The 115343-nt window shown below is 58.0% G+C and carries 91 protein-coding genes, 2 rRNA genes and 2 pseudogenes (2 of these 95 only partly in view); 37 read left to right on the top strand and 58 right to left on the bottom strand.

Going from position 1 to position 115343, the window contains the following annotated elements; translation table 11 throughout:
* A protein-coding gene (locus AC3IP0_RS07710) for an MBL fold metallo-hydrolase (protein ID WP_489318805.1) crosses the window boundary here: on the top strand, positions 1–82 show its 3' portion. The gene continues 644 nt to the left of window position 1, outside the view; the window shows 82 of its 726 coding nt (coding positions 645–726); its start codon lies beyond the left edge, outside the window; it ends in the stop codon at positions 80–82.
* A 70-nt stretch (positions 83–152) separates the two neighbouring features.
* Entirely contained in the window at positions 153–404 is a 252-nt protein-coding gene (locus tag AC3IP0_RS07705; protein ID WP_489318804.1) for an acyl carrier protein, read from the top strand.
* A gap of 86 nt (positions 405–490) precedes the next feature.
* Here AC3IP0_RS07705 and AC3IP0_RS07700 read toward each other — a convergent pair whose 3' ends face one another.
* Both AC3IP0_RS07700 and ptrR read right to left on the bottom strand, forming a co-directional pair.
* The gene (locus AC3IP0_RS07700) at positions 491–619 is read right to left on the bottom strand and encodes a PA1414 family protein (protein WP_007972508.1); all 129 of its coding nucleotides are present in this window, start codon (positions 617–619) and stop codon (positions 491–493) included.
* Positions 620–754: 135 nt separating this feature from the next.
* Positions 755–1648, bottom strand: a complete 894-nt coding sequence (gene ptrR / locus AC3IP0_RS07695) for a putrescine utilization regulator PtrR (RefSeq protein ID WP_223458062.1) — start codon at positions 1646–1648, stop codon at positions 755–757.
* 104 nt (positions 1649–1752) lie between these two features.
* Here ptrR and AC3IP0_RS07690 point away from each other — a divergent pair, with 104 nt between their 5' ends.
* Entirely contained in the window at positions 1753–2934 is a 1182-nt protein-coding gene (locus AC3IP0_RS07690; RefSeq protein ID WP_489318803.1) for an MFS transporter, read from the top strand.
* Here the strand turns inward: AC3IP0_RS07690 and AC3IP0_RS07685 are convergent.
* Both AC3IP0_RS07685 and AC3IP0_RS07680 read right to left on the bottom strand, forming a co-directional pair.
* The gene (locus tag AC3IP0_RS07685; protein WP_056721415.1) at positions 2879–3811 is read right to left on the bottom strand and encodes a DMT family transporter; all 933 of its coding nucleotides are present in this window, start codon (positions 3809–3811) and stop codon (positions 2879–2881) included. The two genes, AC3IP0_RS07690 and AC3IP0_RS07685, sit on opposite strands and share 56 nt — an antisense overlap.
* A 221-nt stretch (positions 3812–4032) precedes the next feature.
* A complete protein-coding gene (locus AC3IP0_RS07680) occupies positions 4033–4869 on the bottom strand; it encodes a CvfB family protein (RefSeq protein WP_056721413.1) in 837 nt (278 codons plus the stop codon).
* 351 nt (positions 4870–5220) lie between these two features.
* Here AC3IP0_RS07680 and AC3IP0_RS07675 point away from each other — a divergent pair, with 351 nt between their 5' ends.
* The 3 genes from AC3IP0_RS07675 to AC3IP0_RS07665 all read left to right on the top strand — a co-directional run bounded on the left by AC3IP0_RS07675 (position 5221) and on the right by AC3IP0_RS07665 (position 7286).
* Positions 5221–5409, top strand: coding sequence for a hypothetical protein (locus AC3IP0_RS07675; protein ID WP_015096330.1), 189 nt, complete (start codon positions 5221–5223; stop codon positions 5407–5409).
* 206 nt (positions 5410–5615) lie between these two features.
* Complete coding sequence (locus tag AC3IP0_RS07670; RefSeq protein WP_489318801.1) at positions 5616–6338, top strand: TorF family putative porin; 723 nt, start codon at positions 5616–5618, stop codon at positions 6336–6338.
* Positions 6339–6416: 78 nt separating this feature from the next.
* Entirely contained in the window at positions 6417–7286 is an 870-nt protein-coding gene (locus AC3IP0_RS07665) for a DUF6279 family lipoprotein (RefSeq protein ID WP_489327100.1), read from the top strand.
* Positions 7287–7416: 130 nt separating this feature from the next.
* Here AC3IP0_RS07665 and AC3IP0_RS07660 read toward each other — a convergent pair.
* Positions 7417–7809: pseudogene (locus AC3IP0_RS07660) on the bottom strand (transcriptional regulator).
* A gap of 194 nt (positions 7810–8003) precedes the next feature.
* Between AC3IP0_RS07660 and AC3IP0_RS07655 the strand changes: the two are divergent.
* Both AC3IP0_RS07655 and AC3IP0_RS07650 read left to right on the top strand, forming a co-directional pair.
* Complete coding sequence (locus AC3IP0_RS07655) at positions 8004–8738, top strand: DUF899 domain-containing protein (RefSeq protein WP_489327099.1); 735 nt, start codon at positions 8004–8006, stop codon at positions 8736–8738.
* A 147-nt stretch (positions 8739–8885) separates the two neighbouring features.
* Positions 8886–9356 carry an AraC family transcriptional regulator gene (locus AC3IP0_RS07650; protein ID WP_489318797.1) on the top strand — a complete coding sequence of 157 codons (471 nt, stop codon included), beginning with the start codon at positions 8886–8888 and terminating at the stop codon, positions 9354–9356.
* Positions 9357–9469: 113 nt separating this feature from the next.
* Here AC3IP0_RS07650 and AC3IP0_RS07645 read toward each other — a convergent pair.
* A pseudogene (locus AC3IP0_RS07645) lies at positions 9470–10059 on the bottom strand (DUF637 domain-containing protein); the annotation flags it as partial.
* Positions 10060–10199: 140 nt separating this feature from the next.
* On the opposite strand from AC3IP0_RS07645, the gene AC3IP0_RS07640 reads away from it, so the two are divergent.
* Positions 10200–10622, top strand: coding sequence for a helix-turn-helix domain-containing protein (locus tag AC3IP0_RS07640; RefSeq protein ID WP_489318796.1), 423 nt, complete (start codon positions 10200–10202; stop codon positions 10620–10622).
* Between the two features lie 52 nt (positions 10623–10674).
* Here AC3IP0_RS07640 and AC3IP0_RS07635 read toward each other — a convergent pair whose 3' ends face one another.
* Both AC3IP0_RS07635 and AC3IP0_RS07630 read right to left on the bottom strand, forming a co-directional pair.
* Positions 10675–11004, bottom strand: a complete 330-nt coding sequence (locus tag AC3IP0_RS07635; protein ID WP_489318795.1) for a hypothetical protein — start codon at positions 11002–11004, stop codon at positions 10675–10677.
* Positions 11004–11273 carry a DNA/RNA non-specific endonuclease gene (locus AC3IP0_RS07630; RefSeq protein WP_489318794.1) on the bottom strand — a complete coding sequence of 90 codons (270 nt, stop codon included), beginning with the start codon at positions 11271–11273 and terminating at the stop codon, positions 11004–11006. Before AC3IP0_RS07630 ends, AC3IP0_RS07635 begins: the two co-directional genes overlap by 1 nt.
* A 100-nt stretch (positions 11274–11373) precedes the next feature.
* Here AC3IP0_RS07630 and AC3IP0_RS07625 point away from each other — a divergent pair, with 100 nt between their 5' ends.
* Complete coding sequence (locus tag AC3IP0_RS07625) at positions 11374–11556, top strand: BPSL0761 family protein (protein WP_489318793.1); 183 nt, start codon at positions 11374–11376, stop codon at positions 11554–11556.
* 477 nt (positions 11557–12033) lie between these two features.
* Here AC3IP0_RS07625 and AC3IP0_RS07620 read toward each other — a convergent pair whose 3' ends face one another.
* The 5 genes from AC3IP0_RS07620 to AC3IP0_RS07600 all read right to left on the bottom strand — a co-directional run bounded on the left by AC3IP0_RS07620 (position 12034) and on the right by AC3IP0_RS07600 (position 32213).
* Positions 12034–12378, bottom strand: a complete 345-nt coding sequence (locus AC3IP0_RS07620) for a hypothetical protein (RefSeq protein ID WP_489318792.1) — start codon at positions 12376–12378, stop codon at positions 12034–12036.
* Positions 12375–17297, bottom strand: a complete 4923-nt coding sequence (locus AC3IP0_RS07615) for a DUF637 domain-containing protein (protein ID WP_489327098.1) — start codon at positions 17295–17297, stop codon at positions 12375–12377. The genes AC3IP0_RS07620 and AC3IP0_RS07615 overlap by 4 nt, the downstream gene beginning before the upstream one ends.
* Positions 17298–17360: 63 nt before the next feature.
* A complete protein-coding gene (locus AC3IP0_RS07610; protein ID WP_489327097.1) occupies positions 17361–28865 on the bottom strand; it encodes a two-partner secretion domain-containing protein in 11505 nt (3834 codons plus the stop codon).
* Between the two features lie 24 nt (positions 28866–28889).
* A complete protein-coding gene (locus AC3IP0_RS07605) occupies positions 28890–30596 on the bottom strand; it encodes a ShlB/FhaC/HecB family hemolysin secretion/activation protein (protein WP_489327096.1) in 1707 nt (568 codons plus the stop codon).
* Between the two features lie 276 nt (positions 30597–30872).
* Positions 30873–32213 (bottom strand): DEAD/DEAH box helicase, encoded by a 1341-nt coding sequence (locus AC3IP0_RS07600; protein ID WP_007972492.1) that lies wholly within the window; start codon positions 32211–32213, stop codon positions 30873–30875.
* Positions 32214–32404: 191 nt separating this feature from the next.
* Between AC3IP0_RS07600 and AC3IP0_RS07595 the strand changes: the two genes are divergently transcribed.
* A complete protein-coding gene (locus AC3IP0_RS07595) occupies positions 32405–33703 on the top strand; it encodes a mechanosensitive ion channel family protein (protein WP_489327095.1) in 1299 nt (432 codons plus the stop codon).
* Positions 33704–33772: 69 nt separating this feature from the next.
* Here the strand turns inward: AC3IP0_RS07595 and AC3IP0_RS07590 are convergent, their stop codons facing one another.
* On the bottom strand, positions 33773–34417 hold the full coding sequence (locus tag AC3IP0_RS07590) for a hydrolase (RefSeq protein WP_008018228.1): 645 nt from the start codon (positions 34415–34417) through the stop codon (positions 33773–33775).
* Between the two features lie 158 nt (positions 34418–34575).
* On the opposite strand from AC3IP0_RS07590, the gene AC3IP0_RS07585 reads away from it, so the two are divergent.
* Positions 34576–35463, top strand: a complete 888-nt coding sequence (locus tag AC3IP0_RS07585) for a LysR family transcriptional regulator (protein ID WP_489318787.1) — start codon at positions 34576–34578, stop codon at positions 35461–35463.
* A 117-nt stretch (positions 35464–35580) separates the two neighbouring features.
* Here the strand turns inward: AC3IP0_RS07585 and AC3IP0_RS07580 are convergent, their stop codons facing one another.
* From AC3IP0_RS07580 to AC3IP0_RS07570, 3 genes are all read right to left on the bottom strand, one after another.
* Positions 35581–36447, bottom strand: a complete 867-nt coding sequence (locus AC3IP0_RS07580; RefSeq protein WP_489327094.1) for a carboxylate/amino acid/amine transporter — start codon at positions 36445–36447, stop codon at positions 35581–35583.
* A 352-nt stretch (positions 36448–36799) separates the two neighbouring features.
* Positions 36800–37399 carry an FMN-dependent NADH-azoreductase gene (locus AC3IP0_RS07575; protein ID WP_489318785.1) on the bottom strand — a complete coding sequence of 200 codons (600 nt, stop codon included), beginning with the start codon at positions 37397–37399 and terminating at the stop codon, positions 36800–36802.
* A gap of 164 nt (positions 37400–37563) precedes the next feature.
* Positions 37564–37878: a 3-phosphoglycerate kinase gene (locus AC3IP0_RS07570; protein ID WP_102671256.1), complete on the bottom strand. Its 315-nt coding sequence runs from the start codon at positions 37876–37878 to the stop codon at positions 37564–37566.
* Between the two features lie 49 nt (positions 37879–37927).
* Here AC3IP0_RS07570 and AC3IP0_RS07565 point away from each other — a divergent pair, with 49 nt between their 5' ends.
* From AC3IP0_RS07565 to aqpZ, 5 genes are all read left to right on the top strand, one after another.
* The gene (locus AC3IP0_RS07565; RefSeq protein WP_007972479.1) at positions 37928–38851 is read left to right on the top strand and encodes a PA3225 family LysR-type transcriptional regulator; all 924 of its coding nucleotides are present in this window, start codon (positions 37928–37930) and stop codon (positions 38849–38851) included.
* Positions 38852–38865: 14 nt separating this feature from the next.
* Complete coding sequence (locus AC3IP0_RS07560; protein ID WP_489318784.1) at positions 38866–39669, top strand: alpha/beta fold hydrolase; 804 nt, start codon at positions 38866–38868, stop codon at positions 39667–39669.
* Between the two features lie 3 nt (positions 39670–39672).
* Positions 39673–40230: a peptidylprolyl isomerase gene (locus AC3IP0_RS07555; protein ID WP_489327092.1), complete on the top strand. Its 558-nt coding sequence runs from the start codon at positions 39673–39675 to the stop codon at positions 40228–40230.
* Positions 40231–40324: 94 nt separating this feature from the next.
* Positions 40325–42157, top strand: coding sequence for an ABC transporter ATP-binding protein (locus tag AC3IP0_RS07550; protein ID WP_489327091.1), 1833 nt, complete (start codon positions 40325–40327; stop codon positions 42155–42157).
* Between the two features lie 299 nt (positions 42158–42456).
* The gene (aqpZ, locus tag AC3IP0_RS07545) at positions 42457–43155 is read left to right on the top strand and encodes an aquaporin Z (protein WP_489318781.1); all 699 of its coding nucleotides are present in this window, start codon (positions 42457–42459) and stop codon (positions 43153–43155) included.
* A gap of 11 nt (positions 43156–43166) precedes the next feature.
* Here the strand turns inward: aqpZ and AC3IP0_RS07540 are convergent, their stop codons facing one another.
* A complete protein-coding gene (locus AC3IP0_RS07540) occupies positions 43167–44291 on the bottom strand; it encodes a GNAT family N-acetyltransferase (RefSeq protein WP_489327090.1) in 1125 nt (374 codons plus the stop codon).
* A 280-nt stretch (positions 44292–44571) separates the two neighbouring features.
* On the opposite strand from AC3IP0_RS07540, the gene AC3IP0_RS07535 reads away from it, so the two are divergent.
* A complete protein-coding gene (locus AC3IP0_RS07535) occupies positions 44572–45903 on the top strand; it encodes a putative porin (RefSeq protein ID WP_489318779.1) in 1332 nt (443 codons plus the stop codon).
* Between the two features lie 242 nt (positions 45904–46145).
* Here AC3IP0_RS07535 and AC3IP0_RS07530 read toward each other — a convergent pair whose 3' ends face one another.
* From AC3IP0_RS07530 to aceK, 3 genes are all read right to left on the bottom strand, one after another.
* Complete coding sequence (locus AC3IP0_RS07530; protein WP_489327089.1) at positions 46146–47267, bottom strand: beta-ketoacyl-ACP synthase III; 1122 nt, start codon at positions 47265–47267, stop codon at positions 46146–46148.
* Between the two features lie 353 nt (positions 47268–47620).
* Positions 47621–51532 carry an ATP-dependent RNA helicase HrpA gene (gene hrpA, locus AC3IP0_RS07525; RefSeq protein ID WP_489327088.1) on the bottom strand — a complete coding sequence of 1304 codons (3912 nt, stop codon included), beginning with the start codon at positions 51530–51532 and terminating at the stop codon, positions 47621–47623.
* Between the two features lie 179 nt (positions 51533–51711).
* The gene (gene aceK / locus AC3IP0_RS07520; protein WP_489318776.1) at positions 51712–53430 is read right to left on the bottom strand and encodes a bifunctional isocitrate dehydrogenase kinase/phosphatase; all 1719 of its coding nucleotides are present in this window, start codon (positions 53428–53430) and stop codon (positions 51712–51714) included.
* Between the two features lie 159 nt (positions 53431–53589).
* On the opposite strand from aceK, the gene AC3IP0_RS07515 reads away from it, so the two are divergent.
* Positions 53590–54498, top strand: coding sequence for a DMT family transporter (locus AC3IP0_RS07515; RefSeq protein WP_489318775.1), 909 nt, complete (start codon positions 53590–53592; stop codon positions 54496–54498).
* 91 nt (positions 54499–54589) lie between these two features.
* Here AC3IP0_RS07515 and AC3IP0_RS07510 read toward each other — a convergent pair whose 3' ends face one another.
* On the bottom strand, positions 54590–55453 hold the full coding sequence (locus AC3IP0_RS07510; RefSeq protein WP_489318774.1) for a DMT family transporter: 864 nt from the start codon (positions 55451–55453) through the stop codon (positions 54590–54592).
* Positions 55454–56482: 1029 nt separating this feature from the next.
* On the opposite strand from AC3IP0_RS07510, the gene cysD reads away from it, so the two are divergent.
* Positions 56483–57424, top strand: a complete 942-nt coding sequence (gene cysD / locus AC3IP0_RS07505) for a sulfate adenylyltransferase subunit CysD (RefSeq protein ID WP_489319731.1) — start codon at positions 56483–56485, stop codon at positions 57422–57424.
* The gene (gene cysN / locus AC3IP0_RS07500; protein ID WP_489327087.1) at positions 57424–59337 is read left to right on the top strand and encodes a sulfate adenylyltransferase subunit CysN; all 1914 of its coding nucleotides are present in this window, start codon (positions 57424–57426) and stop codon (positions 59335–59337) included. Before cysD ends, cysN begins: the two co-directional genes overlap by 1 nt.
* Before the next feature lie 97 nt (positions 59338–59434).
* Here the strand turns inward: cysN and AC3IP0_RS07495 are convergent, their stop codons facing one another.
* From AC3IP0_RS07495 to cysK, 13 genes are all read right to left on the bottom strand, one after another.
* Complete coding sequence (locus AC3IP0_RS07495; protein ID WP_489327085.1) at positions 59435–60409, bottom strand: NAD-dependent epimerase/dehydratase family protein; 975 nt, start codon at positions 60407–60409, stop codon at positions 59435–59437.
* Positions 60406–62733, bottom strand: a complete 2328-nt coding sequence (locus AC3IP0_RS07490; protein ID WP_489327083.1) for a glycosyltransferase — start codon at positions 62731–62733, stop codon at positions 60406–60408. The genes AC3IP0_RS07495 and AC3IP0_RS07490 overlap by 4 nt, the downstream gene beginning before the upstream one ends.
* 26 nt (positions 62734–62759) lie before the next feature.
* Positions 62760–68687, bottom strand: a complete 5928-nt coding sequence (locus AC3IP0_RS07485; protein ID WP_489327081.1) for a glycoside hydrolase family 99-like domain-containing protein — start codon at positions 68685–68687, stop codon at positions 62760–62762.
* Positions 68684–69253: a sulfotransferase gene (locus tag AC3IP0_RS07480; protein ID WP_489327080.1), complete on the bottom strand. Its 570-nt coding sequence runs from the start codon at positions 69251–69253 to the stop codon at positions 68684–68686. The genes AC3IP0_RS07485 and AC3IP0_RS07480 overlap by 4 nt, the downstream gene beginning before the upstream one ends.
* A gap of 86 nt (positions 69254–69339) precedes the next feature.
* Positions 69340–70695 (bottom strand): ABC transporter ATP-binding protein, encoded by a 1356-nt coding sequence (locus AC3IP0_RS07475; RefSeq protein WP_489327078.1) that lies wholly within the window; start codon positions 70693–70695, stop codon positions 69340–69342.
* Positions 70685–71503 carry an ABC transporter permease gene (locus AC3IP0_RS07470; protein ID WP_489327077.1) on the bottom strand — a complete coding sequence of 273 codons (819 nt, stop codon included), beginning with the start codon at positions 71501–71503 and terminating at the stop codon, positions 70685–70687. The genes AC3IP0_RS07475 and AC3IP0_RS07470 overlap by 11 nt, the downstream gene beginning before the upstream one ends.
* A complete protein-coding gene (rfbC, locus tag AC3IP0_RS07465) occupies positions 71503–72048 on the bottom strand; it encodes a dTDP-4-dehydrorhamnose 3,5-epimerase (protein ID WP_489327075.1) in 546 nt (181 codons plus the stop codon). Before rfbC ends, AC3IP0_RS07470 begins: the two co-directional genes overlap by 1 nt.
* A complete protein-coding gene (gene rfbA, locus AC3IP0_RS07460; protein WP_489327074.1) occupies positions 72048–72932 on the bottom strand; it encodes a glucose-1-phosphate thymidylyltransferase RfbA in 885 nt (294 codons plus the stop codon). Before rfbA ends, rfbC begins: the two co-directional genes overlap by 1 nt.
* 2 nt (positions 72933–72934) lie before the next feature.
* Positions 72935–73831 (bottom strand): dTDP-4-dehydrorhamnose reductase, encoded by an 897-nt coding sequence (gene rfbD, locus AC3IP0_RS07455; protein WP_489327073.1) that lies wholly within the window; start codon positions 73829–73831, stop codon positions 72935–72937.
* Positions 73828–74898: a dTDP-glucose 4,6-dehydratase gene (gene rfbB, locus AC3IP0_RS07450; protein ID WP_489327072.1), complete on the bottom strand. Its 1071-nt coding sequence runs from the start codon at positions 74896–74898 to the stop codon at positions 73828–73830. Before rfbB ends, rfbD begins: the two co-directional genes overlap by 4 nt.
* A gap of 4 nt (positions 74899–74902) precedes the next feature.
* Complete coding sequence (locus tag AC3IP0_RS07445) at positions 74903–75886, bottom strand: glycosyltransferase family 2 protein (protein ID WP_489327070.1); 984 nt, start codon at positions 75884–75886, stop codon at positions 74903–74905.
* Positions 75887–76407: 521 nt separating this feature from the next.
* On the bottom strand, positions 76408–77346 hold the full coding sequence (locus AC3IP0_RS07440; protein WP_489318761.1) for an aspartyl/asparaginyl beta-hydroxylase domain-containing protein: 939 nt from the start codon (positions 77344–77346) through the stop codon (positions 76408–76410).
* Positions 77347–77609: 263 nt separating this feature from the next.
* Positions 77610–78584 (bottom strand): cysteine synthase A, encoded by a 975-nt coding sequence (cysK, locus tag AC3IP0_RS07435; protein WP_489327068.1) that lies wholly within the window; start codon positions 78582–78584, stop codon positions 77610–77612.
* Between the two features lie 130 nt (positions 78585–78714).
* Here cysK and AC3IP0_RS07430 point away from each other — a divergent pair, with 130 nt between their 5' ends.
* A complete protein-coding gene (locus AC3IP0_RS07430; protein ID WP_489327066.1) occupies positions 78715–79791 on the top strand; it encodes a DUF748 domain-containing protein in 1077 nt (358 codons plus the stop codon).
* Here the strand turns inward: AC3IP0_RS07430 and AC3IP0_RS07425 are convergent.
* Together AC3IP0_RS07425 and AC3IP0_RS07420 are read right to left on the bottom strand one after the other, a co-directional pair.
* On the bottom strand, positions 79788–80288 hold the full coding sequence (locus AC3IP0_RS07425) for a DUF2442 domain-containing protein (protein ID WP_489318759.1): 501 nt from the start codon (positions 80286–80288) through the stop codon (positions 79788–79790). The genes AC3IP0_RS07430 and AC3IP0_RS07425 overlap by 4 nt on opposite strands.
* Positions 80276–80506 (bottom strand): DUF4160 domain-containing protein, encoded by a 231-nt coding sequence (locus tag AC3IP0_RS07420; protein ID WP_489319730.1) that lies wholly within the window; start codon positions 80504–80506, stop codon positions 80276–80278. Before AC3IP0_RS07420 ends, AC3IP0_RS07425 begins: the two co-directional genes overlap by 13 nt.
* A 205-nt stretch (positions 80507–80711) precedes the next feature.
* On the opposite strand from AC3IP0_RS07420, the gene AC3IP0_RS07415 reads away from it, so the two are divergent.
* Complete coding sequence (locus AC3IP0_RS07415) at positions 80712–81557, top strand: AAA family ATPase (protein WP_128608646.1); 846 nt, start codon at positions 80712–80714, stop codon at positions 81555–81557.
* Between the two features lie 11 nt (positions 81558–81568).
* A complete protein-coding gene (locus tag AC3IP0_RS07410) occupies positions 81569–82747 on the top strand; it encodes a vWA domain-containing protein (RefSeq protein WP_008049176.1) in 1179 nt (392 codons plus the stop codon).
* A 103-nt stretch (positions 82748–82850) separates the two neighbouring features.
* Here AC3IP0_RS07410 and AC3IP0_RS07405 read toward each other — a convergent pair whose 3' ends face one another.
* The 4 genes from AC3IP0_RS07405 to AC3IP0_RS07390 form a co-directional block, all read right to left on the bottom strand.
* Positions 82851–83777, bottom strand: coding sequence for a 5-oxoprolinase subunit C family protein (locus AC3IP0_RS07405; protein ID WP_489327065.1), 927 nt, complete (start codon positions 83775–83777; stop codon positions 82851–82853).
* A complete protein-coding gene (locus AC3IP0_RS07400) occupies positions 83774–84478 on the bottom strand; it encodes a 5-oxoprolinase subunit B family protein (protein ID WP_489327064.1) in 705 nt (234 codons plus the stop codon). Before AC3IP0_RS07400 ends, AC3IP0_RS07405 begins: the two co-directional genes overlap by 4 nt.
* Entirely contained in the window at positions 84475–85227 is a 753-nt protein-coding gene (locus AC3IP0_RS07395) for a 5-oxoprolinase subunit PxpA (RefSeq protein ID WP_489327063.1), read from the bottom strand. The genes AC3IP0_RS07400 and AC3IP0_RS07395 overlap by 4 nt, the downstream gene beginning before the upstream one ends.
* 73 nt (positions 85228–85300) lie before the next feature.
* Positions 85301–86587, bottom strand: coding sequence for an MFS transporter (locus AC3IP0_RS07390; RefSeq protein WP_489327061.1), 1287 nt, complete (start codon positions 86585–86587; stop codon positions 85301–85303).
* A gap of 146 nt (positions 86588–86733) precedes the next feature.
* Here AC3IP0_RS07390 and AC3IP0_RS07385 point away from each other — a divergent pair, with 146 nt between their 5' ends.
* The 3 genes from AC3IP0_RS07385 (at position 86734) to AC3IP0_RS07375 (ending at position 90248) form a co-directional block, all read left to right on the top strand.
* Complete coding sequence (locus AC3IP0_RS07385; RefSeq protein WP_489327059.1) at positions 86734–87663, top strand: LysR family transcriptional regulator; 930 nt, start codon at positions 86734–86736, stop codon at positions 87661–87663.
* Positions 87664–87775: 112 nt separating this feature from the next.
* Entirely contained in the window at positions 87776–87976 is a 201-nt protein-coding gene (locus AC3IP0_RS07380; protein ID WP_489319838.1) for a hypothetical protein, read from the top strand.
* Positions 87977–88136: 160 nt separating this feature from the next.
* Positions 88137–90248 (top strand): TonB-dependent receptor, encoded by a 2112-nt coding sequence (locus AC3IP0_RS07375; RefSeq protein WP_489327057.1) that lies wholly within the window; start codon positions 88137–88139, stop codon positions 90246–90248.
* A gap of 44 nt (positions 90249–90292) precedes the next feature.
* Here AC3IP0_RS07375 and AC3IP0_RS07370 read toward each other — a convergent pair whose 3' ends face one another.
* The 4 genes from AC3IP0_RS07370 to ltrA form a co-directional block, all read right to left on the bottom strand.
* On the bottom strand, positions 90293–90835 hold the full coding sequence (locus AC3IP0_RS07370; RefSeq protein ID WP_489318752.1) for a DUF2937 family protein: 543 nt from the start codon (positions 90833–90835) through the stop codon (positions 90293–90295).
* Between the two features lie 11 nt (positions 90836–90846).
* Positions 90847–91623 carry a class II glutamine amidotransferase gene (locus tag AC3IP0_RS07365; RefSeq protein ID WP_489318751.1) on the bottom strand — a complete coding sequence of 259 codons (777 nt, stop codon included), beginning with the start codon at positions 91621–91623 and terminating at the stop codon, positions 90847–90849.
* A gap of 32 nt (positions 91624–91655) precedes the next feature.
* The gene (locus tag AC3IP0_RS07360; protein WP_489318750.1) at positions 91656–92153 is read right to left on the bottom strand and encodes an MFS transporter; all 498 of its coding nucleotides are present in this window, start codon (positions 92151–92153) and stop codon (positions 91656–91658) included.
* Positions 92154–92248: 95 nt separating this feature from the next.
* Positions 92249–93946 (bottom strand): group II intron reverse transcriptase/maturase, encoded by a 1698-nt coding sequence (gene ltrA / locus AC3IP0_RS07355; RefSeq protein ID WP_489327056.1) that lies wholly within the window; start codon positions 93944–93946, stop codon positions 92249–92251.
* A gap of 1180 nt (positions 93947–95126) precedes the next feature.
* On the opposite strand from ltrA, the gene AC3IP0_RS07350 reads away from it, so the two are divergent.
* Together AC3IP0_RS07350 and AC3IP0_RS07345 are read left to right on the top strand one after the other, a co-directional pair.
* The gene (locus AC3IP0_RS07350) at positions 95127–97181 is read left to right on the top strand and encodes a S9 family peptidase (protein ID WP_489327055.1); all 2055 of its coding nucleotides are present in this window, start codon (positions 95127–95129) and stop codon (positions 97179–97181) included.
* A 214-nt stretch (positions 97182–97395) separates the two neighbouring features.
* Positions 97396–97869 carry a cyclic nucleotide-binding domain-containing protein gene (locus AC3IP0_RS07345; protein WP_150724348.1) on the top strand — a complete coding sequence of 158 codons (474 nt, stop codon included), beginning with the start codon at positions 97396–97398 and terminating at the stop codon, positions 97867–97869.
* Here the strand turns inward: AC3IP0_RS07345 and AC3IP0_RS07340 are convergent.
* Positions 97866–98156, bottom strand: a complete 291-nt coding sequence (locus tag AC3IP0_RS07340; RefSeq protein ID WP_489318747.1) for a hypothetical protein — start codon at positions 98154–98156, stop codon at positions 97866–97868. The genes AC3IP0_RS07345 and AC3IP0_RS07340 overlap by 4 nt on opposite strands.
* Before the next feature lie 95 nt (positions 98157–98251).
* On the opposite strand from AC3IP0_RS07340, the gene AC3IP0_RS07335 reads away from it, so the two are divergent.
* The 4 genes from AC3IP0_RS07335 to AC3IP0_RS07320 all read left to right on the top strand — a co-directional run bounded on the left by AC3IP0_RS07335 (position 98252) and on the right by AC3IP0_RS07320 (position 100440).
* Entirely contained in the window at positions 98252–98938 is a 687-nt protein-coding gene (locus tag AC3IP0_RS07335) for a spermidine synthase (protein ID WP_489327053.1), read from the top strand.
* Positions 98939–98988: 50 nt separating this feature from the next.
* Positions 98989–99360 (top strand): YajD family HNH nuclease, encoded by a 372-nt coding sequence (locus AC3IP0_RS07330; RefSeq protein WP_007898702.1) that lies wholly within the window; start codon positions 98989–98991, stop codon positions 99358–99360.
* A 152-nt stretch (positions 99361–99512) separates the two neighbouring features.
* Complete coding sequence (locus tag AC3IP0_RS07325) at positions 99513–99983, top strand: RNA methyltransferase (RefSeq protein ID WP_150724345.1); 471 nt, start codon at positions 99513–99515, stop codon at positions 99981–99983.
* Between the two features lie 79 nt (positions 99984–100062).
* Positions 100063–100440, top strand: coding sequence for a YgaP family membrane protein (locus AC3IP0_RS07320; protein ID WP_489327052.1), 378 nt, complete (start codon positions 100063–100065; stop codon positions 100438–100440).
* Between the two features lie 128 nt (positions 100441–100568).
* Here AC3IP0_RS07320 and AC3IP0_RS07315 read toward each other — a convergent pair whose 3' ends face one another.
* Both AC3IP0_RS07315 and AC3IP0_RS07310 read right to left on the bottom strand, forming a co-directional pair.
* Positions 100569–101798: a hypothetical protein gene (locus tag AC3IP0_RS07315; RefSeq protein ID WP_489327050.1), complete on the bottom strand. Its 1230-nt coding sequence runs from the start codon at positions 101796–101798 to the stop codon at positions 100569–100571.
* 34 nt (positions 101799–101832) lie between these two features.
* Entirely contained in the window at positions 101833–102282 is a 450-nt protein-coding gene (locus AC3IP0_RS07310; protein ID WP_095945369.1) for a YcgN family cysteine cluster protein, read from the bottom strand.
* 164 nt (positions 102283–102446) lie between these two features.
* Here AC3IP0_RS07310 and AC3IP0_RS07305 point away from each other — a divergent pair, with 164 nt between their 5' ends.
* The gene (locus tag AC3IP0_RS07305; protein WP_489318743.1) at positions 102447–103040 is read left to right on the top strand and encodes a nitroreductase family protein; all 594 of its coding nucleotides are present in this window, start codon (positions 102447–102449) and stop codon (positions 103038–103040) included.
* A 91-nt stretch (positions 103041–103131) separates the two neighbouring features.
* Here the strand turns inward: AC3IP0_RS07305 and AC3IP0_RS07300 are convergent, their stop codons facing one another.
* The 5 genes from AC3IP0_RS07300 to AC3IP0_RS07280 all read right to left on the bottom strand — a co-directional run bounded on the left by AC3IP0_RS07300 (position 103132) and on the right by AC3IP0_RS07280 (position 109061).
* The gene (locus tag AC3IP0_RS07300; RefSeq protein WP_489318742.1) at positions 103132–104064 is read right to left on the bottom strand and encodes a D-2-hydroxyacid dehydrogenase; all 933 of its coding nucleotides are present in this window, start codon (positions 104062–104064) and stop codon (positions 103132–103134) included.
* Positions 104065–104183: 119 nt separating this feature from the next.
* Positions 104184–104477, bottom strand: coding sequence for a YcgL domain-containing protein (locus tag AC3IP0_RS07295; protein ID WP_033048390.1), 294 nt, complete (start codon positions 104475–104477; stop codon positions 104184–104186).
* Positions 104474–105607 carry a ribonuclease D gene (rnd, locus tag AC3IP0_RS07290; RefSeq protein WP_489318741.1) on the bottom strand — a complete coding sequence of 378 codons (1134 nt, stop codon included), beginning with the start codon at positions 105605–105607 and terminating at the stop codon, positions 104474–104476. Before rnd ends, AC3IP0_RS07295 begins: the two co-directional genes overlap by 4 nt.
* A 231-nt stretch (positions 105608–105838) precedes the next feature.
* On the bottom strand, positions 105839–107488 hold the full coding sequence (locus AC3IP0_RS07285; RefSeq protein WP_489319729.1) for a phosphoethanolamine transferase: 1650 nt from the start codon (positions 107486–107488) through the stop codon (positions 105839–105841).
* A 190-nt stretch (positions 107489–107678) separates the two neighbouring features.
* The gene (locus AC3IP0_RS07280; RefSeq protein WP_489318740.1) at positions 107679–109061 is read right to left on the bottom strand and encodes a glutamine synthetase family protein; all 1383 of its coding nucleotides are present in this window, start codon (positions 109059–109061) and stop codon (positions 107679–107681) included.
* Positions 109062–109556: 495 nt separating this feature from the next.
* Between AC3IP0_RS07280 and AC3IP0_RS07275 the strand changes: the two genes are divergently transcribed.
* The 3 genes from AC3IP0_RS07275 (at position 109557) to AC3IP0_RS07265 (ending at position 112725) form a co-directional block, all read left to right on the top strand.
* Complete coding sequence (locus AC3IP0_RS07275) at positions 109557–110741, top strand: cyanate transporter (RefSeq protein WP_489327049.1); 1185 nt, start codon at positions 109557–109559, stop codon at positions 110739–110741.
* A gap of 13 nt (positions 110742–110754) precedes the next feature.
* A complete protein-coding gene (locus AC3IP0_RS07270; RefSeq protein WP_489327047.1) occupies positions 110755–111672 on the top strand; it encodes a DMT family transporter in 918 nt (305 codons plus the stop codon).
* 114 nt (positions 111673–111786) lie between these two features.
* Positions 111787–112725 carry a LysR family transcriptional regulator gene (locus tag AC3IP0_RS07265; RefSeq protein WP_489327046.1) on the top strand — a complete coding sequence of 313 codons (939 nt, stop codon included), beginning with the start codon at positions 111787–111789 and terminating at the stop codon, positions 112723–112725.
* A 3-nt stretch (positions 112726–112728) separates the two neighbouring features.
* Here the strand turns inward: AC3IP0_RS07265 and AC3IP0_RS07260 are convergent, their stop codons facing one another.
* The 5 genes from AC3IP0_RS07260 to AC3IP0_RS07240 form a co-directional block, all read right to left on the bottom strand.
* Positions 112729–113094 carry a 5-carboxymethyl-2-hydroxymuconate Delta-isomerase gene (locus tag AC3IP0_RS07260; protein ID WP_489318736.1) on the bottom strand — a complete coding sequence of 122 codons (366 nt, stop codon included), beginning with the start codon at positions 113092–113094 and terminating at the stop codon, positions 112729–112731.
* A gap of 57 nt (positions 113095–113151) precedes the next feature.
* Positions 113152–114078, bottom strand: coding sequence for a LysR substrate-binding domain-containing protein (locus AC3IP0_RS07255; RefSeq protein ID WP_489318735.1), 927 nt, complete (start codon positions 114076–114078; stop codon positions 113152–113154).
* A 134-nt stretch (positions 114079–114212) separates the two neighbouring features.
* Positions 114213–114404 (bottom strand): YegP family protein, encoded by a 192-nt coding sequence (locus AC3IP0_RS07250; RefSeq protein ID WP_489327045.1) that lies wholly within the window; start codon positions 114402–114404, stop codon positions 114213–114215.
* A gap of 196 nt (positions 114405–114600) precedes the next feature.
* A 5S ribosomal RNA gene (rrf, locus tag AC3IP0_RS07245) occupies positions 114601–114716 on the bottom strand.
* A gap of 151 nt (positions 114717–114867) precedes the next feature.
* A 23S ribosomal RNA gene (locus AC3IP0_RS07240) occupies positions 114868–115343 on the bottom strand (it continues 2416 nt past the right edge of the window).

Raw genomic sequence — 115343 nt, 5'->3', positions numbered from 1 at the left:
GGTGCATGGCGGGCATTTCGGCAGTTTTTCCGGGGAGCATTTGCGCAACATGATTGACCAATGGCAGCGCTCACACGGCTAAAGCCTGCTGTACTCAACGACAGGAACTGCACCGGCAGGGAGAACGACACCCACCTCCTCGAAGAACGATCATGAAAGAAGTTGCCCTTCGTGCTGTCGTACATCGCTACATCAGCCGCCTGCTGGAAGGTCGGGATGACTTCGACGACAACGCCAGCCTGGCGCAGTTGGGATTGGATAAAAATGATATCGAAGAGCTGATCTTCCATCTGGAAGATGAACTGGGTGTCACGGCGTTTACCGTGGAGGAAGACCGGATGCTCAAGACCGCCAGGACGGCGAATGATTTGAGCCGGTTCTTGCTGGAGATCGGGCGGTACTAAGGCTGTTGATCAAACGTACACGAAGCGGCAAGGGAGCTTGCTCCCTCGCCACGGGAAACCTTTCACCTGTCAGATGATATCTGCCATTACCGGCGTCGCTGCTGGCGCCGACGTTGTTCGTCATCAGTACGAACAGGCACGGGTTGCAGAGGCGGTTCGATCAAACCGAGAGCGACGCCCAGGTCATGCAGCCAGTTTTGGATTTTCTCTTTCATGGTGCCCCCTTCAGGGTAGTGCCGAGCGGCCAAAGTTCTGTAGCCCCTTCGTACAGATAATAGTCCGAAGTCCTACGCAATGCTCGCGCAAAGTCGCAATGATCTGTTACTGAATCCATCACAATCAGCCTGTGTTCAGGCAATTTCCTGTGCCCGTACTCGTGCCGGCGGAAAAACCACCTGTTGCTGCTCGATCCAGGCATTCAGGTTGGCCCCAACCATGCCCTTGCGCCACATCAGCCAGGTGGTAGCGCTGGCGAACGGTTCGGCCAACGGATGCACGGCCACACTCTCACGGCCCGGCAGACTGGCGAGCATCGACTCCGACATCAGCGCCACACCGGAACCGGCAATCACGCATGCCAGCATCCCCGGGTAGGACTCGATCTCCATCGCCCGGCCCATGGCCGCATGGTCATGGGCGAACCAGGCCTCCAGGCGCATGCGGTAGGAGCAGCCCTGGCGAAAGGTGAACACCGAACGACCTTGCACATCCAGCGCGCTGCGCACCGGCGGATGGTCGGCCTCGCTGATCAGCACCAGGCGCTCGTCGCACAAGGGCACCCCGTCGAGCCCGGCCAGTTCCAGAGGGCCATCCACCAGCGCCGCATCGAGCCGGCCGGTGAGCAGGCCTTCGAGCAGTTCACCGCTGGGCCCGGACTGTACTTGCAGGTTCACCGCCGGATACAACCGGTGGTAGTGCGCCAATAGCCCCGGAAGGTGAATCGCCGCCGTGCTGTACATGGTGCCGAGCACGAAGTCGCCCGCCGGCTGCCCACCCTGCACTGCCGCGCTGGCTTCGTCGCGCAAGGCAAACAACCTGGCGGTGTAGTCCAGCAAGACTTTTCCCGCAGGCGACAGCTGCAAACGCTGACGTTCGCGCAGGAACAGTTCGACGCCCAGTTGCTCTTCCAACTGTTTGAGCCGGGTCGACAGGTTCGACGGCACTCGATGCAGCCGTTCGGCGGCACGGGTTATGGACCCTTCTTCCGCCACCGCCTGGAAGATGCGCAATTGGCTGAACTCCACGACATTCTCCAAAAAAGAACAAGTTACTCACTATTATTCATTTTTAAAGAAAGTCAATCAGTCCTAGCCTGACGGTCATTGATCCTCCAGACGGAATCCAGACCATGTCTCCCCTGATCCGCTTATCCGCCAGTTTCGTTGCCCTGATGATGGCCATGGGCATCGGCCGTTTTGCCCTGACACCGCAGCTGCCGCACCTGCTCAGCGAAGGTCAGATCGACCTGACCGCCGCCGGGCTGATTGCCGCCGCCAACTACCTCGGGTATTTCATCGGCGCGGTGGACGCCATGTTTTCCCGGCGCCCACCGCAAGTGCGCCGGCGCTTGCTCGGCGGATTGTGGCTCTGCGTGCTGCTGACCCTGGCATCGTTCTGGGCCAATGGTTTCTGGTCGCACCTGCTGCTGCGCTTCGGCACCGGCGTGGCCAGCGCCTGGGTGCTGGTGATGATTACCGCACTGAGCCAACCGCTTGCGGCAGCGGCCGGTCGTCCTCGGCTCGGTGCGCTGGTCTTCGCCGGGCCGGGGTTGGGGATTTTTCTGACAGGTTTGTTGGCCCTGGGCTCGAATCTGCTGGGCCAGACTTCCGCCACCTTGTGGCTGGTGTACGCCGCCGCAGGGCTGGCGATGTTGCTGGGGATCCTGCCGTTCCTGCCACAACCGGGTGCCACCGCGACTGCTGCGCCCAGCGCCAGCGCCTCGGGCAATCAAGGTATCGCTCGTCTGGGCTGGATCTATGCCTTGTACGGTTTGGGCTACATCATTCCGGCGACCTTTTTGTCGCAAATGGCCAACGCGCAATTCCAAGGCCAATGGCAGGCCGACCTGTTCTGGCCATGCTTTGGCCTGGCGGCGGCAACCGGTGTAGTGCTGGTGAGTCTGCGGCGGCAAAAACCCGGCGCCACGGGTCACTGGCTGATGGCGACGTTATGGCTGCAAGCCGCTGGCGTGTTCGCCTGCCTGCTGGGCAACGGGCCAGGCCTGGCGCTGGGCGTGATCCTGTGCGGCACGCCGTTCCTGGCCTGCATGCAACTGGTGATGCAACGCTCCCGGGAACTGGCGCCCCATGCTACCCAGCGCAATGCCGGCCTGCTGACAGCCTGCTTTGCCATGGGCCAGCTCAGCGGGCCATTGCTGGCGGCGCTGAGCAGTCATTTCAGTGGCGGTTTGCAGCCGGCACTGGTGGTTGCCGGCGGCGGCTTGCTGATCGCCGGAGGTCTGTTGCTCGCGCCGGTCAGTGCTGCCCGAGGGCTTTGCGCAAACGACGGCGCAACCACTGCTCGGCGCTGACAAAAGTGATGCCCGCCAGTACCAGCACGGCACCGATGACGAAGTTCAGGCTCAGTTCCTCGCCAAGCAGCACCACACCGAACGTGACGCCGAACAACGGCGTCATGAACGAAAACACCGCGAGGTTGGCCGCCAGGTAACGGCGCAGCAGCCAGAACCAGATCAGGTAACTGAAGAACGACACGACCACGCCCTGAAACAGCACACTGGCCACCGCCACATGGGTCAGGCTGACATGGGTGATCTGGCCGCTGAGCAGCGCAATCAACAACAAGCCGAAGAAGCCGACAATCAACTGATAGAACAGCGTCAGGGTCACCGGCGCTTCTGACAGGCGCGAGGCGCGCACCACCACCGTGGTCGCGCCCCAGGCGGCACCCGCCAGCACCCCCAAGGCATCGCCCATCAACATGCGGTAATCAAGGTTGTCCCAGGACACCCCGCCGGCAAACGCGATGGCAATCCCGATAAAGGCCAGGACAATCCCCAGCCATTGCAACGGCCGCAAACGCTCACTGGGCAGTAACCAGTGCACCCCCAATGCGGTGAAGATCGGCGCGGTGTAGAGGAACACCGACATGTGCGCCGCCGTGGTCAGTTGCAGGCCTTCGGAAATGAAGAAGAACTCCAGGCCGAACAAGGCACCGGCCAACAGACCGCCACGCCAGGTCGCACCCACCTGGTTCCAGCCGCCCTTCCAGCAGATCAGCAGCCCGACCAGCAACGCCGACATACCGGATCGTCCGGCCGCCTGCATCACCGGCGCGATATCGGCCGCCGCCCACTTGATCATCACCTGCTGCACGCCCCAGACCAGGCACAACCCGACCATCACTTGCAGGGCAAACCCGTCGGTGCTGCGCCGGGTGGCGCTCACCGGAACACCTCGAAGACACAATCCATGGCAAAGACTCGGCAGTAAAAGCAAAACCCCGGCCTTCTCGTTGAAAACGAAATCACCGGGGCGAAAAATCATGTTGTCGATTATTAACCAGAAAGCCAGAAAATGCCCCTGTAGGAGCTGCCGAAGGCTGCGATCTTGATTTTTAAAGATCAAAAGCTCGCAGCCTTCGGCAGCTCCTACACGTCAGAGTGGGATCAACTGAGTTCGATGCGATCGGCATGAATGACAATCTGGCCGTTCTTGTACAACGCACCGATGGCCTTCTTGAAGTTGCCCTTGCTGACACCGAACAGGCTGCTGATCAACGCCGGATCGCTCTTGTCGCTCACCGCCAGGCTGCCGTTGTTTTCGCGCAACTTGGCGAGGATCTTCGAGTTCAGGCTGGTGGCTGCTTCCTGGCCGACCGGCTGCAGGCTCAGGCTGATCTTGCCGTCGGCGCGAACTTCCTTGATGAAGCCCTTTTCTTCTTTACCGGCGCGCATGAACTTGAAGATTTCGTTCTTGTGGATCAGGCCCCAATGCTTGTTGTTGATGATGGCCTTGAAGCCCATGTCCGTGGCTTCGGCCACCAGCAGATCCACTTCCTGGCCCGCGGTGTAATTGGCCGGGGTCTTGTCCAGGTAGCGGTCCAGGCGCGCGGTCGCGGTGATGCGACGGGTGTGCTTGTCGAGATAGACGTGCACCACCACATACTCGCCCGCGGTCATCTGACGCTTCTCTTCGGAGAACGGCAGCAACAGGTCTTTCGGCAACCCCCAGTCCAGGAATACGCCGATGCTGTTGACTTCAACAACTTTCAAACTGGCGAATTCACCGACTTGAACTTTCGGTTTTTCAGTAGTTGCGATGAGTTTGTCATCGCTGTCCAGATAAATAAAAACGTTGAGCCAGTCTTCATCTTCGGTAGGAATATCTTTTGGAATATAACGATTAGGCAGAAGGATTTCGCCATCCGCGCCACCGTCCAGATATAAACCGAAGTTAGTGTGTTTAACCACTTGCAAACTGTTGTAACGCCCGACTAAAGCCATGTCCAATACCCTCATTGCGTGGGCGGCATTCTACCCGGTTTTACGCGCTGCGTTCGGCAGCCGGCCCGGTGGCGCGAGAAAATCCTCTGAAACCCTTAATTTCCCCGGGGTTTCATCCCGCGCCTGGCCGCTCGTCAGGCCGTTCCGGGCATTTACGCCATGCCCAGGCAAGCGTGACACGGTATTTTTCCAGGCAATGTTATTAGTTAAAACAGCGGCTTAGGTGCATATTTCGAATATTGGCCGGTGACTAATTACCCCGCCCTCACGAATATGCCGAGGGGATATTTGCCAAGCAATTATCAGGTAATTCCTGTACGATGCCTGGCCAAGTTAATTTTCTACAGGTTAATGGCCGCCATGCGCGTAAAAGCATCCACCAGCAAAGCAAAGCCAGCTCCAGCCGTCGAAACCAGCGAATCGATCAACAGCCAGATCGCTGCGTTCCTCAAGTCCGGCGGTGAAATCCAGCAAATTGCCAAAGGCGTCAGCGGCCAGACGTTCGGCCCGTCCAAGCAGATCACCCTGGGCAAAAAGTAATCCCCTCGCGTCACCTGGTCCCAAAGCGCTTTGAGCTTCGAAGCGCTTGGACTGGAACCCTCGTTACTCCTCCGGCACTCCTTCAAATCCCGTAGAAATCGACGAACGGCCTTCATTGCCGATCATTCGCCGGTATCCTTGCACACGTCTGGATCAAGCGTTTCAGCGGGCCCGCCAGCCTGTCCTCGCTGTTCATGGAGTGACGCATGTTCAAACCTTTCCATCTATCGGCATTGCTCGCCAGCCTACTGGCATGCTCCGTAGCCCACGCACAAATCTTTCAGCGTGAGCTGGGTGCCTTCGACCTCAAGCTCGGCACCACCCCCACCCGCAGCATGGCCCAGGGCCTGGTCAAACCCTCGGCCGTCGGCTCGTTCCACGGTGGTCTGGACCTGAGCCACGACAGCGGTTTCTATGTGGGCCAATGGTCGCCCAGCATGGGCATCAGCCCGGGGAAAGACCTCGAGATCGACTCCTACATGGGTTTTAAACAACCCTTCGACCAAACCCTCGGCTACGAAGTGGGCCTGATCCGCTACAGCTACCCCGAAGTCACGACCCCTGACAGCCAGGAACTGTTCGGCGGCCTGACCTTGCTCGGCAGCCGTTTCGGCATCGCCTTCAGCAATGACCCGGACAAACAGAACAACACCCTGTTCGCTGACTTGAGCGGCAATCAACCGTTCGGTGTCGGCATCAGCCTGAAATACACCACCCACCAATTCAATACGCCAGTGTCGGTGGATGGCGGGTATGTAGGCAGTTTTACCGATTGGTCGCTGAAATTGTCCCGCCCGTTCATGGGCATCGACCTCGACCTGATCTACAGTGACTCCAGCCTGAGCGGCAGCGGTTGCTCGGCCTATGCCGGGCACAACAGCCAATGCGACGGGCTGGTGACGCTCAAGGCCGAACACGCGTTCTATTGATCGGCTTGAACTGCCGGGCTCCTCCCGAGTTCACATGAGAATCAGACCCCGAAGACCGGTTTTCGCAAGGATTCGCCCATGTCCCGCTGGTTCAAACATATCGCCGTTATGTTGACCGTTACCCTCGCCCTCGGCGCGTGCAGCCGCGTGGGCCTGGCCTACCGCAATCTCGATGTGATCATCCCGTGGACGCTCAGCGACTACCTGGACATGAACGGCGAGCAGAAAAGCTGGCTGGATGAACGCCTGAAGGAACACCTCAGCTGGCACTGCACCACCCAATTGCCCGGCTATCTCGACTGGCTGGACCGCCTGCAAACCATGATCGCCACCAACCAGGTCACCGATGCCGCCTTGCAGGCCCGCGCCCACGAAGCCGAACAGGCGATCGCCGAGACCGCGCGGGAAATCACCCCGTCGGCCATCGAGTTGCTGCAAGGGCTGGATGACAAGCAAGTCGCCGAAATGAACGACGCCTTTGCCAAGGACCGGCGCAAACGCCAGGAGCAATACCTCAAACCATCCCTCGACCAGCAGATCAAGGAACGCGACGCGCGCATGGAGAAGCGCCTGAACGACTGGCTCGGGCCACTGAGCACTACCCAGCAACAGCGGGTAACCACATGGTCCAACGCCCTGGGCGAGCAGAATACCCAGTGGCTTGCCAACCGGGTCCATTGGCAGAAGCAGTTCAGCGCGGCCGTTGCCCAACGCCAGAGTCCCCAATTCCCGCAACGCATCGAGACACTTCTGGTCAATCGTGAGCGGTTGTGGACGCCCGCCTATCGTCAGGCCTTTGCCAACACCGAAGCCCAGGCGCGTTCACTGTTCGTGGATCTGATGGCTGACAGCACGCCGAACCAGCGCGCACGTTTGCTGAAGAAAATTGAAGGTGTGAGGAAGGACTTCAGCGATTTGAAGTGCCTAAAAGCCGGAAAACAAGGCTGAGGACAACGCAAGACACAAGCGGGCTTGCTCGCGAAGACGTCGGCACATCCAACATGGATGTGACTGACAGATCGCTTTCGTCGGAACGCCGCCCGGACCAAGCCCGCTCCCACAAGGGTACAACGACATCTCAGGCAATCTGCGCCTTCGACGCTACCTCATCAAACGTCACCTCATCCAGCGCATCCCCCTGCTCATCCAGCACCTGCCGCGGGTGATCATTGCCGGGAATACTGCTGTCGATCAGGCTCAACAAACGCGAACCCCGCGCCGTCAAAATGTAGTTGGTGCCCGTCCCACCTTCGTCCTCCGGTCGCGGCTCGATATAGCCACGCGCCAACAGTAACTTTTCCTACTCGCCAGCCACCGTTTTCAAGTGATCAAGATTTTCGATCGGCTCGCCTTCCGCGGCCTTCTGCGCGGCATGCTGTTCGGCGTAAGGCCGCGGCGTGAAACTGTGGCCCGCACTGTTTTGCACTTCATGCAGCAAGCGCTCAATCAAATCCCAGTTGTAAGTCGTCATCCTGATTCAACCTCCGGTGCCCGTTCGATTGATGCCCGTGCAATTGCACGGGCCTTACAGGTTGTGACCGGTACGCCCGGCCGCCGTTCAGCCGGGCGTTTGCAGGCGACCGACCGGCGGCATGTCGAAATCCATGCAAGCCAAACGACTAGGCTGTGTAAGTCACCTCCCCGCCCCACGCAGGAGAAAACAACATGAACATTCAGAACCATCCCGTCGTATCGCGGGAAGAATGGCTCGCCGCCCGCAAACAGCACCTGGCCCACGAAAAAGCCTTCACCAAGGAAAGGGACAGACTCAGCGCCGAACGCCGCGCCCTGCCCTGGGTGAAAATCGACAAGGACTACCACTTCCAGGGGCCCGACGGCGAACTGAAACTGGCGGACCTGTTCGGGGGGCGCAGCCAGTTGGTCATCTACCACTTCATGTTCGCCGAGGGCTGGGATGAGGGCTGCCCCGGTTGCTCGTACCTGAGCGATCACATCGACGGCGCCAACCAGCACCTTGCCCACCATGACGTGGCCGTGGTGGCGGTTTCCCACGCACCGTTCGCCGAATTCCAGGCCTTCAAACGGCGCATGGGCTGGAAGTTCGACTGGGTATCGTCCGAAGGCTGCGATTTCAACTACGACTTTGGCGTCACCGCCCGAGCTGAAGACGTCGCCGCCGGAAAGGCTACATACAACTACGAAAAAACCGACGGCGCCGAGGAAGAACTCCCCGGTCTCAGCGTGTTTTATCGCAACGAAGCTGGCGACATCTTCCACACCTACTCCACCTACGCCCGGGGCCTGGACTTGCTGGTCGGCGCCTACAACTACCTCGACCTGACGCCCAAGGGCCGCAACGAGGAGGAGATCATGGAATGGGTGCGGCATCACGACAAATATGGGGAACAGGAGAAGTCGAGCTGCTGCCATGGTGGTTAGCCTTGAAACCGAATCGAGGCCATCGCGAGCAGGCTCGCTCCCACATTGGACTTGTGCTCGCCACGGTGCCCTGTGGGAGCGAGCCTGCTCGCGAAGAGGCCCAACCCGCCAACGCAAAAATCACAGACTGAAATCAAGGCCCAGCCAATGAACGTAACCCTCAAAACCCTGCCCCCGGCCCGCATAGCCTACCTTCGCTACACCGGCCCCTACGGCCCGGAAATCGGTACCTTCTGGCGCGAAACCGTCGCCCCGTGGATGATCGAAAACAACTTGCTCAACCGCGTGCGCTACGGCATCGGCCACGACGATCCCAGCACCACGCCAGCGCAGCATTGCCGCTACGACGCCTGCGTTGAAGTACCCGCCGACTTCGAACCCGAATACCCGTTCGCCGTCACCCACCTGCCCGGCGGCCGCTACGCCGTCGCCCACTTCAAAGGACCGGCCAGTGAAATCCCGGCGGCCTGGGGTGAGTTGTGCAGACAGTGGATGCCAGAAAGCGGATTGGCCTACGACCAGCGTCCGGGTTTCGAGCGCTACCCGGTGGAGGCTTCCTACGACGAGAATACCGGCGTAATGGAGATGGACATGTGCATCGCCATAAAAGACCAATAACCCCCAAAACCCTGTGGGAGCGAGCTTGCTCGCGCTGGCGGACTAACATCCGCTGCGTAGGTCGACTGACACACTGACATCGTCGGTTCGCTGTCCTGTGCGGCCAGCGACTCAAGGTCACCATTGACGGCAGCAAGGGTGACGTCACGGCCCGCGATGATGCCGCCGGCCGTGTTGACGAGGTTGTTCCCCGCCAGCAGGTCGAGGCGATTGCCGGCTTCGACCAGGCCGCTGTTGACCAGATCGTTGCCCGCTGTGGCCGACAGGTTGTTGCTGGCGCGCAGAGTACCGGCGTTGTTCAGGTCGTGGCCGGCGATCAGGGTCACGTCGTTGCCCTGGATCAGCGCACCGTTGGCGGCCAGGCGGTTGTTGGCGTTGGCCAGGTACAGCACCGGCACCAGCACGTCCTCGCCATTGACCTGCATGGTTTCCATCCAGACGATGTCGTGGGTGAGTGCTGCGACCTGTTCGGCGGTGAGGGATACGCCAAGCGACAGATTCAACGCCTCTTGCTGGCGATGGCGTTGTTCATCAGGTACTTGAACATGGCCTCGTCCGAGGTCAGTCCGCCGAGAAAGCGTTGACCGGTACGGGCGACCACCGCTTGCTGAATCAGGCGTTGTTCATAAAGGCCATCGCCGAGGCGCTTGGCGCTGTCGTCCGGGTCGTAACCCAAATTGGACAGCAGGTAATCCGAGCTCATGAACTGCTTGAGGTCGGTGAGCACTGGATTGGTTTCGATCAAGTATTTTTGCGGTTTGGACTGACCGCTGCTGCTGGGCAGGCCTTGCACCCGGGCGACGGTCTGGCTGGCTGCCGGGGTAATTTGCGCAATGGCAGGCGATGTCTGGCCGGGCAGCGGAGCGACGGCGGCGGGCTGACCGCTTAGGTGGAACAGACCGTACCCTGGGCGAACGTATTGCCCGCCTGCGTAAAGAACACGGCATCACCCAAACCCAACTGGCCGAACGGCTTGGCATGTCTCAACAGACTATTCAAGCCTATGAGTCCGGTAAGCGGCGCATCCAAGTAGCGGCGTTGCCAGAACTGGCCCGACTCCTTTCGACCACACTCGAAGAGCTGTTTGGTCAGCAGCAGGAAACCACTGTGCGTAAGCGTGGCCCGGCTCCGAAATGGCAACAGCAACTGGAAGCCATCGACCAGCTACCTAAGAGCCAACAGAAATTCGTTGCGCAGATGCTCGATGCCCTGATCGCTCAAGCCACGACTAAGGCGAGCGGCGAAGGAAGGGAGATTTTGCAGTAAGCAGATAAAACAACACCGGCACGGGGACGGTGTTGAACAAGCAAGATTGAGTCTACTTACTATAAATAAATTCAATTCCTAACTTCATTTCACCAACACTTAAAGATATTTCACAGCCAGTCCAGACACCCGCTCCGGCAGTTAACTTGTTGGCAATAAAATACTCACTCAACTGAACCAAAAATTCCGTCAAATCCCCTACCGCACGGCCATCTGGATCAAACCAGTTCAATTCACCAGCCCCATCAACATAGTCAAACTCGTACCTCCCTCCATCCCCTTCAGAGAAAAGCTCTGCTCTAACTATTATTTCCTGAGCATCTGACGGCCCTGCATTAACTAATAGCTGTCCTATTTTCTGATATAACTCTTGATCACTCATCAGATTCCACCTGGAGAACTCTTGAAATCAACAATCACTGGGCGACCACCATCAATAGAGTATCTGACAGTAAATCTATCGGGACGCACAGAGGAGCCTGAGTAGACTGGCTCGATTTTCACACCAACTGTCTGCCCTTGTTTTAGAGCAGATGCCCAAGTGTTCTCCATTGCCTTCCATGCGCCCTTGTTCAGGTTACCATTCATGGGAAGCAGATTCAGCCTCTCACCTGGCCCATTAAAGACACTTGCTATTAAGTGCCCCTTCATCACCACTGACTCCACATTTACCTGCGACGCATTGTTGATATGTGTTCCGATCATTCTTGGTTAGGTAGAGATTAGATTCAACTTTCTCAAGGCGAATCGAATGAACGGAAGACAGATCAGTATGACTATGGTACATGAACGTACACGCAGCGCTACCCAGACGGAAACGTTTCTAAGGGATCTTGTCCATGATGCGAGTTTGCCTGAAGCAATAAGGCTTCGTGCTAAAGGCCTACTACGCCACTACCCTCGGCGACCGATATATGGCTGGCTTGTAAGTTAGAGGAACGCCGGAAAACAGAGTTGTATCTCCTAGAGAAAAAGCATAGTCATCTGCCGCCCGCACTTGGCGTTTGGCTGGTTACCGAGTCTCTGTTTTGTGACGACAGCTCAAGTAGCGATTCTCCTCTTAGAAAATGACGTCCAGATCTTGAGGTTTTGCACTTTGAACTTGCTTCGATCTCAAGATGCAGAGCTCGACTCTTTGGATATTTATTTCTTTTTTCTACGTAGCTGGGAGGGTTTGGTACAAGCGCATAAAGCTGTGGCTCGCTTGTCACCCGCCACCAGATATGCCTCATCTTCAGCGTTGACCTCTCTGGAAATCAGCGTCAGATCCTTACACAAATAAATCCGTTCCATTTTTTCATTTTCCCCTTCTGAACCTCAACAATATTTAGATAACCATAATGATCCCATATAGCGATCTTAGGAGAGATTCCTGTGCTTCTGGACCACGGTTTTTTTAAATGATTTACAGTTAACAATTCTCGATTACTCTTGGCTTTTTAGGCCCATCCCATACTATTTTTCGATAGACCCCATTCAGCATTTTTTGATCCCTCAAAAATTCAAACACATCGGCAGGACACCAATCGTGGCCCGCGGAAAAACAAATACCTTCATCTCGTAACTTTTCAAAAAGTTTTACCTTGAAACTTTGATCGGGAGCAATCAATGACATTATGTTTTGTTCTTTGTTTAAGACAACAAACCCTAAGCCCTCTAATAGCTCAATCACAGTTTCATCTATAACTTTCACTACCACTTCCGATAATGACCCTTCAGTAACAAAAGCTCTCGCATTAAATTTTACAGGGATCATTTCACTATCACCGTAGTAATGGTTTTTACTTTCGCTGAATCAACCGTTGAAATTGATTCGATAACCATTTCCGGGCCACCTCCCGGAAGATGCTGACCTGCACCTTGAAAGTATTCATTTCCGTGCAGAGGGCTATTCGGAGACATTTCGATAATTCCGTCCACTTGGCGCACCTTGAAACCATTAATCATAGAGCCTGGCTGCAATCCCATTGCCTGCTCAAGCTGAGTTGCCTGCACTCTAGTTATAACCGTATCGCCTCCTAAATTAAGCGGCCCAGTGATATTAGAGATTGCATCCCTATCAGTTATATAGGTTCCGTTACGGCCAATAGTTGGATAGCTATCCCAACCAATAGGGCTCGCGTTGAAGCCTTGATTTCTTTCAAGCATAGCAGCCTGACGTTGGCGTGCGACTTGAACAGGATCTAGAGTGCCAACATTTTCCGCTTTTTCAAACCAAGAACCGACCTTTCCTAATACGGCTGCTAACCCTAAACCAGAGAGCTCTCCGGCCATGAATTCGCCCCACGCCTTGACGAATTCGTTCGCAGGTTGGACGCCCTCAAATCCCTGGCCTTGCGCGAGTGCTCTTGCAACCTGATCAACCTCTTCAGCTGGTGCCCCTTGGTTTTGCATGTACTCCACAAGGGTAGTTGCCGCTTGCCCATATTCGGTTAAACCCGGAGGCAGGTGATCGCCAAAATTATACTGGGTGCCGTTCTGTGCGACCCATGCCCCGGTTCTCAGGCTGTGTTCGTCCGCGCCGCTTTGTGTGGACGCGGCAAGCAACCCGACTAGCTGCGAGCTCATGCTCAGTAGACTTGGATTGCCTTGAACCAGTTTATTGAGGTCCGCTACGACGGCCTCATTAGCCCCAGCTGCCAGCGCCCCAGTCTTGAAGTCGCCACCGCTGACTTGGGCCAATAGGCCGCCGACCATGGCGTGAATCGCGATTTTCTGCAGGCTGCCGTCAGCGTAGAGGTCCTTGGTGTAGTCACCCACCGCATTAAAGCTGGCCGCCGCCAAGGTATTGAACAGCGTGTTTTGCAGGACATCACCCAAGTCACCGCCCTGGCCCATGATTCTGCTCATCGCCACCGATGTGCCGTTTTGCAAACCTTGGTTGGCCGCGAACTGACCAATCCCTTTCCAGGTACTGAGATTGGTGGTGATTTTGCCAGTGAGGGGATCGGTGCTGGTGCCGGTCCAGTCATCGAAGTAGCCAGCGGTCATGCCCGCCGTGACGCCCGCAATGGCGTACCCCTTGAGTGCGTCACGGGAGGTCACGTCTTGGATGACGGCACCGAGATTGCCCTTGTTATTGATCGTGCTCACGGTGGCAGTACCGGCTGCCGAGGTCGCCACCGCCGTCAAAGCGACGTTACCCCAACCAGCGGCGGTCGCCGCTCCGGCAGCAGAGGTGCCGGCAGCGGCCATGGCGGTGCCAGAACCAGCTGTGGCACCGGCTGTCGAGCCCAGTGCCGCGCTGGCTGCGCCGGCCGTCAACGCTGCAACGATAATCATGATCGCCAGCACAGCCCCTGCACCGAGCCCCGAGTGACTGTACTTGAAGCTGTCGTGCACCTCTTGCACCTTGCGCCAGTCGACATCCCCGCGAGCCTCGGCATCCTTGAGCCAGGCCAGGCTTGGATCGGCCTGCACCATGGCATCGATGGTCTCGCTTACCGATTTCTGATCGATCTGCTTGAGGTCGACATGCAAGCCATCGGCAGCCTTGATCGCCAGTTGGCCCTGCTGCTCCAGCGTGCTCTGGCGCAGGGTTTCGTCGGTAGCACCCTTGCCCGAGGCGGAGTTCCAGGCCAAATCGCCTTTGCTCTTCTCGTGGCTCTCCTGGTGCAGGTCCTTGACCGCTTCGAAGGTAATGCTGCCGCCGCTGTCCAGGGTCAGGTCGTTGCCGCTGTTGAGCTTGGCACCCTGGTAACGTTGATCGCCGCCGCTGACCAGGGTCAGGTCGCCGCCGCTGGTGATTGCACTGCCGATGTTTGTCACATCGGTGACTTCGTCGCGTTTCGTCTTGCTGCTACCGCCGAAGCCGCCCTTTTTCTTCATGTCGTACAGCGAGTAATCGCTGTCCTGTGCGGCCAGCAACTCAAGGTTGCCGCCCGCCACCAGGTAGGCTTCGTCGCCGGCACTGACCCGGCTGGAGAGCAGGGTCAGGTCCTGCCCGGCGCTCAGGGCGACGTTGCCGCCGGCGGTGAGGCTGGTGCCGACCTGGCTGACGTGGTCTTCCTGCGTCGTGACTTTTTTGGTTTTGCTGTACCTATGCTTCTCGTCCGCTGCCGAGGCCAACGTGAGGTTGTCCGTGGCGGCCAGGGCGATGTCGCGCTTGGCGTTGATCTGGCTGGCGATGACGCTGATGTCACGCCCCGCATTGACCGAGAGGTCACGACCGGCGCTGACGGAGCCACTCATCTGGGTGATGTTTTGCTCGAGAAAGCTGCTGCCGCTCGCAAGCTTGTTTTCGGCCTGCGCGGACACCAGGTTCACATCCCGACCGGCGTTGATCGTAGTGTCGCGGCCGCTCTGGAGCACCCCGCCGATGTTGTTGACGTCACGACCGGCCTTGATGGTCAGGTCGTTGGCGGCTTCGATGCGGGCGGCGCTATCGGCGTACGCGCGGCCGGTGCGGAAATCACCGTTGCGGGCTTGCGCGGCGGTCACGCTGCGTTCGTTGATCACGTCACCGTTGACGGCAGTCAGGGTAACGTCACGGCCCGCGATGATACCGCCGGCCTGGTTGATGAGGTTGTTGCCCGCCAGCAGGTCGAGGCGATTGCCGGCTTCGACCAGGCCGCTGTTGACCAGGTCATTGCCGGCCATGGCGGCCAGATTGTTGCTGGCGCGCAGAGTACCGGCGTTGTTCAGGTCGTGCCCGGCGATCAGGGTCACGTCGCTGCCCTGGATCAGTACCCCGTTGGGTGCCAGGCGATTGCTGGCGTGGGCCAGGTACAGCACCGGCACCAGCACGTCCTCGCCATTGACCTGCATGGTTTCCATCCAGACGATGTCGTGGGTGAGTGCGGCGACCTGTTCGGCGGTGAGGGATACGCCAAGCGACAGATTCAACGCCTCCTTGCTGGCGATGGCGTTGTTCATCAGGTACTTGAACATGGCCTCGTCCGAGGTCAGGCCGTCGAGAAAACGTTGACCGGTACGGGCGACCACCGCTTGTTGAATCAGGCGTTGTTCATACAGGCCATCGCCCAGGCGCTTGGCGCTGTCGTCAGGATCGTAGCCGAGGTTGCCCAGCAGGTAATCCGAGCTCATGAACTGCTTGAGGTCGGTGAGCACTGGATTGGTTTCGATCAAGTATTTTTGCGGTTTGGACTGACCGCTGCTGCTGGGCAGGCCTTGCACCCGGGCGACGGTCTGGCTGGCTGCCGGGGTGATTTGCGCAATGGCAGGCGATGTCTGGCCGGGCAGCGGAGCGACGGCGGCGGGCTGACCGGGCAACGGAGCAACGACACTGGACTGACCAGGCAGAGGAGCGACGGCGACGGGCTTGCCGGGCAGCGGAGCGACGGCAGCGGGCTGACCTGGCAGCGGAGCGACGGCAGCGGGCTGACCGGGCAGTGGAGCGACGGCGACGGGCTTACCGGGCAGCGGAACGACGGCGACGGGCTTACCGGGCAGCGGAGCGACGGCGGCGGGCTGACCGGGCAGCGGAGTGACGGCGGCAGGCTGACCGGGCAGCGGAGCGACGGCGGCTGCCTGACTGGATAGGTTCGCGCCGGTTATATCGCTGACCACGGTGGCAGCCGGCGCATCGGCGCTGTGCCCCGGCACGACGACGCTGCCGGCACCGCCATCGCTCGGCGCCGTGATATTGATCGACGATGCATTGCCGACAACGCCGGCACCTTGACGGGCGTCCGCGACTACCTGACGGCTGGCGAGCGAGGTCTGCGTGATATCGCTCAGTTGGATGTCGCGCACCTGAGCATCCGGCACTGCTTGGTCGCGTTGAGCCAAGGCGACACTGGCACCACCGAAGGTCCAGCTTTGTGGCGCAGCGTTGGCCTGAGTTGCCTGGGCACCGCTGCCGCCCTGCCCGCTCAGGCGGAACAGACCGTTTTGGCCGGTTGGCAGGTTGAAGCCTGGCAGTGTCAGGGGGTTGACCTGCTGTTGGGCCAGGTTGGGAGGTAGTTGGGCGTTGAGATTGACGATGGTCGGCGCGGGCTGCCCACTGACCTGGGTCGAGCCGACGCGTGATGCACCGGAACCGATGACCACCCCTTCGCGGACCACACTGTTGGTGAGATTTTGCGACGCGGTGATATTGACTGCACCACCCGCCTGCACGACCGCATTAGCGTAGGACGATGGGCTGTTGTAAGTCACCGTGGTGTCGAAGGGAATTGCGGACTGGATCGCGCCCGGTGCAGCGGTCCGTACACCATCGCCGTAATGAGGGAGCGCAAAGTCGTACCATAGGGATCCAGCAGGCACGGTGATATATACCGAACCAAACCTAATGTAGGTTTCCAGGTTTTTGCCGCCAGGGTGAGGTGCTACCTGTATTACGGATTCGGCACCGGAACTGTTCCAGAAATGGAGATTAGGCCTTGAGAAGGTCGGGTTGCTGCCGCCGACGTATCCCAATGATCCCGGATCGTAGGAAGGATCATTGGCAGCGTTGTAAGCCATGATCGAATTCCATAGATTCAGATCGGTAGTCTGTTGCCCGGCAGTAAGAGCAATAGATCGCCGCACGTTATAGTCGCCTACAGAAGCCCCTTGATTCGTAAAGGTCTGCAGGTTGAACGTGAGGTTGTTTCCTGCGCTGAGGATCGACGCCTGATTGAGAAACACCCCGCCGGTTGCCAGAAAGCTACGCCCAGCCGTCATACTGGCCGAGGCTGAATCCTGGACAATCTGCGACTGGTAGTTTTCCACCCAGACCGCATAACTGCTCAAGCCCAACGGGGCAAGAGGATCGAGCGAAGAGCAGGTGTAGCACTAGACCAACCCGCCTGTGGTCTGGAATACGTCCTTGCGGTTCTCGATGGAGCTGGACGCCAGGCTCAGGTCGCCACCACTCTCGATGGTCGCCGACACGTTGGAGATCGACGCACTCAATCCATTGTTGTCGTCCTTGGCGATGCTGACGTTGCCGAGGCCAAAGATATCCGCGTAGCGGTTGGTGAAGTTATCAGTACGCAGCGCCATGTCGTCGCCGCTGAAGATCAGGCCATTCTGGTTGAGGATGGTGGGGGCGTTGACGCGCAGGTTGGCGCCACTGCCCAGGGTGCCCTGGTTGTTCAGGTAAGCGGCATTGACGGTCAGTGCCCCGACTGAAGTGAGGCGTCCGAGGTTGGTCAGGCTGCCACTGCTACCGACGGTTCCACTGGCGCCAGCCGTGATACTCGCCACAGAGGTAAGGTCGATCTGCGCAGCACTCAGACCAAGATTGCCGACACTGCTCACGCTGCCATTGCCGCTATAAACACCGCCCAGGTTGAGGGCAAGGCTACCGCTGCTGGCAATCAACCCATCGTTGTACCAGTTGCCCCCGCTCCCCGTGAAACTGTCGGAGGCCAGGAGTTGGCCACCGGCGGTTTGGCTGAAGTTGTTGACGTTGACGTTCAGGCGCCCGGCCTGAATGACGCTGCTGTTGGTCCAGGTGTCCGCGTTTAGAGTCAGGCCGCCACGGGTGACGATGCTACCGCCCGCATTGACGACGTTGGGCATGGACAGGCCAAAAGTGCCGGTGCCGACATGCAACAGGGTGCCGCCAGTGTTAAGGAAGCTGCCGGCAGCAAGGGTCAGGTCGCTGTTGGCGCTTTCGACGGTGCCATTACGGTTATCGAACAGGCCACCGACATTGAATTGGGTCGCGCCACTGGTGCCGAGGGCACGTAGTTGGCCCGTCTGGTTGTCGATACTCGCGGCGGTGATCGCCAGGGTACTGTCGCTTTCGATGATGCCCAGGCGGTTGTTCAGAGCACCGCTCAGGGTCAGGTCGATCTGGCTGCCGGCGATCTGGCCGTCATTGCTGCCACTGTTGTCGAAGTTGTTGCCAGTGACACTGACCCGGCCCTGGGCATAGAGACCGCCATTGCGGTTGTCGAAGTCAGCGGTATGAATGATCGTATCGCCGGCTTGCGCAGCGATACGCCCACCGTAGTTGTCGATGCCGGCCAGCGCGGTCAGGTCCAGGCGCTGGGCCTGGGTGACGCCGCCCTGGTTGTTGTTGCTTGGGTCGTAGCCGTTTTTCAGCACGCCGGTGAGGTGGGCGCTGAACGCGCCTTGCAGGCTGGCCAACACGCCGCCACGGTTGTCGAGGTTGCCGGCAATGACGGTCAGGTCGCTGCCTTGGGCGATGATGCGACCGCTATGGTTGTCGATGTCACCGGCGACAGTGAGGCTCAGCGCACCCTGGCTTTGCAGTGCACCCAGGTTGTTGGCCAGGTTGGCGGCTTGTAATTGCACGCCACCATTCTTGCTGTAGATCAAGCCATCGGCGTTGTTCTGCACGGCGCCCGTAGCAGTGAGCAACAGTTGACCGTCGGCGGCCACGGTGCCGCGATTGCTGTTGTCGAGGCCGCCGGTGAGCAGGGTCAGCAGAGACTGGCTCGCCAGTTGCCCACCCCGGTTGTTGATCTGGCTCGCACCTTGAATCAGTAGCGGGCCGGCACTGGCGAGTTTGCCGTTGGTGTTGGTTAAGGCGCCGAGCAGATCGAGGTTGACCGTGCCATTGCCGATCAGGCTGCCGGCCGTGTTGTCCAGGGTGGTACCGGTGAAGCTCAAGCTCTGTTGCGCGTTGATCGCACCCGCCGCGTTACCGAGGGTCATGGCTTGCATGACCAGGGCCGCACCACTGTCGATCAGGCCGTTCTGGCCGTTGTCCAGCAGCCCGCTGACGGTCAGGGTCTGGCCAGCGCCGCTGGACAGGATGCCGCCGCTGTTATCGAGGCTGGAGGCGTTGACGCTGAGTGTATTCTGACTGACCAGTGCACCGGTGCCGCTGTTGAGCAAGGCGCCACTCAAGGTCACGCCGAGGTTGCCGCTGCGGCTGGAGAGCGTGCCGCCGTTGCGGTTATCGAGGCTGCCAGCATGGACATCCAGGCCCTGCCAACCGGAGATCAGGCCGTTCTGGTTGAGCAGTCCGCCGGTGGCATCGAGGTTCAGCAGGTTGCTGCTGATCAGTTTGCCGCTGCTGTTGTCGAAGGTGTGTCCGACCAGGGCAATGCTCTGGGTGCTGGAGACTTCGCCACTGCGGTTGTTCAGATCGCGCAGGTTGCTGATGGTCAGCGGCCCTTTGGCAGTGATCAAACCGTTGTTGTTGCTCAGGTCTCCACCGCCCAGGTCAAGCGTGATACCGGCGTCGCCCAGCAAGCGACCGCCGTTCTGGGTCAATGCACCAAGATTCAGACCGATAGTGCCTTTGGCCGACACTTCGCCGCCATTGCTGGAATCCAGGCTGTTGGCAGTCAGGCTCAATCCGCCCTGGCTGTTGATCAAACCATTGGCGCTATTGTCCAGGGTCGCCGCGTTGACCGTCAGCACCGTGCCGCCGAGTAGTTGGCCGCCCTGGTTGTTAAGGTCGGCGGAAGCGACATTGAGCGCCTGCGCCGCGTTGATCAGGCCGTTACTCTGGTTGCTCAGCAAACCATTGACGTTGAGCGCGAGGTTGCCTCGGCTGGTCAGGAGGCCGCCGCGGTTGTCCAGCGTGCCGGCGCGCGCATCAACACTGGCGCCGGCAATCATGCCGTTGACGTTGCTCAGCGCTTGATTGACGCGCAGGGTCAGGCCCTGGTTGCTCAGCAGCTTGCCGCCGCTGTTGTCGAAGTTTTGCGACGCCAGGGTAAAGGCTTGGGCGCTGGAGATTTCCCCGCTCTGGTTAGCGACGCCGTTGAGGTTTTTCAGCAGCAGAACCGGCGCATTGATCAGACCGTTCTGGTTGTTCAACTGGCCGTTGTTCAAGTCGAGGGTCAAGGCACTGTTGCTGAATAAGGTACCGTTTTGCTGGTCCAGCCCCGTGACGCTGACGGTCAGTGCATCGCTACTGCCGATGCTGCCGATGCTGCCGCCGGCCTGGTTGCTCAGGTGTGCGGCGCTCAGGTCGAGGCGACCGGCGCTGCTGACGCGGCCACTCTGGCTGTTGTCGAAGGCACCGGTTTGAATCGAGACGGGGCCTTTGCCGCTGATCCGGCCCTGCTGCCGGTTGTCGAGGCTGGCGCTGTGCAAGTCGAGGTTGGCATCGGTGACCAGTTGCCCGCCCTGATTGCTGATTGCCCCAGCGCTATTGACGCTCAAGCTACCGGCGCTGGAAAAGCTGCCTGCCGTGTTGATCAGATTGCCCACGCGCGCGCCGAGCGAACCTTCACTGCTGAACAGACCGAGGCTGTTGTCCAGCGTAGCGCCGAGGTCAACGTCGATGCTCTGCTGGCTGAGCAAGGATCCGCGGGTGTTATCCAGCCCGGTGCCGGTCACGCTCAATCCGGTCTTGCCGGAGAGTAGGCCTTTGTTGCGGTTGATGATTTGATCGACTGTCAGCAGCAGGGTGTTCTGGGCAAGAATTTGTCCATTGTCGCTGTTGTCCAGTTGCTGGCCGACCAGGGTCAGGTTGCCCTTGGTGGAGAGTTCGCCACCACGGTTGTCGACGTTGCCAACCTTGATATCCAGTGTGCCCGTCGCACCGACGAAGCCGTTCAGGCGATTGTCCAGGCGATCGCCGGTCAGGCTCAGATTACCTTGGGCGATCAGCTGCCCGCCCTGTTGTTGCAAGCTGCCAACGGTGGCGGTGACGTCTTGTTTACCGGCGATCTGGCCGAGACTGTTGTCCGTTGTGGTTGCGCTGAGCAGCAGATTGCCGTCGGCGATCAAGGTGCCGTTGTGGTTGGTGAAGCTGTTGTCAACGGCCAGGCTCAGGCCATCACGGCTGCTGATCAAACCGCCGCTGTTGTCCAGGCTGGCGCTGTGGGCGTTCAGCGCGGCAGCGGAAATGATGCCGTTGATGTTGCTCATCGTCTGCGCCAGTCGCAGCGTCAGCGCTTGATTACTGAGCAGCTTGCCGCCGCTGTTGTCGAGTGTTTGAGCGTCAACAGTAAAGGCTTGGGCGCTGGAAATTTCGCCGTTCTGGTTGGCGACAGTGTTGAGATTTTTCAGCAGCAATGCACCGGGGGCATTGATCAAGCCACCCTGGTTGTTCAACTGGCCGTGGTTCAAATCGAGGCTCAATGCGGTGTTGCTGAACAGCTCACCGCCCTGCTGGTCGAGGCCTGTGACTGTTGCAGTCAGCGCCATGGCACTGGCAATCCGGCCATGGTCCTGGTTGATCACTTGAGCAGCGCTCAGGTCCAGGGTGTTGGCACTGGTCAGGCGACCACCGTGGCTGTTGTCGAACGCGCCGGTGTTGACGCGGGTTGCGCTTTTGCCGGACAGCACGCCGCTGTTTCGGTTATCGAGGCTGGCGCTGTAGAGGGTCAGTCCGGCATCGGTGGTGATCGAGCCACCCTGATTGCTCAATATCCCGGTGGTGGTGACGTTCAAGGCACCGGCGCTGGACAGACTGCCCGCGCCGTTATTCAGGCTGGCGGTATTGACCATCAAGGCGGCTTCGCTGCTGAGCAGGCCGGCGCTGTTGTCCAGATCGCCTGAAAGGTTGAGGCTGAGGTCGTTCTGGCTGGCCAGCGTACCCCCGGCATTGTTCAGGCTAACGCCGTTGAGGCTGAGTGTGTCGCCGAACAGCAGCCCCTTGTTCTGGTTGATCAGTTTGGCGACGCTCAGGCCCAGTGCGGTGCCCGCCAGCACCTTGCCGCCGTCGCTGTTGTTCAGTTGCTGGCCATTGATGCCAACCTCGACCTGGCTGGAGATTTCGCCCGCGCGGTTGTCGATGTCACCGACATTGAGTTTCAGCGCGTTTGTCGCCCCGACCAAACCACCCTGGCGGTTATCCAGTTTGGCGCCAGTCAGCGTCAGCGTGCCTTGGGCGACCAGTTCGCCGCCCTGCTGGGTCAGCGCGTCGATGTTGGCGTTCAGGTCGCTCTGGCTGGCGATGCGACCGGCATTGTTGAGCACCACGCCTGCTTGCAGCTGTACGAGGCCTATGGCGCTGAGCAGCCCGCTCTGGTTATCCAGACGCTGGCCGGTGAAGCCGATACCGGCCTTGCTGCTGAGCAGACCTTGCTGGCGGTTGTCCAATTGATCGATGTAGAGCTGCACGTCCTTGTCGGCACGAATGACACCGCCGCGATTGTCCGACGAGCCATTGCGCAAGGTCAGCAGATTTTTGCCCGAAATACGACCACCACGGTTATCAAGGCTCAGGCTTTGCAGGTTCATCAGGCCCTTGGCCTGCACGCTGCCGCCGCTCTGGTTGTTCAGCAAACCGCCAAGACCGAGGTCAAGATTGCCGTCAGTCACGAGGCTGCCCGCCTGACTGTTATCCAGACTTGCGGCGCTGACGTTCAGCCCTTGCCCGGCCCCCAAAGTACCGGCCTGGTTATCCACGGCGCCGCTGATCATCAGGCTCAAGCGCTGATCGGCCAGCACCTGACCGCCGCCATTACCCAGGCTCATGGCTACAAGGGTGGTGTTGCCGGCGCTGGACAGTTCACCGTTCTGGTTGAGCAGCGTGCCAGCCAGTTGCAGGTTCAGGTCGGCATCGCTGCTGATGCTGCCGTTGCTGTTGTCGAGCCGAGCGGCGTGCGCCTCCACACTCGATGCCGAAATCAACCCTCTGACGTTGGTCAGTGCCTGATTGATGCGCACGGTCAAACCCTGGTCGCTGAGCAACTTGCCGTCAGTGTTGTCGAGGCTTTGCGCCGTCAGGCTGAACGCCCTGGCACTGGAAATTTCACCGCCCTGGTTGGCGACGGCATTGAGGTTTTTCAGCAGCAGTTGACCCGGTGCCGTCAGCAAACCACCCTGGTTGTTCAACTGGCCATTGCTCAAGTCCAGGGTGACATCCGTGCTGCTGAACAATTGCCCGCCCGCGTGCTGATCGAGGCCAGTGACGGTGGCGGTCAACGCCATGGCGCTGGCGATGCGGCCAGCCACGCTGTTATCCACTTGGCCGGCCGTGAGGCTGAGCGCGCCAGTGCTGGTCAGGCTCCCGCCTTGCTGGTTGGTGAACGCGCCGGTGTTGAGTACCACGCCGTTACCGGCGATGCGACCTTGCTGGCTGTTGTCGAGACTGACACTGTTCAAGGTTAGTCCGGCGTTGGTCAGCAGGGCGCCGCCCTGGTTGGCAATCGCACCGCGGCTGGTCACGCTCAATCCGCCCACGCCAGATACGCTGCCCCCCTGGTTGCCGAGGCTCGCCGCTTGCAGCGTCAGCGTGCCGTCGCCACGCAGGGTGCCCTGCGCGTTGTTCAATTGATTGGCCAGGGTCAGGTTGAGATGGCGTTTCGCGTACAGGCTGCCCGCCCCGCTGTTATCCAGCTGCCCGGCGTTGAGCTGGACATCACGCTGCCCGGCGATCACGCCATTGAGCTGATTGTTCAAGCTGTCGAGACTCAGTGCGATGTCGCCATTAGCCAGGATCTGGCCGCTGCTGCTGTTGTCCGCCTGACTGGCGCTTAATGTCAGATCGCCGATGCTCGACAGTTGGCCGTTGCGGTTGTCCAGCGAATGGGTGGTGAGTTGCAGATTGCCGCCCACATTGATCAGCCCGAACTGGTTGAGCAGTGCTCCAGCAATTTGCGCAGTCAACGCGCCCGTGCTGGTCAGCTTGCCTTGCTGATTGGTGAACGCGCCGGTGTTGAGTACCACGTCGTTACCGACGATGCGACCTTGCTGGCTGTTGTCGAGACTGCCGCTGTTCAAGGTCAGTCCGGCGTTGGTCAGCAGGGCGCCGCTCTGGTTGGCAATCGCACCGCTGCTGGTTACGGTCAATCCGCCCACGCCGGATACGCTGCCCCCATTGTTGCCGAGGCTCGCCGCTTGCAGCGTGAGCGTGCTGTCGCCACGCAGGGTGCCCTGCGCGTTGTTCAATTGATTGGCCAGGGTCAGGTTGAGATGGCGTTTCGCGTACAGGCTGCCCGCCCCGCTGTTATCCAGTTGCCCGGCGTTGAGCTGGACATCACGCTGCCCGGCGATCACGCCATTGCGCTGATTGTTCAAGCTGTCGAGGCGCAGTGCGATGTCACCGTTAGCCAGGATCTGGCCGCTGCGGTTGTCCGCCTGACTGGCGCTTAACGTCAGATCGCCGACGCTCGACAGTTGGGCGTTGCGGTTGTCCAGCGAATTGGCGGTGAGTTGCAGATTGCCGCCCACATTGATCAGCCCGAACTGATTGAGCAGTGCTCCGGCAATTTGCGCAGTCAGCGTGCCCGTGCTGGTCAGCTTGCCTTGCTGATTGGTGAACGCGCCGGTTGTGAGTACCACGTCTTTACCGGCGATGCGACCTTGCTGGCTGTTGTCGAGACTGCCGCTGTTCAAGGTCAGACCGGCGTTGGTCAGCAGGGCGCCGCCCTGGTTGAGCAGCGTGCCAGCCAGTTGCAGGCTCAGGTCGGCATCGCTGCTGATGCTGCCGTTGCTGTTGTCCAGCCGAGCGGCTCGCGCCTCCACACTCGCGGCCGAAATCAACCCTCTGACGTTGGTCAGTGCCTGGTTGATGCGTACGGTCAAACCCTGGTCGCTGAGCAGCTTGCCGTCAGTGTTGTCGAGGCTTTGCGCCGTCAGGCTGAACGCCTTGGCACTGGAAATTTCACCGCCCTGGTTGGCGACGGCATTGAGGTTTTTCAGCAGCAGTTGACCCGGTGCCGTCAGCAAACCACCCTGGTTGTTCAACTGGCCATTGCTCAAGTCCAGGGTGACATCCGTGCTGCTGAACAATTGCCCGCCCGCGTGCTGATCGAGGCCAGTGACGGTGGCGGTCAACGCCATGGCGCTGGCGATGCGGCCAGCCACGCTGTTATCCACTTGGCCGGCCGTGAGGCTGAGCGCGCCAGTGCTGGTCAGGCTCCCGCCTTGCTGGTTGGTGAACGCGCCGGTGTTGAGTACCACGCCGTTACCGGCGATGCGACCTTGCTGGCTGTTGTCGAGACTGCCGCTGTTCAAGGTTAGTCCGGCGTTGGTCAGCAGGGCGCCGCCCTGGTTGGCAATCGCACCGCGGCTGGTCACGGTCAATCCGCCCACGCCAGATACGCTGCCCCCCTGGTTGCCGAGGCTCGCCGCTTGCAGCGTCAGCGTGCCGTCGCCACGCAGGGTGCCCTGCGCGTTGTTCAATTGATTGGCCAGGGTCAGGTTGAGATGGCGTTTCGCGTACAGGCTGCCCGCCCCGCTGTTATCCAGTTGCCCGGCATTGAGCTGGACATCACGCTGCCCGGCGATCACGCCATTGAGCTGATTGTTCAAGCTGCCGAGGCTCAGTGCGATGTCGCCGTTGGCCAGGATTCGACCATTGCCGCTATTGTCCGCCTGGCTGCCGTTCAACGTTAGATTGCCAAGACTGGAGATCTCACCGTTACGATTATCCAGTGCCGGGGTACTCAGCAGCAGATTACTGCCGGAATTGATGAAGCCGATCTGATTGAGCAATGGCCCGGTAATCTGCGCAGTCAGTGCGCCAGTACTGGTCAGCTTGCCTTGCTGGTTGGTGAACGCGCCGGTTGTGAGTACCACGTCTTTACCGGCGATGCGACCTTGCTGGCTGTTGTCGAGACTGCCGCTGTTCAAGGTCAGACCGGCGTTGGTCAGCAGGGCGCCGCCCTGGTTGAGCAGCGTGCCAGCCAGTTGCAGGCTCAGGTCGGCATCGCTGCTGATGCTGCCGTTGCTGTTGTCGAGCCGAGCGGCTCGCGCCTCCACACTCGCGGCCGAAATCAACCCTCTGACGTTGGTCAGTGCCTGGTTGATGCGCACGGTCAAACCCTGGTCGCTGAGCAGCTTGCCGTCCGTGTTGTCGAGGCTTTGCGCCGTCAGGCTGAACGCCCTGGCACTGGAAATTTCACCGCCCTGGTTGGCGACGGCATTGAGGTTTTTCAGCAGCAGTTGACCCGGTGCCGTCAGCAAACCACCCTGGTTGTTCAACTGGCCATTGCTCAAGTCGAGGGTGACGTCGGTGCTGCTGAACAATTGCCCGCCCGCGTGCTGATCGAGGCCGGTGACGGTGGCGGTCAACGCCATGGCGCTGGCGATGCGGCCAGCCACGCTGTTATCCACTTGGCCGGCCGTGAGGCTGAGCGCGCCAGTGCTGGTCAGGCTCCCGCCTTGCTGGTTGGTGAACGCGCCGGTGTTGAGTACCACGCCGTTACCGGCGATGCGACCTTGCTGGCTGTTGTCGAGACTGCCGCTGTTCAAGGTCAGACCGGCGTTGGTCAGCAGGGCGCCGCCCTGGTTGGCAATCGCGCCGCTGCTGGTCACGGTCAATCCGCCCACGCCGGATACGCTACCCCCCTGGTTGCCGAGGCTCGCCGCTTGCAGCGTCAGCGTGCCATCACCACGCAGGGTGCCCTGCGCGTTGTTCAACTGATTGGCCAGGGTCAGGTTGAGATGGCGTTTCGCGTACAGGCTGCCCGCCCCGCTGTTATCCAGCTGCCCGGCGTTGAGCTGGACATCACGCTGCCCGGCGATCACGCCATTGCGCTGATTGTTCAAGCTGTCGAGGCTCAGTGCGATGTCGCCGTTAGCCAGGATCTGGCCGCTGCTGCTGTTGTCCGCCTGACTGGCGCTTAATGTCAGATCGCCGATGCTCGACAGTTGGCCGTTGCGGTTGTCCAGCGAATGGGCGGTGAGTTGCAGATTGCCGCCTGCGTTGATCAGCCCGAACTGGTTGAGCAGTGCTCCGGCAATTCGGGCGGTGAGCGCGCTGCCACTGAACAGCTTGCCTTGCTGATGGTTGTCCAACGTCCCAGCCACGTTCAGGCCCAACGTGCCTTGACTGACCAGCGAACCTTGCTGACTGTTGTCCAGTGCACCCGCGCTGATCCGCAGGTCCTGCTGGGCAAGGACGCGCCCCCCCTGATTATTCATCTGGCCACTGGCGGTGATACTCAGGCTCTGCCCGGCGCCGATCAAACCGGCAACGTTATCCAGAGCCCCCACCTGCACGGTACTGACTGTCAGGCTGGACAGTTCACCGCCGCTGTTATCCAGATACCCGGCGTTGGCATTGAGGTTGCCAGTACTGGTGATCAGGCCGCCTTGGCTGTTCAACACCTGATTGGCGGTGACGCCCAGACTCCCCTGGCTCAACACTCGACCTTTCTGACGGTTATCCAGGGTCGAGGTGGAGATTTGCGTGCTGCCTTGACCTTTCAGCGTCCCACCTTGGTTGGACAGGGTCTGGGCCACCGTGGCTTGCAGCGAACGGCTGGCGATCACGCTGCCACTGTTGGTGAGGCTCTGCGCCGCGAGGCTGATATCACCGCTGGTGTTGCGGCTGTTGTCGGCGTTGACGCCGGCTTCGATCACCGCCTGATTGCTCAGTTGCCCGCCGCTGGACAGGCTGATGCGGTCGCGGGCAGCGAGGTTTTGTTGTGTGTTGAGGTCTCCAGAGGTGGTGACTGCAAGGCTGGTGCCCGCATAAACCGACCCCTGGGCATCGAGGCTCGCGGATGTGACGTTGACTGCACCAGCGGCAGCAGTCTGGGCCAGGCTCAGATGACCATTGGCATCGATCTGGATGTCACCGCCACTGGCGGCCAGATTACCGGCCAGCTTCACCCCGACCCCAGCCTCGGTGCCGACCAGTTTGATCGTCCCGGCGTACATGCCACCCAGCGCCGAACTGTCGATGGCCAATTGTGGTTTGGCGCTGCCGTCATCGGCGCGAGCAGTAGCACTGAGAGTCTGGGCGTTGACGTCGTTGCGACCGGCCACAATCGTCAGGTTTTTCGCTTGAATCTCGGCGTTGATCTTCGCGCTGCGAGTGATGATTTCGAAGCTGTCGACGTTGTTGGCATTCAGCCCTGCGCCGTCGATGGAGACGCTGCCCTGATCCACCTGATAACGATCCACGCGCCCGTTATCCAGCACGGGTTTACCGGTGGTCAATGTCACGCGCGGGGTATTGATGAAGCCGCAGCCGTTGCAACTGATGCCATACGGGTTGGCGACAATGACTCGTGCCGATTGACCGGCCACTTCGGTGTAACCGTTGAGTTGGCTCGGGCTGCCGCCGTTGACTTCGTTGAGGATGGTCTGCGCGGCGACCCCATTGAAGTTCGGGTTGCCGACGATGATCCCGCCCAGTTGGGTGGCTTGAGTACGCGCGGTGGCGTTGTTAAGAATCACACCTTGGGTGCCGACGTTGTAATCGTGAAACTGGTTATGTGACAGCCCGCTGCCATTGGGCGTGGCGATGTTGACGATCGGCACGCCGTTGCCCGCCTGACCGAGGCTGGTGCCCGGCGTGGCTACCACGATGCCGTCGGCCTGCGCCCATATCGGTTGCCAGAACATCACGTTCGCCAACAGGAACGCCAAACCGCGCTTGGGCATGCCCCAGAAGTGCTCGCGCGATTTCACTGCAGCAGCAGGCTGGCGGCTCAGGAAGGCGTATTGGCGGGCGTCCATGTCGAAGGTCTCGGTGAGGCGAAATCAGAGAAAGAAATCGATCCGGAACCAGATCGGCGCTTCGCGCTCGGTCAGGGCGTCCGGACGTTCAAGGGAATGGGCAAAGGTCACGCTGGCGGCGAGGTGCTGGCCGCGAGCAAACACCTCCACCGAGTTGCCGGACATGCGCCCGTGTTGATTGCCGTTGTAGCGATCGTTGCGAATCACGCCCTGGTCGTAACCGAGGCTGGTGCCGTATTCAGCGAACACAGGGCGCAGCCAATCCAGGGTGACCTGCCGGCTCCAGCGCAGGTCGTTGCGCCAGTAACCGCCGCTGTCACCGGACAGGGATTGGTCCTTGTAACCACGGATCGACGACAACCCGCCGAGACTCAGGCGCTGCGGGCCGAACAGTACGTCTTCACTGCGCTGGCCGGTCATCAGGCTGCTGAAACTGAGCGACTCGCCCCACAGCTTGAACGGCTGCAAGTAGCTCGCCGTGGCGGTGTATTTGCGGTAGCGCGCGTTCGGTTCGCCGGGGCCTGCGTGATCATCGCCCTGCGCATCAAACGCACCGATACCCTCTTGCATCCCGAGGTCGAGGTTGACGAATGCGCTGCCGACTCGCCGACCGTGGTTGATCCCGAACTGTGCTTCGCTGATGCGGTTACTGCTCAGCTTGAGCTTGCTGTCTTCGATGAAGTTGTTGGTGCGCAAGTACGACAGGCCGGTGCTGAGCGAGGTCTTGCTCACGGCATCGCGATGGATCACCCGCTCAGCGTGTAGCTGATGGTTTTCGCTGTCGCCGGTCTGTTTAAAGTTGAAGCCGTTGGCTTGAGCCAACGAGCGATAGTCACTCTGGCTGTAGGTGTAACTGAAGTTCCACCAGCCCCACGGCAGGCTGTAATTGAGCAGTGCGTTGCTGGAGGTGTGCCGGTGATCGCTCACCGCATCGTGACCGCCACGCAGATTCAACTGATCGGCCAGCCCCAGCGGGCTGTCCCAATCAAACGTCGTGCCCCACTGCTGCTCGCCGGTGCTGCGCAGGCCGTCGTTGCTGCGGGACAACCCGGCGCGCCAGGGTTTTTGCGAGGAGTTTTTGACCAGTACTTCGCTGCCGCCAACGTTCTTGCCCGGCGCCAACTCCATCTGTGCCTGATTCGATGGCAAGCGGTTGAGTTGATCGACCAGTTGCTCGATTTCGCGCAGGTTGACCAACTCACCGGTTTTTCCGGGGAATGCCATGCCCAACTCTCGGTCGGACAGCTTGCTGCCCGGCGCGCCTTTCAACCCTTCGAGTTTGCCTTCGACCACCAGCACCTTCAGGTGCCCGCCGGACAAATCCTGCTGCGGCAAATAAGCACGGCTGGTGACCAGGCCTTTTGCGATGTAGTGATCGGTGATGACTTTCAGCAGTTCGTTGAGCTGAGTGACGCCCAGGCATTGGCCGATGTAAGGCTTGAGCAGACGGTTTTTTTCGCTATCGGAAAGGCTGTCGGCGCCCTTGAGTTCGATGTCTGTGATGGGGAAACAACGGGTGTCCGCAGGCGCCGCGGGTTGAACGGGTTTGGCTTCCTTACCGGGCAACTCCTTGAGTTCTTCGAGACGCCGACGTTGCTCTTCGAGCAGACGATCCTGACGTTCGCGGATGAGATCAGTGTCACCCGGGGTAGTGGCAGCATTAGCAGAGTTCAGCGGAGAAAGGCACAGCAAAGCCAGGCACAACCTCGCCACAAGGGCGGGTAAGTACATGTTCGATCCCTCGAAGCGGAAAGTGATAGCACAATAATGTGCGCAATATTAAAGAGCCATCATCCTGGCGTCAAATAATGGATCCATTCGAAAAGTATGGGGGACGAACGGTAGCGGTTAAGAGGAAGCCACCGCCAAGCGCGAGCAACTGGTTCAGGAAGTGACCAGGCTCACCGAGCAGACGACGGACAAGAAAGCCGAAAGCTGATCGTTTGAGGAATTTCGAGCAAAAAAAAAAACCGGACATTTGTCCGGTTTTTTGGTCACGCCATCGACTTACTCAGCCGCCGGCGCTTCCGGCTTGCGGCGTTTGAGCGGGGCCATGCCGTCCTTGCTGACCAGGGAATCGCTCTTCGGCCGGTTGGCGCTCTTGCGCTTGGTCGGGGTCTTGGCGGCAGTTTTCTTCTTGTCGCCCTTGGCGTCGGTCTTTTTCTTCTTCACGCCGACGGCCTTGCCCGAGGCCTTGACCTTTTTCGGTCCGCCGTAGGTGCCTTTGACTTCCTTGATGGTGCGGCGCTCGAAGCTCTGCTTGAGGTAGCGCTCGATGCTCGACATCAGGTTCCAGTCGCCATGGCAGATCAGCGAGATGGCCAGGCCATCGTTGCCGGCGCGACCGGTACGACCGATGCGGTGTACGTATTCGTCGCCGCTGCGCGGCATGTCGAAGTTGATCACCAGGTCCAGGCCGTCCACGTCCAGACCGCGTGCGGCGACGTCGGTGGCCACGAGGATTTTCACGCCGCCCTGCTTCAGACGGTCGATCGCCAGTTTGCGATCCTTCTGGTCTTTCTCGCCGTGCAGCACGAACGCTTTGTATTCCTGCGCCACCAGGCGGCCGTAGATACGGTCGGCCATGGCCCGGGTGTTGGTGAAGACGATAGCCTTCTGGTAGGTCTCGTTGGCCAGCAGCCAGTTGACGATCTGTTCTTTGTGCTGGTTGTGGTCAGCGGTGATGATCTGCTGGCGGGTGGTGTCGTTCAGCTGGCTGACCGCGTTGAGCTGCAAGTGCTCTGGGTTGTTCAGGACCTTGGCGATCATCTCGCGCAGGCCCGAACCACCGGTGGTGGCGGAGAACAGCATGGTCTGCTGACGGTTGGTGCACTCGTCCACCAGACGCTGAACGTCTTCGGCGAAGCCCATGTCGAGCATGCGGTCGGCTTCGTCGAGCACCAGTACTTCAACTTCTTTCAAGTCGAGGTTGCCGGCGTTCAGTTGCTCGATCATCCGGCCCGGAGTACCGATCAGGATGTCCGGCACCTTGCGCAGCATGGCAGCCTGGACCTTGAAGTCTTCGCCGCCGGTGATCAGGCCGGACTTGATGAAGGTGAACTGCGAGAAGCGTTCAACTTCCTTCAGGGTCTGCTGGGCCAGCTCGCGGGTCGGCAGCAGGATCAGGGTCTTGATGCTGACGCGGATTTTCGCCGGGCCGATCAGACGGTTGAGGATCGGCAAAACGAATGCAGCGGTTTTGCCGCTACCGGTTTGCGCCGTCACCCGCAGGTCACGCCCCTGGAGCGCCAGCGGGATGGCCGCGGCTTGCACAGGCGTTGGCTCGACAAATTTCAGCTCGGCCACGGCTTTGAGCAGGCGTTCGTGCAGGGCGAATTGGGAAAACACGGGTGCTACCTCGAAGAAATGCAAAAAAACAGCTGCATAGGGTAACGGTTTCGAGCGCTCAGGCCGAGTTTCTTTATACAAATGGCGGTAAACAGTTGGTTTTTTATTGCCTGATTTTTCCCGAAACGTAATACAAAGCGTCTTAAATGCTCTAATCCCCTCTCGCGCCTTACAGAAGAATCGTTTCGACCATGGATATCAAACAGCTCTGGATCAACATCCTGGACCTTTGGGGTGCCCTCGACCAGCACCCGCTCGTGCACTCCAGCCTGTCGCTGTTGCTGCTATTGGCGATTGCGCTGTTCCTCGGACGGGTGGCGCGTTACCTCATTCTGCACGCGGCAAAAATGCTCAGCCGCCAGCCAGCCCTGCACTGGGTCAATGATTTTCTACAGAACAAGGTGTTCCATCGCCTGGCGCAGATCACGCCTTCGCTGGTGCTCCAGTTCGGTCTCAATCTGGTGCCGGACCTGAGCAAAACCAGCCTGAATTTCCTCGGCAACGTCGCCCTGTCCTTCACCTTCCTGTTTCTGCTGCTGGCGGTCAGCGCCCTGCTCAACGCCCTACTGGACATCTACGCCCGCACCGAACACGCCCGCACCCGCTCGATCAAAGGCTATGTGCAACTGGCGAAAATGGTGTTGTACGTATTTGGCTCGATCATCATCGTCGCCACGCTGATCGACCGCTCGCCGCTGTTGCTGCTGTCGGGCCTGGGCGCCATGTCGGCGGTGATTCTGTTGGTCTACAAGGACACACTGCTGTCGTTCGTCGCCAGCGTGCAGTTGACCAGCAACGACATGCTGCGGGTCGGCGACTGGATCGAGATGCCACAGGTGGGCGCGGACGGCGATGTGGTGGACATCACGCTGCACACGGTCAAGGTGCAGAACTTCGACAAGACCATCGTCTCTATCCCGACCTGGCGCCTGATGTCCGAGTCGTTCAAGAACTGGCGCGGCATGCAGGCTTCCGGTGGTCGCCGGATCAAACGCAGCCTGTTCATCGACGCCAGCGGAGTACGTTTTCTGCGTGACGACGAAGAGCTGAAGCTGTCCCAGGTGCACTTGCTCACCGACTACATGACCCGCAAACAGGCCGAACTCAAGGCCTGGAACGAAGCCCAGGGCAACGTCGCGGCCATGTCGGCCAACCGCCGGCGGATGACCAACATCGGCACTTTCCGCGCCTATGCGCTGGCCTACCTGAAGAGTCACCCGGGGATCCAGCCGAACATGACCTGCATGGTGCGCCAGATGCAGACCACGGCCCAAGGCATTCCGCTGGAAATCTACTGCTTCACAGGCACCACGGCGTGGGCCGACTACGAGCGGATCCAGGGGGATATTTTCGACTACCTGCTGGCGGTGCTGCCGGAGTTTGGGTTGAGTCTTTATCAGCAGCCGAGCGGGTCGGATTTACGTGCGGGGATATTGCCGGCGGTACTGGGCGCGAGCCATATTCCCGAAGCTGAAAAGCGCAGGGTGTAACACCACAAAACCTGTGGGAGCGAGCTTGCTCGCTCCCACAGGGGGTACATCGTTTTCAGAATTTGCGGGTTACTTGACCTGCCGCTGCGGTGCCTTGTGCACCATGGTGTAGGCGTAATCCACGCCCATGCCGTACGCGCCGCTGTGTTCCAGCACCAGTTCCATCACCGCCTCGTAAGTATCCTTGTGCGCCCAGTCACGCTGGTATTCGAGCAACACTTGTTGCCAGGTCACCGGTACCGCGCCGGCCTGAATCATCCGTTGCACCGACATGTCGTGGGCTTCCTTGCTGGTGCCGCCGGAGGCGTCGGTGACGATGTACACCTCGTAGCCTTCAGCCAGGGCTTCCAATGCCGGGAAAGTCAGGCAGACCTCAGTCCACAGCGCGGCAATGATCAGCTTCTTGCGCCCGGTGGCTTTCACTGCGTCTACCAGTGCCTTGTCTTCCCAGGAGTTCATCGAAGTGCGCTCGATCGGCTTTTGATCCGGGTGCACCGCCAGCAATTCGGGCCAGATGTAACCGCTGAAGCTTTCGGTTTCGACCGAGGTGTAGATGGTCGGTACGTTGAAGATCTTCGCCGCCTTGGCCAGGCCCACGGTGTTGTTCTTCAGGGTCTGACGGTCGATGGACTGCACGCCGAAAGCCATTTGCGGCTGGTGGTCGATCAGGATCAGGGCGGAGTTGGTTGGGTTGAGCAGTTCACGAATAGACATGGCGCGTTCCTTTTGATGTCGATACTTCGAATGGGTCAGGGGTTAGTCGACGTTGCCTAAAGCGGCGTTGTTGTCGGCTTGGATGTCACTTTAGGGGCTGGCGATAAAAGGGACAATTACCTAAAATCGAGAATCATTGATTCTAAAATAGGGACAATATGGATCGCATCGAATGCATGCGCGCCTTCGTCGTCACGGTCGGCGAGAACGGCTTCGCCGCAGCCGCCCGGGCCATGGACGTGCCGCGCTCGAAAGTCAGCAAACAGATTCAGGCGCTGGAAGAAGCCATCGGCGTGCAATTGCTGCAACGCACCACCCGCAGCCTGCACCTGACCGAGGCCGGGGCCGAGTATTTCGAAGCGGCACGGGAGGTGTTGGCGGCACTGGACGAGGCCGAGCAACGCGCCCGTGACGGCATCGGCGAGTTACGCGGGGTGTTGCGGGTCAACGCACCGATGTCGTTCGGTCTTCGGCGGCTGGGGCCGTTGATTCCGCTGTTTCATGAACAGCACCCGAACATCGAGCTGCAACTGGTGCTCAGCGACCAGCAGGTCGATCCCGTGCGGGGTGGGTTTGACGTGACTATCCGCATCGCCAGCATGCCCGACTCGACCATGATCGCCCGGCAACTGGCGCCCGCACCGCGCATCATGGTGGCGTCCCCGGCTTATCTCGAGCGCGCGGGCGTTCCGCAGACTCCGCAGGATCTGCGCGCCCATCAATGCCTAAACTACGGGTATCTGCAGAGCGGTGTCAGCCTGCAACTGTGCAATGGCAAGGAAACCCAGCGGGTGAACGTCACCGGCCCACTGCATGCCAACAACGGCGACCTGCTCGCCCAGGCCGCCGAAGCTGGCATGGGCATCGCCCTGCTGCCCGACTTCATCGTAGAGGATGCGCTGGCGGCCGGGCGGCTGGTGCCGGTGCTGTGCGAATGGCAGGCCCCGGCGATCACCATCAATGCGGTGTATTCGTCGGCACGGCGGGTGCCGCAGAAGACCCGGGCGTTTATCGAGTTTCTGGTAGGGCAACTGGCGCCGAAGTGATTTTCGAAGATCACGCAATCTATTGTGGGAGCGGGCTTGCTCGCGAAGGCGTCGTGTCAGTCGATATCATTGCCACTGGACACACCGCATTCGCGAGCAAGCCCGCTCCCACAGGGTTCAGCGTGCCACCAACGAATGGCGTGCGCCCAACCGACTGATCCACACCGCCAGCAAAATCACCGAACCGCCGAGCAACAACCGCCCCAGTTCTTCATGCTGGTTCCAGATCAGCAGGTTGATCAGCAACCCCACCGGCACATGCAGGTTGTTCATCACCGCCAGCGTACCGCCGTTGACCAGGCACGCGCCCTTGTTCCACCAGTACAGCCCCAAAGCGGTCGAGACCAGGCCGAGGAACAGCAGCACGCCCCATTGCAGCGGTGCTTCGGGCAGGAAGTTCTGTTTGCCGAACAATAGAAACGCCGGCAGCGCCACGGCCAATGCGCCGAGGTAGAAGTAGCCGAAGCGACGGTAATGCGGTAGATCGCTAGGGTGGCGGGCAACCAGGTGTTTATAGAGCACCTGCCCGGCGGCGTAGGTGAAGTTGGCCAGTTGCAGCAACAGGAAACCCATGAAGAAGTCCGGGTTGATCCGGTCAAAGCGAATCACCGCCGCCCCCGCCACCGCCACCAGCGCCGCGACCAGGGCCCAGGGATTGAAGCGACGGTTGAGCGCATCTTCGATCAGGGTCACGTGCAGCGGCGTGAGGATGGTGAACAGCAACACTTCCGGCACCGTCAGTACGCGAAAGCTCAGGTACAGGCAGACGTACGTTACGCCGAACTGCAACGCGCCGATCAACAGCATGCCGCGCATGAACGCCGGCTCCACCGAGCGCCAGCGGGTCAGCGGGATGAACACCAGCCCTGCCAGCAGTACGCGTACCAGCACGGCGAAGTAACTGTCGACATGACCGGCCAGGTATTCGCCGATCAAACTGAAGGAAAACGCCTGGATCAGCGTGACAAAAAGTAGATAGCTCATGCTCGCCTCATTTCGAATGGCGGCGACGATAGCGGTTTTTGCTTTGAATCGCGATCCCCGAAAGCTGTCGGAAAACACGCAAAAACCTGTGGGAGCGAGCTTGCTCGCGATAGCGGTGGATCAGTCAACATCATTGTCGACTGACACTCCGTCATCGCGAGCAAGCTCGCTCCCACAGGTTTTTTAGGTGCCTGTTAAATCGCAGGCAAAAAAAGCCCGATCTCGCTAAAGCGTTCAATCGGGCCAGGGCACTCAGGAGCAACCAGTGCGAAGGGAGGTTCGATGCGCGTACAGGCTTGAAGGGTTGCGCCAGGTCACTAGACCATCCAGCGATTATCTGGCGATTAACCGGTCAGGCCACTTGCGAAAGCCTGGCGTTCGCCTGGTTCAGGCCTTTCTCCTGGAAGTCACCGCCCAGGTTCATGCCTTCGGCGTGGATGAACGTCACGTCGTGGATGCCGATGAAGCCCATGACCTGGCGCAGGTACGGTTCCTGGTGATCGGCGGTGCTGCCGGCATAGATGCCGCCGCGAGCCGTCAACACATAGGCACGCTTGCCGCTGAGCAGGCCTTGCGGACCGGTTTCGGTGTACTTGAAGGTCACGCCGGCACGCAGCACGTGGTCGAGCCAGGCTTTCAGGGTGCTGGGGATCGCAAAGTTGTACATGGGCGCGGCCATGACCAGTACATCGGCGGCGAGCAATTCGTCGGTCAACTGGTTGGAGCGTTCCAGGGACGCCTGTTCGATGTCGCTGCGCTGCTCGGCGGGCTTCATCCAGCCACCCAGCAGGTTGATGTCCAGGTGCGGCACCGGCTTGACGGCCAGGTCCCGGACGGTGATCTGGTCATTCGGGTGAGCGGCTTTCCACTGGCTGATGAAGGTCTGGGTCAGCTGACGGGAAACCGAGTCTTGCTGACGGGCACTGCTTTCGATGATCAGAACGCGGGACATGGGATGTAGCCTCCATCTGAGAATGCTTCAGGTCGATGGAGTGAAGGTTAAACAGAGTCATATCGATGAAAAAGCGCAAATAACTGGTATAACCCATCAAGAAATTCGTTTATAAGCAAACCATGCCCCTGTGGGAGCGAGCCTGCCCCCACAGGAGACTGCTGTCATTTCGGGGTGCAGGTCAGCTCGATGCGCAATTTGATGATGTTGCGGCTGAATTTGGCCGTGGCGTTTTTGTGTTTGCCGGCCGGTACATCGAGCTTGCGAGTGCGAGGGGCTTCCGGGCCATTGCTGAAAACCGCCTTGCAGCTCGCATCGACGTCGCCGTAGTTGGCGACCCGGATGGAGCCGATATCGCTATCGGTGTCGAAGGTTTCGTAGTCGATCTTCATTCCGTTGAGGTTCTTCTGCACATCAATCGGATAAGCAAACGCCGTCAGCGGCAGCAGCGCCAGCAGCACACAACAGAATTTTTTCATTCAGCAGCCTCCAATAAGGGCTGCCAGCTTAGGACAAGAGGAGCTCAACATGAAAGCGCCCCGCGTGACCCTCGATCAATGGCGAACGCTGCAGGCCGTGGTCGATCACGGTGGTTTCGCCCAGGCCGCCGAGGCGCTGCATCGCTCGCAATCTTCAGTCAGCTACACCGTGGCCCGCATGCAGGATCAGCTCGGCGTGCCATTGCTGCGCATCGACGGACGCAAAGCCGTGCTGACCGAAGCCGGCGGGGTGCTGTTGCGCCGTTCCCGGCAACTGGTGAAACAGGCCAGTCAACTCGAAGACCTGGCCCATCACATGGAGCAGGGCTGGGAAGCCGAAGTGCGCCTGGTGGTCGATGCCGCTTACCCAAGCGCCCGCCTCGTCCGCGCCTTGACCGCGTTCATGCCGCAAAGCCGTGGCTGCCGGGTGCGCCTGCGTGAGGAAGTGCTGTCGGGGGTGGAGGAAGTCCTGCTCGAAGGCGTGGCCGACCTGGCCATCACCGGGTTCAGCATTCCCGGTTACCTGGGCGCGGAATTGAGCGACGTCGAATTCGTCGCGGTCGCCCACCCGGAACATCCCCTGCACCGCCTCAACCGCGAACTGAGCTTCCAGGACCTGGAAAGCCAGATGCAAGTGGTGATCCGCGACTCGGGCCGCCAGCAACCACGGGACGTCGGCTGGCTCGGTGCCGAACAGCGCTGGACCGTCGGCAGCCTGGCCACCGCCGCGACCTTCGTCAGCAGCGGCCTGGGTTTTGCCTGGCTGCCCAGGCACTTGATCGAACGGGAACTCAAGGAAGGCACGCTCAAGCTGCTACCGTTGGATCAGGGCGGCAGCCGTAACCCGAGCTTTTACCTGTATTCGAACAAGGACAAACCGCTCGGGCCGGCCACGCAGATTCTCATCGAACTGCTGCGTACGTTTGACACCGCACCACTGGACGCACCGTTCGCCGCCCCCGAACAAGCCTGACACGGAGTGTATGCATGGCCTATTTCGAACACGAAGGTTGCAACCTGCACTATGAGGAATATGGCCACGGCACGCCGCTGCTGCTGGTCCATGGCCTGGGCTCCAGTACGCTGGACTGGGAAAAACAGATACCGGCACTTGCTACCCGCTACCGGGTGATCGTCCCCGATGTGCGCGGTCACGGCCGTTCGGACAAACCCCGGGAGCGCTACAGCATTGCCGGATTCAGCGCTGACCTGATTGCACTGATCGAACACCTCAATCTCGGTCCGGCACACTATGTCGGCCTGTCCATGGGCGGCATGATCGGCTTCCAACTGGGCGTGGATCAGCCGCAACTGCTCAGGAGCCTGTGCATCGTCAACAGCGCCCCCGAGGTCAAGCTGCGCAGCCGCGATGACTACTGGCAGTGGCTCAAGCGCTGGAGCCTGATGCGCGCCCTTAGCCTGGGCACCATCGGCAAGGCACTGGGCGGCAAGCTGTTCCCGAAACCCGAGCAGGCCGACTTGCGACAAAAGATGGCCGAACGCTGGGCAAAAAACGACAAACATGCTTATCTCGCCAGCTTCAATGCCATTGTCGGCTGGGGGGTCCAGGAACGACTTTCAAAGGTCACCTGTCCAACCCTCATCGTCAGCGCCGACCGTGACTACACACCGGTGGCGCTGAAGGAAAACTACGTAAAACTGCTGCCCGACGCGCGGCTGGTGGTGATCGCCGATTCACGCCACGCCACGCCGCTGGACCAGCCGGAACACTTCAACCAAACACTGCTGGAGTTTCTGGCCGCAGTCGACACCACCACTCAGGATCACTGACCCATGCTGAAAAAAATCGCCCTCGCCGCAGGCACCGTCCTGTTTGCCGCCAACCTGATGGCCGCGACGCAGGAAAAGGCACCACATGTGCTACTGGAAACCACCAACGGCCAGATCGAAATCGAACTGGACCCGGTCAAGGCCCCGATCAGCACCAAGAACTTCCTTGAGTACGTCGACAAAGGTTTCTACAACAACACGATTTTCCACCGGGTGATCCCGGGCTTCATGGTCCAGGGCGGCGGATTCACTCAACAGATGCAGCAAAAAGACACTAACGCACCGATCAAGAACGAATCGAAAAACGGCCTGCATAACGTGCGTGGCACCTTGTCCATGGCCCGTACCTCGGTGCCTGACTCAGCCACCAGCCAGTTCTTCATCAACGTCAAGGACAACGACTTCCTTGACCAGGGCGACGGCTACGCGGTGTTCGGCAAAGTGGTCAAAGGCATGGACGTGGTGGACATCATCGTCAACTCGCCAACCACCGTCCGTGGCGGCATGAAAGACGTGCCGGCGGACCCGGTGTTCATCAAGTCGGCCAAGCGCATCGACTGAGACTAAGCTGGACAAGGATGTCCGAGCCGTTGCCGGTGTTTGCCGGCAACGCTCAAAACGTTAAAAGGAGAGCCCGTACGCGGGCGAATAACCAATGCTTTATCGCCGCTTTGAAAAACTGATCGATGTTTTCCGTGAAGCACCGACGGCGTCTCCGCCGGACCGGGTTTTCCCTTTCTACACTTATTACCTCAAGCAGGTCTGGCCGAGCTTCGCCGCCCTGCTGATCGTCGGCCTGATTGGTGCATTGATCGAGGTGGCGTTGTTCAGCTACCTGAGCCGCATCATCGACCTGGCCCAGGGCACGCCGAACGTCAGTCTGTTCCAGGATCATGCCCTCGAACTGACCTGGATGGTGGTGGTTGCGCTGGTGCTGCGCCCGATTTTTGTCGGCCTGCATGACCTGCTCGTGCACCAGACCCTGAGCCCCAGCATGACCAGCATGATCCGCTGGCAGAACCACAGCTACGTGCTCAAGCAGAGCCTGAATTTCTTCCAGAACGACTTCGCCGGGCGCATCGCCCAACGCATCATGCAAACCGGCAACTCACTGCGCGATTCCGCCGTGCAGGCCGTGGATGCGTTGTGGCATGTGCTGATCTACGCCATCAGTTCGCTGGTGCTGTTCGCCGAAGCCGACTGGCGCCTGATAATCCCGCTGCTGACGTGGATCTTCGCCTTCATCGGCGCCCTCTGCTACTTCGTGCCACGGGTCAAGGATCGCTCGGTGGTGGCGTCCGATGCGCGCTCCAAACTCATGGGGCGGATTGTCGACGGCTACACCAACATCACCACCCTGAAGCTGTTCGCCCACACCAACTTCGAGCAGCAATACGCCCGCGAAGCCATCAAGGAACAGACCGAGAAGGCACAACTGGCCGGCCGCGTGGTCACCAGCATGGACGTGGTCATCACCAGCATGAACGGCCTGCTGATCGTCTGCACCACCGGCCTGGCCCTGTGGTTGTGGACGCAGTCGTTGATCAGCGTCGGGGCGATTGCCCTGGCCACCGGCCTGGTGATCCGCATCGTCAACATGTCCGGCTGGATCATGTGGGTGGTGACCGGCATCTTCGAAAACATCGGCATGGTGCAGGACGGTCTGCAGACCATTTCGCAACCGGTCAGCGTCACCGACCGCGACCAGGCCAAACCCCTGGCGGTGGCCCGTGGCGAAGTGCGCTTCGAACAGGTGGATTTCCACTACGGCAAGCAGAGCGGGATCATCGGCGACCTCAACCTGACCATCAAGGCTGGCGAGAAAATCGGCCTGATCGGCCCGTCCGGTGCCGGCAAATCGACCCTGGTGAACCTGCTGCTGCGCCTGTACGACGTCGAAGGCGGACGCATCCAGATAGACGGCCAGAACATCGCCGACGTGAGCCAGGAAAGCCTGCGCGAACGCATCGGCATGATCACCCAGGACACTTCGCTGCTGCACCGCTCGATCCGCGACAACCTGCTGTACGGCAAACCCGACGCCACCGACGCGCAACTCTGGGAAGCGGTGCACAAGGCCCGGGCTGACGGTTTCATTCCTTCGCTGTCGGACGCTGAAGGCCGCACCGGTTTCGATGCCCACGTCGGTGAGCGCGGGGTGAAACTCTCCGGCGGCCAGCGCCAGCGCATCGCCATTGCCCGTGTGTTGCTCAAGGACGCGCCGATCCTGATCATGGACGAGGCCACCTCGGCACTGGATTCGGAAGTCGAAGCGGCGATCCAGGAAAGTCTCGAAACCCTGATGCAGGGAAAAACCGTGATCGCCATCGCTCACCGACTCTCGACCATCGCCCGGATGGACCGGCTGGTGGTGCTGGAAGACGGCAAGATCGCCGAAACCGGAACCCATGCCGAGCTGCTCGCCCATGGCGGTTTGTATGCACGGTTGTGGCAACACCAGACCGGTGGGTTTGTCGGGATCGATTGATCCCCTGAACAACACACCAATCCCTGTGGGAGCGAGCTTGCTCGCGATGACGGAGTGTCAGTCGACAGTAATGTCGTCTGGTCCACCGCTATCGCGAGCAAGCTCGCTCCCACAGGGATAAGCGCCATACCGAAGATCGAATTAACCGCCAGGCCCCGTCAACAACGGGGCCTGGCGGTTTTTATGCCTGCTGGAATTCTGAAAAAACCGTGCTGTACTCACTCCAACGTTCTGGAGATGGTTCTGCAGTCCATCGGCTGGATGCTAAAGGCAGCATAATCTCGAAAGGGCACTCTCTTATGTCTCTGTTAAAACGTTCGGCTACAGAGTTGGTAGGTACGTTCTGGCTGGTGTTGGGTGGTTGCGGCAGTGCGGTGTTGGCCGCGGCTTTTCCGGAGGTGGGGATCGGTCTGCTCGGGGTGTCCTTCGCGTTTGGCCTGACCGTGCTGACCATGGCTTTCGCCATCGGCCATATTTCCGGCTGTCATCTCAATCCCGCGGTATCCCTCGGCCTGGTGGTGGGCGGGCGATTTCCGGCCAAGGAATTGCCGGCCTACATCGTTGCCCAGGTCATTGGCGGCGTGATTGCAGCCGCCCTGCTGTACTTCATTGCCAGCGGCAAACCCGGTTTCGAACTGGCGGGAGGCCTGGCGTCCAACGGCTACGGCGAACACTCCCCCGGCGGCTACTCGATGGCGGCAGGGTTTGTCTGTGAACTGGTGATGACCGCGATGTTCATCCTGATCATCCTCGGCGCCACCGACAAACGTGCACCGGCAGGACTGGCGCCGATTGCCATCGGCCTGGGGCTGACACTGATCCACCTGATCTCGATCCCGGTCACCAACACCTCGGTCAACCCGGCGCGCAGCACCGGCCCGGCGCTGATCGTCGGCGGCTGGGCGATTCAACAACTGTGGATGTTCTGGGTCGCACCGCTACTCGGCGCAGCGGTCGGCGGCGTGCTGTATCGCTGGCTGGGCAAGGAAGAAAGCTGAAACGCTGAAGATCAGCCTTGTCGATAAGGCAAGGCTGACTTCGCCTCCTCTGCATAAGACAGCACCCCCAACCGCTCCTGCTCCAGAAAGTCTTTCACCGCAGCCTTCAACCCCGGATGCCGCAAGTAGTGCCAGGAATGGGTAATGACTGGCTCGAATCCGCGAATCAGTTTGTGCTCGCCCTGGGCCCCCGCATCAAAACGCTGGAAACCGTTGGCAATGGCATAGTCCATGCCCTGGTAGAAACAGGTCTCGAAATGCAGGCGATCGAACTCTGCCAGGCATCCCCAGTAACGCCCATAAAAGCTGTCGCCCCCCACCAGACTGAACGCCATCGCCACCGGCCGTGAACCTTGCCTGGCCAGCACCACGCGAATCGACTCCGGCATGCGCTCGGCCAACAGACTGAAAAACTCCCGCGTCAGATACGGCGCTTGCCGGCGCACCGCGTAGGTATTGGCGTAGCAGGCATAGACGAAATCCCATTGCGCCTGGCTCAGTTCCCGCCCCTCCAACCATTCGAAATCGAAGCCCTGCCCGGCCACCTGCTCGCGCTCCTTGCGCATCTGTTTGCGCTTGCGCGAACTGAGCACGTCGAGGAAGTCCTGGAAATCCCGGTAGCCGCGATTCTGCCAGTGATATTGACAGCCAACGCGCTGCAGCCAGCCGGGTTGCTCGCTCAGTGCCGCGTCGGTGAACGGATCGGTGAAATTGATGTGCGCGCTGGAGAGCCCTTCAAGCTCAAGGTAGCCCGGCAGGCTTTTCAATAACTCGAAACCGTCTTCGACCGTGGCCGCCAACAGCCGCGGCCCGGTGACCGGACTGAACGGCACCGCGCTCAACAGCTTGGGGTAGTAGTCGATGCCGGCGCGTTCACAGGCATCGGCCCAGGCGTGATCGAACACGTACTCGCCATAGGAATGCCACTTGCGATAACCGGGCAGCGCGGCGATCAAACGCTCACCTTCCACATGTAATAAATGCTCGGGCTGCCAGCCGGTATGGGGTCCGACGCTGCCGCTGTCTTCCAGTGCGCTCAAAAAGGCGTGACGCAGAAAAGGCTGAGTCTCGGGCACCAGCGCGTCCCACGTCTGCGGGGCGATTTCTGACAGTTTTTGCAGGCGTTGCAACGGCATCACCATCCTCACTCTTCATGGCGTGAAAGCCCCGCGAGTATCGCCTATCGCTCTGTAATGCACACGGGCAAAACGACGACAGTGCTCTAACTCAATAGTTCACGGCGACTTTGTATCGTCATCGACATGACATCACATTGCCACCGCTCTGTAATAAACCATCGCGATACTGGCGCCTGTTTTTAGAGCGCCGGGTTATACCCGGCCACAGTTTTCCGCCCCTTATGGTCGGTTGTGTCCCGGATGGCTCTGTCATCCCCTCTCATCTTCGGAGATTGATATGCGTCTTGCTTCCACGAAAACTGCGGCGGCCTTGTGCGGTGGCCTGTTGCTGGCCATGAGTGTTCCGGCCAGTGCCGCAGTCGACGCCAAACTGCTCGACATGCTCAAGGCTAACGGCTCGATCACCAACGCGCAGTACAGCGAACTGCAAGCCGAGCTGGCCAGGGATCAGAAAGACCAGCAGATCGCCCGTCAGGCTCAGCAAGAGACCAACGAGCAAATCGCGGCCACCGCGAAGAAAACCGACACACTGAGCGCTTTCGACCAGAAACTTGCCTGGGCTGCCAAGACACAGTTCAAGGGCGACGTGCGCTTCCGTCAGGAAACCGTGCACAACGATGGCGTGCCGAACAACAAAGACCAGGATCGTCAGCGCATTCGTGCCCGCCTGGGTGCCTACACCGAAATCAACCCGCAGGTCGACACCGGTATCCGTATTGCCACCGGCAACAACGACGACGCTCGCTCCACCAACCAGAGCCTGGACAACTACTTCGACAAGAAGCAGATCTGGCTGGACCAGGGCTACGTCGACTACCACCCGGACGCGATCAAGAACCTGCACCTGGTTGGCGGCAAGATGCCGCAACAATGGGTGAGCATGGGCGACATCATCTGGGATAGCGATATCAGTCCGGAAGGTCTGGCCGTCACCTACAAGTATCCGCTGAGCGGCAGCACCGAGCTGTTCGGTAGCGCCGGTCACTACACCCTCAAGGACAACGTCGATGGTGAAGGCGTGCAGTTCAAGCACGACCTGCGCCTGTATGCTGGCCAGTTGGGTGGTCGCTTCGCCATCACCGACAGCATGAAAATGACCTTGGGCGGCAGTCTCTACGCCTACGACAACGATGACAGCAGCGCCTGCCCTACCAGCGGCACCGTCACCACGCCATGCGCACTGGCCGTCAACGGCAACAGCCCGGGCGAACAGTTCAAACTGTACGAAGGCTTTGGCCAGCTGGACTTCTCCAACCTGCCAGTACCGCTGTCGCTGTACGGTCAGTACGTCAACAACGCCGATGCCAGCAACGACCAGGACACTGGCTGGTTGGCCGGTGTCAAGACCAAGCTTTATGGCTTCGGCGTGGACTACAACTACCGCGACGTGCAGCGTAACTCTGTGGTTGGCGCCTTCACCGACTCCGACTTCGCCAACGGCTTCACCGGTTCGCGCGGCAGCAAGCTGAAAGTGAGCTACGAGCTGGACAAGAACTTCACCTTGGGTGCGACCTACTACATGGCGACCTCGGACCAGACCAACGCCAACATCAAGAAAACCGATTCGGACATCAACACCCTGCAACTGGATGCCGAAGCGAAGTTCTGATTCACCCCGCTACACGACTCGGGCAAGGATGCCTGAGCCCCTTTTACAGCCTGGCGTTGATGTATCGGTCCCCATCATCCTCCGATGCATCAGCGCGAGACTGTTTTCTCTCCCGCAATAACCTCCCGCAAAAAAAATCGCAGCCTTCGGCAGCTCCTACGCTGACCGGATTCATCGCGATATCACGTTGAAATCCTGTCCCGTAGGAGCTGCCGCAGGCTGCGATCTTTTAAGCCGCAGACTCAGCGCTTGCGCAGCAACACGCTACCAATCGAATAACCGGCACCGAACGAACTGAGCACGGCCAGCGAACCGGCAGCCAGATCGTCCTGGTTCTTGTGGAACGCAATCACGGAACCGGCGGAACTGGTATTGGCGTAGGTGTCGAGAATCACCGGCGCTTCCTGTTCGGTGGCGTCGCGACCCAGCAGTTTCTTGACGATCAGGTGGTTCATGCTGAGGTTGGCCTGGTGCAGCCAGAAGCGCTTCACGTCGCTGACGTTGAGCTGGTTCTCTTGCAGATGCTCACCGATCAGCTCGGCAACCAGCGGGCAGACTTCCTTGAACACCTTGCGGCCTTCCTGCACGAACAGTTTGTCCTTGGCACCGATGCCCTCTTCCGCCGCGCGGTTGAGGAAGCCGAAGTTGTTGCGGATGTTGTTGGAGAACTTGGTCAGCAGCTTGGTGCTGACGATGTCGAACTGGTACTTGGACGTCGCCAGGTCGGCACGCTCGATGATCACTGCGGTGGCAGCGTCGCCAAAGATGAAATGGCTGTCGCGGTCACGGAAGTTCAGGTGGCCGGTGCAGACTTCCGGGTTGACCATCAGGATGGCCCGGGCTTGGCCCTGTTGCACGCTGTTGGCGGCGGTCTGGATGCCGAAGGTTGCGGACGAGCACGCCACGTTCATGTCGAAACCGAAACCCTGGATGCCAAGCGCTTCCTGGACTTCGATGGCAATGGCCGGGTAGGCGCGCTGAAGGTTGGAGCAGGCGACGATCACGCCATCAATGTCCGCGGCGGTTTTGCCGGCGCGCTGCAAGGCTTGTTCGGCGGCGCCAATGGCCATCTGGCACAGAACCGACCACTCGTCGTTGGAGCGCTCCGGCAGGCGTGGAGCCATGCGTTGCGGGTCGAGGATGCCTTCCTTGTCCATGACAAAGCGGCTCTTGATGCCGGAGGCTTTTTCGATGAACGCGGCGCTCGACTCGGTCAATGCTTCGACTTCACCGCGCGCAATGGCATCGGCGTTGTCGGCGTTGAATTGCGCGACGTAAGTATTGAAAGACTGCACCAGCTCTTCATTGGAAATGCTGTTGGCCGGGGTGTACAGGCCGGTGCCGCTGATGACGACGTTATGCATGGTCGTGTCTCTAATCTGTTCAGGCAGAAAGCATTGGCACCGTCGTACCAATACACAAAGGGTCTATTCCCGTCCGAGGACGCAAACCTGGCATCGCTTTATTCCGACCTGCCCGAGACCGTGAAGGCTCAAAACCGCGGGGCCGGCGTTTATAGGCGCGAAGTTTGCCATAAACCTAGGGTTTTGGCCCCTTTTTGCTGGATAACCCACCAATTCCGATACCACACAATCTCTGTAGGAGCTGCCGAAGGCTGCGATCTTTCGATTTTTAAAACCAAGATCAACAGATCGCAGCCTTCGGCAGCTCCTACAGTAGATCCCAGTGGATCATGGGAGTCGCGAAGTAGTCGGGATCAGGGCTCGACCTGGCTCCACTGCTTGTTCAATCGCTTGTCAGAGATAGGCACCTTGGTCCCCAGTTGCTGCGCAAACAGAGAAACCCGGTATTCCTCCAGCCACCAGCGATACAACTCCAGCTGCGGATCGCGCTTGCCTTCCTGGGCGTGTTTGTTGGCGCGGGTCTGGTATTGCGTCCACAGGCCGGACAACTCGCCACTCCATACCCGGTCGCGCTGCACCTGGGCAGCGATTTTTTCAAAGCGCTGTTCGATCGCCTTGAGGTAACGCGGCAATTCCTTGAGCCACTGCATCGGCGTTTCCCGGACAAACCCCGGATACACCAGGTGGCTGAGCTGCTGTTTTATGTCGTTCAGGGCCACGGCTTGCGCCAGGTCGATCTTGCCCTTGAAGCGTTTTTGCAGACCATGCCAGAGCTTGAGAATTTCCAGGGTCAGCTTCGCCACTCGCTCGGCGTGCTCGGTCCAGGCGCCACGTTTGCGCTCGGCCAGGGACGCCAGACCTGCGCCGTCACGGGGCAACGGGTTTTCGCCTTCAAGGATGCAGCTGTCGAGACTGGCCAGCAGAATGTCTTCCACCAGCGCATCGACGCGTCCCATGTCGCGGTACAGCAGGCCCAATTCAGTCAGGCCCGGTAACTTGCCACGCAGGAACTTGGCAGGTTCGGCCAGTTGCTGCATCAGCAAGCGTTGCAACGCGCGGCGATGCTGGAACTCGGCCTCGGCCGGGGTCGAGAAACGCCCTTCCTTGACCGTCCCGGCCTCTTCCACCAGCGCCGGGTAGACCGTCATCGACAGCCCGGCGATCTTCTGCTGGGTTTTCTCGGCCACGGCGGCGAACACTTTCGGCTCCACCGGCTGCTGGCTCTTCGCGGTTTGCGGCACTGCCAATGCTGCCTGGCTGGCCTCGGCGAAACGCGCAGTCAGTTCGGCCAGATCGCGACCTTCACCGAGGAACTTGCCCTGGGCGTCGACGATTTCCAGATTCATGCGCAGATGGCTTTCGACCTGCTGCGCGGCTTCGGCCCAGGCTTCATCGCTGACGCGGGCACCGGTCATGCGCAGCAGCTCGCGGCCCAACGCCTGGGGCAGCGAGTCCTCGGCGAAGGTCATGCGTTGCAACGCCGCTTTGACGAAGTCCGGCACCGGCACGAAATTCTTGCGCAAGGCCTTGGGCAGGTTGCGCACCAGGGCAATGCACTTGGCTTCGATGACTCCCGGCACTAGCCATTCCAGGCGTTCCGGCGGCAGCATCGGCAACAGCGGTGCCGGCACGCGCAAGGTCACGCCGTCCCGAGGATGGTTCGGTTCGAAGTGGTAGCTGAGGGCCAATTCCAGATCGCCGATATGCAGCGTATCCGGGTAATGCTGGGCGGTGACTTCGCTGGCTTCACGGGCCAGCACGTCCTCTTCGCGCATGATCAGCAGTTGCGGATCTTTCTGGCTGTTGATCCGGTACCAACTGTCGAAGGTGGCGGTCTGGTGGATCTCCGCCGGCAGTCGCGCGTCGTAGAAGGCGTACAGGGTTTCTTCGTCGGCGAGGATATCGCGACGACGGGCCTTGGCTTCCAGTTCGTCGAGCTGTTCCAGCAATTGCTTGTTGGCCGTCAGGCACTTGGCATTGGACTGAATCTCGCCGCGCACCAGCGCTTCGCGGATGAACAACTCGCGGGACACCACCGGATCGACCGGGCCGTAATGTACCGGCCGGCGCCCGACCACGATCAACCCGAACAGAGTGATCTGCTCGAAGGCTACGACCTGGCCGCGCTTCTTCTCCCAGTGGGGTTCGAAATGGTTTTTCTTGATCAGGTGCCCGGCCAGCGGCTCGATCCAGTCGGAGTCGATCTTGGCGACCATTCGCGCATAAAGCTTGGTGGTTTCCACCAGTTCGGCAGTCATCAGCCATTGCGGGCGCTTCTTGCCGATGCCCGAGGACGGGTGAATCCAGAAGCGCCGCTGACGCGCACCGAGGTAGTCGCCGTCTTCGGTTTTCTGGCCGATCTGACTGAGCAATCCCACCAGCACCGCTTTGTGCAGTTTCGGATAGTCCGCCGGTTCTTTATTGAGGCTCAACTGCATGTCGCGGCAGATCAGGCTCAATTGGCGATGGGAGTCGCGCCACTCGCGCAGGCGCAGGTAATTAAGAAAATTCTTGCGGCACCAGTTACGCAGCGGACTGGCAGTCAGCGCCTGGCGCTGCTCTTCGAAACCGCGCCACAGATTGACCAACCCGGCGAAGTCCGAGTCAGCGTCTTTCCACTGGGCGTGAGCCTGATCCGCCGCTTGCTGACGCTCCGGCGGACGTTCGCGCGGGTCCTGGATCGACATGGCGCTGGCGACGATCAGCACTTCCTGCAAGCTGCCGAGCTTCGCCGCTTCGAGCAGCATGCGGCCCATGCGCGGGTCCACCGGCAGCCGCGCCAATTGGCGACCGAGCGGCGTCAGCTCACTGTTGCGGTCCACCGCCGAGAGTTCTTGCAGCAGGTTGTACCCGTCGCTGATGGCCTTGCCATCCGGCGGCTCGATGAACGGGAACGCGCTGACCTCGCCGAGGCGCAGGTGCAGCATCTGCAAGATGACCGCCGCGAGGTTGGTGCGCAGGATTTCCGGATCGGTAAATTCCGGGCGACCGAGGAAGTCCTCTTCGCTGTACAGGCGTACACAGATGCCCGGTTCGACCCGTCCGCACCGGCCTTTACGCTGGTTGGCGCTGGCCTGGGAAACCGCTTCGATCGGCAGGCGCTGGACCTTGGCCCGGTAGCTGTAACGGCTGATGCGCGCGGTGCCACTGTCGATCACGTAGCGAATGCCCGGCACGGTCAGCGAGGTTTCCGCGACGTTGGTCGCCAACACCACACGACGCCCAGGGTGCGACTGGAAAATCCGCTGTTGTTCGGCCGGCGACAAGCGCGCGTACAACGGCAGGATTTCGGTGTGCTTGAGCTGGGCCTTGCGCAGCATGTCGGCGGCGTCGCGAATCTCGCGTTCACCGGGCAGGAACACCAGCACGTCACCGGGACTGCGGCGTTCACTGCGCTCATAGGCGGCGATTTCATCGAGGGTGGCGAGGATCGCCTGATCCACCGTCAGGTCGTCCTCGACGCGGTTGCCCTCTTCGTCCTGCTCAAGCGTCAGCGGGCGATACCAGGTGTCCACCGGGTAGGTACGGCCGGACACCTCGACAATCGGCGCGTCATCGAAGTGCTTGGAGAAACGCTCCAGATCGATGGTCGCCGAAGTGATGATGACCTTCAGGTCGGGACGACGCGGCAGCAGGGTTTTCAGGTAGCCGAGCAGGAAGTCGATGTTGAGGCTGCGTTCGTGGGCTTCGTCGACGATGATCGTGTCGTAGCGTTCCAGGTAGCGGTCGTTCTGGGTTTCCGCCAGCAGGATGCCGTCGGTCATCAACTTGATCAGGGTGCTGGAATCGCTCTGATCCTCGAAGCGCACCTGATAGCCGACCAGCGCGCCCAGCGGAGTGCCGAGTTCTTCGGCGACCCGGCTGGCGACGCTGCGCGCAGCGATCCGGCGTGGCTGGGTGTGGCCGATCAAGCCATGCTGGCCGCGACCGATTTCCAGACAGATCTTGGGCAACTGGGTGGTTTTACCCGAACCGGTTTCGCCGGCGATGATCAGCACCTGGTGCTTTTCCAGCGCCCTCTTGATTTCGTCGCGCTTGGCGGCGATCGGCAGGCTGTCGTCGTAACGAATCACCGGCAGGCTGGCCTTGCGCGCCAGCACCTGCTCGCAGGACGCCTGCATCCGCGTCACCCACTGGCCCAGCCTGGCCTCGTCGGGTTTCTTGCGCAGCTCAAGCAACTGCCGCCGCAGCCGGTGGCGGTCGGCGAGCATGGCGTGATCGAGGTTTTTCAGCAGTTTGTCGATGGAGGGCGATTCGTCGGTCATCGGGTACGCAATTCAGTCGTCTAGTGGCGCAAGGGTGCGGATTGTCGCAGATTTTACGACCGCTGCGCGGCCGATCGCGAGCAAGCTCGCTCCCACACTGGATCTACAGCGACCACAAAATCGGGGCACACCGCAGTCAAATGTGGGAGCGAGCTTGCTCGCGATGGCGTCGGTGAGAACTACTCGTTGTCCAAACCTTTACGCCGATACGGAAACACATCAATCACCTTCCCCGCCCGAATCGCTTCCTGCAGGCTCTTCCAGTAATCGGCGTTGTACAACTCGCCATGCAACTGATCGAACAACTTGCGTTGCCCGAAATCGGCAAACAGGAATGGCGGAAACTCTTCCGGGAACACGTCCAGCGGCCCGATCGAATACCACGGTTCGGATGCCATTTCGTCTTCCGGGGTGCGCGGTAGCGGGATGTGGCGGAAGTTGGCCTCGGTGAGGAAGCAGATCTCGTCGTAGTCGTAGAACACCACGCGACCGTGACGGGTGACTCCGAAGTTCTTGAGCAGCATGTCGCCGGGAAAGATGTTGGCCGCCGCCAGTTGCTTGATCGCCAGCCCGTAGTCTTCCAGGGCCTCGCGCACCTGCGCCTCGTTGGCGTTTTCCAGGTAGAGGTTCAGCGGGGTCATGCGGCGCTCGGTCCAGCAGTGACGGATCAGCACCGTGTCACCTTCCACCGACACCGTGGAGGACGCGACTTCCAATAGTTCCTCCAGGCACGCCGGATCGAACTTGCTCAGCGGAAAACGGAAATCGGCGAACTCCTGGGTATCGGCCATGCGCCCGACCCGGTCGACGCTTTTCACCAGGCGGTACTTCTCGATCACCGTGGCACGGTCGACGTTTTTCGACGGCGAGAAACGATCCTTGATGATTTTGAACACGGTGTTGAAACCCGGCAGGGTGAACACGCTCATCACCATGCCGCGCACACCGGGGGCCATGATGAACTGGTCGTCGGTGTTGGCCAGGTGATTGATCAGCGCCCGGTAGAACTCCGACTTGCCGTGCTTGTAGAAGCCGATCGAGGTGTACAGCTCGGCAATGTGCTTGCCCGGCAGGATACGCCGCAGGAAGCCGATGAACTCCGCCGGCACCGGCACATCCACCATGAAATACGAACGGGTGAACGAGAAGATGATCGATACGTCCGCCTCATCGGTGATCAGCGCATCGATCTGGATGCCGCGACCTTCGAGGTGCAGCAATGGAATCGCCAGCGGCCATTGCTCGTCGGCGGTGTAGATGCGCCCCACCAGGTACGCGCCTTTATTACGGTACAGCACCGAGGAAAACAGCTCGACGCTCAGCTCCGGGTCCTTGCACACCCAATCCGGCAGGTTCTCGCGCAGTTGCGCTTCGAGGCGCTTCAGGTCACCGGCCAGGTCGGCGTAATCCTCGCTGAAGCGGTAGTCGGCGAAGATGCTGGAGAGCATCGCCGACAATTGGCCTTGCGGCTTGTAGGTGCGGGTTTGTGCGGCCCGGGCACGGCGCAGGCTCGGCCGGGTGGTGTGGATGAACATGCAGCCATCGCTGATCAGGTCATGGCTGAACAGCCCGCAGAAGATCGAGTTGTACCAGGTCTCGGACAGTTCATCGTCGAAGCGCAGGTCGATCAGGCTGATGTAGGCGCTCTTGACCAGCGGCCAGCAGCTGACGTCCAGGGTGTCGGCGTCAAACGCGGTGCGCAGTCGCTCTACCGTTTCACCGACCTTGTCTTCGTACAGGTTGATCCGTGCCGCCGACGCCGTCTGCGTTTCCTGCCACTTGGCCTGCTCGAAGCGGGCCCGGGCGCCGTCGGTGATCTGGCGAAAATGCTCGCGGTAATCGTCAAAGCCATCGAGGATCAAGCGGGCGATATCGGCGGCTGGCCATTGCTGCGGCATGGTGAGACCTCTGCGGGAATTCAGGAGGCTTGAGCTTAGCCAGTGAACCGGGTGCAGGAGAAGCGTAATTTTCCGGGTGAATTAAATGCCCGGTTTTCGGTTGCCATCGATCACACACTCAGCAACACTTTCGCCCCTCCCCCAAGGAAGGACCGCGCTGTGAACCCCGTCGATATTTTCCGTTTACTGTCCCTGGCGGCCATTTGGGGTGCGAGTTTTCTGTTCATGCGCATCATCGCACCGGTGATTGGCAGCATTCCAACCGCTTTTTTCCGTGTATCGATAGCCGCTGCCGGACTGCTGGTGATTCTCGGCCTGATGCGCATCAGTTGGGATTTCAAGGGCAAACTCAAGACCGTGATGCTGCTCGGGGTGATCAACTCCGGCATCCCGGCAACGCTTTATTCGGTGGCCGCGCAGGTGCTACCTGCCGGTTACTCGTCGATTTTCAACGCCACGACCCCCTTGATGGGTGTGCTGATTGGCGGCCTGTTTTTCCATGAAAGGCTCACTGGCGCCAAACTCGGCGGCGTGTTCCTGGGACTGTTCGGCGTGGGCGTGCTGACCCGTGCCGGCCCAGTGGCGTTCGACATGCAACTGCTGATGGGTGCCGTCGCCTGCCTGCTCGCGACCACCTGCTACGGATTTGCGGGGTTTCTGGCCCGTCGCTGGCTCGATCAGGCTGGTGGTCTCGACAGCCGTTTGTCGGCACTGGGCAGCATGCTCGGCGCGACGTTGTTCCTGCTACCGCTGTTCGGCTTCAGCGTGATCAGCCAGCCACCCGCGACCTGGGGCGGCTGGAGTGTCTGGCTCTCGTTGCTGGGGTTGGGCCTGGGATGCACGGCGTTTGCGTACATTGTTTACTTCCGGCTCCTGAGCTCGATTGGTCCGGTGAAATCGATGACTACGACCTTTTTGATCCCGCTGTTCGGCGTGTTGTGGGGGGCGTTGTTTCTCGATGAGCCGCTGTCGATGGCGCATATCTATGGCGGGTTGTTGATTGCGCTGGCGTTGTGGTTGGTGTTGAAGCCGGCTGCTGTGAAACCGGGCTTGCTGGCTGACCGGTAGAACTGTTGCGTTGCGGATGACGCCTTCGCAGGCCGAGCACGCGCTGGCCAAATGAAAAAGGCCCGGAGTATTGCTCCAGGCCTTCTCGGGTTTATGCAGGTTTACGGAACACAAACACCAGACCGACGATGATCAACAGCATACCGAACAAGCTCAACATCGCCAGGCGATTGCCGAAGATCAGATAGTCCATCACCACCGTGACCGCCGGCACCAGGTAAAACAGGCTGGTGACATTCACCAGATTGCCCCGGGCGATCAAGCGGTAGAGCAACAGCGTCGCCAGCACCGACACCACCAGCCCCATCCACAGCACCGGCAGGATGAAGCCGCTGCTGTGCTCGAAGTGAAACGGCTGGAAGGGTACGAAAATCCCGCACAACAACAGTCCGGCCAGATACTGCACCGGCAGTGTGCCGAGAGGGTTGTCGGTGATGCGTTTCTGCATGATCGAACCGAACGTCATGCTCGCCAGCGCCAGCAGACCGAAAAGCATCCCGGCCAGCGACATCCCGGCCAGCCCGATGCCCTGATAGACCACCATGACCAACCCGGTCAGCCCCAGGGCCAGACCGAACATCCGGCTCCAGGAACGCTGGCGCTCCATGAGCACCACGGTGAGGATCGGCTGCACGCCCATGATGGTCGCCAACACCCCGGGCGTGACTTTAAGGTTCAAGGCCAGCAGATAAAAAATCTGATACGCCCCCAACAACACCACGCCGGTGGCCATCGCAAACAGCATCGGTTTGCCGCCCTTGGGCAACTTCAGCTTGAGCAACGGCACCAGCAACACCAGACCGCATAGGGCGATGACGAAACGAAACATCAGAAAGGCGAAAGGCGACGCGTGGGCCAGCCCCCATTTGGAGAAAATCGCCCCGCTGCTCCACAGCAGAACGAACAGGCTCGTGGACGCCGCCGCGAGCGCGGACTTTTTCGAAAGGACAAACATGAAGACCACCTGTAGTCAGGCAAAAAGCCAACTCAGCAAAAAGCTGAAATTCAGTCGTTTTTTTCAGGCGGGCGCTTTTTCAGACGTGCTTGGGAACAGCACAAAGCAGCTGATCAGCCCGAAATGCCAACGCTTGGCGGTGAGACCACCGCGCACACTGGCGTGCGACTGACAGGAGGGGGGTAATGACTGATCTGCCCGGGCTGCTGTTTCCCGCACGGCACGACGCCAGCGTTGACCGCTGAATCGACTACCGCGTTGATGAGGGATGCAGGCATTGGGCTGATCTTTTTCAGGAGTAGAAAAGCAGGTCATGAACCTGCCGAGGGCTGACTATAACCAGCGCTGCACAAGAATGGCAAAGGATTACTGCGTGACACGGCTTTGTAGTGCAGGCACGTAAACTTTCAATGAATCAATGTCGCAACTTGTGATTTAATTGCTAAACAAATCGAAAACACTCGATAACACATAGTAATCAGAATACAAAAAAGCAAAATCAACATTTTGCGACAAGGAAGATATCCAGTGGCAAACCCCGATCTTCTTGGCCTCGATGCCCCGGTTGTATGGGATACGCAGCAGGCCTTTGTCCATCTCAATCGACTCAAACAAGCTGACACCAAGCGCACCGCCGAACGACGCTTGCATGAGCTTGCACTCCTGCCTGACACACTCAATGCACAAAACCTGAGCGACGAATCCGGGCGCAGTCCGACACCCTCGGTTCTGGACTGGGAGATTGAAAAGGCCCGGATCAAACGCAAGCTGGTGCTATATGCCCAGTTGCATCGCACCGCTGACGGCACGGACGTCTTGCACGCCAACGATGCCCGAGGTGCGCGCTACTGGTTGCCACTCGGGATCGAACCGGTTGACGCACAATCGCTTACCGCAGCGCTGCGTCGCCTGCAGGCCCACATCGCCAAGAGCATCGTCATCTTCCCCAGTGGTCGTCTGGTCAACGCCTGCAGGCAGACCACTGCGCCAGATCAGGTTGAGCTTGGACTGTTGGGGTACCCGGCCATACTGGACACAAGCAGCCAAATCGGTCCGGTCGATGCGTTGAAAGTGCGCACGCCCCACCTCAAGCATCTTGAAGCCGAAAGCCTGCAAATCATCCGCGAAGCGGTGGCCGAGGCGGAAAATCCCGCGATGCTGTACTCGATGGGCAAGGACAGCGCAGTGATGCTGCATCTGGCGCGCAAGGCCTTTTACCCTTCTCCACCGCCACTGCCATTGCTGCACGTCGATACGCGCTGGAAATTTCAGGAAATGTACCTCTTCCGCGACCTGATGGCGCGAGAAAGCGGTATGGACCTGCTGGTGCATATCAATCCGGAAGCCATCAGCAAGGACATCAACCCCTTTGATCATGGTTCGGCACTGCACACCGACATCACCAAGACCGAAGGCCTCAAGCAGGCGCTGGACAAATACAAGTTCGACGTGGTGTTCGGCGGCGCACGCCGCGATGAAGAAAAATCCAGGGCCAAGGAACGCATCTTTTCGTTCCGTACCCAGAGCCACCAATGGGACCCGAAACAGCAGCGCCCCGAATTGTGGAACCTCTACAACACGCGTAAAAAACCGGGCGAGAGCATTCGTGTGTTCCCGTTATCCAACTGGACCGAACTCGATATCTGGCAATACATCTACCAGGAAAACATTCCGCTGGTCCCCCTTTACTTCGCCAAGGAGCGTCCCGTTGTGGTGCGCAACGGCATGACCATCATGGTCGATGACGCCCGCATGCCCCTGTTGCCTGGCGAGAAAATCGAAGCCAGGAACATTCGCTTTCGCACCTTGGGTTGCTACCCGCTGACCGGCGCAATGGATTCGAATGCCACCACCGTGGCCGACATTTTGCTTGAGCTGCTGGACTCCAGTCATTCCGAACGACAGGGCCGAGCCATCGACAGTGACAGCTCCGCCAGCATGGAAAAGAAAAAGAAAGAAGGATACTTCTGATGGCCCCGAAAGCCTTGGTAATCGCCCCGCAACAGCCCTCGACCATTGAGGCTTACCTCGAACAGCAACAAGGCCAGGACCTGCTGCGTTTTATCACCTGCGGCAGCGTCGACGATGGCAAAAGCACCCTGATCGGTCGCCTGCTGTGGGACTCCCGGCAATTGACCGACGATCAACTGGCGACCCTGAAAAACGAATCGAAGAAATATGGCACCCAAGGTGCTGACATCGACTTTGCGTTGCTGGTCGACGGCTTGTCGGCGGAGCGTGAACAGGGCATCACGATCGATGTGGCCTACCGGTATTTCGCAACTGCCAAACGCAAATTCATCGTGGCCGATACGCCGGGGCATGAGCAATACACGCGCAACATGGTTACCGGTGCGTCCACTGCCGACGTGGCAATCATCCTTGTTGATGCGCAGCAAGGCGTCCTGACCCAGACCCGGCGACACGCCTACCTGACATCACTGATGGGCATCCGTCACGTGGCGCTGGCCGTGAACAAGATGGACCTGGTCAACTTTGATCAGGATACCTTCCAGCGTATCGTCGAAACCTTCCAGGCATTCACCCAGACGCTGGGCTTTGAGAAGATCACGGCCATTCCTGTCAGTGCGCTCAAGGGCGACAACATCACCCAGCGCTCGGCTCACACGCCGTGGTACAACGGCCCAACGCTGATGGGTTACCTGGAAACTGCGGAAATCACCGCACCGCAAGCCGAACGCCTGGTGTTTCCCGTGCAGTGGGTGAATCGACCGAACGCTTCGTTCCGCGGGTTTAGCGGCTATGTTGGCGAAGGCAAGGTCAAAGTCGGCGACGAGATCCGCGTGACCCTCTCCGGTCAAACCGCAACGGTGGCGGAAATTGTCAGCATGGACGGCTCGATGCAACAGGCCGAGCGTGGTGACGCCGTCACCTTGAAGCTCGACCGGGAAATCGATGCATCTCGCGGCGACATCATTTCACTGAGCAAGAGCCCGCTGGAAACCACGGACCAGTTTGAAGCAACGCTGGTATGGATGGACGAAGAAGCCGGGCTGCACGGCCGCAACTACGACATCAAACTCGCCTCGCAATGGGCCAGCGCCTCGATCACCACCATCAAGTACCGGGTGGACATCAACACCCTGGCCCACGACGCCAGCACCCAACTACTGCTGAACGATATCAGCGTGTGTACGCTTGCCATCAGCAAACCAATGGTCTACGACAGCTATCAACACTCGAAGACCCTTGGCAGCTTCATCCTGGTCGATCGCATCAGCAACGCTACGGTTGCCGCCGGCATGATCACCCACAGCCTGCGACGCGCGCAAAACGTGCATAAACAGGCCCTATCGATCAGCCGTGAAAACCGCGAGAAACTCAACGGCCACAAGGGCAAGGTCATCTGGTTCACCGGTCTGTCCGGTTCGGGCAAATCGACACTGGCCAACGCACTCGAAGTCGAACTGCACGCTAATGGTTATCGCACCTACCTGCTTGATGGCGACAACGTCCGCCAGGGCCTCAACAAGGATCTGGGATTTACCGACGCCGACCGCGTAGAAAACATCCGCCGAATCGCCGAAGTAGCCAAACTGATGATGGACGCCGGGATGGTGGTCATGACGGCGTTCATTTCACCGTTCAGGAGAGAGCGGCAGATGGCACGGGAACTGATCGGGGAAGATAACTTTGTCGAGGTCTACGTCAGCACTCCATTGGAGGTCTGCGAACAGCGGGATGTGAAGGGGTTGTACAAGAAGGCCCGGGCCGGGCAGTTGCCGAATTTGTCGGGGGTGGGGAGTCCGTATGAGGCGCCGCTTGCTGCTGAGATTGAAATCGTGGCTAACAGAGTAACCATCGGCGACTCTGTCTCAACCATCCTAGAAGCCGTAAAGATGAAAAACTCTGGAGAGCGATAACCGCCATTGCTCGATATACAACTCGAAACGGTTAAATGCTCTCCGATTTATCGAAAGAGGTAGAGATAAGCTACCTTTTTATCGGGGTGACTGACCCTCACTGTGCATCGGGATTAAGCTGCAGCCATGCCGAAAATCGCTCCAGCCCCTGCTCAAAATCCAGCTTGGGGGACCAGTCAAGAAACTGCCGGGCTCGCTCGATGCAGAGGACACTTTCCTGCACATCGAATGCTCTCCCGGGCAAGTACCTACGGTCTGCAACGCGCCCTGTCACTCTCTCGATTGCGTCGAGTAGCCCGTTAAGACTAAGCCCATACCCTCCACCGACGTTAAATACGCGAGTATCACCAGCCACCTCAAGAGCACTCAACAGAGCGCTGACCACATCGGCAATATGTATGTAGTCTCGTGTCACGGAACCGTCCCCCCAGATTTCGACTGGTTCGCCACGCATCACCTGACCGAGAAATACCGCAACGGCCCCTTGGCTTGCATGCGTACGCTGTCGCTCGCCAAAGGGATTAGATAGACGTAATACCGTGTAGTCTAAGCCGTAAAGAGAATGAAAAAGATGAAGATACTTCTCGATCGCCAGCTTGCTAATGCCGTAAGAGCAAACTGGATCAGTAGGGTGCATCTCGGAAATAGGCAACTGTATAGGCCGACCATAAACAGTGCCACCCGAAGATACAAAAACAATCTTCTTCAACCCAACTTTAACTGCACGACTCAACAAACGAATCGTGCCAAGGACATTACTTTCGATATCGAATATCGGATCCGCATTTGAAGACTTTGGCAGCGTAGTTGACACCAAATGATAGCAGACGTCGCACCCTTCCATCGCTTCGGCAATATCTGCCTCACTAATCAAGTCTCCTTCATAGAGTTCGAAGCGAGGATTCGAAAGGTGAGTATGGCCCAATGACGTGACGTGCGGACGATCGAAACAGCGTACTGAATACCCTTGTTCAAGCAGTTTATCTATCAAATGGGAGCCAATAAACCCTCGCCCACCCAAGACAAGACAACGCGATTTCGAGGCCACGAGACCCATATTAAAGCCACTCATTTATAATCCCCTATACGCTTCAAGGTACTATTCGCCTCTACATCGGCAAACTGCCCCAAGTAGACTTCCTCATATCTGTCTATCATTATTCCGGTATTGAATTTTTCAGCAGCAAATGGAACAGAATGCAAAAGTCGTCTGTATTTAATATCGTCATTTGCCAATCGAATAATTTTTTCACTCAACGCGTCAATATTGATATTCAAGCTATCAAGCTCGAACAACTCACCAGCCAACCCCTCTGGTGATTCAAGCATATAACGGATTGCACCGACATTACTGGCCAGTAATGGTTTTCCGCTCAGCAAGCAATCGATCAACACCAACGGAAAGCTCTCACCTTCAAACCGAGAGGGCAAAAACCCTATGTCAGAGATTGCGAAATAGTCGCGAACATTTGAACGAAAACCTAGAAAATGGATAAATTCATTAACAACCAAAGGTTTAAGGCGACTGAACTCTGGCCCTTCCCCAATTAGAAGCAGATGAATTTTACGAGCAGAGCGGACATTCGCTATTTCAACGGCTTTTATCGCCTCTTCCCAGCCCTTATCCCGAATAGCCCGCGCAACTAAACACAGTACAAAATCATCACTACCAATATTCAATTCGGTTCGTGGTACCGGTATTATCTTTTTTGCCGGCAAAGCATTATCGATTTTACAAAAATTTTTATCCTGGCGGAATTCCGAAGAAAAAGGCGCCTGATTCTTTTCAGCTGTATAGATAAAGCAATCAATCTGACGTGTCAGCAATGGCATAAGCTGGGTCAATTGAGCCGATGGCATCATTTCGTACATGCCGTGCATGGTCACAACATGTCGAATCTCGCGACTATTAATCAACAATGTCGCCAGCGATATATCGACCCAAGCATGATGAGAGTGCACCAACTCAACGCCCATATCTGCAAAAACCGCTTCAGTCAGTTCAAGTCTGCCCAATTCCAGCAACGGAACAAAATCAGACAACATCGACCGAACTCCTGGTTCAGTTGGCTGCTCCTTACAATTAAGAAGCGTCACCGCGTAGCCTCTGTCGTACAGCAGATTTGCAAGCATAATCGGAAATGTCTCGCCACCACCGGCAGCAAGCGCATAAACGCACATTACAATATTAGGCTTTCTAACTACCGCATCTCGAATTATTCTTTCTATATCATATAGCTTCTTGAACTCTTCAAGCCGATTTTCGCCTTTTTTTCTGCACCAATGCAAATACAGCTGCTTTTCCTGTCTCTCAAAATCCGCACGATCCAACTTGTACAAGCCGGCCAAATAGAGAGCCACCACTTCATGCTCTCGATAATACAGATCTTCTCTCTGCGCATTAACTGATGTATTGAGGGCATGTTGCCGATAAAAATTTGTTACTTCTGGATTATAAGCCACCAATCCGCCACGAATGATCGACAAGTAAAACACCCAGTCCCCACACATCCGTAACGCAGCCCATCGTGCATCGTCGAGTAGCGCCAGTTTCCCGGGATTCCTAAACACTGCACCGCTCACATTCGGTACAATGTTTTTCACCACCCACCCCGACTTCACCAGCGAATGAGCCGACTTCACAAAAGGGCGCGCCCATATATCAAGCATAAGATCGGACAAGTAATCTTCCGAGGTCCAAACTGTTCTGGCGGGCGCTTCCGAGACAAACTCGGTCCGCCCGAAAGCGAGTTGAACCGCCTCATTTTGAAAGCTACCGACTAAGCCCTCTAACAGATTAACTGAGCAGTAATCATCACTTTCTGCCACCCAAACAAGTTCCCCGGAAGCCAATTCCAAGCCCTTTTTCCACTGATTGAACACACCTCCTGAGTTACTTTCGTTAAATTGGCAGATGGTTTTTTCAGGGTAGCGTTCGGCATATTCGCGCAGAACCGCGAGACTCTCGTCGCTCGAGTAGTCATCCAGCAAAATCACTTCGATATTGCTATAAGTCTGGTTGTAAATCGACTCGAGCCGTTCGGATAAATAGCCGGCATGATTAAAGTTCGGAACGATGACCGAAATTTTTGGTCTGAACTCCGGGTCCAGGGATATACCCTCACCATACAAGGCCGTTTCGCTCTCTCCTTTACTACTTGCCAACCCTCCCATCAAAACATGAGCACGACGTTTGATTCCGCTAAAACCTTCCCGTCTAAACACGCCCACAACCCGACGCAAAGTCAAAAGCATCGAGCCTTGATAAAAAGACACAACCTTTGGTACTGCCCGGCAAAGATGTATAAGCGACCTTAATTTGCGACGCCAGTACCGCAAAAAACCGGCAACTTTGAAAGTCGTCATGTAAACGACGCGCGCAACAACTTCAAGCACGCGTCGGGAGCCCTTCACAATGATCCTTAACAATTGCTATCGGCCTCAATTCGAGATAACAGAATATCTCTTTGGAAAATCTCAACGTACTGCTTGGCCACAACATCAATCTTATATCTATTCGCCACTAAAGGAACAAGTTCCGACGCCTTGTTATATCTAACTTTGTCGGTGGCGAATGCAGCAATGACCGCGCCCGCCTCTTTAATTGGGACCTCCCAATCTTCTAGACCGATAACTGCCCCCGCGATATCATCTTGCGTTGAAAGCATATTTTTTATATCGCCTACAGCAGACGCAATGTAAGGCTTACCTGCAAAGAGGCAATCGACGATCGTCAGAGGGAAACTCTCAGACTTAAACGTCGTTAACATAATGCCCATATCTGCCGAAGCATAGTGGCCAACCGAGTTCTCACTGAATCCCGCCAGGTAAACAAAATCCGGTGTACCTGTTCTGCAGTACTCGTCGTAGACCGGTCCGTTTCCTACCAGGATAAGACGAATATCGCGCCCTGATAATTTGCGTGCGTATTCCACGGCCAGAATGGCTTCAGCCCACCCCTTATCGGGAATCGCACGACTAACACAGCACAAGACAAATGCTTCTTCAGGAATACCCATATGCGCACGTGGAACCGGTACTACAGCAGACGGCATCATGCCGTTTGGCAGCTTGACGAATCGCGGTGAAGACTGATCGTAGAGCGAAAATTTCGAGAACGGTCCCAGATTTTTATCAGCGGTATAGACCCAAGTAGTGACTCCACTATCAGCGGTTCTAAGTTGCGCTTCGGTAACTCCAAAAGCATCACCATGTTCAATCATGCCATGGAGCGACGCAACATGAGCACCCAGTTCATCAAATACATCTGGAACATGCAGAGGATATTTCTGAATATGCCACTGATGCGTATTTAATGCTTCCACTCCAAAGTCGCGGATGATGGTTTTCACCGCGTCGACATCAGATGTCTCGATGAGGGGGACATCGTTTCTCAGCATACGTCGAACTCCGTCTTCACGCGGATTCAACCCTGCACTCAAGAGAATAACTGACAACCCCTGCCGCTTGAATTCGTTAGCCATCCTGATGGGCAAAATTTCAGCCCCACCTGGATAGAAGCCCATTGTCGAAATCAATATATTCGGTTTCCGTTCCTCCCGCGCGCGCAATATACAATCTGGTCGGTACCATGAGAGGAATTTCTGCTCATCTCCGACAGAATGATAGTCGTAAAGCTCTTTACAGCTCTTTTGAGACTGCTCAAGCAATGCAAGTGGGACGTTATACAACTCTTGTACGGTGCGTCCGGCCAGCCCCAACTCATGATAAAAAACTTCTTTTTTATAAGTACTTTCGGCGGCACTACCTTTATATCGACGGAAGAAATTTGTCGCCTCAGTGCAGTAGGCAATCTTCCCCCCTCTAATTTGGTGAAGATAGAAGACCCAATCACCAGCTGCGGACATTGACAGCCATGCCTCATCGTCCAGCAAAGCCAACTCAACAGGGCGTTTGAACAGAACACCGCTAGCATTGGGGATAGTGTTCTTTATCCCGAGTGCTGCTTTAACTTCATTATGAGCAGTCTCGACGTAGGATGCGTTCCATTTATCCGCGCACTCCAAGTCACTCACATACATCTTGAACTCGTCGACCATTGGTACTTCGTCGACACTGACAAAGACAGACTTCGCGTAGGCGAGTAGTACTGCCTCATCTTCAAACGTATTAACAAGAACTTCCAGAAAGCGCTCATCACAATAGTCATCGCTTTCGGCGATCCAGACAAGTTCACCTGTAGCGGCTTTTATGCCTTTTGCCCACTGCCGAAAAGTACCACCCGAGTTCACATCGCTAAATAGAGTTCGCGTCGTCTCCGGGTTTGCATTCGCATATTGATTTAGCAGCGCCCGACTTTGATCCGTCGAGCAGTCATCCAGGAGAATTACTTCAATATTTTTATAGGTCTGTCCGTAGATGCTATCTAACCGACGGCGTAAAAAACGCTCATGATTGTAATTCGGAACAATCACTGAAACCTTGGGCATCGATGCGCCCGAGGCAATACCCAGAAGCGCTCTTGTCGTCTCATTCAATCGACCAAAACCGCCCTGCCTGTCAGGTTCAAGGAACAGCCCTTCGTTCCAATCATTCCAGGCATTCACGAATACAAATCGACGGTCTTCAGGATGAGCATGTTTGGCACTCAGAATTGCCGCATCAAGCCACCGACGATAATCTCTGACATGAAAACGGGAATAGATGAGTGGTCGCTCTGTTTTTTGCGCGGTGTTATCACGACCCAGCGTGACAGCGTGGTACTGCGGGCAAGAACTGACCGACTCGTTTTGACAGCGAGAAACTCCCTGCGAAGCAATAACAGTATAGGGAACGACATCTACCCCATTCTTATTCAGCGGCATGAAGCTTCCGGTTTCATCCGGAACCGGGTTAACAGGAAGATCGAGAACTGCATCGCAAAAATTCGACAGATATACTTTTGAGGTATCTGCGCCAATCAATACATTCCTGACGATCAGGAAAACTTCGCCCGCACCTTCCTTTGCAAGATCAGATCTTAACTTACCAAGAACGCGACTGGTGTATTGCGATTTACAGGACAGCGTTATGACAATTACTGGCCGGCCATCAACCTTAATGTATCGTGCATCAGTAATGGCCCGCGTGATCCTGGTGAGAAGAGTCTCAGCCATGTCATCTGAATTCAGCTCACATTGAACACAGAAACGGAAATCGATTTCTTTAAGCTTAAGAAAGAGGTCGACAGGCTCGCGTAACGCGCCACTGCCATTGTCACTCAACTCAAAGCAGAAGCCGTGTAGTCCATGCTGTTGGGCAAGCGATGTCTGGTGCTCAAGCACCTTCCCGTTGTAACTGTCATAAAACCCCAACTCGTCGTGAGGTAAAGATGGCTGGGAGCTTCCCTTGGAAGCTGGTCTACCATTACGGAGTGAAACCCAGTCAGGTGAAGAGAAAAATGCAAGCAATTTGACATCAACATCCGAAACTCCAAAACGAATGGAGTTTTCGTAGCGAGTGGCCGAATCCGGAACTGCGTGCCTTAACTCAGAAGCGCCTGCCACTACATAGTGCCAAAACGGGTTCAGGTTCGCATTGCGAATATCGCTGTAGGTAGAGAGGTAGGATTTGGTATCGAAATCATCCGATGGATTAAGACCGTCCTTCCAACCACGCTCGCAGTAGTGCCTGATTGCCTCGCTGCTCTCGATATTCAATCCTGTGTACATCGAGAGATAGAAAGACTCATCAAAACGTCCAGACTTGGCAATCGCCTCAATCTCTGCCTCAATGATTGCCATCGAAGCCGCGTCCATCGCCGTCACGTCGTTGTTGTGCTTGTGAGGCTCACAAGCCAAGTTGCCCGCTTCGACTTCGACTTCGACTTCGACTTCACGCTCGCTGGTTTCTACAGGCAAGTCGACAATCTCAAAGGCACAATCCTCAAGAGTCGTGCTGCACTCGACAGCAACCGCTTCGTTTTCGAAATCGGCAGCGGTCCCGGCAATCGAAACATTATTGTTACTTGGCGAGAGACACTCGCCCTGCACCTGCAAAAAATCCTGATCTGAAATGGAATGCTCTAAATCAGGAGTCGAAACTTGATCTTCAAACACATTCAGTGGTGGGGCTTGACGCCCTTCTTTTTTGCCCCACTTTAAATAGTGATACAGTGGATTGATGCCAGCCTGCAAGACATCGGGATTATCGAAAAGATACTGTGCTGTACTGAACGCAATGGAAGGGTTTCGGTGTTCTTTCCAGCCATAAAGAAAATAATGTGTTGCCGGCGCCATGCGTGCCGCAGACACATCAGGATAGGTGGTAACGTAGTAATCGGCGTCAAAAAAAGAACTGGCCCGGATCTGACGAATGGAGGATCTGTTCGCGAGATCTCTACGTACTCGCAGAAAGTCAGTTACTTTTCCAGTGAAGGAAGTATTCGATAACTTAGCTTTAGGCCTGAAAGTACTAACGATTTTGCGTAATGGTGCTGTCAAACGCCAGGAACGTGAGCGCAAGAGCCGACTCAATTCATGCTGCGCGGTTTCCACCTGCCATTCGGTATCCAACATAAGTCGGGCCGCATGCCCTTTCAATGTCGAAATCTCGCCCTCGTGCTCAACAAGACGCAGGCTGAGGCCTTCTAGCCCCTCATCTCGCTCTTGAATAGTATGCGACAAACGAGCAATCAGTCCGTCACGATCAACAACGATCTGCTCAAGGTGAGAAACTTGAGCCTTTTGTGTGGCAATCGTCTGACCGAGATTAGTTAATCTACGTTCGTATTCAACTGTCGATTCCTCGCTGCCACTTATTTGCCCTTCGCGCACGGCGATCAGTTGGCTGAGGTTCTCGATCTCGTCATCGCGCTCAACAGCGATGCGTTTGAGGTTCTCGACTTTAACGTCGAGTTCGGAAGCCACTTGGTTAAGCCCCTCAACCTGGCTTTGATACTCGTCAACGCTCTGGACAAGAGTACTGATCTGAATCTCGCGCTCGATAATAGCCTGATTCAAACTGGCAATCTGGATCTGATGCTCGGCAATCTCTTGGTTGATGTCGGCAATCTGGGCATCACGCTTGACAATATCGTGGTTGAGGTCGGCAATCTGGGCATCACGCTTGACAATATCGTGGTCGAGACCGGCAATCTGGGCATCACGCTTGACAATATCGTGGTCGAGACTGGCAATCTGGGTATCACGCTTGACAATATCGTGGCCGAGACCATCAATCTGTGTGTCACGCTTGACAATATCGTGGCCGAGGCCAGCAATCTGTGTGTCACGCTTGACAATATCGTGGCCGAGACCAGCAATCTGTGTGTCACGCTCGAAAACCGTGTGCTCCAGACTGGTAATTAAACTATCTCGCTCGAGCACAACCTGATTGAAATCAGCGATCTGGGTGTCACGCTGAGCAGCTACCCGATTCAAGTGCGCAAGTTGGAAGGCGTGCTCGTCCATCGCTTGATTGAGTGCTGAAATATGAGCGTCTCGTTCTACAATCGCTTGGCTGAGGTTCGTGCATTGCACATTACGCTCGCCGAGTCGTCGGTGTCGCGCCCGAACAAACTTAATTGCCTTGAATGTAATGTCGAATTGAGCTTCCGAGAAAACCTCCTTGCTTACCGGAGGTTCTTTATCATAGCCAAAGACAGTGAAGTCCTGGTCATACAGAATCTGTATCAGTTCAGAGCTACGCGGCGTCACAAACTCCGAAAGATAGGGAATCAAACTTTCATTTGCTCGACGGCCGGCGAAAGGATTTGGTATGTACTCACCCGCCCATTCAGTAAGCGCAGCACCAAGTTCTTCCGATTGTTCTATTTTGAAAATTTTGGAATAGCTAATTAAATCTGGACGAAGCAACTGTGCCTGAGGGGTCCAGTGAAGATCCCAATACGTGGGAGCCTCGCTGCTCACAAGATGCTCAAGAAAACCTTCGAAAGCTGCTGCAATGTCTGCAGATGACTTTATAGGATGATTAAAAAATTCACAACGCGTGTATGGCCCTATCTGCAAAGGCTCTTGTAGCAATAATTTTGATTGCCATGCCGAAAAAATCCGCTTATATGGATTTCGAACGACTGCAAATCGAAAGAACGAGTCCGAAGTAAGTGTACTTTCAATAATCTCAGGGGCTAAACGAATGACGTCAGGGGCCACTTTATGAAAACTATCATGAATAATCAAATCTGGATCTGATTCTCCACTATCCGTGACGGCACGCAATACTTGGACCTTCCCTTCCAAAGCAGCAAACCACCATTTAAGCGAAGTACAGGCAACTTTAGGTGTCGAGACGTAAAGAACACCATAACGCTCCGAACGATAGCTGTTAAAACGGAGATACTGAAGCAAACTATCCTTGTCCATCTGCGGCCAATCAATAAAATCAGTCATACAACCTCACAGACGCAATCATCTACTGTTCTAGATGGGCTTTTATTTGCATGTGGAAACTCAATTTCCGGGAGATCAAATCCAAGAAAATTCGCCAATGATGCCCAACCATCGCCGTCTTCCCAGCAGACCTCCAACAAGTCAGAAGGACGATCCTTAAAATACTCCCTAACAGCATCCAAATGATTCAAATAAAGCTTTATATGCTCATCTTTATGCTCGTGGGGCATTTCATGACCATATATATATTTTCTATACTCAGTAGGACCGGTACGGTCGGCATGCTGACAGAGACTTTTGAACCATGTATCAGCATCCTTTCGTTTTGTAAGGATAAATTTCGAACCTGGAAACTTTTCGTCAATCATTTTATAAATTAACGGCCAAGGCCAATCTTCAAAACTATCGTATTCAGCCACCCACTCAAGGAGCTCTGTATAACGTCCATCGCGCCACAAATTGAAAGCATCCTGACTACAGGAAATATGTTTCAACCCCCAGTGAACCATGCATTCACCGAGCGAGGTGGTTCCAGTTTTATTTAACCCAACCCCTACTATTTTCACACGCCCCCCAAATATTTCGATTATGTTGCTGTGGCCTCAGGATCGAGTCGCGCTAGCAGCGAACCGATCAACTGAAAACTACCCCACTAACTCAAATCTAATGAAGGCTCACTTGCGGAGCAGTCAACATACCCAAACGATTTTTGCTTTTCCTTAGGCGCGATACGAAACATTACTGCATCCAAAATTCGGTGAGCACAATTTGGCTCCTGGCTAGACCAAACACCTCCGCCCACAAAATACACGCCTGGCAACAAACTCATTTTGAATGAAAATTTAATGCTGAATTTACTGCCATCCTGAATCCCTTCGACATACTTTCCATCTTCAGGATATCGCTGCCCAGTGACGATTGCGCCAGACACATTTCGAATATGCAGCCCCCAGTAGATGCCGGAAAAGTCATCTAAAAAGTCTCCCGCAACCTCAAAAAAATAGGTCCCTCCCGATTCCAGGATGTTTACAACGCGGCCTTCAGCATCCTGTATTTTGATAGACTTTATTTCCGCACCTTGCACTTTGTATATTGCGGTCGTGTCGGGTACAAGCCCGGGATCAAATGCATTAAACGAAGATGTTTCAGGCCCAGAAACCGGGGCTTTTGTGCTTTCAGTAATCATCACGTCGCCTGACTGATCAGCAAGACGGTATTGATCTACTAAATCTTTATATGCTGAATCGGGCGCATAAATTAGCTTTTGATAAGCACGCACAGTCTGTGGTGCCGGACCAAACATGAGCCTGCTACCCTGATCAAGAAAGAGTGTTCTATCGCAAAACTCGATAATACTTGCCGCGGAATGTGACACAAAAAGAATGGATGTACCCTTATTCTTTAGTTCTTCAAGGCGCGCGAAGCACTTGCGTTGAAACTTTTCATCTCCTACAGCAAGTGCTTCATCCACAACAAAAATATCCGGATCAATCATCGCTTGGACAGCAAACGCCAATCGAACAATCATGCCGCTGGAGTAGTTTTTTACTGGCTGCTCAATGAATGCACCGATATCCGCAAATGCCGCGATCTCATCGAATCGAGCATCGATTTCTTCTTTTTCCAAGCCAAGTACCGAGGCGTTCATATAGACGTTTTCACGCCCGGTGAACTCTGGATTGAAGCCTGAACCCAATTCCAACAGTGCAGCAATTCGCCCTTTCGTCTGGACACTGCCATGTGTAGGGTTCAACGTGCCGCAAATCATTTGCAGCAAAGTTGACTTCCCACTGCCGTTGCGTCCTACAATTCCTACTGTCTCGCCTCGCTTAACATCAAACGACACATCCCTCAACGCCCAGAACTCGCGATAGTGCTGACCAGGTTGCATTCCTACCGAGCGTTTAAAGCGCGGTAGAAAGAACTGCTTCAGTCGGTCGCGCGGCTGCTCATATATGTGGTAGCACTTACTGAGGTTTTCTACTTTGATGGAAATTTCAGAGGACATCAGCAAACCCTTTCCGTGTTTTCTGGAACCAAGCGAAACCTAGCCAGGCGATAAAGATAGTGGCGATCCAGTAAACCCCCAACATAGAAAAGTCAGGATCTTTACCCATGAAAAGCACATCCCTTGTTTGCTCGATTACCGGCGTAAGCGGATTGAGATATAGCAAATAGCGAGTACTTTCAGGCAGCGTCGTAGCTGGATAGAAGATGGGCGACAGGAACATCATTACTGTCGTCAGAACACCGACAAACTGAGATATGTCTCTGAGGTACGTCCCTAATGAAGCAAGCAGCCAACTAACACCCAGAATAAAAAAGATGAAGGGAATAATGATAAGCGGCAAATAGAGCACTGAAGCGTGCGGCATACCATAAAAAATGCTATAGGCTACCAACCAGACACACAGACTTATTGCGCCATGGAACAGAGCCGAGTTCAGGACTACGCAAGGTAATACCTCCAACGGGAATACTACTTTTTTCACGTAGTTCACGTTGGAGAGAATTAAACTTGGCGCACGATTAATGCACTCTGCAAAGAGATTAAAAACCATTAGACCTGCGAACAATGCAAGAGCAAATTCTACCTTTGAATCGCTACCTACACCCCAACGTGCATTAAGAACCTCGCTAAAAACGAAGGTATAAACCGCCAACATCAGAAGCGGATTAAAAAACGACCATAACAAACCAAGAACGGATCCACGATAGCGTCCCAAAATCTCTCGTCTGGTAAATGCTTTGATAAGTGAGCGATTTCGCCAGAGGTTACCAATCATTTTTTCGGGTGAAGCTGAAAAGTGCTGCATCAATTAAAAACCTCAGCTGTTGCAAACAAGACACCGTGCAAATCCTTCGCAGAAATATTCGGCGGCTCGTTTATTGGCCATTTGATCGCAAGGGTCGGATCATCCCAACGAATGCAGCGTTCACATGTAGGCGCGTAATAATCAGTAGTTTTATAAAGAAAATCTGCTATTTCTGAAAGCACCACAAAACCATGGGCAAAACCTTCAGGCACCCATAGTTGTCGCTTGTTTTCAGCCGACAGAATTTCACCCACCCACTGGCCAAATGTCGGGGATGATTTACGAATGTCCACGACTACATCAAAGACTTCACCGGACACCACTCGCACCAACTTTCCCTGTGCTTGCTCAATCTGATAATGCAACCCACGCAATACGTTCTTTACCGAGCGGGAGTGGTTGTCCTGAACGAATTTAACTTCTTTGCCAATGGCCTCAGAAAACTGCGCCTCATTGAAACTTTCGAAGAAAAAACCACGCTCATCGCCAAAAACCTTGGGCTCAAACAGTACGACGTCAGGTATCGCTAGCGGAATAGCTTTCATCAGTAAATCGTCTCGCGCAGGAGGCGTTTGAGGTATTGGCCATAGCCATTTTTCATCAGTGGGGCAGCGAGCGCTTCAAGCTGCTCGGCGCTGATCCACTTCTGCCGGAAGGCGATCTCTTCGGGGCAGGCAACTTTAAGGCCCTGACGGTGCTCAAGCGTGGCGATGAAGTGGCTCGCTTCCAGCAAGGAGTCGTGAGTACCGGTGTCCAGCCAGGCGTAACCGCGACCCATGATTTCTACCGACAGGTTGCCCTGCTCCAGGTAGACACGGTTGAGGTCGGTGATTTCCAGTTCGCCACGTGGCGACGGCTTGATGTTTTTCGCGATCTCGACAACCTGGTTGTCGTAAAAATACAGGCCGGTGACAGCGTAGTTCGATTTAGGTTTGAGAGGTTTCTCCTCCAGGCTGATGGCCTTGCCCTGAGCATCGAACTCAACAACGCCATAACGCTCTGGATCATTGACGTGGTAGGCAAAAACACTGGCACCGTCCTGGCGCACCATGGCACTCGCCAGCAGCTCATTGAAATGATGGCCGTGGTAAATGTTGTCACCGAGCACCAAGGCAGCCGGGTCATTACCGATGAAGTCTTCACCGATAATGAAAGCCTGCGCCAAACCATCCGGCGATGCCTGCACTGCGTAGGAGATGTTCAGGCCCCAACGGGCGCCATCACCCAACAATTGCTCGAAACGCGGAGTATCTTGAGGAGTGGAGATAATCAGGATATCGCGGATGCCGGCCAGCATGAGCGTGCTCAGCGGGTAGTAAATCATCGGCTTGTCGTATACCGGCAGCAACTGCTTGGAGATCGCCAATGTCGCAGGATGCAGTCGAGTCCCCGAGCCGCCGGCCAGGATGATTCCTTTACGATTAAGCATAATTATTTCTCTAGTATTTCTGTGAGCATCCGTGCCACGCCGACTTGCCATTCAGGCAAGTTCAACGCAAAGGCCTTTTGCAGTTTTTGAGTATTCAAACGGGAATTGTTTGGACGTTGTGCCGGCGTTGGGTAAGCCTCTGTGCCAATAGCTCCAACCATGGCTGGAGATACCTTGAGGTTTTCACCTGCCGACTCGGCTCGTTCGAGCACAAAGCGCGCATAGCGACACCAGGTGGTTTCACCAGAGGCCGCAAGATGGTAGAGCCCACCGAGTTCCGGGCTTGCGATGGTGCTGCGAATAGCATGGGCAGTGACATCGGCCAACAGCTCTGCCCCGGTCGGTGCACCGAACTGATCGTCGATGACGTTCAAGCTGTCGCGCTCACGGGCCAGGCGCAGCATGGTCTTGGCGAAGTTGTTACCTCGTGCGGCATACACCCAACTGGTACGGAAAATCAGGTGCGAGCAGCCACTGGCCTGAATCGCCTGCTCGCCCGCCAGTTTGCTGGAGCCATAGACACTCAACGGTGCGACCGGATCACTTTCCTGCCATGGGGTATCACCGTCGCCGGCGAATACATAGTCCGTGGAGTAATGCACCAGCAAGGCATTCAGGGCCAACGTTTCCCGGGCCAGTACTGCTGGCGCTTCGGCATTCACCCGATGTGCCTGCTGTGATTCGCTTTCAGCCTTGTCGACAGCGGTATACGCCGCGGCATTGACAATTACGTCGGGCGCAAAGCGCTGTACGGTGGCAGCAAGCCCCGCCAGGTCATTCAGATCGCCACAGTAATCCGGGCTGCGGGAGTCCAGTGCGAGCAACTCGCCCAGGGGGGCAAGACTACGTTGCAGCTCCCACCCGACCTGGCCGTTTTTACCGAGCAATAGAATTTTCATGCAGTACGCCCGGCGTAGTTTTTCTCTACCCACTGAAGGTAGGCGCCCGACTGGATGTTGCTGACCCAATCCTGGTTGTCCAGGTACCACTGTACGGTTTTACGGATACCGGTTTCGAAGGTCTCTGCCGGTTTCCAGCCCAGCTCGCGCTCAAGCTTGCGAGCGTCGATGGCATAACGGCGGTCATGCCCGGGACGATCGGTCACGTAGGTGATTTGAGCGTTGTAAGGCTGACCGTCGGCGCGTGGACGCATCTCGTCGAGCAAGGCGCAGACCCTGTGCACGATGTCGAGATTAGGCTTTTCGTTCCAGCCGCCCACGTTGTAGACCTCACCCACGGTGCCGGCTTCCAGCACGCGGCGAATGGCGCTGCAGTGGTCTTTGACATACAGCCAGTCACGAATCTGCTGGCCATCCCCGTAGACAGGCAATGCCTTGCCAGCCAGTGCGTTGACGATCATCAGCGGAATGAGTTTTTCCGGGAAGTGATACGGCCCGTAGTTGTTCGAGCAGTTGGTCGTCAGTACCGGCAGGCCATAGGTGTGATGGTAGGCACGTACCAGATGGTCACTGGCGGCCTTGCTGGCCGAGTAAGGGCTGTTCGGCTCGTACTGGTGGCTTTCGCTGAACGCGGCTTCATCCTTGGCCAGCGAGCCATAGACTTCGTCGGTAGACACATGCAGAAAGCGAAACGACTGCTGCGCATCGGATGCCAGGCCCTTCCAGTAAGCGCGCACGGCTTCCAGCAAGCGGAACGTACCAACGATGTTGGTCTCAATGAAGTCTTCCGGGCCATGAATGGAGCGATCAACGTGCGACTCGGCGGCGAAGTTCAGGATCGCGCGAGGTTGATGCTCTTCCAGCAGGCGGGCCACCAGGGCGCCATCACCGATATCTCCACGCACAAATACGTGCCGCTCGTTACCGGCCAGGCTGCTGAGGTTATCCAGGTTGCCTGCATAGGTCAGCTTGTCCAGATTGACCACGGTCTCATCAGATTGAGCCAGCCAGTCCAATACGAAGTTCGCACCGATGAAGCCTGCACCGCCAGTTACTAAGATAGTCATTGATTTAGATCTTTTTCAGTAAAGTTGCGAGGATCAGCCCCAGATTTCCAGCGACCGTCTGCCGGTACAGACCGGCACGCTTGAAACCCAGAATCCTTGGTAAAAGTGGTTTGCTACGCGCCGCCTTGAATTGATCAAGCTTCACTCGATGCTCTTGGCTCAATCGATGACGCATAGATTCCAAAGCATGAATATTTTGAGTATTCCATTCGTAAAAAAGCCCCCTGAACGCCATGCGCAAGCGCTTGAGGCGTGCCAACCAACTGGAGTTGGTCCCTACAACGTTTTCATCGTGCTGGCGGTACAGCACCGTTGGGACAGGGTCATAGTGGACAGAGCCACCCGCACCGGAAATCAACTGATACGCCCACCAGTCATGCGAAGGTACATTCAGATTGTCGCCTGCTTCTTGCAGCAACGCGCGTGCGGAGTGGTTAAACACCATGGTGTTGCCACCTCCGATGTTCTGCACCAGCGCATTGGAAAAATGCGGTGCAAGAGCAAATTTGGGAGAGAAACCAAAAGGTAAACCTGACTCACAAATCAGCTCGGTACGACCACAGTAAAGAGCCGGCACACTCTCCGGGATTAACTTCAACCAGGCTATTGCCTTGTCGAGTTTATCTTGCTTCCAGATATCGTCCTGATCAGCCCACGCATAGAAGTCTGCGTGAATGTCTGCCCGACAAGTGAGCGAAAGGAAGTTTGCGACGAAGCCTCTGCGAGGCCCCCTGAAAACCTGGAGACGCCCCCCGCCCCATTGGGTGGCTGTGGCTTGAAGGATGTCCAGCGTTCGGTCCTGGGAGCCATCGTCCGAGACATAGACAATCCAGTCACAGTGAGACTGCTGCTGAAATGACTCCAGTTGCTCGGCTAAGAACGATTCTCCATTGTAGGAACACATCAGTATTGCGACTTTTTCAGTTCGGCAATCACTCAACGTGGTGCTGGCGCAAGAATCAAGAACGCTGGATCCCAAGATACCCACAAAGTTTCCTTCCGTGTACATGACGGGTGTAATGTCAGTTAGTACTTCTTTAACAAAATCAACACGATAAGGAATCGAATCATTTTCAGAGCTTGTTTAATCAGGCTGTGTGCGAGGAATCAGTACTGCACAACCGAATTCCCACGCAATATCCCAAGCAACGCTTACACCTAGCCATCAGCGGTATTTCCGCATGGCTTGGATTACGTTCTTGAGTACGACCTTCTAGGCTTTCAGCCTGATTTAGGTGGGCTTTCGAACATCTCGTATACAAACTCCATGTAAAACGAACCCCAGCCCTGGAGATACGCAAAAAACAGGCCAATAAGGCTGATGAAGCCTAAAACGACAGGAGCAATCAACGTATCCTGAGCGTAAATCCGACACAGCGTCACTTCACTGCGGACTCAGGGTGTTTACGAGGGCGAATCGTACTACAAAGCTATGAAAAAGTTCCCGTAAATAAAAAAAAGATCGCCTGTTGGCGATCTTTTCTTTTGAGCGGCTGGACAGCTAAGGCATCAACCAAACAACCATTTGGCCAGCAACCCCAGCACCACCACCGCCAAAACCGGCCGCAACACGCGGTACGCCTTGGGATTGCGCCGCTTCCATTGCTTGACCGCACCACTGAATTTATCGCTGGAGCTCTTACTCCAGGCGTAGGCTCTGTTGAAGCCTCCTACTCGCTCGTCATCAAGGTTCTGAGGGGCAGTAGCACGACCCAGCCAAGCGCTGACACTGCGATTGATGCGGGTCATGAGGCGATTGCTCAGCGGGCGTTCGATATCGCAGAACAGGATGACGCGGGTCTTTTCCGTCTCATTCTTGACCCAGTGCACGTAGGTCTCGTCGAACATCACGTCCTCACCATCGCGCCAGGCGTAAACCTGCCCGTCGACAAAGATGCGGCAATCATCGGAATTGGGGGTGGACAGGCCCAAGTGATAACGCACGGAGCCACCAAACGGATCACGATGCGGGTTGAGGTGGCTGCCGCCCGGCAGCAGGGCAAACATGGCGCCTTTGACGCTGGGAATGCTGCTGACCAGCTCCACGGTTTTCGGGCACAAGACTTCGGCAGATGGCAGCGGTTTGTCATACCACTTGAGATAGAAACGCTTCCAGCCCTTCTTGAAGAACGAGCCAAATCCGGCGTCGTTGTTCTTTGCCGCCGCGCGGATATACCCCTCGTCGAACAAGTGCATCGCTTCGTCGCGAATCATCTCCCAGTTGTCCTTGAGCACATCCAGTTCCGGGAACCTGCTGCGATCCAGATACGGTTTCGAAGGCACACCGGAAAACAGGTACATCAAGGCGTTATAGGGGGCGAACAGTGCCGAATAGTTAACGAACTGGCGCAAAACCGGCAGGCGCGCCTTGCCGCGCAAATGCACATAGAGGGTGCTGCCGAGAAACAGCAACAACAACGATGCCTTCGCGGCAACCGATAAGGTCATCAACAACTCCTTTGAAGATAAACGACACGGCACCACGTCCATTGCCCGACGTGGCTGCCCAGCATGTTAAACACTGCTGAGCCGGTGAAAACCTGCACTTTTCAACATTCAATGTTAATGAATGTGCAATAAAGTACTCATTAACATAAGGTGCCTGAACGCTGGCTGATGCAATCCATCATCAACCGGACCAGATCAATGGATCGCAACCCGCGACAACGCCTCAACCGTCACACCAGCCACGACCCGCCAATGCTTAGCACTTACTGCTGATTCTCCTGTTCGGTAAACAGATCACTGAACAGCATGCTCGACAGGTAACGTTCACCGGAATCCGGCAGGATCACGACAATGGTCTTGCCCTGCATTTCCGGGGTTTCCGCCAGCCTTACAGCCACCGCCATGGCGGCACCACAGGAAATCCCGCACAAGATTCCCTCTTCCTGCATCAAGCGCAAGGCCATGGCCTTAGACTCTTCGTCACTGACCAGCTCCACTCGATCGACGATCGACAAATCGAGGTTCTTCGGCACAAAACCGGCACCGATACCCTGGATCTTGTGCGGGCTTGGCTTGATTTCCTCACCGGCCAGGGCCTGGGTGATCACCGGCGACACTACCGGTTCCACCGCCACCGAGAGTATCGGTTTGCCCTGGGTATTCTTGATATACCGTGAAACCCCGGTGATGGTTCCACCGGTTCCGACGCCTGCCACCAGCACGTCGACCGCGCCGTCGGTATCGTTCCAGATTTCCGGGCCGGTGGTTTTTTCGTGGATGGCCGGGTTGGCCGGGTTGTCGAATTGCGCCGGCATGAAGTACTTCGACGGGTCGCCGGCAACGATTTCACCGGCTTTCTCGATGGCGCCCTTCATACCCTTGGCCGGCTCGGTCAACACCAGTTCGGCACCCAGTGCCTTGAGCACCTTGCGGCGTTCAATACTCATGGACGCCGGCATGGTCAGCATCAGTTTGTAGCCACGGGCGGCGGCTACGAAGGCCAGGCCGATGCCGGTATTGCCGGAGGTGGGCTCGACGATGGTCATGCCCGGCTTGAGTTTGCCACTGCCCTCGGCATCCCAGATCATGTTCGCGCCGATCCGGCACTTGACCGAGTAACCCGGGTTGCGCCCTTCGATCTTGGCCAGGATGGTCACACCACGCGGCGCAATGCGATTGATCTGCACCAGCGGCGTGTTGCCGATGGAGTGGGCGTTGTCAGCGAAAATGCGGCTCATGGCTGGGTCCTTAACGACAGCATTGAAATAGGGCATCAAGGTAAGCCCTCTTGCCCGCAGGCGTCCAGTCAGGTCGAACGTCCGCTTATCAGTGCAGTCAATGGCTTTAGATCGCCAGAGATTTGCCGCCATGAAACGTCGATACAGTTGGCCTCTGCGGGCCCTCATCGGCCTCGTTCTGTTGCTGATAGCGCTCCACATCGCCTTGCCCTATCTGGTGCGCGACTACCTCAATGAGCGACTGGCGAACATGGGCGACTACCGCGGCCAGATCACCGACGTGGACCCGGCCCTGTGGCGCGGGGCCTACAAAATCAACGGACTGAAAATCGTCAAGATCGATGGCAAGGTTCCGGTGCCCTTCGTCAACGCGCCGTTGATCGACCTCTCGGTCAGTTGGCATTCGCTGTGGTACGACCGGGCGGTAGTAGCCGAGGTGCGGTTCATCAATCCCGAGGTCAACTTCGTCGACGGCGGGGCCAACAAGAAAAATTCCCAGACCGGCGAGGGTACCGACTGGCGAGCACAATTAGGCAAGCTGCTGCCCATTACCCTGAACGAAGTGCGGATCAACGACGGCAAGATCAGTTTTCGCAACTTCAATTCCAAGCCCCCCGTGAACATGAATGCCACAAAAGTGGATGCCAACATCTACAACCTGACCAACGTGGTCGACACCAAAGGCAAGCGTGATGCGCGCTTCGAAGGCAAAGCCCTGCTGCTGGGGCACGCGCCACTGGAAACCACGGCGACTTTCGATCCCTTGAGCGACTTCGAAGACTTCGAGTTTCGCTTGCGCAGCACGGATATCGAACTCAAGCGTTTGAACGACTTCGCCGCGGCCTACGGCAAGTTCGACTTCAATGCCGGCCATGGCGACGTGGTGATCGAAGCATCAGCCAGCAAGGGGCGACTGACCGGCTACATCAAGCCACTGCTGCGCGATGTTGATGTGTTCAACTGGCAGCAGGATGTGGAAAGCAAGGACAAAGGACTGTTTCGCTCGATTTGGGAAGCCCTCGTCGGCGGTACCGAGACCGTGTTGAAAAACCAGGGCAAAAACCAGTTTGCGACACGGGTCGAACTCAAGGGCAACGTGCATCAAAAAGATGTCAGCGCATTCCAGGCTTTTTTACAGATTTTACGCAATGGTTTCATCCAGGCGTTCAATGCGCGGTATGAACGCCCCCAGCCGGATGCAGGCTAATTTTTGCGCGTGACGATGTACCGGCCAGTGTCTTCTGCCGCACGGGATGAATTCGTTTGCTGTTGCAGGAAGTCCCACCCCAGGCAGGCCAAGGCTAACGATCGCGGCACCGCTTCGCGACCACTGCTGTATCGGGTGATGCTACGGGTACTGACCCCCAGCGCTTCAGCCGCTTGATTTAGCGGCAACCCGGTGCGAGCACGCCAATCAATAAAGATTCGGGTGTTCTCGTCGGCTGCATTTTGCGCCAAGGCATCCAGGTAGAGAGTGTCTGCACCAATCTGGATATCAAGTTCAGGCCATTCGACACTCCAGCCATCGTCACCCAACGTTGCATACTCAAAAGCGACGCCCTGTAAAGGTTGCAGGCCTGGATAGGCATGCAGGTCGCGGCTCAAATCGAGCAGCAGCTGCTGGCCATCGATAAATGTCAGCGCCAGACGATAATCCGACAACGCTTGCACTGCCGATAGCCGTGGTCGTTTCATGGGTAGCATCGTTTCCAATCCTCCAGCAATTGGTTCTGGTGAGCTCTGACCCACTCCAGAGCTTCCCTGAGAATCAGCGGCGGCGCCTTGCCCACCATCACTTCTACAGTTTCAAGGCTCAGCATGACGTCTAGCCTGCCACCTGTCAGATGAACGTGTGGCGGTGGATGATCCTTTTCGCGCAACTGAATGCGATACGTATCTCGAAATCGGTATTTAGTAGACATGCCGGGCATGCTATCGCCAACATGGCGATAGCTCGATACTGGCCAACAGCCGAGACTGAGTCAAGATGTGACGCCCCATTCAGAGACTGAATAAGCCGTCTGCGTTCACAGTCGACCGGGCACCGCGTTATAGTCGGGGCTGACCATTTTATTGCGCCGCCGCCCTGCCTCGTTCAGGTCGGCGTTACCGTTCGAGGATTAGCAGATGAAGTTCGAAGGCACCCAGGCCTACGTCGCCACCGATGACCTGAAGCTGGCGGTCAACGCCGCCATCACCCTGGAGCGGCCATTGCTGGTCAAGGGCGAACCGGGCACCGGCAAGACCATGCTCGCCGAGCAACTGGCCGAATCCTTTGGCGCCAGGCTGATCACCTGGCACATCAAGTCCACCACCAAGGCTCACCAAGGCCTCTACGAGTACGACGCGGTCAGCCGCCTGCGCGACTCGCAACTGGGCACGGAAAAGGTTCACGACGTTCGCAACTACCTGAAAAAGGGCAAGCTCTGGGAAGCTTTCGAGTCCGAAGAGCGGGTGATCCTGCTGATCGACGAAATCGACAAGGCTGACATCGAGTTCCCCAACGACCTGCTGCAAGAACTCGACAAGATGGAGTTCTACGTTTACGAGATCGACGAGACGATCAAGGCCAAGAAACGCCCGATCATCATCATTACCTCCAACAACGAGAAAGAGTTGCCGGACGCGTTCCTGCGCCGCTGCTTCTTCCACTACATCGCCTTCCCGGACCGCGTCACGATGCAGCGGATCGTCGACGTGCATTACCCGGACATCAAGAAAGACCTGGTCAGCGAAGCGCTGGACGTGTTCTTCGACGTGCGCAAGGTGCCGGGCCTGAAGAAGAAGCCATCGACCTCCGAACTGGTGGACTGGCTGAAGCTGCTGATGGCCGACAACATCGGCGAAGCGGTGCTGCGTGAACGCGATCCGACCAAGGCCATCCCGCCGCTGGCCGGCGCGCTGGTGAAAAACGAACAGGACGTGCAACTGCTGGAGCGTCTGGCGTTCATGAGCCGTCGCGGCAGCCGATAAGGGTCAACGCCATGTTGCTCAACCTGTTCAATGAAATGCGTGCAGCCAAGGTGCCGGTTTCGGTACGCGAGCTTCTGGACCTGATCAACGCGCTGAAACAGCGCGTGACCTTCGCCGACATGGACGAGTTTTACTACCTGTCCCGGGCGATTCTGGTGAAGGACGAAAAGCATTTCGACAAGTTCGACCGAGCCTTCGGTGCCTACTTCAACGGTCTGGAAAAGCTCGACGACCACCTGCAAGCGCTGATCCCTGAAGATTGGCTGCGCAAGGAGTTCGAGCGTTCGCTGACCGACGAAGAGCGGGCGGCGATCCAGTCGCTCGGCGGCCTCGACAAGCTGATCGAAGAGTTCAAGAAACGCCTGGAAGAACAGAAGGAACGCCATGCCGGTGGCAACAAATGGATCGGCACCGGTGGCACCAGCCCGTTCGGTTCCGGTGGCTTCAACCCGGAAGGCATTCGAGTCGGCGATGCCGGCAAGCGTCAGGGCAAGGCGGCCAAGGTCTGGGACCAGCGCGAATACAAGAACCTCGACGACTCCGTTGAACTGGGCACCCGTAACATCAAGGTCGCCCTGCGGCGCTTGCGCAAGTTTGCCCGTCAGGGCGCGGCGGAAGAACTGGACATCGATGGCACCATCGACCACACCGCCAAGGATGCCGGGTTGCTGAACATCCAGATGCGGCCGGAGCGGCGCAACACCGTCAAGCTGTTGCTGCTGTTCGACATCGGCGGCTCGATGGACGCCCATGTGAAGATTTGCGAGGAGCTGTTCTCGGCCTGCAAGACCGAGTTCAAGCATCTGGAGTACTTCTACTTCCACAACTTCATTTATGAATCGGTGTGGAAGAACAACATGCGCCGCACCTCCGAGCGCACCTCGACCATGGACCTGCTGCACAAGTACGGTGCCGACTACAAAGTGATCTTCATCGGCGACGCCGCCATGGCGCCCTATGAAATCACCCAGGCGGGCGGCAGCGTCGAGCACTGGAACGAAGAAGCCGGTTACGTGTGGATGCAGCGGTTCAAGGAGAAGTACAAGAAGCTCATCTGGATCAACCCGTATCCGAAGGACACCTGGGGCTATACCTCGTCGACCAATATCGTGCGGGATTTGATCGAGGACCAGATGTATCCGCTGACCCTTCGCGGGTTGGAGGAAGGGATGCGGTTTTTGTCCAAGTAGAAATTTGTCGCCTGTGAAGGCCTCTTCGCGAGCAAGCCCGCTCCCACATTGGTTTTGTGCACGACACAGATCAAATGTGGGAGCGGGCTTGCTCGCGAAGCTTTTAGCGGTGTGTGAAGCGCTGCAAATACTCGACATGTTCACGATGAGCGACATCCTGCACCACCGGCCGCAACCGCACCCGCGCCCCCGGTAAGCACTGCGCCAATCGCGCCAGCGCCAACGGCGTCAACGCCCCCAATCGCGGATAACCACCAATGGTCTGCCGATCATTGAGCAACACAATCGGCTGCCCGTCGGGCGGCACCTGGACCGCCCCCAACGGGATACCTTCGGAAATCATCGGTTTGCCCTGGTACTGCAGCGCCGTGCCCAACAGGCGAATGCCCATCCGGTCGGCTCGGCTGTCGAGGCTCCAAACGCTGTTGAACGCATCGAACAGGCTCTGCCCGCTGAACTCGCCAATCTGCGCACCGAGCACCAGATCCAGCAATGGCTCGCCGGTGAAATCCGGCACGTATTCGCTCGGCAACTCCCGCAGCAATACCAGCGAGTTCCCCGAGTAGCTCAAGAACGCGCCATTGCCCAGCGCATGGCCCATTCCGTCCAGGCCGCCGAGTTCCTCACGGACCACCGTTGCACTGCTGCCCAGCACTTTCGGTGCATCAAACCCACCCGGCGCCGCCAGATAGGCCCGGGCGCCGAGCAACGGCCGGGTGAATTGCAAACGCTGACCTTTGTGCAACCTGAAACTGCGCCATGGCGCCAGCGCTTCGCCGTCCACCTGCGCGCCAAGATCCGCTCCAGCCAAGGCCAGCACGCATTCTTCCTCGGCAACGACGGTGAACCCGCCAAGGGTGATTTCGATCACCGGCGCATCCAGTCCGTTGCCCAGCAGCCAGTTGGCCCAGGCCATCGAACACCAATCGGCCGCTCCGCCCTGGGTCACACCCAGATGCCGCACGCCGAATCGACCGGCATCCTGCAACAGGCACAGAGCCGTACTCGCTTCAATCATCAGACGGCTCATACCTGGGCCTCCAATGGCGTATCGTCACCGCCCAGGTTAATGAATTCGGCATGGTCGACCGCTTCGAACCGTACGGTGTCGCCGGGTTGCATCAGGCTGTAGCCGTCACGGTGGCGATCGAACAATTTGGCCGGCGTGCGGCCGATCAGGTTCCAACCCCCCGGTGACACCACCGGGTAGGCCGCCGTCTGCCGTTCGGCGATGCCGACACTGCCGGCGGCAACTTTCTTGCGTGGCGTGTTCAGACGCGGCGCGGCGAGCACCTCTTCCACCAGCCCCATGAAGGCGAAGCCCGGCGCAAAGCCCAGGGCGAACACCTGATATTCACGCTCGCAGTGACGACGGATCACCTCCTCCACCGCCAAGCCGCTGCGTTGCGACAACAGGCTCAATTCCGGACCGACGCTCAAGTCGTACCACACCGGCAACACATGGCAGGTACCGCGCGTACGCGCATTGGGCGACAGATCGATCAGTGCCTGGGCAATCAACTCCCGGGCCTGGGCAGGACTCAGCGCGGTCAAGTCGTAATGCACCATCAAAGTGGTGTAGGACGGCACCAGATCGATCAGATGCCCGGCGAACGCCATGCGCAGACTTTCGCTGGCCGCCAGCATCCACGGCATGTTGGTTTCGGCAATTTCATCGAACAGGCGCACCATCAGGCAATCCAGCGCCACCACTTCTACCCGCAGCTTCATGACGCGCTCTGCCGGTTCAAGGCTTCACGGATGCGTTGCACGGCAGCGACCGAACTGGCGTTGTCGCCGTGCACGCACAGGGTATTGGCCTGCAAATGCAGGGCGCTGCCGTCGCTGGCGGTGAGCGGATCGCCACGGGCAATGATCAGCGCCTGCTCGATGATTTTTTCCGGATCGTGATGCACCGCTCCCGGCAGTTGTCGCGACACCAGTCTGCCGGCGCTGTCGTAAGCACGATCGGCGAAGGCTTCGAACCACAGGGTCACGCCGTATTCATCGCCCAGTTGTTGGGCCGCGCTGTTGTCACGGGTGGCCATCAACATCAATGGCAGGTTGCGGTCATAGGACGCCACGGCTTGCAAAACGGCGCGCAATTGCGCCGGGTTGGCCATCATGTCGTTGTACATCGCGCCATGGGGTTTGACGTAACTGACTCGCCCGCCCTGGGCCTGGCATATGCCGTCGAGGGCGCCGATCTGGTAATGCAGAATGTCTTGAAGTTCCTGGGTGGCATAGGCCATGGAGCGGCGGCCAAACCCCACCAGATCCTGATAGGCCGGATGCGCGCCAACTTGCACACCGTGGCTGAGGGCCAGGCTGACGGTCTTGCGCATGATGCTCGGGTCACCGGCGTGAAAACCGCAGGCGATGTTGGCGCAATCGATGAAGGGCATGATTTCCGCGTCCAGACCCATGGTCCAGCTGCCGAAACTCTCGCCGATGTCGCAGTTCAATAGCAGGCGGCTCACACTGAACACTCCTGTAGGCTTTATTCTTTTCAGCTGCGGGACATATCTGTAAGACAGCCCCGCAGGTTATCAGTTACTGGGTGTCGAGTTGCTTGCCACGGGTTTCCGGCAGGCTCAGGGCCGCGAGGATCACCACGCCGTAGGAAACCGCTGCAAAGGCACCGATGCCCACACTCAGCGGCACAGTCTGGCTGAGCAGGCCGATCAGCAGCGGGAACAACGCCGCCAGTGCCCGGCCGATGTTGTAGCAAAAACCCTGGCCCGAACCGCGAATGCGTGTAGGGAACAACTCGGTCAGGAATGCCCCCATGCCACTGAAGATCCCCGAGGCGAAGAAGCCAAGCGGAAAGCCCAGCCACAGCATCACGCCGTTGCTGACCGGCAGTTGGGTGTACAGCAAGACAATGGTGAACGAGCCCACGGCGAACAGGATGAAGTTCTTTTTACGTCCGAGGATGTCGGTCAAATAGGCGCTGATGACATAACCGACGTAGGACCCGACGATCACCATCGCCAGATAACCGCCGGTGCCGAGTACGCTCAAACCGCGCTCGTTTTTCAGAAACGTCGGTAGCCAGGACGTGATCGCGTAGTAGCCGCCCAAGGCGCCGGTGGTCAGCAACGAAGCGCGAATCGTGGTGAACAGCATGCCGGGGGCGAAGATCTCGTAGAACTTCGACGGGTTGCTCGGTTCCTGCTTAGCCTTGGCCTCACGGTAAATTTCTGGGTCTTTCACCAACCGGCGAACGAAGATCACGAAAATCGCCGGCACGATGCCGAGAATGAACAGAGCGCGCCAGGCGTCTTCCGGTGGCAATACCGAGAACAGCAGCGCATACAGAATCGCCGTCAGCCCCCAACCCAGCGCCCAGCCGGATTGCACCATGCCAACAGCCTTGCCACGGTCCTGGGCACGAATGACTTCGCCAATCAGCACCGCGCCGGCCGTCCACTCGCCGCCGAAACCGAAGCCCATCAGGGTCCGTGCAATCAGCAGTTGTTCGTAACTCTGGGCAAAGCCGCAGAGGAAGGTGAAGAAGGCAAACCACAGCACGGTCAGTTGTAAGGTGCGCACACGACCGATGCGGTCGGAGAGAATCCCCGCCACCCAACCGCCGATGGCCGAAGCGATCAGCGTGCTGGTGTGAATCAGCCCGGCCTGGCCGGTGGTGATGCCCCACATGGCAATCAGGGTTGGCACCACGAAGCTGAGCATCTGGGTGTCCATGCCGTCCAGGCCATAGCCGATCTTGCAGCTCCAGAAGGTGCGGCGTTCCTGCTGATTGATGTTGCGATACCAGTCGAAAGGTCCCGGACGGGACGAGGCTTTCGCAATGGCGGTGGTGTCGGGCGCACTCATGGCAAATCTCCGCGCTGATTTTATTGGTATTGTTCTGAGCCCCGACGACGCCTATCGTGGGAACCGGATGCGTCGATTTTTGGACGCGCGCGCCTGTTGCGTCCAACTAATAAAAACCCGCCTTAGACATAAGAAATCTTTATCCCATGAACCTGAAGTTTCTCGAGACCTTCGTCTGGGTCGCCCGACTCAAGAGTTTCCGCCTGACCGCCGACAAGCTCTTCACCACTCAGGCCTCGATCTCCAGCCGCATCGCAGTGCTTGAAAGTGAGCTCGGGGTAAAGCTGTTTCTGCGGGATTCGCGCGGTGTGAGCCTGACGCCCGAAGGCCTCAAGGTGCTCGATTACGCCGAGCAGATGATGGACACCATGCAGGCACTCAAGCAGTCGATCGAGACCCGCTCGAGCAAGGCCGGACGGGTGCGCATCGGCGTGATGGACACGGTGATCCACACCTGGCTCAGCCCGCTGGTGGCACAGATGACCGATCACTACCCGCTGGTGGAAATCGAGCTGGTGGCCGATACCTCGCTCAACCTCTGCGATCAGCTGCAAAAAGGCTTCCTCGATGTGATCCTGCAGACCGACCTGCTGCGCCAGGAAAGCGTGCGCAGCCTGGAACTGGCCAGTCACCCCATGGGCTGGATTGTCGCCAGCAATTCCCTGTACAACCGTGAGTATTCAGGCATCGCCGACCTGGCGAGAGAGCGGATCATTACCTACTCGAAAAACTCTCACCCGCATCAGGAAGTGCTCGCCCTGATGCAGGCCAATGGCGTGACGGCGCCACGTCTGAACTGCGTGAACTCGGTGTCGGCGATTACCCGGCTGCTGCGCGATGGCTTTGGCATCGGCGCATTGCCGCCGGTGCTGGTGGCCGAAGAACTGGCGCGCGGCGAATTGACCTTGCTGGACATCGATCAACGACCACCCGACTTGCAGGTGGTGGTGTCGTGGCGAGTGGGCGTGGAATGGGTTGAGGAGATTGTGGCGTTGTGTCAGCAGGTGCTGGAGGAGTATGCGCGGAAGGTGGGAGAGCGCTACATGGTCTTGAGCAAACCCCTGGCCAGACTCTGAAAAGGAGCTTTCCATATCACAAGAAGCAATTACTATCATTTGCATTAATATTTTGAAAATGTATTCTCTGCGCGCATTCAGCTAAACCACTGTCCAGAAGGAGTCGGACTTGATGCGCGCTTTCACGCAAAGACAGCAGCAACTGCTCTCACACTGGAGCCAAACTCTCGGCACTCCGGCCTTCCAGTTCCGCCGCATCACCCTCGACCATTTGAGCAATGCCCTGGCGCCCGCCGCGCAGCGCTGCTTCCAACGCCTGATCCAGATTACACCTTGCGCCTCATCGAGGGCGTTGCCTGGCTCAGCACCCTGACGCTGGCGGCCACGGCACTCGCTAACGAATGGCTAGGGTTTCTCGTCAGCCGGTTGCTCTAGCCGCCATCGGGATCCGCTGGGTGCGCTCATTCTCCTTCGCGCCAGCCCCCGCAATCTTGTCTACCCACACTTGTCACGACTAAGAAAAAGACCACCTCATGACCCGAACCAAACTTTCCGTGTTGATTCCGTTGCTCGGCTCCGTCAGCGCCCAGGCCTGGGCCGAGAACACCGACCAGCAACCTGGCACATTGAACATGCAAGCCACCGTCGTTTCCGCGACGCGCAGCGAAGCGACCATTGCCTCGATTCCAGGCTCGGTCCAGGTGATCGACGAACAACAGATCCGCCAACAGAGTGGCGCCGGGCGTCGGGTCTCCGACATTCTGGGGCAACTGGTTCCCGGCCTGGCGCCGTCCAGCGGCGGGATGAGCAACTTCGGCCAGACCCTGCGCGGGCGCAACATGCTGGTGTTGATCGACGGCGTGTCGCAGAACGCCACGCGTGACAACTTCCGCCAACTCAACAGCATCGCGCCGGCCAGTATCGAACGCATCGAGGTGGTTTCCGGCGCCAGCAGCATTTATGGCGCCGGTGCTTCGGGCGGCATCATCAACATCATCACCAAGCGCAACCAGGGTCAGGACCTTGCCTACAGCAGCAAACTGGGCCTGACCACCGGCAACAACCTCAACAGCAAGGGTTTCGCCTACGAGGCCTTTCAGAGTGCGACCGGGCGCAAGGATGCCCTGGACTGGTACGTGTCCGCCGACCTGACCCAGCGCAACGATCAGTACGACGGCAACGGCAATCGCATCCCTCAGGACACGTCCCAGGGCAGCAACATGGACACCGACACCTATGACCTGCAAGGTCGTTTCGGTTACGAACTGGATGCCGATAAAAAACTCAGCCTGTCGCTGCAGGACTACAAGGACCAGCAGGACACTGACTACACAAAAAACCCGAAAAACCTGCAAGAGGCCGAGGCGGTCAAAGGACTGAAACTCGACGACCAGCCCTACACCCATAACCAGGCGGCCAACCTCAACTACACCGACAACGACTTCTACGGCCAGGGCCTGCAACTGGAAAGCTACTGGCGCCGGGCCGACGCGCTGTTCTTCCCGGACCTGTCGCGGGGCAAGGCCGGGATCGCCGACAACAACAGCGTGCAGGATGTGTACGGCCTGCGTGCGGCCATCGACACGCCGTTGCCGGCCATCGGCAGCGCCACGGGCAACCTGGTCTGGGGCGCCGACTATGATCACGAACGCTCCCGCCAGCGCGGTGACCAATACACCCTCAAAGGGCTGACCTACACCAAGACCGGCACCACTTACGAGATGGGCCCGGATATCGAAACCACCACCAAGGCGCTGTTCGGGCAGATGTCCTGGGACATCGGTGACTGGACCTTGCGTGGCGGTGTGCGCCGCGAATGGATCGAAAGCGAGGTCTCCGACAGCATCGCCTACGGTCAGATCGTCCAGACCGGCGTGCGCGCCATCCTGCCCGGTGACACCCTCAAATACGACGCCACGCTCTATAACCTGGGCGCGGTCTATCACCTGAGCGAACATCAGGACGTCTTCGCCAATTACAGCCAGGGCTTTTCGCTGCCGGACATCCAGCGCTTCTTGCGGGACGTGAACAGCACCTTCGACATCCAGAGCCTCAACGCCCAGGCCATCAAGGTCGACAGCTACGAGCTGGGCTGGCGCGGTGACTGGGACCAGTGGCAGGCCGACGTCACCGTCTATGAAAACACCTCGGACGTGACCCAGTTCTACGATGCCAATAGCCGTGTCTTGCGTCTGATCAATCAGAAGGAGCGGGTTCGCGGCATCGAAAACAGCCTGACCTACCGCGCGACCGATCACTGGTCGGTGGGTGGCACCTATGCCTGGGCCAAAGGCGAGACCCAGCAGAACGGGAAATGGATCGATCTGCCGGCGACACGCATTTCACCGGCCAAGACCACGCTGTTTGTCGGCTACACCGAAGACGACTACTCCCTGCGCCTGCAAGGCATGCACCTGGCCAGTTACGACGCTGCCGCCAAGGACAACAACGGGCGCGACATCGAAGGTTATACGCTGGTGGACCTGCTCGGCTCCGTGTACTTGCCGGTCGGTCGCCTGGAAGGCGGGGTGTACAACCTCACCGACCGCACGTACGTCAACCTGTTCGCCCAGGCCAACGCCAAAGCGCCCTACCCCAACGCCGAAGGCCGTACCTTGAGCATGACCTATTCGATTGATTGGTAATCGAGCAAGGAGCCGGCTTGCCGGCTCCTTGACGTTCAAGGGTGTTACAAGCCGCGCAAATCCCGCTCTTCGATCGGCCGGCTCTGGCGCAGGCGTTTGCCACCCAACACCACCCAATCGATCAGTCGGAACAGGCACTCGATCCCGAACGACAGCAGCAACGCGCCGCTCATGCCCCAGACCATCGCCTCGGGCGTCAACAGGATCTGGTAGCTGTAGCCATTCCAGGTTTCCTTGCGGATATCCGGATCGGCGGCCAGCACCACTTGCAGGAAGCGGATGTACCACGGGCCCTGCATCGCCTGGAATTGCTTGTCCAACACCACCTGACGGGTCAACAGATTGCCCAGGCTGTCGGCATCGCTGCGAAAGATCGGGTCTTCGCTGGCGCGGTAGTGGGCCACCAAGGCCTGCATGTCACCCTTGAAGAACTGATTGGCGGTGTTCTGGAACCCGCTCAACCCGGCTTGCGCCTCGATCAGGTGCGCCTCGACCCGCTTGGCGTAATCGCTGATGAAGCCCGGTACCTGGACACCGATCAACAGGCCCGCCGCAAACAACACCAGCCGTAGATAACTGAGCAACATGCAAGGAGTCCTTATTCGGTCTGGCCCTGGCTGACGCATTCGCCGCGTCGCCACAGGCTCCATTGACCCGGTTCGTAACGGGTCCAGGTTTCGTTTTCGGTCAGGGGTTCGGTGGCGATGACGGTGACCACATCGTTAGGCGTGGTTTCGGCTTGAAAGTCGACGATCACGTCGACATCTTTCAAGCGCGCCGGGCCAAACGGTGCGCGACGGGTGATTTGCGCCAGCTTGGTCGAGCAATAGCAGAACAACCAGTCGCCGTCGCTGAGCAGGCAGTTGAATACGCCTTTGCTGCGGTATTCGGCGCACGCTGCCACCAGATCAGGCAGCAGCTCTTCGACCTCGACCGGCTCGGGGAACGCCGCACGCACACGGTTGAGCAAATCGCAGAACGCCGCTTCGCTGTCGGTATCGCCGACCGGGCGATAGAAACTGGCCACTGGCTGGAAGTCCGCCAACTGGCCGTTATGGGCGAAACACCAGTTGCGTCCCCACAGCTCACGGACAAACGGATGCGTGTTGGACAGACAGACCTTGCCGACGTTGGCCTGGCGGATGTGCCCGATCACCACTTCGCTCTTGATCGGATAGCGCTGCACCAGGTTCGCGACTTCTGACTCGCAGCTCGCCGCCGGGTCCTGGAACAGCCGCAGCCCACGGCCTTCATAGAAGGCAATACCCCAGCCATCGCGGTGCGGGCCGGTGCGTCCGCCGCGCTGCATCAGCCCGGTGAAGCTGAACACGATATCGGTCGGGACATTGGCGCTCATGCCCAATAACTCACACATGCTCGGACTCTCGCTCAATCGCAGGGGCAAGGTTACAGACGGGGTTCGACTCGCATCCGCTGAGGATTGCTCGGCACGGGCGGACGACCGTAACGATCATCGCCGGCACCGCCGAACGGTTGATCATCCTCAGGCTCGTCGGCACGGACGGCGGCTTTGCTGGCAGCCTCACGCTCCTTGCGGGCGTTGGAGGCGCGTTCGATGGGGAAACGGATCGCCACCAGCACCAGATAGAGGCCGAACGCGATCATGCCGTACATGAACAGATCGGAAATCGCCCGCCAGGCGTTGTTGCCGACCTTGAACAGCAGGTCGAGCGCGGTAATGGCGACAGCCGGTGCGACTTTGTCCTTCACCGGGTCGATGATGGTCGGGCTGAACAGCAGCACGATCATCGCCAGCCGCAATGGCTCACGCAGCCAACGCCACATCCAGCGGGTCAAGCGCATCCACACCAACAGGCAGCCCAAAGCGGCGAAGGCGTAGAGGCCCCAAGCGATCAGATAGTCGTTCTCGGTCATGGTGTCCATGGCAAGGCAGGCAAGTCGGGTAGAGACAGGCCATTACTGGCCTGCCTCCCCCTAAGAACCGTACGTGCGCCTTTCAACGCATACGGCTCAAGTCTTTAGAAAGCCCCTTGCGGAGCCGGTTTGTTCACTGTCAATCCACGGCTGTGAAGCTGTTGGTGACAAATAGGATGCAATAGTACCCGGTTATCCAGGGTGTCTCTACCGCCATGAGTGCGGTGGATAATGTGATGGTCATGCCATCCCGTTTCCTTCGTAATCGGTTGTTTGCACATCAGACACAGTCCTTTCTGGCTTTGATAGAGACTGAGAATCTGCTTGCGATACTTCAGCTTTTTCAGCATCTGTGCCGTCCGCAGCTTCTCGCCCATTTCTTCCATGGAAGGGTCGAAGGGGTTGTACTCCCCACTAACCTTCCTGTGTCGTTCGATCGGTGTACTCGCAAGCGAATACAGAGCGACCTCCTTTTTCGTCCCGTTTTCCTCCAACATCGTGGTGGCAAACACCCAACTTCTGCTTCCTTGAGTTCGGAAATACTTCTTCCCGATCCATTGCAGTGACTTGTTCGGGTGCCGCCGCTTTGCCCAACGCCATAGAGCATAAAACAACAAATTATCCATGCGGCTGTAGGCCTGCTTGGCTACTACAGGCTGGTGATACAGCGCCCAGCCTTTCAAGATGGGATTGAGCAATCGAATCAAATACTCCTGCTTCGCCATCTTGTTGGCGTCGATGACCTCCTTCACCTTGTGATAGAACGCCTTGACGTTCTTCTTACTCGGTTTGATCAGAAGCTTCCCGTCGTACTTGCGGAAATTCCAACCTAGAAAGTCAAAGCCTTCCTTTATATGGACGACACGCGTCTTCTCGAGTGACAACTGCAGCCCCCGCACTGCTAGGAACTGCTCCACCCAAGGTCTGATTTCGCTTTCCAGTACCTCTTTCGAGTTTCCAGTAATCACAAAATCATCCGCATACCGCACCACATTGATTTTCAGCTTCTTGGCCTTGGTCACACCCAGATGTTGCTTAAGTTGTGACTCCAGCCCATCCAGCACCAGATTCGCCAAGCTGGGCGAGACAATCCCGCCTTGTGGCGTACCAGCATCCGTTGCCTGTAGCTGGCCTTTATGAATCACGCCAGCCTTCAACCATTTCCGAAGAATCGCTTTGTCCGTAGGGACGTTGGCGAGCATCCAGTCATGATTAATGTGATCAAAGCAGCCTTGTATGTCCGCCTCCAGTATCCATTGGGCCGAAACCTTCTTGGATAGGCAAACAAACAACTGTCCCATCGCATCCGCCGTAGAGCGTTCGATCCTGAAGCCGTAGCTGTTCGGATCGCCCTTGGTTTCTGCAATGGGTGCCAGAGCTAGCAAATACAGCGCCTGCATAGCCCTGTCAGTCATGGTTGGGATACCCAAAGGGCGTTCCTTCCCATTCGACTTCGGAATGAACACACGCCGTAAAGGTCGTGGTTTATATCCGTGACGCTTCAACCCATTTGCCGCTTTCCATTTTGCGTCGGGTGTATCCCAGAGCACGCGGTCGACTCCCGCCGTGCGCTTACCCTGGTTTTCAGTGACTCGCCGTACGGCCAAGTATCTGGCCGATCGAGAGCGGGTCAGCATCCGTTGCAGGGCTTTCACCCTGCGCCATTTGCCTTCCCGACAAGCCTTCGCAATCCGCACCCGCATTGCCCGAACATTCCGCTGAACACGACACCAATCGATGTCATGCCATTGTTGCGGAGTGCCGGAAAGCGCAGGCACGGCCATTTGGCTGTGCTCTATCATGCTGCCTTCCTCTCAAGTTTCCCCGAGCAGAAGACGTACGCATCCCCTGACGGGAATGGACGCTCCCGTCAGGGTTGGATTAGTAGGAGGCCCAATACTGCGGGTCTCTAAGATCATTGAGACAGGTTCAGTCAGAGTTCATGCGACGAAAGACCACGCAGAAGTCTGCCCGGTTTCCCGTGAGGTAATGTCCCAACCCCTATCCGAGCCATTACAGCCCGGCTTTCGCTTTCTCTGCGATCCCATACCCGCACAGCCAACAGATCCCCTTGCGGTTCACCTGCCCGAAGGCGGCCATACGGGCTTACCACGTTCCCTGCCTGTCACACGATTGGTTTAGGGCCTGCCTTTTCACCGATGGTCCTATGACGACGTACCTCAAGCCTCTACAGAGGTATCCGACCACGTGCCTTTTGGCTCAAGCCTGACAGCAGTTTTGGCTTGTTCATAATTACGGCGTTTATCAGCAGTTCACTTACGTTACCCATACCAACCAGCCTAGCGTCTCAACCCGGCACTGCTCCGAGTATCTATGCTTTACCTCGCGGCAAAAGCACACCCTGACGGGGACTACATTGTGAGAAGAGCTTCACACCTCACCGTTACCAGTGACGCATGTCTTCCTAGGCTATCGTTGGTCGCACAACGAGTCCGCTGCCACCTTGCGAGCAAGGTAGATGGACAATGACAGACAGAGCTTTCGCTCATGTCTCCGGTTTGATGTGAGCAGGGACTGCCGAGGCAGCATGCCCAAAGAAATTGTTACCTCCTGTTTCAAAAGCAGGAGGGAACCCCAGCGGGGATTCTCTCCCGCATGGGTTTAGCCCTGAACAGGGCTGATGTGTAGTAGGCACTCCAGTACCGGAAAATCTGGTACTGCGGTCGAGCTACCGAGCGCTAATCGACCTTGAGTTTGCCACCGCCGCTGCGGCAAGTCCTTGAAGGCATTGGACTTCTGGGAGGGTTTTGTTTCTTGGGGTTGGGTACCCAAGCTCTTGGCTTCCTTTCGGAAGCCCTTCAAGATGACTCTACACCTCGAAGTCTTGGAGACACGCTACGCGTGTCGCACAGAGGCGCTTATGATAACGGCTTTTCGCCCGTCAGGCTGCATCAATGCCTGACTGTTGGGTGCTATCCAGGTTGCCAAGCCCCTATTCCGTACACTGTTCGAGAGCCCTTCATGCCCCTATCCGCCACCATTCACGACGCTCCGATCGCCCACAAGGCTGAAGGCTCCGATCCGTATGCCTGGCTGCAAGAGCGCGACACCGAGGCAGTGCTCGACTACCTGAAAGCCGAAAACAGCTATCAGGAGGCGCAAACCGCCGACCAGGCCGGATTGCGCGAAACCCTGTTCGAAGAGATCAAGGGCCGGATTCTCGAGACCGATCTGTCCCTGCCTTCACCGTGGGGCCCCTATCTGTATTACACCCGCACCACGGCAGGCGATGAGTACGCCCGGCACTACCGCTGCCCGCGTCCGGCCGATGACAGCCTGACCCTCGACGAAAGCCGCGAACAACTGCTGCTGGACCCCAACGAACTGGCCAACGGCGGTTTCTTTTCCCTGGGGGCGTTCAGCATCAGCCCGGACCATCAGCGTCTGGCCTACAGCATCGACTCCAGTGGCGAGGAGATTTACACGCTGTTCGTGAAGGAATTGTCCAACGGTCGTGTCAGTGAACTGGAATTCCAGGACTGCGACGGCAGCATGACCTGGGCCAACGACAGCCTGACGCTGTTCTTTGGCGAACTGGACGATACCCATCGCCCGCACAAGCTGTATCGCTATCGCCTGGACGGCACGGCGGCCGAAGAAGTGTTCCATGAGCCGGACGGGCGCTTCTTCATGCATTGCTACCGTTCAAGCTCCGAGCAGCAATTGCTGCTGTCCGTGGGCAGCAAGACCACCAGCGAAGCCTGGGTCCTCGACGCCAACCAGCCGCAGCAAGCCTTTACCTGCATTGCGCCACGGGTCGAGGATCATGAGTACGACGTCGACCACGGCGTACTCGACGGCCAATGGACCTGGTTCATTCGCAGCAACCGTGACGGCATCAATTTCGCCTTGTACACCGCTGTCGATACCGGCGCCGCGCCCACCGAAGCCGACTGGCAGAACCTGATCCCCCACAGCGACACGGTGATGATCGACGGCATCAGCCTGAACACCGGGGCCATGACCCTCAGCCTGCGGGTTGGCGGCTTGCCGGTCATTGAAGTTCACCCACAAGGCCTGGCGCCTTATCGCGTGCAACTGCCGGATGCGGCCTACAGCCTGCACGTGCAAAACAGCCTGGAATTCGAAAGCGACCGGATTCGCCTGCGCTACGAAGCGTTGAACCGTCCGGCGCAAATCCGCCAGCTTGAACTGGCGAGCGGCGAGCAGAAAGTCCTCAAGCAAACCCCGGTGCTCGGCCCGTTCGATGCCGACGCCTACGTCAGCCAGCGCCTGTGGGCCACTGCGCCGGACGGCACGCAAGTGCCCATCAGCCTGGTGATCAAACGCGCAGACCTGGGCAAACCCGTGCCGCTCTACCTCTACGGCTATGGTGCGTACGGCGAAAGCCTCGACCCGTGGTTTTCCCATGCGCGCCTGAGCCTGCTGGATCGCGGCATGGCGTTTGCCATTGCCCATGTGCGTGGCGGTGGTGAACTGGGGGAAGCCTGGTATCGCGCCGGCAAGCAGGAGCACAAGCACAACACCTTCAGCGACTTTATCGCCTGCGCCGAACACCTGATCGCCCAAGGCTTCACCACTGCACCGCAGCTGGCGATCAGTGGCGGCAGCGCCGGTGGCTTGCTGATCGGCGCGGTGCTAAACCAACGGCCGCAACTGTTTGGCGCCGCCATCGCCGAAGTGCCGTTCGTCGACGTTCTCAACACCATGCTCGACCCAGACCTGCCATTGACCGTGACGGAATACGACGAGTGGGGCAACCCTGAAGAACCGGACGTCCATGATCGGATCAAGGCCTACGCCCCGTACGAAAACGTCACCGCGCAAGCCTATCCGGCGACCCTGGTGATCGCCGGCTACAACGACAGCCGCGTGCAGTACTGGGAAGCGGCCAAGTGGGTGGCGAAATTGCGCGCAACCAAGACCGACAGCAATCCCCTGCTGCTCAAGACTGAACTGGGTGCCGGGCATGGCGGGATGAGCGGTCGATATCAGGGATTGCGTGACGTAGCACTCGAATATGCATTTTTGTTCAAGGTTCTGGGTATTGCCTGAGGAACTTGGGCCGATGAACCGGTCTTAATTCCGCACGCTGGTAGCCGATACAACACAAAACCCATGTGGGAGCGGGCTTGCTCGCGAAGGGGCCGTAACATTCAGCAGAGATGTTGACTGACACACCGCCTTCGCGAGCAAGCCCGCTCCCACAGGGGATTTTCGGTGAATTCAAATACGAGTCAGCAACAATCACAAAAAAGACCGTGACGACATGTCTGAACCAACCTTTCTGAACAACGAAATTCGCGACTGGCTGATGGATTGCGGCCTGTTCAATCAGCTGCTGCCGGCGGACTTCGCCGCGGCTTCGGGCTACTTCAGTATCAGCACCATTGCCCAGGGCGAGGAGATCTTCCAGGAGGGCGATGCGGGCAGTTTCATGTGCATCATCCACACCGGTCAGGTGGCGGTGCAGAAAACCACCGCTGACGGGCAGCGAGTCACCATCGCCACCTTGCGCAGCGGCCGCTCGTTCGGCGAAATGGCCGTGCTTGATGGCGAACGGCGCTCGGCCAGTTGCGTGGCCGCGAGCAACTGCCAGTTGCTCAACCTGGGCAAGGACTCGCTGGAAAAGATGCTCAACGACGCACCGAAAATCGCCGCCAAGATCATCCGCGCCCTCGCCGTGTCCCTTTCCAAACGCCTGCGCATGGCCGACGGCCAACTGCTTTCGCAGCAGGTCTAGCCGCCCGGTGACTTGGGTTTCGGCAGGTTCGGCTCAATCCCCGGCACGGGCTGATCCTTGGTCGGCGGGCTCGGCATTTCAATCGGCACCAACGGCGGACCGCTACTGCCAGGGCCGACTTTAGGCAAAGGCGCCGGGCTGATCTGCGGGTAAGGCGTGGGCGTCGCGGTGCCGGGCGAACCGGGCACCGGCGCTGGGCTGACGGGAATCGATTGCAACTGTTGAGCCTGCACTGCAGTTATCGAGAGCGCGGCCAGGGCAATGACCGTTAGAATGGTGCGCTTCATCAATGGCTCCGTTGGCCTTGTCGTCATAAACAGGCTACTCCCAACTGCGTCTGTTTGCCCTCCCGAGTTCTGCCAATTTTCTTCAAGTGAGCCCCATGAAACGTTTCGTTCTGCTGGACACCATCCCCATCCCTGAAAACGGCGGCGCCCTGTGCCTGTTCGAATACGGCGAGGATTTTGTCATCAAGATCCAGGGCGGCGACGGCGGACAATTGATGAACACGCGCATGCACGGCTCCGAAGACGCCCTGGCCGAGATCCCGTGTCGCAAGGTCGCCGGCCGACCAAATTCACGAGTGCTAATCGGCGGCCTGGGCATGGGTTTCACCCTCGCTTCGGCGCTCAAGCACTTGGGCAAGAGTGCCGAAGTGGTAGTCGCTGAATTAGTGCCTGGCGTTGTGGAATGGAATCGCGGGCCACTCGGCGAGAAAGCCGGAAACCCGCTTCAAGACCCGCGGACCGTGATTCGCATGGAGGACGTGGCCAAAGTCCTGCAGGCCGAGCCCCAGGGTTTCGATGCCATCATGCTCGACGTCGACAATGGCCCCGAAGGCCTGACCCAGAAAGCCAATAGCTGGCTGTACTCCGCCGGCGGCCTGAGCGCCTGCGCCAAGGCCCTGAGACCAAAAGGCGTACTCGCCGTCTGGTCGGCCAGTGCTGACCGGCAATTTTCCGACAAACTGAAGAAAGCGGGTTTCAAGGCCGAGGAAGTACAGGTCTTCGCCCACGGCAACAAGGGCACCCGCCACACCATCTGGATTGCCGAGAAGCTCAAGGGCTAGGCTAAACTTCACCCTATAACCGTCATCAGTCTTTCTACAAAGGTGAACCCATGAGTTCGTCCACCCCGACCAACACCTCGAAGCTGGATCGCATCCTCGCCGACAACCAGCGCGACAAGGAAATGGGCTACCGCGACAAGGCCCTGAAGATGTACCCGCACGTCTGTGGCCGCTGCGCCCGTGAGTTCTCCGGCAAGCGCCTGAGCGAACTGACCGTGCACCACCGCGACCACAACCACGACAACAACCCGCAGGACGGCTCGAACTGGGAGCTGTTGTGCCTGTACTGCCACGATAATGAACACTCGCGTTACACCGACCAGCAGTATTTCGACGAAGGCTCCCTCAGTACACCGAAAATCGCCAAGGCCACGCACAACCCGTTTGCGGCGTTGGCCGGGTTGATGAAGAAGGAAGATTAAAAGCAAAGATCGCAGCCTGCGGCAGCTCCTACATTCGATGTATACCTTGTAGGAGCTGCCGCAGGCTGCGATCTTTTGATCTTGCCTTTCAACCCCCTCGCTGCCGCCCAATCCCCGTATAATCGCGCTTTTTTCCCGAAAGGCACCCGCTCGTGGCAGACAAACGGTACAGCTGCATTGGTTTGTATAACCCCAAATCACCGGAGAACGTCGGTTCGGTGATGCGCGCCGCTGGCTGTTATGGCGTGGCGTCGGTGTTCTACACCGGCAAGCGCTATGAGCGCGCCGCCGACTTCGTCACCGATACCAAGCGCGTGCACTACGACATCCCGCTGATCGGCATCGACGACCTGAAGAAAATCCTGCCCCTCAACTGTGTGCCCGTCGCCGTGGAACTCGTCGACGGCGCCCGCCCGTTGCCGGAATATACCCACCCGGATCGCGCGCTCTACATCTTCGGCCCGGAAGACGGATCGCTGGATAAAGAAATTCGCGACTGGTGCGAAGACGTGGTCTACATTCCGACCACCGGCTGCATGAACCTGGCCGCCACAGTCAACGTCGTGCTCTACGACCGTATGTCCAAGGGGCTCAATACTCGCTCCGGGCCAAAATTCCGCTAATCGCCGCACATCCGATTGAACGAGCTGCCCGCCACGGCTGTCAGCTTGACTATCGACCCCTGAAGCCTGGAGACAGACCATGAGCGAACTCAAACGCGTCGAGCGTATCGAATCCACCCCGTTCCAGAGCCCTTCCGAGCAGAACGTGCAGGGCTGGGAACGCATTGACTCCCTGGCCGGCGGCGTGGTGATGGTGGGCAAGGGGCTGCGGCGTGGCGGGATCTTTGGCCTGATCCAGGTGGCAATCGGCGGTGTGGCCCTGGCGCGTGGAATTACCGGTCACAACTCGGCGAAAAGCCTGCTGGAGAAAGGCCGTCAGGACATGAATAACGTGCGGGCGAAAATCCAGCGGGCGGGGGAAGAACTGAGCCAGTTGAAGGCCAATGCCGAGGCGGCGACCAAAACCTCGACCGTTACCGGCAATGATTCCTTGAAATCACCGAATACCGGCGTTTGATCAGGCTTGTCCGGCGGGGCTGATGGCCCTATCGCGAGCAAGCTCGCTCCCACAGGGTCATGTGGCGTTCACAACATTTGCGTTCACCACCAATCATTGTGGGAGCGAGCTTGCTCGCGATGACGGACTCACTGAATCAACTCGGTGCTCAGTACCTTTGAAGAGCCACCGATCACGCTCTCGCTGAGTTGAACAAACGCCTGGGTATCGATATCCCCCAGCCGCATCGCCCCGCGCAACACATCATCCAGCGAACGTTTGTTATGGGTTTTCAGGCGAATCTCGCGATCCAGCTCCTGCAGCAACACCACCGCCCTGGCCACCTGAACCGCAGTGATCTGTTCACCGCGCAGCGTGGTGACTTTCTGGCTGTTCTTGACCAGGTTGCCGTGCAGGTTCTCGTAGCGCTCATCGCTCATGCCGCCAGCCCGGCGCACCAGTTCGATGGCGTAGTACTCGGCAAAGCCTTCGCTGATCCAATCACTGCGCTGGGTGCCGTTGATCCGCCCGAACATCTGGGCCAACTCGCGGACCAGGGCACTGGTGCCGCTTTCGCTGACCAACGGCAGACGGCTGTTGAGATAGATCGACTCGTGCGCCGACTGACTTCCGCGCCACATTGGGTCATTGGCCCCGACGATCAGCAGTTTGCCCGGGTGTCGCGGATACAGCGCCTGCACTTGCGGCCAGACGAAGGTCAGCAGCGTCAGCACATCCATACGGCGCATGCCCTGCCCCATCGGCGAGGCGACGGTGACTTCGGTCTCGCCCAGACGAGTACGGCGGCTGCCGAGCTGGCCCGCGAGCATCCAGCCCGTGGGCCGGTCGAACAGTCGGGCAGGGTTGTCGATACGGAATTTATTCGGGCCGATTCGTGGCCACGCGGTTTCAACGCTTTTCCAGCCACCGGGTAGTTCGAACTCAAGTCGTGAAACCAGTTCGATGCCGTCCTGTTGATCGAGCCTGGCAGCCGGCACCAGATCGTCGCCGCGCATCAACGCCCAGTTTGGCGTCATGCGCGTGTCGAAGTTGCCGCTCTTGCGCCCGTGGCTGATGTTCACACGGTAGGTCAGGCTGGCCTTGTCAGCAGTCGGGCGCCACACACCACGCGCCGCTTTGCCGGGGGTCAGTTGCCATTGGCCGTCAGCCTTGAAATCGCTGTAGTGGCTGCCGTCGCCGAGGTCGAAATCCAGGCTGCGTACCGCCGACCCCTGGGCGAGCGTCAGGCGCACTTCGGCCTGATCGCTCTGGGGTAACAGGCGCACGTGGTAATCCAGATTGACCTTGTCCGCAGCCCATGCGGGCGAATTCACGGCCAGTAATCCAAGGACCCACGCCTGCCGCCATCCCACAGCCATACACACTCCTTCGTGAAACGTTGATCGTTGGCAATCAGCCTGCGCGGAAAATCAGGTGATCTTCCCAGTCATCTTCCGGCACGCTGCCTTCGGCGAGCATGCGCCCGGACTGGGAAATCCGCTCGTGATGAACGGCATCGCGATCACCACACACCAGGTGATGCCACAACGGCAGGTCCTTGCCTTCGCTGACCAGGCGATAGCCGCAGGTCGGCGGCAGCCATTTGAATTCGTCGGCCTTGCCCGGCGTGAGCTGGATACAGTCCGGCACGGAGTCACGACGGTTGGGATAGTCCTTGCACTGGCAGGTTTTCAGGTCCAGCAGTTTGCAGGCGATGCGCGTGTAATAGACGCTGTTGTCGTCTTCGTCTTCAAGCTTTTGCAGGCAGCACAATCCACAGCCGTCGCACAGCGACTCCCATTCCTCCTGATCGAGTTGATCGAGGGTCTTGCGTATCCAGAACGGTTCTACTTTGGCGGCCATGGTTCGAGTATCGACATCAGGTGGTGAAAAGGCCGCCAGTCTAGTGCCCATGGCCCCTTGGGCCAAGCATTGGCGACTGTCGGTAGAACGGGCTTGTCAGTTTTTGCGCTGCCAAGTAGGGTTTTGCGTTGCTCCCACTTTCAAACGTAGCCAGGAATCTCTTGATGAGTGCCAACCCACGCGTTGCCGATTACGCCATTCACCCTCAGTTCACCGATCGCTGGTCGCCCCGCGCCTTCACTGGCGAAACGATTGCAGAGGAAACCCTGCTGAGCTTCTTCGAAGCCGCCCGCTGGGCACCCTCGGCCTACAACTCGCAACCCTGGCGCTTCCTTTACGCACGTCGCGACACGCCGAACTGGGAGCGTTACCTGGGCCTGCTGAACGAATTCAACCGTAGCTGGGCACAACATGCGTCGGCCCTGGTGATCGTGATCTCGAAAACCACCTTCGCCGCACCTGGCGCCACCGAAGAAACCCCGGCCCTGTGGCACACCTTCGACACCGGTTCCGCCTGGGGCCACCTGGCCTTGCAAGCGAGCCTGAGCGGCTGGCACACCCACGGCATGGCCGGCTTCGACCAGGAGCTGACCCGCAAGGAGCTGAACATTCCTGAAGGCTACGCCCTGCACGCGGCCGTCGCGGTGGGCAAGCTGGGGGACAAGGCGAGCCTGGCGGATTACCTGCAAGCCCGTGAAGAACCAAGCCCGCGTCGCCCGTTGAGTGAGTTGGCGGCTGAAGGTGATTTCACCCTCTGATAACAAAAGATCGCAGCCTGCGGCAGCTCCTACAGGTGTACACATCACCCTGCAGGAGCTGCCGCAGGCTGCGATCTTTTTTCGCTGCGCCTCAATACCCGCGATCGAAATCCACTTCCCCGCGCAACGCCTCTCCCGCCTGATACGCCCGCAGGTTCTCGACAAACAGCTTCACCATCAGCGAAGGCGAAGTCGGTGCCGAGCTGTGGCCGGTCAGCAGCAGGCCCCAGGCCGTCCAGAACGGATGACGCTGGGGCAAGGGTTCCTGACGGCACACGTCAATCACCGCGCCGGCCAGATGCCCTTCCTTCAAGGCATCCACCAGATCCGCATCGACCACCGCCACACCGCGCCCGGCGTTGATGAACAACCCGGTCGGCTTGAATTGCTTGAACAGCGCCGCGTCGTAGATATCGTGGGTTTCCGGCGTGTTCGGCAGCAGATTGACCACGTAATCGACTTCACCGACCAGCCGCGGCAGATCCGCCAGTGAACCGACTTCGATAAACGGTGCCTGTACCCGCGCGCTGCTGGCAACGCCATACAACTCGACGCCGAACGGTACGAGGAACTGCGCGACACTTTGACCGATATCACCGGTGCCGACGATCAACACTTTGCGCCCGGCCAGGCTCTGGACCTGGCGACTGTCCCATTTGCGCTCGACCTGGCTGACCAGTCGCGCCAATACTTCACGTTCGTGACCGAGCATGTACGTGAGTACGTACTCGGCCATGACCTGGCCGAAGATTCCGACTGCGCGGGTCAGCCGATAGTGCCGCGGCAAGCCATCGGCCAGCAGCGGCGTGATGCCGGCCCAGGTCGATTGCAGCCATTGCGGTTGATGGCCCTGGCGTAACAGGGTCGCCAGCAAATCTGGCTGGCCAAGCCACACCGGACAGTCGGCGGCCTGGCTGGCCAGTTCGGCGGAATCACCGCTGGTCAGCACCTCCAGGTCCGGTGCCGCCTCGCGCAACAGTTGGGCGTACACCGGGTGGTCGTGTTCAGCAATCAGGACGCGCATGCTTCAAACCTTTCAAAAACGGTGCAGACGGCCGCCGAAAGAGCGCTGCTCCGTCGATGCTGCCGTCGCTAAAATCAATCAGTGTTTCATAACCACTCTGAACAGAATCTGTGTGCCGCTCACACCGGATCGTTGCGACGCAACAATTCTTCCGGCAGGTGCTCGATGTACTCGTCTTCGGCAGGTGGCATTTGCAGGTGATAACCCTGTTTTTCGAGGTTTTCCAGCACGACCGCGATGTCCTCGCGCGACAGTTTGCGCTCGGGGCTCAGCACCAGGTCGAACGCGTGGATGGCCTTGCCGAAGGCTGCCATCAGGGGATCCGGCACGCGTTCCAGAGCATCGCTCTTGAGCACATACAGGTACATTTCGTTTCTCTTCGAGCTGCGATAGATGGAACAAATACGTTTCAAGGCTGTTCTCCGGCGGTGGCCAGGCTGTCGAGCAGCGCCTGGCCCATCAATTCGCGGCGCCAGCCACGCAGCGAATCAGGCAATTGGTAGGGACCATTGGGGAAGCCGCTCTTGAGCAGCGCTTCCAGGGTTTTCTTGCGCAGCATCAGTTCCGGCGCGATGTTCAGGCGCTCGGCTTCGGCCTGGCCTATGGCCTTCATTTGTTTGAGCAGCGCAGCGGCATCCACCGGCAATGGCTCCGGCACGGCTGGCGGCCATTGATCAGGCGACACACTGCCAGAGCGCTTGATCAGATCAAGCAGAAACTCGCCGTCCTGACGCACGGTACGCGGGTGCATGTCTTCGATTTTCGCCAGGGCGCCGAGGTTATCCGGTTGCGTACGCGCCAGCGGCCACAACGAATGCTCGCGGATAATCCGGTTGCGCGGCAGGTCGCGGACCCGGGCTTCCTTTTCGCGCCAGGCGCAGAGCTCACGCAAAACAGCGAGTTGGGCGCGGGACAGCTTCCAGGCCAGCTTGGCATCGCGATAGACCTCGTACGGATCGATCTCGCGGCGCAGGTTGGCCACCAGTTCGGCGCCGTCTTCCAGGACCCAGGCGTATTTCTCGTCAGACAGCTTTGGACGCAGCTTTACGAAGACTTCAGCCAAATGCACGGCGTCTTCGGCGGCATAGCTGATCTGGGTTTCGGAAAGCGGACGTTGCAGCCAGTCGGAACGGGTTTCCCCCTTGGGCAGGTCGATGCCGAGCACTTCCTGCACCAGTCGCGAATAGCCCATGGAAAAACCAAGGTTCAGGTAAGCGGCAGCCAACTGCGTATCGAACAGCGGCGTCGGCAGGCTGCCGGTCAGGCGTAGCAGGACTTCGAGGTCTTCGCTGCACGCGTGGACAACTTTGAGCACTGCCGGGTTTTCCAGCAAAGCGGCCAATGGCTGCCAGTTGTCGATGGTCAGCGGGTCGATCAGATAGGCGCGAACGCCATCACCGATCTGCAGCAGGCCGGCGATTGGGTAGAAGGTGTCGACCCGCATGAATTCGGTGTCGAGGGCAACGAATGGCAACTGCTGCCACTCGGCGCACAACCGTCCGAGGCTATCGTTGTCGCGAATCCAGTGAATATCGATGGCCACACGGCTCTCCCTTGAAGAATGGCGCGCAGTATATATCGCCCCCGGCGATTTCCGCGCATCCACTGAACAAGAGCGTTAGCGAAAATTACTGCGTGACATACAGAATAGTCCTACAAATCCGGGCTAGCTGGTCTTTCACAGCACCTGGACCAGTGCGAGAATCACCGTGCCCGGCCAACACCGGCCAAAAACCAGGTCGGCGGTCGTTGCGTGAAACAGAGTCAGAGGCGATCAATCCTTGGCCAACACGCCGTCGGCCACTGGACCGCGACATCCGGCAAACATGTCCAGATCCTGGTGGTAGACCTTGCTGTCGACCTCCAGCAGACCAAGCATCGAATGGAACAGGTTGTCCTGGCTCAGGGGCCTTCCACGGCTCTGTTGCAGGCAGCGGGTATCTACCGCAAACGATTTTTTGTAGCTGTCGGAAAACCAGGCAAACATCGCGACATGCTTTTGTTGCTCCGGTGCGAGCATGTAAGGCGTGCCGTGGAGGAACAAGTTGTATTCGCCCAGGGACTCGCCGTGGTCCGACAGGTACAGCATCGCGGTATCCACTTTGTCCTGGTTGCTGCGCAGCAGATCGATCAAGGTCGACAGCACATGGTCGGTATAGACCAAGGTGTTGTCGTAGCCATTGACGATACTTTCGCGACTGCAATTGTTCAGGGCATTACTCTCGCAAACCGGGGTGAAGCGCTCGAACTCTTTCGGATAACGCTTGAAGTATTCCGGACCGTGGCTGCCCATTTGGTGCAATACCAATACCGTGTCCTTGTCCAGGGTATCGATGAAATGCTGCAGCCCTTGCAGCAGGATTTCGTCGCGGCATTCACTGTTGGCGCACAGCGCCGGGTCCTTCAGATTGCTGACGTCGTCAACGGTGACGCGATCGCACGTACCTTTGCAGCCTGACTGGTTGTCACGCCAGATCACGTCGATACCCGCATGCTTGAGCACGTCCAGCAGGCCTTCTTCGTTCTTTGCCTTGCTGGCGTTGTAGTCCTTGCGCCCCATATTGGAGAACATGCAAGGCACCGATACGGCGGTCTCAGTACCGCAGGAATGCACATCGGTGAAAGCGATCAGGCCATCTTCCTTACTCAGTGTCGGAGTGGTGTCGCGGCTATAGCCAAGGATGCCGAAGTTCTCCGCCCGGGCACTTTCACCCACGACAAGAACCGTCAGGGATTTGCGCCCGTGAGTTTGCCAGGCCGGATTGCGCCGGGCATCTTCACCGATCTTGACAAAGGGCTGCCGGGCCGTCGCTACTTTCTCGCGCAAAAAACCAGCCGACGCGCCAATGTAGTTACTAGGCACCACCATCAGGCGCAACTCATGGTGATTGCGAAACAGCGAAGACAGGCCTTGATAGTTAACCAGTGCAACACCACCAATGACCGCTGCCGAGGCAAAAGTCACCAGAACTTTACTGAGTAGTTCACGGTGCCAACGACGATAATTAATCGGTGTCTTCCACAACAGCCAGGACGGTAAAACGCCGAGCAGTAAAATATAAACAAATAACTTGAGCGACAGTAAGTCACGCACTTCCGTGGCATTGGTCTCAGCAAAGTTACGCAACATGCCGGTGTCGATCAGAACACCATACTGGCTCATGAAATACACCACGCCCGCGCTGGTCATGAACAGCAGGGTCAGCACCGGCTTGAGCACCGGCCGAAATGCCAACAGGGTCAGCACAATGTTGAAGGCCGCGAAGATCATCGCCCCGAAGGCCACGCGCATGACGATGCCTTTGCCATCGGACGCGGTGATTTCGAACAGGTGCTGCCAGAGTACAAAATTGAAGCCAACTAACAAAAATGCACTGGCAATCAGTGTCACCCATTCGGGGCGCACGGCTTTAATCTTAAGCATGAGATTCGGCGGGTCCTGAAAATGAGTATCTTCGGTGAATGTGAAAATTTCATTTACCGAGACAGCTCTAATTTTAGGTAGCCAACAATCAATTTTTTGTGAAAAAGAAGCCAACAATTAGTTGGCTTATTAATCCCGCCTGACACTTTCAGACTATTTGAGAATGGTTCAGCCCTGGTTTAGCGTTGACTCAAGCCTGGTGCAAATACCAGCGCCAGTCCTGCTCACCGACCTCCCCCATGAATTGACGATATTCGGCGCGTTTCACCGCCAGGTAGACGCCGAGGAATTCGCCGCCGAAGGCTTCCCTGGCCCAATTCGAACTTTCCAGCGATCGCAAGGTGGTCAGCCAGTCTGTCGGCAACAGTTTCGTGGCCTGGGCGTAGCCATTGCCTTCCACCGGCGCACCAGGATCAAGTTGTTCGCGGATACCGCGATGAATACCGGCCAGAATCGCGGCAGCCGCCAGATAAGGATTGGCATCTGCGCCACAGATTCGATGTTCGATGTGCCGGGAATACGCCGGTCCGCCAGGGACACGCAAACTCACGGTGCGATTGTCCACGCCCCAGGTGGCCGCCAGGGGCGCATAGCTGTTGGCCTGGAATCGCCGGTAGGAGTTGGCGTTGGGGCAGAACAGCAACAGCGAATCGAGCAAGGTACTGAGCATGCCTGCGACGGCCTGCTTGAGCAGTGGCGTTCCATCCGGGGCTTCGCTGGCGAAGAGGTTGTTGCCGTCCTTGTCCGCCAGGCTCACGTGCATGTGCATCCCGGTGCCGGCCAGGTCATCGAAAGGCTTGGCCATGAAGCAGGCTGTCATGCCGTGCTTGTGCGCCACCCCCTTGACCAGACGCTTGTAGCGCACCGCTTCATCCATCGCCTGTAGCGCGTCGGAGCGGTGCTCAAGGGTGATTTCCACTTGCCCCGGCGCGTATTCGGAAATTGCCGTGCGCGCCGGTATCCCCTGGAGCTTGCAGGCGCTGTAGAGATCGGCCAGGAACGGCTCGATCTGTTCAAGCTCGCGCAAACCATAGACCTGAGTGCCGCGCGGACGCCCGCCATCGACATCCCGCGCCGGTTGAGGCCGGCCATTGCTGTCGCGTTGCTGATCCAGCAGGTAGAACTCCAATTCCGCCGCCATCACCGGGTAATAACCGTCAGCCTGCAAACCTTCGATGACTTTCGTCAGCAAATGACGAGGATCGGCAATGGTGGCAGGCATTCCCTCCGTCGGGTGCATGCTGACCTGCACGGCCGCCGTCGGAATCAGACGCCACGGCATACGCGTGAGGCTGCCGCTGATCGGGTAGGCCCGGCAGTCGATATCACCGACATCCCAGACCAGCCCGGAGTTTTCCACGTCATCGCCGTTGATGGTCAGGCCGAGGATGGTGCTCGGCAATGGCCGCCCGCTTTCATACACCGCCAGCAACTCATCACGATGCAGCAGCTTGCCCCGCGGCACTCCGTTGTTGTCGAGGATGAACAGCTCGAACATTTCAATATCCGGGTTCTGCTCCAGAAAGGTCAGGGCTTCTTGTCGGGGGGCAAACGAGGTCGTGGCACAACTCATGGGAACTCTCTTTTTCCGTGTCAGACGGGTACGCAAAAGCACCCGCACTTTAATCCCGCCATCAAGCGGAATATGTAGGAACAATCAGCGGAAAAAGCAGGAATCCGGCGGGCGCGCATGGCGGCAATGCCACAGCGCCCAAAAAGCCAGTTCAGAAGGAAGTGCAGAGAGGTTTGGCGCGGTGGCGGGCATGAATCGACGGCCAAGGCTCGACGCCCGAGCGTCGATGGATGCCTTGAGGTGGAATGCGACTGGCCAACCGTCCATAAAGAGAACCGCAGAAAACAGATGACCCGCAGCGTCACACGATGGCTTAAGTCGTTAAATCAGGATTTGAAGAACCTTGGATGTCGTCTGGCTAAACATTTGGCTGTTCAGTGGTGTCCCCTGTGGGAGTGGCTTGTATTTAATTTCTAAATACCATGCCGGACTTTCTGATTTGCCGCCTCCAGGCCTCGCGCGCCTAATCGGAACCCTTCTGTTCAAGGTCCGATCATGGAAAACACCCGAGCCACTTCCCGCCCTGCCCTCTGGCTCATGTTCAGCATTGTCCTGGTTGCCCTGAACCTGCGCCCCTCCATGGCCGCTGTCGGGCCTCTGCTCTCGGCGATTCGCGACGACATTACGCTGAACTTCAGCCAGGCTTCACTGCTGACAATGTTGCCGGTGACGGCCATGGGACTGGCGATGTTTGTCGGCCTGCGCGTCAGCCAGCGATTTGGCGACCAGCGCACGGTGGTGTTCTCGTTGCTGATCATCGGCGTGGCCACGCTTTCGCGGTTGTTCCTTGATTCAGCCGCGCAGTTGCTCCTCAGTGCGGTGCTGGCAGGTATCGGGATCGCCCTGATCCAGGCCCTGATGCCAGCGCTGATCAAATCCCGCTTCAGCGACCACGTTGCCCTGTGCATGGGGCTCTACGTCACGTCGATCATGGGCGGTGCCGCCATGGGTGCTTCCTTTGCGCCACTGGTGATGGAGCGTACCGGCAACTGGCGTATGGGCCTGGCGATCTGGGCCGTTCTCGCCGTGCTGGCATTACTGTTCTGGAGCCCCCAACGCCCAAGGATACCGACACTGGATACAAAGGCATCCAGCAAAGGTTCGTTCTTCGCCAATTCCCGCGCGTGGTTACTCGCGATTTTCTTTGGCCTGGGCACTGCGTCCTACACCTGTGTTCTGGCCTGGCTGGCGCCGTACTACGTGGAAAAGGGCTGGAGCGAACAGCACGCCGGATTGCTGCTCGGATTTCTGACCGCCATGGAAGTGCTGTCGGGTCTGCTGACGCCCGTCATCGCCAATCGCAGCCGCGACCGCCGCATCGTGCTGATGGTATTGCTGACACTGATCATCGCCGGTTTCTGCGGACTGATTCTGAGCCCACGGCATTTGAGCCTGATGTGGCCATGCCTGCTGGGGCTGGGCATTGGCGGCCTGTTCCCGATGAGCCTGATCGTATCGCTGGATCACCTGGACAATCCATTGCGCGCCGGTGGCCTGACCGCATTCGTGCAAGGCATCGGCTACTTGATCGCCGGCCTGTCGCCGCTGCTGGCGGGAGTAATCCGCGACCAGCTCGGCAGCTTTGAATGGGCCTGGTGGTCGCTGACGGCGGTCATGGCGCTGATGATGCTGATGGTTTTGCGCTTCAACCCGAGGCACTACACCCGCCATATCGATTGACCCGGAGCCTGCCATGAAAACCACCGGTTTCGCCGTCGCTCACGCCAGCATGCTGCTTTGGGCCTTGTTGATCGCCGCATCGTTTTCCGCGGCGGCGCAAGTCAGCCAGGCCATCGACCCGATCCTGCTGACAGGTTTGCGCCTGCTGTTTTGCGCCTTGGTGTTTCTGCCACTGTTGCTGCTCAAAGGCGATGCCGTCATCGCCGCCCCCGGGCTGCTTGGTCACGCCGTGCTCGGCCTGCTGCTGGCGCTGTACTTCGGTTCGCTGTTCGAAGCATTGCGCTACACCTCGGCCGTCAACACCGGGACGATGTTCACGCTGGTGCCGCTGCTGACCCTGGGTTTCGAAGCCATGCTGACACCTGACCGCCGTCTGAAACAACGGATTGTGCCGATGCTGCTCGCCGCTGCCGGGGCGGTTTTGTTGATCATGAAAGGTACGGGTCCCGGCGAGTTGCCATCGCCCTATGCATTGACGGTGTACGGCATCGGTTGTTTGGCAATGGCACTCTACGCCCCCCTCAGCCAGCGCCTGAAAGCCAATAGCCTCAAGGGACGCGGGCCGGTGCCCATGACGTTCTGGAACATGCTGTTCGGTGCGTTGTTCCTGCTGGTGTTCTGTGGATTCAGTGGCGGTTGGCGCTCGGCATCATTACTGACGCTCAACGATTTCTATTGGCTGATGTACCTGGCGGTGTTCGCCACCCTGGCGACGTTCTGGCTGCTGCACCGGGCCATAGGCGTGATCGCACCGTCCTCGGTGATTTCCTACATCTACCTGAGCACGCTGTTCATCACCTTGTTTCACTGGCTATGGGGGCGCCAGATGCCGCTGCCGCTGGAAATGGCCGGTGCGGTGCTGGTGGGTCTCGGCATGTTCGCGCTGTTGATGTCCAGCCGCCGCGCCGTGTCGGCGATGGTCCAGGGCTGACAGGGTCTTGGGCGAAACGTCCTGCAAGGCATTTTCCCTGCTCGCTCATTCCGCTAGGATAATTCACCCACCCTTGCACACGCTCAGCGCAAGGGACGCAGCGAGACGCAATGGATGCTGAACAGTAATTCGCTTAGAAAACTCGACATGCAGGACCTCATGGTGTTCGTCGCCGTGTATGAGCAGAACAGCGTCACCGACGTATCCGAGACGCTTTGCGTCAGCCAGTCCACGGTGAGTTACTGCCTGAAAAAACTGCGCACCAGTTTCGAGGACGAACTGTTCATCAATACCCGTACCGGCGGCATGCAGCCCACCGGCAAGGCCAGCGCGATGTACCCTCACGTGCTGAAAATCCTGGAAAGCATCAACCTGTGTCACGCCGGCCTACCCACGTTCGACCCGGGCCTGCAACCGGTGACCTTCAACATCTGCGCACCGGAATATTTCGAGCAATTGATCCTGCCGCGCCTGTTGAAAACCTTCGACCTCGCCGATCTTCCGGTGATGGTCAATGTGTTCAAACTCCAGGCCGATATCCCTGCCGAAGCGTTGCGCGAAGGCAGCCTCGACCTGGTGATGTGCTTCGGTCCGAACTTTCATCGCAGTCACGTCGATTTCAAATCGCAGACGCTGCTCGAAGATGACCTGGTGTGTGTGTTCGACAAGCGCGCCACGCCGGCGGAACCACGCTTGAGCCTGCAAACCTATGTCGAACGTCGACACGTGTTCCCGACACCCTGGACGTCCGCCACCAACATGGTCGACGGCTGGCTTGCGCAGCAGGCACAAAAGCGTCAGATCGTCGCACGCGCCAACAGCTACAGTGCAGCGCTAAAGCTGATTACCGGTACCGACTATGTCCTGACCCTGCCTCGGCGCATCCAGCGATTGCTGGCCAGTGCAGACACCTTCAATCACTGTGAAGCGCCTGAAGGCTTGCCGGGTTTCACCCTCGACATGCAGTGGAACCAGGGTGTTGATCAGGACAACGCCGGCACCTGGCTGCGAACGCAAGTGATGCAGGCCTGCGTCGAGCAGGAATCAGCCTGATGTTCAGTTGTTGATGGCGGTCTTGCTGTAGGAGTCGCGATCGATGTCGAGAATTTCCACGCACAACTGGACCTCAATGCTGCTCGGCCATTCACACAGTTCCTGCACTACCGCCAGCAGGCTTTCAGACATCTGTTTCTTGATCTCTGCGGAACGACCACTCAACAGCGCCAGTTTCACATGCACGAACGCCCGCTCGGCCAGTGCCGTGCCGACCTTGAACGTCTCGACCTTGACCGCGCGGCTCTTGATGTCGAATTCGGCAGCAAACTGACCGGAACCCACCAATGTATTGTTCAATCGCATCAATGCCACATCGGCATTCAGATCAGTCAGGTTGGCGGTGTATTCCATGTGCAGGTGAGGCATGAGCGGGTTCCTGTAAGTGGGTGGAGAGGTTGAACATATAACACAGCGTCGCCCTGTTCATTCAGGCTGTGGCAAAACGGCACGCTCACTCATGAACGCTTCCAGACGCGAGCGCAACCAGCGCTCGGCAGGATCGGTATCGACATGACTGAGCCAGACCATGGACAGGTCCAGGGTGGGTGTCTGGATCGGAAAGGGTTCCTTGAACAGCACTCCCGATGCAGCCATCGCCTCGGCGGTGTAGTCCGGCAGGCTGGCAATCAGGTCCGTCCCGGCAAGCAGGGCCGGCAAAGAACTGTATTGCGGCACCGAGAGCACCACCTGGCGCGTGCGGCCGATGTCCGCCAGCCACTCGTCGGCATAGCCACTGACGTTGGCGGTATGGGACACCAGCACGTGCGGCCGCGCGCAATATTCATCGAGGGTCAGCGGTGTGTCGGAGGCATCGGCGCGCAAAATGCTGGGCTGAATATGCCGCAGCAACTTGCGCTTGGCATTGGCCGGCAAGCCACGGGTCTGGCTGATACCCACCGTGATATCGCCGGACGCCAGCAAGTCGGGAATCCGCCAGTAATCGACATGCTGCACCACAAACACCACGTTGGGCGCTTCCTGGCGCAGCGCTCGCAACAATGGCGGCAACAGGCCGAACTCGACATCGTCGGACAACCCGATGCGGAACGACATCGTGCTGCTGGCCGGGTCAAAATCATGGGTCAGGCTCAAGGCCACGGACAACGAATCCAGCGCCGGCGACAGATGCCTGATGATTTCTTCGGCTCTTGCCGTCGGCTCCATGCGATGGCCAACGCGTATGAACAGCGGATCATTGAACATCGCACGCAAGCGGTTGAGCGCCGAACTGATGGTCGGCTGACCGAGAAACAGCTTCTCCGCCACCCGAGTGACATTGCGCTCGAGCATCAGCGTTTCGAATACCACCATCAGGTTGATATCCGCCTTGCGAAGTTCGTTGCGATTCATCCACTGCCCCCGATCCCTAAATCTGCTGACAGTTTAGGTAGCGGATGCGACTGCCGTCTATCCGACTCAGGTCCAACAGCCTGATGCGGGTTGAAACGAAGCTGCCCTGAACGAGCAGCTTCATCATCCTCAAACTAGATTTCCTTGATCGGGGTCTGGTGGCAGGTCCCCTTGATCAAACTGATTGCATGCAGGCAATCGGCCTTGTTGACGTACGCCTCCCCGCTGGCAATCGTTTCATGATTCCCTGCCCTCAACCGCCAACGCCATTGGCCCTTGCCAGTCAGAACAGTGCCGCCGATTTGTCTGTAAATCTCAAAATACATTGCTCGCTCCTTGCGATTACTGGTGACTGCAGATCAGTGATCTGCAGTCACCAGAATAAAGGAGGAGTTTCCAGGGCGATTACTTGCAATGTCAGGGGATATTTCGCACTGGAGACCCTGAATAATTGCGTGCGAACTTTCCCGCGGCCAAAAACAAAACCCCAACTGCTTTCGCAATTGGGGTTTCGGAATTTAATCTTGACGATGACCTACTCTCACATGGGGAAACCCCACACTACCATCGGCGATGCATCGTTTCACTGCTGAGTTCGGGATGGGATCAGGTGGTTCCAACGCTCTATGGTCGTCAAGAAATTCGGGTACTGAGTCGTGACCAGATGGCCTCGCTTCAGCAAATTGGGTATGCGATAGTTTGGTGTTTTGTGAGTATCTCGAACTTTCGGTTCGTTTCGTCTTCACACACCGCAATCTGGCTTTTAAGCGCAAATTGCTTGGGTGTTATATGGTCAAGCCTCACGGGCAATTAGTATTGGTTAGCTCAACGCCTCACAGCGCTTACACACCCAACCTATCAACGTCGTAGTCTTCGACGGCCCTTCAGGGGACTCAAGGTCCCAGTGAGATCTCATCTTGAGGCAAGTTTCCCGCTTAGATGCTTTCAGCGGTTATCTTTTCCGAACATAGCTACCCGGCAATGCCACTGGCGTGACAACCGGAACACCAGAGGTTCGTCCACTCCGGTCCTCTCGTACTAGGAGCAGCCCCTCTCAAATCTCAAACGTCCACGGCAGATAGGGACCGAACTGTCTCACGACGTTCTAAACCCAGCTCGCGTACCACTTTAAATGGCGAACAGCCATACCCTTGGGACCGGCTTCAGCCCCAGGATGTGATGAGCCGACATCGAGGTGCCAAACACCGCCGTCGATATGAACTCTTGGGCGGTATCAGCCTGTTATCCCCGGAGTACCTTTTATC

The organism is Pseudomonas sp. GL_103 (genome assembly GCF_057835175.1).
Note: the sequence above shows the minus strand (reverse complement) of the source record. Positions and strands in the feature narration are given on the sequence as shown.

Bases quoted from the DNA above. Each gene is read 5' to 3' on its own strand.
- AC3IP0_RS07675 (WP_015096330.1), top strand. From the start codon at position 5,221: ATGGCCGCCATGCGCGTAAAAGCATCCACCAGCAAAGCAAAGCCAGCT.
- AC3IP0_RS07310 (WP_095945369.1), bottom strand. From the start codon at position 102,282: ATGGCCGCCAAAGTAGAACCGTTCTGGATACGCAAGACCCTCGATCAA.
- AC3IP0_RS07430 (WP_489327066.1), top strand. From the start codon at position 78,715: ATGAAACGTCGATACAGTTGGCCTCTGCGGGCCCTCATCGGCCTCGTT.
- AC3IP0_RS07320 (WP_489327052.1), top strand. From the start codon at position 100,063: ATGAGCGAACTCAAACGCGTCGAGCGTATCGAATCCACCCCGTTCCAG.
- AC3IP0_RS07340 (WP_489318747.1), bottom strand. From the start codon at position 98,156: ATGAAGCGCACCATTCTAACGGTCATTGCCCTGGCCGCGCTCTCGATA.
- ltrA (WP_489327056.1), bottom strand. From the start codon at position 93,946: ATGATAGAGCACAGCCAAATGGCCGTGCCTGCGCTTTCCGGCACTCCG.
- AC3IP0_RS07470 (WP_489327077.1), bottom strand. From the start codon at position 71,503: ATGCAGCACTTTTCAGCTTCACCCGAAAAAATGATTGGTAACCTCTGG.
- AC3IP0_RS07535 (WP_489318779.1), top strand. From the start codon at position 44,572: ATGCGTCTTGCTTCCACGAAAACTGCGGCGGCCTTGTGCGGTGGCCTG.
- AC3IP0_RS07700 (WP_007972508.1), bottom strand. From the start codon at position 619: ATGAAAGAGAAAATCCAAAACTGGCTGCATGACCTGGGCGTCGCTCTC.
- AC3IP0_RS07345 (WP_150724348.1), top strand. From the start codon at position 97,396: ATGTCTGAACCAACCTTTCTGAACAACGAAATTCGCGACTGGCTGATG.
- AC3IP0_RS07315 (WP_489327050.1), bottom strand. From the start codon at position 101,798: ATGGCTGTGGGATGGCGGCAGGCGTGGGTCCTTGGATTACTGGCCGTG.
- AC3IP0_RS07260 (WP_489318736.1), bottom strand. From the start codon at position 113,094: ATGCCTCACCTGCACATGGAATACACCGCCAACCTGACTGATCTGAAT.
- AC3IP0_RS07575 (WP_489318785.1), bottom strand. From the start codon at position 37,399: ATGTCCCGCGTTCTGATCATCGAAAGCAGTGCCCGTCAGCAAGACTCG.
- AC3IP0_RS07640 (WP_489318796.1), top strand. From the start codon at position 10,200: ATGTCTGGCCGGGCAGCGGAGCGACGGCGGCGGGCTGACCGCTTAGGT.
- rfbB (WP_489327072.1), bottom strand. From the start codon at position 74,898: ATGACTATCTTAGTAACTGGCGGTGCAGGCTTCATCGGTGCGAACTTC.
- AC3IP0_RS07365 (WP_489318751.1), bottom strand. From the start codon at position 91,623: ATGTGTGAGTTATTGGGCATGAGCGCCAATGTCCCGACCGATATCGTG.
- AC3IP0_RS07580 (WP_489327094.1), bottom strand. From the start codon at position 36,447: ATGAGCTATCTACTTTTTGTCACGCTGATCCAGGCGTTTTCCTTCAGT.
- AC3IP0_RS07330 (WP_007898702.1), top strand. From the start codon at position 98,989: ATGAGTTCGTCCACCCCGACCAACACCTCGAAGCTGGATCGCATCCTC.
- AC3IP0_RS07475 (WP_489327078.1), bottom strand. From the start codon at position 70,695: ATGTCCTCTGAAATTTCCATCAAAGTAGAAAACCTCAGTAAGTGCTAC.
- AC3IP0_RS07655 (WP_489327099.1), top strand. From the start codon at position 8,004: ATGAACATTCAGAACCATCCCGTCGTATCGCGGGAAGAATGGCTCGCC.
- AC3IP0_RS07280 (WP_489318740.1), bottom strand. From the start codon at position 109,061: ATGAGTTGTGCCACGACCTCGTTTGCCCCCCGACAAGAAGCCCTGACC.
- rfbD (WP_489327073.1), bottom strand. From the start codon at position 73,831: ATGAAAATTCTATTGCTCGGTAAAAACGGCCAGGTCGGGTGGGAGCTG.
- AC3IP0_RS07705 (WP_489318804.1), top strand. From the start codon at position 153: ATGAAAGAAGTTGCCCTTCGTGCTGTCGTACATCGCTACATCAGCCGC.
- AC3IP0_RS07425 (WP_489318759.1), bottom strand. From the start codon at position 80,288: ATGCTACCCATGAAACGACCACGGCTATCGGCAGTGCAAGCGTTGTCG.
- AC3IP0_RS07420 (WP_489319730.1), bottom strand. From the start codon at position 80,506: ATGTCTACTAAATACCGATTTCGAGATACGTATCGCATTCAGTTGCGC.
- AC3IP0_RS07275 (WP_489327049.1), top strand. From the start codon at position 109,557: ATGGAAAACACCCGAGCCACTTCCCGCCCTGCCCTCTGGCTCATGTTC.
- rfbA (WP_489327074.1), bottom strand. From the start codon at position 72,932: ATGCTTAATCGTAAAGGAATCATCCTGGCCGGCGGCTCGGGGACTCGA.
- AC3IP0_RS07630 (WP_489318794.1), bottom strand. From the start codon at position 11,273: ATGAAGGGGCACTTAATAGCAAGTGTCTTTAATGGGCCAGGTGAGAGG.
- AC3IP0_RS07605 (WP_489327096.1), bottom strand. From the start codon at position 30,596: ATGTACTTACCCGCCCTTGTGGCGAGGTTGTGCCTGGCTTTGCTGTGC.
- AC3IP0_RS07495 (WP_489327085.1), bottom strand. From the start codon at position 60,409: ATGAGTGGCTTTAATATGGGTCTCGTGGCCTCGAAATCGCGTTGTCTT.
- AC3IP0_RS07335 (WP_489327053.1), top strand. From the start codon at position 98,252: ATGAAACGTTTCGTTCTGCTGGACACCATCCCCATCCCTGAAAACGGC.
- AC3IP0_RS07305 (WP_489318743.1), top strand. From the start codon at position 102,447: ATGAGTGCCAACCCACGCGTTGCCGATTACGCCATTCACCCTCAGTTC.
- AC3IP0_RS07285 (WP_489319729.1), bottom strand. From the start codon at position 107,488: ATGCTTAAGATTAAAGCCGTGCGCCCCGAATGGGTGACACTGATTGCC.
- AC3IP0_RS07620 (WP_489318792.1), bottom strand. From the start codon at position 12,378: ATGATCCCTGTAAAATTTAATGCGAGAGCTTTTGTTACTGAAGGGTCA.
- AC3IP0_RS07680 (WP_056721413.1), bottom strand. From the start codon at position 4,869: ATGGCTTTAGTCGGGCGTTACAACAGTTTGCAAGTGGTTAAACACACT.
- rfbC (WP_489327075.1), bottom strand. From the start codon at position 72,048: ATGAAAGCTATTCCGCTAGCGATACCTGACGTCGTACTGTTTGAGCCC.
- AC3IP0_RS07595 (WP_489327095.1), top strand. From the start codon at position 32,405: ATGGATATCAAACAGCTCTGGATCAACATCCTGGACCTTTGGGGTGCC.
- AC3IP0_RS07485 (WP_489327081.1), bottom strand. From the start codon at position 68,687: ATGACTGATTTTATTGATTGGCCGCAGATGGACAAGGATAGTTTGCTT.
- AC3IP0_RS07360 (WP_489318750.1), bottom strand. From the start codon at position 92,153: ATGGACACCATGACCGAGAACGACTATCTGATCGCTTGGGGCCTCTAC.
- hrpA (WP_489327088.1), bottom strand. From the start codon at position 51,532: ATGACCGACGAATCGCCCTCCATCGACAAACTGCTGAAAAACCTCGAT.
- aceK (WP_489318776.1), bottom strand. From the start codon at position 53,430: ATGCCGCAGCAATGGCCAGCCGCCGATATCGCCCGCTTGATCCTCGAT.
- AC3IP0_RS07370 (WP_489318752.1), bottom strand. From the start codon at position 90,835: ATGTTGCTCAGTTATCTACGGCTGGTGTTGTTTGCGGCGGGCCTGTTG.
- AC3IP0_RS07690 (WP_489318803.1), top strand. From the start codon at position 1,753: ATGTCTCCCCTGATCCGCTTATCCGCCAGTTTCGTTGCCCTGATGATG.
- AC3IP0_RS07270 (WP_489327047.1), top strand. From the start codon at position 110,755: ATGAAAACCACCGGTTTCGCCGTCGCTCACGCCAGCATGCTGCTTTGG.
- AC3IP0_RS07400 (WP_489327064.1), bottom strand. From the start codon at position 84,478: ATGAAGCTGCGGGTAGAAGTGGTGGCGCTGGATTGCCTGATGGTGCGC.
- AC3IP0_RS07350 (WP_489327055.1), top strand. From the start codon at position 95,127: ATGCCCCTATCCGCCACCATTCACGACGCTCCGATCGCCCACAAGGCT.
- AC3IP0_RS07385 (WP_489327059.1), top strand. From the start codon at position 86,734: ATGAACCTGAAGTTTCTCGAGACCTTCGTCTGGGTCGCCCGACTCAAG.
- AC3IP0_RS07300 (WP_489318742.1), bottom strand. From the start codon at position 104,064: ATGCGCGTCCTGATTGCTGAACACGACCACCCGGTGTACGCCCAACTG.
- AC3IP0_RS07625 (WP_489318793.1), top strand. From the start codon at position 11,374: ATGAACGGAAGACAGATCAGTATGACTATGGTACATGAACGTACACGC.
- AC3IP0_RS07255 (WP_489318735.1), bottom strand. From the start codon at position 114,078: ATGAATCGCAACGAACTTCGCAAGGCGGATATCAACCTGATGGTGGTA.
- AC3IP0_RS07510 (WP_489318774.1), bottom strand. From the start codon at position 55,453: ATGTTTGTCCTTTCGAAAAAGTCCGCGCTCGCGGCGGCGTCCACGAGC.
- AC3IP0_RS07540 (WP_489327090.1), bottom strand. From the start codon at position 44,291: ATGCCGTTGCAACGCCTGCAAAAACTGTCAGAAATCGCCCCGCAGACG.
- AC3IP0_RS07590 (WP_008018228.1), bottom strand. From the start codon at position 34,417: ATGTCTATTCGTGAACTGCTCAACCCAACCAACTCCGCCCTGATCCTG.
- cysN (WP_489327087.1), top strand. From the start codon at position 57,424: ATGGCCCCGAAAGCCTTGGTAATCGCCCCGCAACAGCCCTCGACCATT.
- AC3IP0_RS07440 (WP_489318761.1), bottom strand. From the start codon at position 77,346: ATGACCTTATCGGTTGCCGCGAAGGCATCGTTGTTGTTGCTGTTTCTC.
- AC3IP0_RS07565 (WP_007972479.1), top strand. From the start codon at position 37,928: ATGAAAGCGCCCCGCGTGACCCTCGATCAATGGCGAACGCTGCAGGCC.
- AC3IP0_RS07390 (WP_489327061.1), bottom strand. From the start codon at position 86,587: ATGAGTGCGCCCGACACCACCGCCATTGCGAAAGCCTCGTCCCGTCCG.
- AC3IP0_RS07665 (WP_489327100.1), top strand. From the start codon at position 6,417: ATGTCCCGCTGGTTCAAACATATCGCCGTTATGTTGACCGTTACCCTC.
- AC3IP0_RS07560 (WP_489318784.1), top strand. From the start codon at position 38,866: ATGGCCTATTTCGAACACGAAGGTTGCAACCTGCACTATGAGGAATAT.
- AC3IP0_RS07250 (WP_489327045.1), bottom strand. From the start codon at position 114,404: ATGTATTTTGAGATTTACAGACAAATCGGCGGCACTGTTCTGACTGGC.
- AC3IP0_RS07415 (WP_128608646.1), top strand. From the start codon at position 80,712: ATGAAGTTCGAAGGCACCCAGGCCTACGTCGCCACCGATGACCTGAAG.
- AC3IP0_RS07585 (WP_489318787.1), top strand. From the start codon at position 34,576: ATGGATCGCATCGAATGCATGCGCGCCTTCGTCGTCACGGTCGGCGAG.
- AC3IP0_RS07635 (WP_489318795.1), bottom strand. From the start codon at position 11,004: ATGAGTGATCAAGAGTTATATCAGAAAATAGGACAGCTATTAGTTAAT.
- AC3IP0_RS07555 (WP_489327092.1), top strand. From the start codon at position 39,673: ATGCTGAAAAAAATCGCCCTCGCCGCAGGCACCGTCCTGTTTGCCGCC.
- AC3IP0_RS07670 (WP_489318801.1), top strand. From the start codon at position 5,616: ATGTTCAAACCTTTCCATCTATCGGCATTGCTCGCCAGCCTACTGGCA.
- AC3IP0_RS07550 (WP_489327091.1), top strand. From the start codon at position 40,325: ATGCTTTATCGCCGCTTTGAAAAACTGATCGATGTTTTCCGTGAAGCA.
- AC3IP0_RS07610 (WP_489327097.1), bottom strand. From the start codon at position 28,865: ATGGACGCCCGCCAATACGCCTTCCTGAGCCGCCAGCCTGCTGCTGCA.
- AC3IP0_RS07375 (WP_489327057.1), top strand. From the start codon at position 88,137: ATGACCCGAACCAAACTTTCCGTGTTGATTCCGTTGCTCGGCTCCGTC.
- AC3IP0_RS07570 (WP_102671256.1), bottom strand. From the start codon at position 37,878: ATGAAAAAATTCTGTTGTGTGCTGCTGGCGCTGCTGCCGCTGACGGCG.
- cysK (WP_489327068.1), bottom strand. From the start codon at position 78,584: ATGAGCCGCATTTTCGCTGACAACGCCCACTCCATCGGCAACACGCCG.
- aqpZ (WP_489318781.1), top strand. From the start codon at position 42,457: ATGTCTCTGTTAAAACGTTCGGCTACAGAGTTGGTAGGTACGTTCTGG.
- AC3IP0_RS07530 (WP_489327089.1), bottom strand. From the start codon at position 47,267: ATGCATAACGTCGTCATCAGCGGCACCGGCCTGTACACCCCGGCCAAC.
- AC3IP0_RS07410 (WP_008049176.1), top strand. From the start codon at position 81,569: ATGTTGCTCAACCTGTTCAATGAAATGCGTGCAGCCAAGGTGCCGGTT.
- AC3IP0_RS07380 (WP_489319838.1), top strand. From the start codon at position 87,776: ATGCGCGCTTTCACGCAAAGACAGCAGCAACTGCTCTCACACTGGAGC.
- AC3IP0_RS07265 (WP_489327046.1), top strand. From the start codon at position 111,787: ATGCTGAACAGTAATTCGCTTAGAAAACTCGACATGCAGGACCTCATG.
- AC3IP0_RS07405 (WP_489327065.1), bottom strand. From the start codon at position 83,777: ATGAGCCGTCTGATGATTGAAGCGAGTACGGCTCTGTGCCTGTTGCAG.
- AC3IP0_RS07650 (WP_489318797.1), top strand. From the start codon at position 8,886: ATGAACGTAACCCTCAAAACCCTGCCCCCGGCCCGCATAGCCTACCTT.